Origin of the sequence: Rhodococcoides navarretei (genome assembly GCF_038069675.1) — a bacterium.
In the GTDB taxonomy this organism is placed as follows: Bacteria; Actinomycetota; Actinomycetes; order Mycobacteriales; family Mycobacteriaceae; genus Rhodococcoides; species Rhodococcoides navarretei.
In genome coordinates, this window is record NZ_JBBPCN010000001.1 from 4021337 (window position 1) to 4136679 (window position 115343).

The following is a 115343-nucleotide window of genomic DNA, read 5'->3' on the forward strand; positions in this document are numbered from 1 at the left end:
CGAGTTTCGGAAGGCGGCTCCAGCCGAAGATCCACAGTCCGAGGAAAGTGGATTCGAGGAAGAAGGCCACCAGACCTTCGAGGGCGAGTGGTGCGCCGAAGACGTCACCGACGAAACGGGAGTACTCGCTCCAGTTCATACCGAACTGGAATTCCTGCACGATTCCGGTGGCGACGCCGAGGGCGAAGTTGATGAGGAACAGCTTGCCGAAGAACTTGGTCAGCCGATACCAGGAGTCCTTGCCGGTGATCACCCACATGGTCTGCATGGCGGCCACCATCGGAGCCAGCCCGATCGTGAGGGGAACCAGTATGAAGTGGTAGACGGTGGTGATACCGAACTGCCACCTCGAGACATCCAACGCGTCCATCAGTACTCCGAACTCTCGTACCCGAGCTGTGACGGGCAACACCGCAGGTCAGGGCGTTGGCCCGCGACAAATTCGACAGTACTACTACGAGTAGTAGTAGGGAAGAGTCTTACGACAGGGTCGTCGGACCCTTACGCCTTCTCGGGGGTCCGAACGGCCAGATCGACCATCTCCCGCACCTCGTCGCGCGGGCCGGGACGCCCGAGGACGACACCGTTCATCGACGCGACCCGAGCCGCGAGGGTCACCGAGGACACCAGCCAAACACCATCTGCAGCAATGAGATCCGCGGGATACAGGTGGCCGTGCGAACACTCCCACCCGGCAGCCTCGGCAACCCCGAACAACCCGGCGACCGTGGTTCCGGCGAGGATGCCCTGTTCCACCGACGGTGTGACGAGAGTCTTACCGCGGGCGAGCACCACCGTCGAGCGCGGACCCTCGAGCACCCGCCCCTCACTGCTGAGATAGATCACATCGTCGGCCCCGAGCGTCGCGGCGTGCCGCAACGCGGCCATGTTCGTCGCGTAGGACAACGTCTTGGCCCCCGCGAGCTGCCACGGTGCACCCGCCGAGAAATCCACCGAGTAGCCGCGATCGAGCGTGATCACCGACACTCCGTCCGCACGCGCGCTCCGCACTCGTCCGGGAAGCGGCCCCACCGTCACGTAGGCAGTCGGGCCTCCCCCGCCCTCGCGTCCGCGGCTGAGCACCAGCCGGAGCACGCCCTCCTCCGTCGACGCCTCCGCCCACCGTTCGGTGGCCTGCTGCACGACTGCTCGCCACGCATCCAGGTCGGGAACGGGTAGATCCAATGCCTCGGCCGACGCCACCAGTCGCGCCAGATGCAACTCCACCGCGCACGCCACCCCGTCCCGCACGAGCAGCGTCTCGAACACGCCGTCACCACGCACGGCCGCCAGATCGTCGGCGAACAGCAACGGCCGATTCGCGTCGTGCACCCGGCCGTCCAACGTCACCACTACCGACTCCGACATGGCCGTCACTGTAGAGCAGCGGGGTCAGTCCGCCCGATCCGCTTGGGCCATGACGTCGCGGTACTCGTCTAGGTCGATCTCCTCGGCGACGACGACCTTGGTGCCGTCGTAGACCTCGCGGTCGATCTCGTCGTCGGCGTTGGCCACCAGCATCGCGACGAAGGTGTCTCCGTTGACGTTGAGGAAGGTGCGGAAGATTCCGGCGAACCAGTCCACGGCGATCAGCAGGCCGACGGCCTCGAACGGCAGATCCAACGACGTCGCGAGGAACATCGCGACCACGGGAAATCCGCCCGGCACCGTGATGGTGCCCATGTTCAGCAGAATCGCCAGTCCCATTCCGAGAGCGATCTGGCCGAGGCTCAGCTCGATGTTGCCTGCCTGCGCGAGGAACATCACGACGATCATGTAGTTGAGAACCGCACCGTACGACCCCATGGTCAGCCCGATCGACAGCGTGAAGTTGGCGACCTTCTGACTGACGCCGACCTTCTCCACGGTGTTCTTCAGCACCGTCGGGAACGTGACAGCGGAACTGGTGGTGGTGACGGCGATGACCGTCTGCTCGGTGAGTTTGGCCGGCAGCAACCTCGGGTCCAATCGGGTTCGTACCGTGACCACCACGACGAACAGCACGAACAGGATCAGCACGCCGAGCAGCGTCGTGCCCAGGTAGCTCAGTGCGGTGGAGACGACGGAGAATCCGACATCACCTGCGAGCGCGGCGAGCAGACAGAAGACGCCGACCGGTGCAATCACCATCACCAGGCGAATCATGGTCAGCACGATCTGCTGGAACTGATCCATGAGCGTGAGGACGCCGGTGTCACCGGTCTTGGAGATGTGACTGCGCAGCGCGATACCGAAGAGCAACGAGAAGACGATGATGGGCACCATCGTGGCCGTCGACATGGCGCTGAAGACGTTCGTCGAGACGAAGTTGAGCAGCGTGTCCTGCCAGCCCAGCGCCTCGCCTGCCGCTTCTTCGAGATCGGGATCGAGTTCCTGGGTGAACACCATGCCTGCACCCGGCTGGATGAGGCTGCTGAGCACCCAGGCCAGGACCGCGGCCACGAACGAGAACCCGATCATCCATTTGAACGTGCGAGCCGCGATCTTTCCCGTGCCGGTGCCGGACATCGACCCGGTCGCAACGATCACCGATGCCATCACCAGTGGAACGATCGACATCTGGATCAAGCGGATGAACAGGTCGCCGACGAACTTCAGGTTCGACGCCCAGTCGCCGACGATCAGACCGAACACGATTCCGCCGACCGCGGCCAGGCCGATCTGCGCTGCCGGGTGCTTCAGATATTTCACGCGCTCAACGTAGGCGGGCCGAAACGCAGGCAGATATCGGACGGGTTGCACGTATGTAAAACGTCCCGCGACCCTCCGCTGACCGGTTCGTGCCCCGTCGGCCGCCGAGGACATGCCGGGCTGCTCCTACTATGGAGTGGTGTCCGATTCCGTGACGATCACCCCGAGTCCTCTTCTCACCCTTCCCGGTGCGGTTCCTTCCCCCGACGACAGCGTCGACGCCGGAGTGGCCTGGCACTACGGCAATCCGTTCGGCGAGCAACGCCACGCCGTGAGCGGGGCCGCCGTCATCGATCGATCCCATCGCTTCGTCCTCGCCATCAGCGGCGACGAACGGCTGAGCTGGCTGAACACGATCTCGAGCCAACTCGTCTCGAACCTGGCCGACGGCAGCTCGGCCGAGAATCTGAGCCTGGACGTCAACGGCCGCATCGAGCATCACTTCGTGCAGACCGACTCGGGCGGCGTCACGTACATCGACACCGAACGCGTGGCCGGCCCCGACCTGCTCTCGTTCCTGAAGAAGATGGTGTTCTGGGCGAAGGCCGAACCCCGTGAGGCCGACGAACTCGCCGTTCTCACCGTCCTCGGATCCGACGCGGCGTCGATTCTCGACAAGGCCGGCCTGCCAGCCCCGAGCGAGACCTACGGTGCGTCGGCGATCGACGGCGGCGGTTTCGTTCGGCGGATGCCGTGGCCGGGCGAGAACTCGTACGACGTGGTGATCCCCCGCGCGAACCTGGTCGACTGGTTCCTCCGACTTCGCGACGCCGGAGCCGCTCCCGCCGGAACCTGGGCGTTCGACGCCTTGCGCGTGGAATCGCTGCGTCCACGCGTGGGCGTGGACACCGACGAGAAGACCATCCCGCACGAGGTTCGGTGGATCGGTAGCGCCGCCGAGTTCGGCGCGGTGCATCTGGAGAAGGGCTGCTATCGCGGCCAGGAGACGGTCTCGCGCGTTCACAATCTCGGTCGCCCGCCGCGTCACCTGGTGTTGCTTCATCTCGACGGTTCGGCGGACGGCAGGCCCAGCACCGGCGATGCGGTCACCGCAGGCGGCCGCACGGTGGGGCGTCTGGGTACCGTCATCGACCACTTCGAGCTCGGCCCGATCGCGTTGGCTCTGCTCAAGCGGACGATTCCGGTCGACACCGCCCTCGAGGCGGGTCCGTGCGCGGCATCCATCGATCCTGATTCCATCCCGTCCTACGACGACGTCCAGGCCGGCCGCGCTGCCGTCGACCGCCTGCGCGGCCGGTGACCGGAACCGTTCTGGCGGTCTGCGTGGTGCATGCCGACGTGCCGTTCGGACGCCGCGCGGTGGTCGACAGCGGCATCGACAAGAGACCTGTCGACGGACCGGTGGACGTCCACGAGCTCGGCATCGGCGGCGATCACTGCCGGGACACGAAGTTCCACGGCGGGCTCGATCAGGCCGTCTACGCCTACGACGAGGCGGAAGCCCGGTACTGGGCCTCCGAGCTCGGGGTGCCGGTTCCACCGGGTCGATTCGGCGAGAATCTCCGCACCGAGGGTGTACCGGTGACCGACGCGGTGATCGGGTCGCGGTGGCGCGTCGGAACGGTGACCTTGGAGGTGACGATCGCCCGCAAGCCCTGTGGGACGTTCGCGCGATGGATGGACGAGCCGAGGTGGATCCGCCGTTTCACGGATCGAGGTGATGTGGGGGCGTACCTCCGAGTCATCGAACCGGGGGTGTTCGCCGGCGGTGACGCGGTTGCAGTGCAGTCCGTCCCGGAACACGGGGTGACGGTGCGCATGCTCTTCGAGGGGAAGGATGCGGTGGCGATGGCGACTCTGCTCGACGAGCCGGGATTGGCACCGAAGGTGTACCGCGACGCGGCGGGAGCACTGAAATCCGTGAGAAGGCCATGACGCGCAGCACGTAGTTCTCGTGTCGCGAAACGTAGATAGTTTGCCTGTGCACGGATATGTGCAGGTACAGGCAGCGCCGACCCCTGCCCCGGGCGTGTCGCGCCCGGTCGCATGCCACCGACACGAGGTGCCGTATGCGCATCGCGGCGATTCGCGCGCTAGAGTGTGTGCCAGGAAGAAATACCAACTCTAACGGGGCCGCCAAATTTCCCCAGGCCGCCCCGCAAGTCCGCGAGGGGGCACCGCCATGGGCCGAGGCAGGGCTAAGGCAAAGCAGACAAAAGTCGCTCGTGAGCTCAAGTACAGCTCGCCGACAACGGACTTGGAGAGTCTGCAGAAGGAACTCTCCGGTGGTTCGTCCAACTCCCATCGTGGCATCCACTCTGACTCGGATGTGCATTCCCGAGTCGAGGAAGACGAGTACGAGGACTGGCGACGCTAGTTTTGTGCACTGAACGACTGAGGGGGAGCCGCAGTGCGGCTCCCCCTCATTTGTTCGTGCGATAACGCCGCGATCAGAACCGCGGGTGGTTACCCAGCAACAGCGCACGCTCGTCGGCGACGTCCTTACCGGTCGCCTTCTTCACCGTGCCCAGCGTCCAGCAGTCGATGTGACGTGCGGTCAGCACTGCGAGGGCGCGGTCGACGTCCTCGGGTGCCACGATGGCAACCATGCCGACACCCATGTTGAACGTCTGCTCCATCTCGGCCCGCTCGACGCGTCCACGCTGCGCGATCAGCGAGAAGATCGGAGCCGGGCTCCACGTGGTGCGGTCGAGTTCGGCGACGAGGCCCTCGGGCATGACCCGTGAGAGGTTGTTCGCCAATCCGCCGCCGGTCACGTGGCAGAACGTGCGGACGTCGGTTTCCGCAGCGAGTGCGAGGCAGTCCTTGGCGTAGATCTTGGTGGGTTCGAGCAGTTCCTCACCGAGAGTGCGACCGAACTCCTCGACGTGTCCGCCGAGATCCATGTGGTTGATCTCCAGCAGCACCTTGCGAGCGAGGGAGTAGCCGTTGGAGTGCAGGCCCGACGATCCCATGCCGATGACGACGTCACCGGGTCGTACCCGCTCGGGTCCGAGGATCGAATCCGCCTCGACGACGCCGATGCCGGTGGCCGAGAGGTCGTAATCGCCGTCGGCCATCAGTCCCGGGTGCTCGGCCGTCTCGCCGCCGAGCAGCGCGCAGCCGGCGATGACGCAGCCTTCTGCGATGCCCTTGACCAATTCCGCGACCTGCTCGGGAACCACGCGGCCCACGGCGATGTAGTCCTGCAGGAACAGTGGCTCGGCACCGCAGACGACGAGGTCGTCGACGACCATTGCGACCAGGTCGAGACCGAGGGTGTCGTGCTTTCCGAGCGCCTGCGCCACGGCCACCTTGGTGCCGACGCCGTCGGTCGAGGCGGCCAGGACGGGCTCGCGGTAGTCGCCCTTGAGCGCGAAGAGGCCGGCGAAACCACCGAGACCGCCCATGACCTCGGGCCTACTGGCCTTCTTGGCGAGCGGCGCGAACAGTTGCACTGCTCGATCTCCTGCGGCGATGTCGACCCCGGCCGCCGCGTAGGAGGCACCGCCCGAGTGAGTTGCGCTCGTGGGTTGGGATTCCTCGGTCATTCGGCTCCAGCCTGTGTACTCGATCATGTCAGCGCCCGTGACGGCACAGATAGCGCCCTAACGGTACCGGAGTGCCCGGTCAGGAGAAGAACTCACGTGTGCAGCCGCTTACCGGGAATCGCCGCCAACAGCTTCTTGGTGTAGTCCGCCTCCGGTGATCGCAAAATCTTCCACGGTGTTCCCTGTTCGACGATTCCCCCGCCCCGCAGCACCACCACGCGGTGCGCGACGCGGTCGACCACCGCGAGGTCGTGGCTGATGAACAGGCACGCGAATCCGAACTCCCGCTGCAGTGCCTCGAACAGGTCGAGCACGGCCGCCTGTACCGAGACATCCAGTGCACTGGTCGGCTCGTCCGCAACCACCAGATCCGGTCCCAGTACCAGTGCCCGCGCCAGACTGACGCGTTGCCGCTGTCCACCGGAGAGCTCGTGCGGGTAGCGCTTGCCGGTGCCGGACGGCAGTTGCACGGCGTCGAGCAGCTCGGTCGTTCTGGCCGCGATCGCATCCTTGGAGCCGTACTTGTGCACGATCATCGGCTCGGCGATGCACTGTCCGACGGTCAGTCGGGGGTTCAGTGACGCCGACGGGTCCTGGAAGACGAACCCGAACCGCTTCCGCAGGGGCTTGAGTTTGCGTTCGCTCACCCCTGCGATGTTCTGCCCCATCACCGTCACGCTGCCGCTGGTCGGCTTCTGCAGTGCCGCAACACATCTGCCGATCGTGGACTTACCCGAGCCGGATTCACCCACCAGGCCGAGGGTTTCGCCGCGGTGGATGGTGAGCGAGACGTCGTCGACCGCCCGGAAGGCAGGCGAGCCGACACCGCCGGAGAACTGCACCACCAACCGAGAGACGTCGAGTACCGGTTCGCCCGACGTGTCGACGGTCTTGTCCGACTCCACCGCGGCCAGCGTCGGCACCGCGGCCAGCAGCTTCTTGGTGTAGTCGTCTGCGGGCGCATCGAAGAGCTGCGCCACCGGTGCTTCCTCGACGACGCGACCGTTCTGCATGACGACGACGCGGTCCGCCAGATCAGAGACGACGCCCATGCTGTGGGTGATGAGCACGATGGCACAACCCAGCCGATCCTTGAGATCGCGCAGTAGTTCGAGGATCTCGGCCTGCACCGTGACGTCGAGCGCGGTGGTCGGCTCGTCGGCGATGATGACTTTCGCCTCGCACGAGATGGCGATCGCGATCATGACGCGTTGCTTCTGCCCACCCGAGAGCTCGTGCGGATAGTACGAGAAGCGTTGTTCGGGGCTGGGCAGGCCGACCATCGTCAACAGTTCGACGGCCCGCGTCTTGGCGTCCTTGGCCGACATTCGCTTTCCGTCGTCGCGCGTATGCGCCCGCAGTGCCTCGACGATCTGATACCCGATGGTGAACAGCGGATCCAGAGCGCTGCCCGGTTCCTGGAACACCATCGAAATCTTGTTGCCGCGCAACTGCGCCCACGCCTTGTTGCTCAGCGTCGTCACGTCCTGGCCCCCGAGCACCACGTGGCCCTCCACGCGTGCGGTGTCGGGTAGCAGTCCGATGGCGGATCTGACGCTGACGGACTTGCCCGAGCCGGACTCGCCCACCACGGCCAGGACTTCACCGGGATACACCTCGAACGAGACCTCGGTGACGGCATCGACTTCGCCGGCATCGGTCAGAAACGTGACGGACAACGACTTCACCGACAGTGCGGACTCTTGTGGAGTCGCAACGCTCGATGTCATACCTTCACCGCCTTCTTGAACTTCTTGCGGGTGCGCAGCAGCGGATTGAGTGTCTCGCTTGCGCTTTCGCCCACCATGGTCAGGCCGAGCACAACGAGCACGATGCCCAGGCCGGGGAACACCGACGTCCACCAGATGCCGTTGGAGATATCGGGCAGCGCCTTGTTGATGTCGTAGCCCCACTCCGAGGCGGAGGTGGGCTCGATGCCGAAGCCGAGGAATCCGAGTCCGGCCAGGGTCAGGATGGCCTCGGCCCCGTTCAGTGTGATGATGACCGGCAGCGTCTGCACCACGTTGGCGAGGATGTGGCGGAACAGGATTCGCGGAGTACCGGCTCCGGTGACTCGGGCGGCGTCGACGTACGGTTCGGTCTTGACCGCCACCGTGGCGTTGCGTACCACGCGGAAGTACTGCGGCACGAAGATCGCCGTGATGGCGATGGCCGCGGATGCGATACCGCCGAAGCTGGACGACTGTCCGCCTGCGACGACGATCGAGATGACCACCGCGAGCAGCAGCGACGGGAATGCGTACATCGCGTCCATGAACAGCACGAGCACTCGGTCGAACCATCGGCCGATGTACCCCGAGGCCAGGCCGAGCGGAACGCCGATGATCAGCGAGAGAATCAACGACGACGCAATCACCATCAAAGCTGTTCGTGCACCGTAGATCACCCGAGAGAACACGTCCTCGCCGCGGACCGAGGTGCCGAACCAATGCTGCGCGGACGGGGCTGCCTGGCGGGCGAAATCCTGCCCGGCGTCGCTGGTCTGCGAGAACCCGTACGGCGCGAGAAGCGGAGCGAACACTGCGGCGATCACGAACCCCACCATCAGGACCAACCCGACGATCAAGGTGACGCGTTGCAAGCCCGATGTCGACTTCACGAACGCGACGCCGGGAACTCCTCGACGGTGCGGGCGGGTGGGCGGGACGTCGGACAGCACGACTTCGGTGCTCATCAGAACCTCACTCTCGGGTCGATGAGTGCGACGATCGCGTCGGTGAAGAAGCTGACGACGGCGACCACCACGGCCAGGAACGTCACGATGCCCTGCACGGCAACAAAATCGCGGGCCTGCAGGTAGCGGGCGAGTTCGTAGCCGAGGCCCTGCCACTCGAACGTGGTCTCGGTCAATACCGCGCCGCCGAGCAGCACGGCGATCTGCAGGCCGATGACGGTGACGATGGGAATCATGGCGTTGCGGAACGCATGCCGTCGCGTCACCGTGCCCTCGCTCAACCCGCGAGCGCGGGCGGCATCTACGAAGGGTGCCTGCAGCGTTTGAATCAGGTTGACGCGCACCAACCTCAGGAACACTCCGGCCGTCAACAGACCCAGGGCGAGCGCCGGCAGTACGGCGTGCTGGAGCACGTCGACGATGTAGCTCGGCTCACCGTAGAGGAACGAATCGATGATCAGAATGTTGGTCTTCGGAGCGACGTTCTGCAGTGCCAGTTCCACATTGGTGCTCGCTCGTCCGGCCACCGGCAGCCAGCCGAGCTTGACGGCGAACAGCAGCTTGAGCAGCATGCCGACGAAGAACACCGGGGCCGCGTACGCCAGGATCGCGAAGATTCGCAACGAGGCGTCGCCGAATCGGTCTCGATGGGTGGCGGCGAAGAAACCGAGCGGAATACCGACCGCGAAGGCCACCAGCAGAGCCCAGAAGGCCAATTCCAGTGTGGCAGCACCGTTGACGAGTAGAACGTCGCTGATCGCGCGATTGTCGGTGGCCGAGCGGCCGAAGTCGCCGCGCAGCAAACCGGTCAGGTACTCCCAGTACTGCGTCAGGATCGGCCGGTCGTAGCCGGCCTCGGCCTTGCGTTGGGCGATCTGTTCGGCGGGTAGGCGGCCGCCGAGGGCGGCGGTGATCGGATCACCGATGACCCGCATCAGAAAGAAGACGACGGTGACGAGAATCCAGGCAGTCGGAATGATCAGCAGAAATCTGATCCCGAGATAGCGGGCGAGCGCGCCGTATCGTGACGGCGCGCTCGCCTGCTTCGCTTGCTTCTCCCCTACCGGCGCGTCCGCGGTAGTGGGCACCGGTCAGCTCTTGGCGAGAGTGACGAAACGGAACTTGAACGAGGCGTCGAGAGTCTCGTCGACACCGCTGATCTCGTCGGTGGCGACGGCGATCTGCTTGCCCTCCAACAACGGAAGCGTCGGCAGGTAGTTCGTCGCCAGCTCGGTCTGAATCTGACCGATGATCTGCATCCGCGCATTTTCGTCGGCCGTCGTGCGCTCGAGATCGAGCAGCGAGGTGATCTCCGGGCTCTCGAAGTGCGACTGCAGGAAGTTGTCCGGTGCGAAGAACGGCGTCAGGTAGTTGTCTGCGTCGGGGTAGTCCGGGAACCAACCCAGCTGGTACACCGGGTACGCGTCGGCGACGCGTTCCTTGGTGTACGTGCTCCACTCGGTCGACTGCAGGTTCACGTTGAACAAGCCCGTCGCGTCGAGCTGACTCTTGATCGCGGCGTACTCCTCGCTCGAGGACGAACCGTAGTGGTCCGGGTTGTACTGCAGGTTGAGTTGGATCGGAGTGGCGACGCCTGCAGCGGAGAGGAATCCGGCAGCCTCGTCCTTGTTGGGTGTCTCACCGTAGACGTCGGAGAAGGCCTTGTTGGAACCTTCCAGACCGGTCGGAACCACGGAGTACAGCGGGGTGTACGTGCCCTTGTAAACGCTGTCGGAGAGCGCCTGGCGATCGACAGAGGCCGCAATTGCCTTGCGCACGGCCAACTTCTGCTCCGGGGTGTCGCCGGGCATCGTGTTCATGTTGAACACCATGTAGCGGGATTCGCCACCGGGCCCCTCGTGCACCGTCAGACCGTCGACGGCTCCGAGCGATTCGACGTCCGTCGGAGTCAGCGAGCGCCACGCCACATCGATGGCCTTGTTCTGAACGTCGAGCTTGAGGTTGTCGGAGCTGGTGTAGTACTTCACGTTGATCGACGACGTCTTCGGCGTTCCGAGAATTCCGTTGTAGTCGCCGTTCGCGGCAAAGCTGACGAGGGAGTTCTTGGCGTAGCTCGAGATCGAGTACGGACCGGCGAACGGCGTACCCGCCACGATGGCGTCGTCGTCGAGAACGGAATCGGCCGGGAACACGGTCTGATCGACGATCGGGCCTGCCGGGGTCGCCAGAATCTGCGGGAACGTCTGGTCGTTCGCAGCCTTCAGGGTGAACTCGACGGTCTTCTCGTCCGGCGTGGCGATGCTGTCGAGGTTGGTCAACAGCGACGCAGGCCCGTTGGGATCGTTGATCGCGACGATTCGATCGAACGAATACTTCACGCTCTCACTCGTCAGTGGGTTGCCGTTCGCGAACGTCAGGTCGTCCTTGAGCGTGCACGTGTAGACGGTCGGCTCGGCGAAGTCGCAGCTCTCGGCCGCGTCGGGCTCCAGCTCGGAGCTGCCGGGGGCGAAGTTCATCAGGAAGGGATACGTCTGGTTCATCACCATGAACGAGCCGTTGTCGTACGAGCCGGCCGGGTCGAGTGACGTCACCTGGTCGGTGGTTCCGACGGTGATCGTCTCGCCGCCGCCGCTGTCGCCGGATCCGCCGGCGTCGTCGGTGCGGCCCGAGCCGCAGGCCGCCGCAGTCAATGCGAGTACCGACAGTGCTGCCACTGCAGCGGTCTTCTTGCTGTGCTTGCGCACGGCGGTCTTCGATGCCGCGCTGTAGCGCTGCATGCGTCCGTCGTCGGGCGACAGGGTCATCTGATGCCTCTATCCAAATCGGTGTGTCCTATGTAACTGAAAGGACAGTACCGACGGACTGTTTCCAATATGTGGCATTGAGAAAACCCCGTTGTTCCCTCGCAGGAACGCCCAGCTCACGGACGACTCAGAGCGCTCACATTCGCGTCGTTGTCCACCGGCTGCCCGGCGGCCGAGGCAAGCAGGCCCTCGAGAACGTGCTTGCCGAGCGCATTGTCGGCAGGCAGATCGATCGGGTATTTGCCGGTGAAACATGCTGCACACAAGCGCGATTCAGGCTGCTCGGAGGCAGCGATCATGCCGTCGATGGAGATGTACCCCAACGAATCGGCACCGATCGCCTGCCGAACGCCCTCGAGAATGCCGTCCTCGGAGTCGACACCGTTGGCGATCAGCTCTGCGGGAGAAGCGAAGTCGATGCCGTAGAAGCAGGGCCAACGTACCGGCGGCGACGCGATACGCACGTGAATCTCCAGCGCACCGGCCTCGCGCAGCATCCTGATCAGGGCGCGCTGAGTGTTGCCGCGAACGATCGAATCGTCCACCACCACCAGTCTTTTGCCCCGTATGACCTCTTTGAGAGGGTTGAGTTTGAGCCGGATGCCGAGTTGGCGGATGGTCTGCGACGGCTGAATGAACGTGCGGCCCACATAGGCGTTCTTCATCAAGCCCTGGCCGTAGGGAATGCCGGAGCCCTGCGCGAAACCGACCGCGGCGGGAGTTCCACTCTCGGGCACCGGAATCACCAGGTCACCCTCGGCCGGATGCTCCTTGGCGAGTCGTCGTCCGATCTCGACTCGCGTCGAGTGCACCGACCGGCCACCGATGACACTGTCGGGCCGAGCGAGGTAGACGTACTCGAACACACAGCCCTTGGGCTCGGGGGCCGCGAACCGCGAGGACCTGACACCGTCGGCATCGATCGCGAGCAGTTCACCGGGCTCGATGTCGCGGACGAACGCGGCACCGACGATGTCGAGTGCCGCCGTCTCGCTGGCCACCACCCAGCCGCGATCGAGGCGGCCGAGGCACAGCGGGCGCACGCCGTGCGGGTCGCGCGCGGCGTAGAGGGTGTGCTCGTCCATGAACGTCAGACAGAAGGCACCCTTGAGCAGTGGCAGCAGTTCCATCGCCGCCTGCTCGATGGTGCAGTCGGCGGCCTTGTGCGCCAGCAGCGCGGTCACGACGTCGGAATCCGAGGTGCCGTTGCCCTGCAGCCGGTCGCTGATCAGCCCTGCGTCGCGCGCCTTGGTGGCGAGCTCGGCGAAGTTCACCAGATTTCCGTTGTGGCCGAGCGCAATCCCGGTGCCGGCCGTGGTGGTGCGGAAGATCGGCTGCGCGTTCTCCCACGTGACCGATCCACTGGTGGAGTAGCGGCAGTGCCCGATGGCGACGTGCCCGGGCATCGCGCCGAGAGTCTGCTCGTCGAACACCTGGCTGACGAGACCGAGATCCTTGAACACCAACACCTGGGAGCCGTCGGACACTGCGATGCCGGCGGCCTCCTGACCACGGTGTTGCAGCGCATAGAGGCCGTAATACGAGAGCTTGGCCACATCCTCGCCCGGTGCCCATACTCCGAACACCCCGCACTCCTCGCGCGGCTCGTTCTCCGGTTCGTCGAGCGGTTTGCCTGCCAGAAGGTTCGGACTGTCGACCGACAAATCGGCGTTGGTCACGGGCATTGCTCCCTTGGGGGTACGGGGCGGTGGGGCCGTGCCCAAGTCTACGGGCACACGGCCGAAGTCAACGCATCGTGTGTACGGGAGATTCCCAGCGGATGAACCGGTGTCCGATTCGGGCCGATCACCTGATGGACAACAGTGGCAGCCAGCGACCCACTTCGGCTGCTCTGCTGCCCGACGCATCGATGGAACCGTCGGCGAGCGCCTCGGCGAAATCGCGGACTCCGGTGACCACCTGCAGCCACGTCAGCGCATCGGTCTCGACCACGTTCGGCGGGGTCCCCCGCGTGTGACGCGGACCCTCGATGCACTGCACCGCGACGAACGGCGGCACCCGCACCTCCACCGAGGATCCAGGCGCGTTCTGACCAAGGGTCCTCGCGGTGGTGCGGACCGCCGCCGCGATCTGTGCGCGAGCAGGCTTGTCCGCCTCACCCTTGATCCATTGCTCGACGGCCAGAACGGCGTCGCGTACCTCGGCGGGGCCGACTTCCTTGTGTGGTGGCACTGCTACCGACTCCTGTCGTTCGCCGCGAGATGCGCCAGCACGGCCCCACTGGCGTTGAGGAAGTAATGCAGCAAGGCCGGGGCGAGCACGCTCCCGCTGCGGGACCGCAACCACGAGAACACCACGCCCGCGGCCGTGGTCGCGACCACTGTTCCGACCACGCTGTCACCCGCAGAGCGAGCCGGGTGGATGTGCCACAGGCCGAAGAAGATCGGCGACAGCACCGGCGACGCGGCGTCGAGCACACCGCGGAACAGCAACTCCTCGGTCAGCACCGTCCCCACCGGAATCCGAAACAACACCCACTCGGCCAGGTCGTCCTCGGACGGCCGGACACGGCGTCGCAACGCCGGAATCGCCGCAACGACGGCAGCTCCGAACACCGGAATCGCCGACGCCGCAGCGCCCCACTTCAGGCCGACAGCGACGTTGCGCAGACCGAGCGCTTCTGCGCTCGTTCGGGACAGTGCAGCCACACCGACGGCGAACGAGGCGTTGGCCACCGCCCGTCCACGGGCATCGAGACGTGTCGACGGCAGCGCGACCGTGCTCCACGCCGTCGTCGCCGAGCCGATCAGCAGCGCTTCGGTGTTCACTTCTCGGGACCGTCTCGGCCGGCGAACTGCTCCATGACGCCGCGAACTCGTTCGGTGTCGCGGTCGGTCCACCCCTCGGGCGCGGCGACGGCCACCCAGCCGTCGAGCACGAGGGTTCCGTAGTTGTGCCCGTGCCCGTCGGGAACGCCTGCGGCGTTGGTCAGATCGGCGGCCACCTGCCAGAAGGTGACGACCGGGAACCATCGCATGCTCGGCAGCCGGTCCGGTCCCGGTGGCTCCGAGAGCCAGTCGGGACGCTCGAACAGCAGGTCCGGTGACCACCAGACGACCGGATCCGACGCGTGCTGGACGTAGAGGATCCGCGGCTCGTACCACGGCTGATCCTCCGGCGGGATGCCCGTCGAGTTGTCGGCGAATCGGACGGTCAGGCCCTCGGAGTACACCGGCCGAACCTCGGGACTTCCCGGGTCACGTCTACTGACGAACTGACTCCAGATGCGGTTGTTGTTCGGCGGTCCCACCCACAGGACCCCGTCGGTGGTGGCTCTGATGTCGGCCAGACCGGTGAACGCACCCTCGCCCGCCTGAGTACCGAGGCTCTCGCCGTAGACGTAGAACTTGGGGCGCGTGGCCTCCGGTTCCTCCAGCCAGCGGTCGTGCACCTTGTCGATCAGAGCTTTGCCTGCCTGCGCGGCCTTGTCTCCCTCCGCGATGAAGGAGATCCAGCTGGGCAGATACGAATACTGCGATGCGACGGTGGCGACGTCGCCGTCGAACATGAGCTCTTCGGCTTCGATGGCAGTGGGATTGACCCAGCCGGTTCCGGTGGTCGGCACGACGACGAGAGCCGCGCGCTGAAATGCCCCGGTGCGTTCGAGTTCGGCGACCACGATGTTCAGTCGTTCGTCCTGGGTCTCTGCGGTTTCCAGGCCTGCGTAGGCCCGAATCGGCTCGAGACTCGGACGGCCCGTGGCCCGCTCCATCTCGTCGGCGCGCAGCCCACTCGAGACGAAGTTGCGCCCCTCGAAACCGAGAGTGTCCCACGGTGCCAACGAGTTCGGGCTGCCGGAGCGTTGGTCTTCGACGGGTTGCTCAGCGCCGTCCCGGGTTTCGTCGTTCTGCAGGCTGAAGGCCGAGTTGGTGACCTCGGAGACCGCGCGCAGCAGCACACCCTGAACCAGGGCGACGGACAGCACGACCAGGACGACGACCCCGAGCGCATTGGCCACTTCTCGCGGCATCTTGACGATGCGGTTGATCTGACGGGCGACCAGCCGAACGAGGTCGCGCAACACCCGCCACACCGAGATCAACAGTGCCGCAACGGCGATACTGAGCGCGCCGGTGCGGAGGTACCCCGTTGTGGTCGTCCCCTCCGCGTCCATCAGCGCGGCCAGCTCACGCTGCCATTCCGCCGAGATCGCCAGCATGATCATCGATGCCGCGATCGCCATTACGGGCACAGCGACTTTGACGGCCAGCTCGACCGTGCGAGGCAACGGCCACCACGATCGGGACGAGAGCCACCATCGGGTCACGGCCCACCCCACCGCGATGCCGAATGCGTAGCCGATGGCCGCGTTGATACCGCCGATGATGCCCTGGAACAACCATCCCCGAGGGAGCAGAGACGGAGTCAACGACCAGCAGAAGAACAACGCGCCGAACGCGATTCCGGTGAAGTCCAGGCGCAGCAGGCCCCACGCCCACATGACGAACGGATGCTTGTCGGGCGACGGGACCGAGAATTCGACCGACGGCAGGTGGTATCGGTGATGCTGATCCTGCTCGAGTGCGGGCTCGGTCTCCTTCCGACGCTCCGATACCTGTCCCCCCACCTCGGTCAGCCGAAGAGTCTGGGAAGAGTGCTCTCGAACGTCTCGCGCAGTTCCGTCATCGGGACGGAGAACTGCCCTTGCACCTCGATCGAGTCCGAGCCCTCGTCGACGACGCCGATGCGCGCCCACGGCAGACCGCGGGCGGTGCACATGCCGGTGAAGCGAGTTTCTTCTGTGCGCGGTACCGCGACCAGTACGCGGCCCGAGGACTCGGAGAACAGCGTCACGAACGGATCGGTGCCCTCGGGAAGGATGATGCGGCAACCGGTTTCGCCGGCCAGAGCAGCTTCGACCACGGCCTGGGCGAGGCCGCCCTCGGACAGGTCGTGTGCCGCCGAGACCAGTCCGTCACGCGAGGACGAGAGCAGAATGTCGGCCAGCAACTGCTCGCGGGCCAGATCGACCTTCGGCGGTACGCCACCGAGGTGATCGTGCTCGACCTGCGCCCAGATGGATCCGTCGAACTCGTCGTGGGTGTCGCCCAGCAGAATCAGCGTCTCGCCGGGTTCGAGGCCGAGACCGGTCGGGATGCGGCGATGCACGTCGTCGATGACGCCGAGAACACCGACGACGGGCGTCGGCAGGATCGGCTCGGCACCGGTCTGGTTGTAGAAGCTGACGTTGCCACCGGTGACGGGAATGCCGAGGGTGACGCAGCCGTCGGCCAGGCCGCGCACGGCCTGCTGGAACTGCCACATGACGCCCGGATCCTCGGGTGAGCCGAAGTTCAGGCAGTTGGTGACGGCCTTGGGGGTCGAGCCGGTGACCGCGACGTTGCGGAACGCCTCGGCCAACGCGAGCTGCGCACCCCGATACGGATCGAGTGCGGTGTAGCGGCCCGACGCGTCGGTGGCCAAAGCGATTCCGCGACCGGTCTTCTCGTCGATGCGGATCACGCCGGCGTCGGCGTTCTCGGCGAGGACGGTATTGCCGCGCACGTAGCGGTCGTACTGCTCGGTGATGAACCGTCGGCTGCACAGCTGCGGCGAGCCGATCATCTTCAGCAGCGTCGCCTTCAGCTCGTCTCCGGTTTCCGGGCGCTGCAGCGACGCAGTAGTGTTCGCCACCAGGTCGTCCTGAGTGGCGGGACGCTGCACCGGACGGTTGTAGACCGGTCCCTCGTGCGCAACGGTCTTCGGCGGAACATCGACGACGGTGTCGCCGTGCCAGGTGATCTGCAGATGCTCACCGTCGGTGACCTCACCGATGACGGTGGCCAGCACGTCCCACTTCTTGCAGACGGCCATGAACGCGTCGACGTTGTCGGGCGTCACCACCGCGCACATGCGTTCCTGGGATTCGCTCGAGAGCACCTCGGCGGGCGTCATGCCGGTGGCGCGCATCGGCACCTTCTCCAGCTCGATGTGCATGCCACCACTGCCTGCGGACGCGAGTTCCGAAGTGGCGCAGGACAACCCGGCACCTCCGAGGTCCTGGATGCCGACGACCAACTTGTTGGAGTACAGCTCGAGGCAGGCTTCGATGAGCACCTTCTCGGTGAACGGATCGCCCACCTGCACCGCAGGCAATTTCTTTCTGCCGCCGCCGGTCTCGTCACCGTCGAAGGTCTCCGAGGCGAGGACGGACACGCCGCCGATGCCGTCGAGACCGGTTCGGGCACCGAACAGAATGATCTTGTTGCCCAGGCCCGACGCGAAGGCAAGATGCATGTCCTCGACGCGCATGACGCCGGCACACAGAGCGTTCAGCAGGGGGTTACCGGCGTAGGAGGCGTCGAACACCGTCTCGCCGCCGATGTTGGGCAGGCCGAGGGAGTTTCCGTATCCGCCGACGCCTGCGACGATGCCACTCAGAACGCGGCGCGTGTCGGGTGCATCGGCGGCACCGAAGCGCAGCTGGTCCATGACAGCGATCGGGCGAGCACCCATGGCCATGATGTCGCGGACGATGCCGCCGACGCCGGTGGCTGCACCCTGGTAGGGCTCGACGTACGACGGGTGATTGTGGCTCTCCACCTTGAAGGTGACGGCCCAACCGTCGCCGACGTCGACGACGCCCGCGTTCTCACCGATACCGGCGAGCATGGGCTTGCGCATCTCGTCGGTGGTGGTCTCGCCGAAGTACTTCAGGTGCACCTTCGAGGACTTGTACGAGCAGTGCTCGCTCCACATGACGGAGTACATAGCCAATTCGGCGTCGGTGGGCCGACGGCCGAGGATTTCCTTGATGCGGACGTATTCGTCGTCCTTGAGTCCGAGTTCCTTGTACGGCTGCGCAACGTCGGGGGTGGCGACGGCGTTGGAGACGGTGTCTGTGGGTACGGAGCTAGCGGACACGAGGAATAGGTCCCTTCGATGGAGCGAAATGCCAGGGAGAGTCTATAAGGTGCCACCGACATGTACGGCATCGGACGTACGTGCCTCGTGCGAACATCAGCAGATGGACATCGCACTGACCGAGGACGATCTGGACGAAACGGGCGTCATCGACCCGTCGATGGTGGCCAAGGGAGTCGACGTCCCGTCGAAAGCCGTCGTCTGTTTCTTCTCCGAGGTCATCGAGAGCATCTGCGCGAAAGGCGACGCCCGAGTCGTCTCGATCATGCGCTCCGAGCACGGCGAACACCCCGTCTACGAGATCGAACGGAACGGGCAGAAGCTTGCCGTCTTCCACCCCGGCGTCGGCGCGCCACTGGCAGCGCTGTTCCTCGAAGAGGCCATCGCGATGGGATGCACCCAGTTCGTGGCCGTCGGCGGTGCGGGGGCATTGTCCGACGACCTGGGCATGGGGCACGTCATGGTGGTCGACAGCGCCGTCCGCGACGAGGGCACCTCGTTCCACTACCTACCGCCGGGCCGAGTGGTCGACGCCGATCCGGACGGAGTAGCCGTGCTGCAGTCGGTGCTGACCGACGCCGGAATCGACTTCGTCACCGGCCGCTCCTGGACGACGGATGCGCTCTACCGCGAGACCCGGGCCCGCGTCTCCCGTCGCGTCGAAGAGGGCTGCCGAACCGTCGACATGGAAGCCTCGGCCTTCTGCGCCGTTGCCCGCTTCCGCGGAGTGCGATTCGCGCAACTGCTGTACGCCGGCGACTCCCTTGCCGCCGACTGGGATCACCGCGGCTGGACCAAGGCAACAACAGTGCGCGAACAGTTGTTCTGGCTCGCGGCGGATGCGTGTCTGCAACTCGATCCTGTGTAGCGCGCGGGTCCGCTGCGCTGGGCCATCGGGATTCGCCGCGCTGGGCCATCGGGATTCGCCGCGCTGGGCCATCGGGATTCGCAAACGCGCGCGCGTTTGCTGAATCACCCCGGATTAGGTAGCGAATCCGCGCGCACCTGACGAATGCGCGCGCGTTTGCGATTGCCGAACGAGGAACGATGTCGCGCCGCGGTATTCGGCTTCCGCCCACACCCTCCGACCCATCGGGATTCGCAAACGCGCGCGCGTTTGCTGAATCACCCCCGATTAGGTAGCGAATCCGCGCGCATCTGACGAATGCGCGCGCGTTTGCGACCGGTGATCGGGCTCAGGCAGGGGCGAGAAAGGCCGCCAAGGCGTCGGCGTACAGCTTCACGTCCGCGGCTCCCATCAACTCTCGCGAGGAGTGCATGGCGAGCTGCGCTGCACCGACGTCCACCGTCGACAGTCCGGTGCGCGACGCAGTGATCGGTCCGATGGTCGATCCGCACGGCAGATCTGCGCGATGTACGTAGCGCTGCAGAGGAACTCCAGCCTGATCACACGCGAGCGCGAAGGCACCCGCACCCGCGGAATCCGTTGCGTAGCGCAGATTCTGGTTGACCTTGAGCACCGGTCCCCCGCCGAGCTCGATACGATGCGCAGGCTCGTGCCGATCCGGGTAGTTGGGATGCGTCGCATGCGCCATATCGCCCGATGCACAGACGGATCCGGCCATCGCGCGGAGAAACTCCTCACGACCACCGCCGCGTCCGATCACGATGCGCTCGAGCACGGTGTTCAGCAGATCCGAGAACGCGCCGCGGTCGGACATGCTGCCGACTTCCTCGTGATCGAACAACGCAAGCACCGGCGTCACGGCAGTCGGATTCTCCACTGCCGCAAGCAAAGCCTGAGTTCCGGCGTAGCAGGTACCTTGATTGTCCAGACGCGGCGCGCTGACCAGCTCGGACTCGACGCCCACGACGGCACTGGGCGCGAGATCGTGTGTCATCAGCTCCCAACCCAACACCGAATGCGGGTCGACGCCTTCTCGCTCGGCGACGTAGGAGATGAACGACTGCGGCGAATTGCCTACTCCCCAAATGGCATTGACGTGCCGCTGCGGATCGAGGGTGACGCCCTTACGATCCTCGGACAGGTGGATCGCCAGCTGAGGAACTCGCAGAATGGGCTCGTCGACCTTCACCAGCACCTCGCGCACGGCATTTCCGTCGCGCACACTCAACCGGCCGGAGATACCCAGATCGCGGTCGAGCCAGGAGTTGAGCCACGCGCCGCCGTACGGTTCGAGGCCCACCATCTGCCAGCCTGCGGACTGCAGATCGGGATGCTGCTTCACGCGGAGGTTCGGGCTGTCGGTGTGTCCGCCGACGATGCGGAACGGGCCATCGGGAGTGGAGCCTGCGGAACGACCCGAATCACGCTCGGTACTCCACGCGACGAGTGAACCGCCGCGGATGAGGTAGTAGCGACCCGCCTCGGTCGGCCATGCATCGGTCTCGTCCAGACGCACGAACCCGGCATCCTCGAGCTGCACCGACACCGTCCGACACACATGGAACGGGGACGGGGAGACGTCGACGAAGTTGCAGAGACCGGTTGCGGAGGCGTGAGTCGACATGGGAACCATTGTGGCAGCCGCCGCGTCGAACACCTCGAGAGCACACACCGACCGGGGGGACAACGTCATGAAATTTCATTCTTTGCCTGACTACGGCGCAGTTCATGCGACCACATTCGCCATAGTGCGGATGAAGACGATCGAAGCATTTCGCAAGCGAGGGGTGGTGGTTCACCGCGAGGACGCGACGACTTTGGCGGTGGGCTCGGGCGTTCGTATGTCACTGAACAATGTGTTCGCTCGGTGCTCCAGGGTGAGTCGATCGGCGTGGGACGGCATCATCGCCGGCCATGTCGACCTCATGATCGAGACGATGCGCGAGGCGGATCCCACGTTCTTCACCGGACTGTCGGACGACGAGTTCCACTCGAGGCTGCGCGAGCGCGTCATCGCTCCGTCCGCCCTGGCGGCTATGGGTGAGTGCGAGTACGAGTATTCCGTCCCGCTACTCGACGTGCCGGGCGCACCGAGGCGGGTACTGAACCTGTCTTCTCCAAATCGCGCTGTGACATTGGCAGATCGACATCTCGTAGGCCGAGACCTGAACGCCGCCTGGGCAGCCGGCCGAAGGAACACCGCAGCGCTGAAGTTCGAGGACGGCCGAATTCTCAGCAGAAACAGCGTCGACATCGAGGTCCTCAGCGGCGATTCGATCTACCTCGCGTCGAAAGTCGCCGATATGTCCACGCTGATCTCCGCACACCTCGGCGAATGTCTGTACGGCGTATTGTTCGTCGTTCCCAATGCCTACGAGTTCATTTTTCACCGGCCACGCAACGCCGACGTGGCGCTCGCGGCAGCAGCCGAGCTCGCCGATCTGGCAGATATGTTCAGTCATGACACACCGAGCCCACTGTCACGCTCGGTGTTCTTCTGGCGAGACGGCGAGTACTGCGACGTATCGAGCGGGCCCACGGGAGTTTTCGCCTCTACCTTGGCAGAGCTGCGAGCGTGCGCGGCCTGACCGCGATCACGTGCCGGTAGACCCGCTATTCGGGCGGCGGAGTGGTGGGCCGTCCGGCTGCAGCGTCGCGAATCCAGTCGGGTACAGGTTGATGATCGCGTTCGGCCATGGTGATGTACGCGCGGGCAGCGGCGGCGGCGACCGTGGGCCGTGGTGCTCTGACGTTGCGTTCGTCGGTGGTCATCGCGGGTCCTCCTGCTCGCTCTCGCCGTCAGTGTCCTCGGTTTGTGCCGGTGGCGCGAGTGCTCGCCTCAACGCCAGGGTCGGTCACCGGGCCATAGATGTCCCAGCCGAAAGCGACTCCGAGGACGGCGAGCACACCGACGATCAGGGTGACCCACGATTGGGCGGGCATCCGCTCAGTGCGAACCGGACACGCAGAACGAGTTGCCGTCGGGATCGGTCAGGGTGGCCCAACGAAAGTCGCCCATGGTGTGCTGCGCAACTTCACTCGCACCCGCCTCGAGGAGGCGCGCAACCTCAACGTCGAGGTCACCGGTGGTCATGTCGAGGTGGACGCGATTCTTGCCGGGCGTCGGGTCGTCGATCTTCTGGAAGGCCATTCGATACGGCGCGGCGGGGAGTTCGACGACGTAGAACCAGCCGTCGTTCTCCTCCACGATCGTTCCGTCCACCTGCGCCGCCCACCAGCGTGCGAGCGGTTCCGGATCGGTGGTGTCGAACGTGATCATGCCCAACGTCAGTGTCATGGCGGCACGATAACCGCGGTCACCGACAGGTTCGGGTCAGGCGTTGACGATCGTGTCCAGTGCCGAGTAGAAGATGCCCAAGCCGTCGTCGCTCGGTCCGGTCAGTGGCTCGGTGGCGTGTTCCGGGTGCGGCATCAGACCGACGACCCGACCGTTGGCCGAGGAGATACCGGCGATCCCGCGCTGCGATCCGTTCGGGTTGGTGCCGCTGTAGCGGAAGACGACGCGTCCCTCGCCCTCGAGCTCGTCGAGCACGCTCTGCGGTGCCTGGTACCGACCCTCGGCGTTCTTGACCGGAATCAGGATCTCCGCACCGGGCTCGTACCGCGACGACCACGCAGTGTCGGTGTTCTCCACTGCCAGCCACTGATCGCGGCAGACGAAGTGGAGCCCTTCGTTGCGGGTCAGTGCGCCTGGAAGCAGCCCCACCTCACAGAGCACCTGAAAGCCGTTGCAGATACCGAGAACCGGCATACCGCCCTCGGCTGCTTTCACGACGGACTCCATCACGGGAGCGAAGCGGGCGATCGCGCCGGCCCGGAGGTAGTCGCCGTAGGAGAATCCGCCGGGTACGACGATGGCGTCGACGTTCTTCAGATCGGCGTCGGCGTGCCACAGGCTGACGGCTTCTCCGCCGGCGAGGGTGACTGCGCGGGAAGCGTCGACGTCGTCGAGTGTTCCGGGGAAGGTGATGACACCTACGCGGGCGGTCATGAGATGCGGGTCACTTTCCAGTCCTCGATCACCGTGTTGGCGAGCAGCGATTCGGCGATTTTCTCGAGCTCTGCGTCGTCGACGGAATCGTCGATCTCGAGCTCGAAGCGCTTGCCCTGGCGAACGTCGGACACGCCGGAGATTCCCAGCCGGCCGAGCGCACCCGCGATCGCCTGACCCTGCGGATCGAGAATCTCGGCCTTGGGCATGACATCGACAACGACTCGGGCCACGAAAGTGCTCCTTGAAATACGTACAGCAAGACAGTTACCGGCAGGTGGGAGTCTACGCAGCCCTGGCGGGAGGCGCGAAACCGCGCTTACTGTGGAGTCCATGCGGCTGACTCACTTCGGACATTCCTGCGTTCTCGTCGAACTCAACGGCACCACCGTCCTGTTCGATCCGGGCACGTTCTCCCACGGGTTCGAGGGCATCACCGGACTCGATGCCATCCTCGTCACCCATCAGCACCCGGATCACGTCGATCTGCAACGGCTTCCCGCTCTCGTCGAGGCCAATCCGCGAGCGGCACTGCACGCCGATCCGATGACCGCGGGCCAACTCGGCGGCAAGTGGGCGGCGGCTCCTGCAGGCAAGGCCTTCACTGTCGGCGGCATCACCGTCACCGGCGTGGGCGGCACTCATGCCGTCATTCATCCCGAACTGCCGGAGATCGACAACACCGGCTACCTGCTCGGCACTCCGGAGAATCCAGGCCAGCTGTTCCACCCGGGCGACTCGCTGTTCGTCCCCGAGCAGCAGGTCGACGTGCTCGCGCTTCCCGCAGCCGCACCGTGGTCGAAGCTCTCCGAGACCGTCGAATTCCTGCGCGCAGTGGCCCCGAGGATGGCGTTTCCCATCCACCAGGCCATCGTCGCGGAACAGGCGAGGGGCGTCTACTACGGCCGCTTCAAGGAGATGTCCGACGCCGAAATCCGCGAACTTCCCGAGGAATCGTCCGTCTCGATCTAGCCGGTGACCTCGGGCGGGAGGGTGCCGATCATGGTCACCTGCGTCCCGTCCCAGCGATAGTCGATCGTCACCGGTCCGCCGGTGGGATTGGCGTTGGCGTCGTCGGCGAGTGGCCAGCGGTAGTTCACCGTGACGGTATCGACGGATTGTGCAGCCACAGAAGTGAATCCGTAGGGGTCGAGCGTGGCCGTGCCCAGATACTCGGCGTCGTGGAAGAACAGCAGATGCGTCGGCGAGCTCACCGTCGCGCCGTACGGCAGCGCTTCCACCCAGGTGAACGACGCACACGGATCGCCCATGTCGGTGGCGACCCACGGTGAATCGGCGAACACCAGCGGCAGCGAGTCCACGGCCTGTGTCACCGGCCCCGACGCCAGATCCAGGCATTGCGGCTCGTCGTCAGGCGGGCCCATCGGAACCAGGTCGCCGGCCTCCTCGGGCGGGGTCCGCTGCGGTTGCGTTCCTTCGGTTGCCGGATCCGGCGTCACCTGTGCTGGGCTTTCCGGTGTGGTCGCCGAAACGGCCGAGGACGGCGCTGCCGACGGCGTTCCCTGCTCCGACCCGCCGCACGCGACGAGAGCTGTTGCACCGACTGCAAGGAGCAGAAGTCGTTTCATGTAGACCGCCTGGTTCGATTTGTCCGACGCCAGATATGTCCACTCGCAAACATGTTCCGTTACATCACGTTTCGGTCATGAGGGCGTAACCTCCGCAGCGATCTGCCTTTTTCGCACCACTACGCGCACATTTCGCGACATTCCCGCGGATATTGCTGCACAGTGGAGCACCAGTTGCACACTGGAGCGCGTGTCATTCAGGCCAGCCGATGTCGAGCCCAACCAATTCACGAATTGCCGACTCGTCGACCGTGTCGAGTCCGTCGAGGAATGCGACGGCGAAGGATCCCGGCCGCGATGTCGACCGGGCCGCGATCTCCGACGCCACCGCAACATGCGCGTGCGCCGCGACGGCACCGATCAGCGCAGTCGGCGACACCGAGCAGTAGGCAGCCGTCAGCGCACCGAGCGCACACCCGGTAGCCGTAACCCGTTGCAGCAGAGCGCTTCCGCCGCCCACCTTCACCATGCCGTCGGGGCCGAGAATGTGATCGGTCTCCCCCGATGCAGCCACCACCTCGGCTCGGTCCAGCAAAGAACGCGCCGCATCGACCGAATCTGCCGCGTGCGCAGACGAATCCACTCCCCTTGATCCGCCCTCAGCGCCCGCCAGACCCATCACCTCGGACGCGTTTGCACGAATGACGCTGGGCCGGTTGGCAAGTAGATCGACAGCAACACCGGTTCGCCACGGCAGTCCGCCCGCTCCCACCGGATCGAGTACCCACGGCTTCCCCGCTGCCCTCGCTGCGGCCGACGCCAGGTGAGCACTCTCCACCTGCGCCGCCGTCGGGGTCCCCAGGTTGACCAACACCGCGTCGGCGATCTCGGCGAAGCCGGCCGCTTCCTCGGGGTTGTCCACCATCGCCGGCGCGGCCCCGGCTGCCAACAGTGCATTGGCGACGAACTGCACCGACACGGTGTTGGTCAGACACTGGACCAGCGGATTGCGATCGCGCAGAAGACGATGTGCGTGGGCGATGTCGTCCAGGGTCACACTTGAGGCACTCATCGATCCGAGTCTACGACTGCACCCACCCCGTTCGCGTCAATGGACCACTGCACACGTCTGAGCGCTGGAGTGTCACATTCACGCAGCTACTCGGTGCGCGTGAATGGCGCTTTGCATACGTCTGGGGAGTACAAGGGTCCATTGACGCGGAGCCGGGGGGGTGCAGCGAGGAACTACGCCACGCGGGCTTTGGTTCGCGGAATCCATTCGTACACGGCGGCCTCGGCTCCGTGGTGCAGGGAGAGGTCGATCGCGTCGAGGATTGCCTGTCGCGGCGCGGGCCGTCCGAGTTGCTTGGCACTGATGGCCAGGCGCACCACTCCGTCGCGTCGGGCGGTGCGGCCTGCGCCGAGTACCAGAGCTTTGAACCACCACGGCTCGGCTTTGAATCCTTCGCCGATTCCCCACACCCGAGCGCGAACGACGCCGTCCCGGTCGAGGTCGTGAATACCGTTCAACGCAGCCAACATTCGGAATCCCGCGTCTGGGAGTGCCTCGACCGCACCGGGTGAGGCAATCCAGCGAGGAGCAGCGAACACTCGGGTGCGCAGGCCGGTCTGCTCCATGACGCGGTCCGCGGCCATCAATCGAAGTCGGGCTTCGTGACGCGGCAGTGCGGAGAACTCGGAGCGTCGACGCTTCGTCGCGGCCTGGTCGTAGCCGTGCAGAACGATCGCGTCGCCGCCGTCGCGTCGGGCCCGCAACCACTCCTGGGTGGGCACGTCCGCTGCGAGGCGGTACTTGTCCTTCAACCGAGGCGCGACGAGCAGCGACAGCGGGACGCCCCGTCCGTCGAGTATCCGCGCGAACTCGGCGGCGTGCTCGTAGGTGTCGTTCTTGATTCCGCTCACCGACACGATCAGGCGTCCAGACATGACTCGAGCCTCGCACACCAGCGTGAACGAGGCTCGACGTCGATGCAGACAGAAGCTAAACGGCGATCGTTTCCTTCGGCAGGATCTTGTCGATCGCGGCGAGCACCTCGGGGGCGTCCGGCTCGGTGCGCGGACGGAAGCGGTTCGTGACGACTCCGTCGGGCGAGATCAGAAACTTCTCGAAGTTCCACTGGACGTCTCCGGCCTTGCCGTCGGCGTCCTCGGCCTGGGTCAATTCGGCGTACAACGGATGCTGGTTGTCACCGTTGACGTCGACCTTCTCGGTCATCGCGAACGTGACGCCGTACGTGGTGGAGCAGAAAGTTTCGATTTCTTCGGCGGTACCGGGCTCCTGGCCACCGAACTGGTTGCAGGGCACTCCGACGACCGAGAGGCCACGGGCCGAGTATTCGTTGGCGAGCTTCTCGAGCTTCTCGTACTGCGGGGTCAGTCCACACTTGGAGGCGACATTGACCACGAGGACGGCCCTTCCGGCGTACTCGTCGAGCGAGGTGGGCGCACCACCCAGCGTGTTGATGCCGATGTTCTGAACTTCAGTCATCACCCGAACTTACCTGTGAGTACCGACAGAATGGAACCGACGTACAAATGCAAGTACGACCCCGCTGGTGGCGGGGTCGTACTTGCGTTCTTCCGAACCGGGCGACGGGGGGATGCGCGGCGCCCGGCAGGTGTTACGCCTTGGCGGCGGCTTTTTCGATGACGACCTGCTTGTCGGCGGGTCGGTCGTCCTCGGGGAGGTGGTCGTCGACCATGGTCTCCTCGTCGAACGGCAGTCCGCCGTCGAGGACGGTAGTGACCCGATCCTTGTCGATCGTCTTGGTCCAGGTGCCGACCAACAGCGTGGCGACTGCGTTGCCGGAGAAGTTGGTGACTGCGCGAGCCTCGGACATGAACCGGTCGATTCCGACGATGATCGGGACGCCGTCCAGAAGCTGGGGAGCGTGACTTTCCAGACCGCCGGCCAGCGTGGCCAGACCAGCTCCGGAGACTCCGGCTGCGCCCTTGGAGGCAATGATCATGAAGAGCAGGAGCGAGAACTGCTCAGGGATCGAGAGCGGCAGGTTCATGGCGTCGGCGATGAAGATCGAGGCCATCGTCAGGTAGATCGCGGTGCCGTCGAGATTGAACGAGTAGCCGGTGGGGACGACGATGCCGACGGTGGTGCGCTCGACTCCCACGTGCTCCATCTTGGCGATCAGACGCGGCAGAGCCGACTCGGAGGAGGACGTGGCGACGATGAGCAGGTACTCGCGAGCCAGGTACTTGACCAGCTTGAAGATCGAGAAGCCGGAGACGAACTTGAGAATCAGGCCGAGGAAGAAGAACACGAAGATGAAGCACGTGATGTAGAAGGCGAGCATCAAAGTGCCGAGCTGGATGACGGCGTCGAATCCGGTCTTACCGACGACACCGGCGATGGCACCGAAAGCACCGATCGGGGCGAGCCACAGGATCATGGTCAGGATGCGGAAGACGAGCTTCTGCACTGCACCGATGCCTTTGAGGATGCCTTCGCCACTCTTACCCATGGCCTGCAGTGCGAACCCGACCAGGATGGCGACGAACAGCGTCTGGAGCACGGATCCCGCGGTGAGGGAGGACAGCAACGACGTCGGGATGATGCCGGCGATGAAGTCCATCGTGCCGCCTGCCGCCTCGGCGTCGGCCGCATACTCCGCACCTGCACCCGCCGTGGGGATGTTCAGGCCATCACCGGGCTGGATCAGGTTGCCGACGACCATGCCGATACCGAGCGCGATGGTCGACATGGTGAGGAAGTACGCCAGCGCCAGGCCACCGACTCTGCCCACGCTCGCCGCGGCCCGAACCGATCCGATACCCAGGACGATGGTGCAGAAGATGACCGGGCTGATCATCATCTTGATCAGGCTGACGAACAGCGTGCCGAGTACGGCCAGCGAGACGCCGAAGTCCTTCCAGATCAGGCCCACGATGACACCGGAGATCACCGCAATGATCACGGCAATGTAGAGCCAGTGGGTCCTGTCGCGCTTCTTCTTGGGCTCGGTGGGCGGGATCTCGTGCCGCTCGCCATCGATGATTGTCATGAATGTTCCTTCTGGTTTCAGGTGAAGCGCGAGTCGAACTGCTGACTTCGTGACTACGGGGAGTGGAGTGAGGTGCATCACCCCTGCTGAGAGATGATGTTGCTCGACGCCGTGACAGGAGTCACCTATACGTTCATTTCGTTCACACCGAATGTTCTTGCTCGAAAGGAATGCGTTGTCCTCGAAGCGCCCGCTGAGCGTCGCCGGCCAGGTCTTGGTCTTGCAGCTCGTCGTCATCGGCGTCGTCGTGTTCGCCGGCGGCATCCTGACGGTGCTCAACGAACGGTCCAACAGCGACGACGCGACCCGACGCGAAGTCACGGCGATCGCGGTGAGCATCGCCAACGAACCGTCGACGCCTATCGCGATCGAATCCGACGACCCGACGTCGCGGCTGCAACCGGAAACCGAGAAGATAAGGCAGGTCACCGGCGTCGACTTCATCGTCGTCATGGCTCCGGATCGGACCCGATTCACGCACACCACCGTCGACCTGATCGGTAAACCGTTCAGCGGCAACATCGATCGCGCATTGCAGGGCGAGACGTTCACGGAGACGTACGTCGGTTCTCTCGGTCCGTCGATCCGTTCGGTCACACCGGTCACCGACTCGTCCGGCGAGATAGTCGGGCTCGTTTCGGCGGGAGTCACCCGGCAGAAGATCAGCGATCAGTTCTTCCAGGGCCTTCCGCTCATCATCGGGGTCGTGCTCGCCGCTTTTGTCGTCGCCGCAGCGGGTTCGACATTGCTCAGCCGACGGCTCCGGCGTCAGACACTGGGAATGGCACCGGCGGAGCTGCGCACGATGTACGAACATCACGACGCCGTCCTGCACTCGATCGGTGAGGGACTGCTTGTGTTCGGCCGCGGCGACGAGGCGGAGTTGGTCAACGACGAGGCCCGACGCCTCCTCGATCTGCCGGAGGGCCCGGTCTCGTTCGAGTCGTTGCCGGAGTCGATGCAGCAGATGGACACCGGCATCGTGCGCGGCGAATTGCATCTGACGAAGGATCGCGTGCTCGTCGTCAACCAGGATCCGGTGATGTGGGAGGGCCGACGCCTGGGCAATGTTCTGACGATTCGCGATCAGACCGAATTGCGTTCGTTGATGGGCGAATTGGACTCGGTCCGCAGCTTTGCGGAGTCGCTACGTTCGCAGGCTCACGAGTCTGCGAACAGGCTGCACACCGTCATCACCATGGTCGAGCTCGGCCGACCCGAGGAGGCCGTCGAGTTCGCGACGGCCGATCTCGAACTCTCCCAGACGCTGATCGACCGCCTGATGAACTCCGTCGGCGAGCCTGCACTCGCGGCGCTGCTGCTGGGCAAGGTCAGTCAGGCCGCCGAGCAGGGCGTGGAGCTGACGATCACCGACGACACCGCGATGGAACACGAGGGTGTGCTCACTGCCCGTGAATTGGTCACGCTGGTCGGCAATCTGATAGACAATGCGATCGATGCCTCGAAAGAATCCGACCAACCGTGGGTCGAAGTGACGGTCCGCGACGCCGACGGTGAACTCGTCGTCCGGGTCGCCGACAGCGGTCCGGGAATGCCGCCCGAAACGCTGAAAGCTGCTCTGCGGCGTGGCTACTCGACCAAGTCCGGCTCGCGCGGGCTCGGCTTGGCATTGGTAGCCCAGGTGATCACGCGCCATCGAGGCACTCTGACCTCGGAAGTGACGTACGGATCGGTCCTGGTTGCGACCATTCCGGGAGCTACCTCGTGATCCGGGTGCTGATCGTCGACGACGAACCGCTGATCGCCGAGGCCCACAAGACGTACGTCGAGCGCACCCCGGGCTTCGAAGTGGCCGGGGTGGCGCACACCGGAGCCTCGGCCATGCGCTTCGCCAGTACCGAGGCCGTCGACCTGGTGTTGCTCGACATCGGCCTGCCCGACGCGAGCGGCATCGACGTGGCCGCCGCGCTCGGCGGTCTGCGACCGAGCCCCGACGTCATCGCCATCACCTCCGAGCGGGATCTGTCGGTGGTGCGTTCGGCAGTGGCGCACGGCATCGTGCTGTATCTGCTCAAGCCATTCACCTTCGCTGCGTTCCGCGACAAACTCGAGCGCTATCGCGAATTCCATGCCGCATTGCCGGCCGGGGAGAACGCGTCGAGTCAACGCGACATCGACCGCGCCATGGCACATCTACGGACGGCCGACGAACGCGTCTCGACTCCCAAAGGCATTGCCCCGCAGACGATGGACGGCATCACCGCCAGCGTCAAGGAAGCGGCCGACGGACTCAACGCATCCGAGGCCGCCAAGGTCGTCGGAGTCTCCCGAGTGACGGCATGGCGATACCTCGAACGCCTCGCCGACGACGGACTGGTCACCCGGCACACCGAATACGGTAAGGCCGGGCGACCGCAGGTCCGCTACGTGTGGCGTTAGAGCGGCTGCGCCGCATGTGAGCGGAAATTCGTAGCAGGCTACGAATTTCTATGCACGTGCGCCGGAGGCGCTCACAATCCACGCGTACTCGAAAGCCGCTTCTTTCCATTTCTCGTACCGTCCGCTGACACCGCCGTGTCCGGCGCTCATTTCGGTCTTGAGCAGCAGGTCCGAGTCCCCCGTCTTGGTTGCGCGCAGCGCCGCAACCCATTTGGCGGGTTCGACGTAGAGGACGCGGGTATCGTTGATGGACGTGATCGCCAGGATCGACGGGTAGTCCTTCGCCTCGACGTTCTCGTACGGGCTGTACGACTTCATGTAGTCGTACACCTCCTTGTCCGCCAACGGGTTTCCCCATTCGTCCCATTCGATGACCGTCAGCGGCAGTGACGGGTCGAGGATGGAGGTGAGCGGATCCACGAACGGAACGTTGGCGAGGATGCCGTTGAACAACTCGGGTGCCAAGTTGGCCACCGCACCCATCAGCAGTCCGCCTGCGCTGCCGCCGTCGGCGACCAGATGCTTCGGTGAGGTTCGGCCGGTATCGATGAGATGCTGTGCGGCAGCGATGAAGTCGGTGAACGTGTTCTTCTTCTTCAGCGTCTTGCCGTTGTCGTACCAGTGCCGACCCATCTCACCACCGCCGCGCACGTGCGCGACGACGAAGACGATGCCGCGGTCGAGCAACGACAACCGAGCGACGGAGAACGACGGGTCCATCGACGCCTCGTACGATCCGTAGCCGTAGAGCAGCGTCGGCACAGGCCCTTCGGTGACGTCCTTTCGCGCGATGACCGACAGCGGAATCTGCGTGCCATCGGGCGCAGTGGCCCACTCACGATGCTGCACATAGTCCGCGGCGTCGAACTTCCCCAGAACCGGCTGCGACTTGCGGAGCAGCAGTTCGCCACTGGCGATGTCGAGGTCGTAGACCTGCCCGGGAGTGATGAACGAGGTGTAGACCATCCGCAGCAGCGGCTGATCCCACTCGGGGTTCGAGCCGGCTCCGACCGAATACAGCTCCTCGTCGAACTCGAGCTCGCGGTATTCGCCGTATCCCTCGTCGGTCAGCGGCCAGATCGCCATGCGGGTCAATGCTTCTCGCCGGTAGGTGAAGATCAGATGTCCGGCGAAGGCGTCGATGTCCTCGACTCGGACGTCGTCGCGATGCGGCACCAGGATGCGCTGATCCAAAGGATCGCTCACCGGAGCCTCCGCGAGCAGGAAGTTCTCGGCCTTCTCCCCCTCGGTGCCCCAGCCGTTCACCGAGCCGTTGTGGGTGATGAGGAAGCGATCCTCACCGGCTACCACGGCGTGTTCGATGCTGTACTCGATGCCGTCCGTACGCGGCAGTACGACGCGGAACTCGCCCTCGGGATCGGTGGATTCCAGCACGAGGCACTCGGAGGTGATCTTCGAGCCGACCCAGATCATCAGGTACTTCTCGCTACGGGTGGAACCGAAACCGACCCAGTAGCTTTCGTCGGGCTCGTGAAAGACCTTCACGTCCCCCGACTTGCCGAGCGTGTGCCGCCAAACGGTGTCGGGACGCCAGGATTCGTCGACCGTCAGGTAGAACACGTGCGTGGCGTCAGCGGTCCAGGTGGCACCCGGCGCGACGTTCTCGATGGTGTCGGCGAGCAGCTCGCCGGTCTCGAGGTTCTTGAAGCGCAGTGTGTACCGCTCGTCGCCTTCGGTGTCGGTCGAGTACGCCAGCAGCGTGCCGTCGAGGCTGATCGAGAACGCACCGAGGGAGAAGAAGTCGTGACCCTCCGCCTCGAGATTGGCGTCGAGCAGGATCTGCTCACCGGGGACGTCCACGTCGGACGACAACGTGGGCGGGGTCCAATCGTCGGGAGAGTCGACGGGGCAACGGCATTGGAGACCGTACGACTTGCCCTCGACGGTGCGCGAGTAGTACCACCATTGGCCCATGCGCGTCGGCACGGACAGGTCGGTCTCCTGGGTTCGCGACTTGATCTCGTCGAAAATCTTGCCACGCAACGACTCCAGGCCGGCCGTCTGCTGCTCGGTGTATGCGTTCTCGGCTTCGAGGTAGGCAATCACCTCGGGATCTTCCTTGGCTCGCAACCACTCGTAGTTGTCGATGAAGGTGTCGCCGTGATGGGTGCGCTCGTGCGGCACCTTCTTGGCAACGGGTGGGGTGATCGTCATGGCGTGACCCAATCGTCGAAGTTCAGGCCCGAGATGCGCTCGTAGGCCTCGATGTAGCGGCTGCGGGTTGCGGCGACGATGTCGTCCGGCAACGGTGGTGGCGGGGTGTCGGAGCTGCGGTCCCAACCGGATTCGCCCGTCAACCAGTCGCGGACGAACTGCTTGTCGAAGCTGGGCTGGACGCGACCTTCCTGGTACGAATCGGCAGGCCAGTAACGCGAGGAATCGGGCGTGAGTACCTCGTCGGCCAGGACGAGGTTGCCGTCGGCGTCGGTACCGAACTCGAACTTGGTGTCCGCGAGAATGATTCCGCGTTCCAGAGCGAAGTTGGCTGCGCGCGAATAGATCTCGATGGTGTCTTCACGCAATTTGAACGCGAGCTCGGCTCCGACCAGGTCGACGACCTGGTCGAACGTGATGTTCTCGTCGTGGTCGCCGATCTCGGCCTTGGACGCGGGGGTGAAGATCGCTTGGTCGAGTTTGCTGGATTCGATCAACCCCGGCCGAAGCTCTACGCCGCACACCGAGCCGGTCGCGTTGTAATCCGTCAGCCCGGAGCCGGTGAGGTAGCCGCGCGCCACGCACTCGACCGGCACCATGCTCAGCTTCTTCACCACCAGTGCACGGCCGAGCAGTTCGGCGGGAATGCGTTCGTCGAGCGGATCGCCGGCCAGGTGGTTGACACCGCCGAGCTCCTCGAAGAAGAACACGCTCATGGCCGTCAACACACGTCCCTTGTCCGGAATCGGGGTGTCGAGGATGTGGTCGTATGCCGAGATTCGGTCGCTCGCGACGAGCAGCAGATGCGCGTCGTCGATGGTGTACAGATCGCGGACCTTGCCGCCGGCCAGATGCTCGTAGCTACTCAGTGATGGTCGCACGGTGTTCAACACTATCTGGGCCGGTGGCGGTGGGGGCGTCTGCAGGGATCAGACTGGTAGCTGTGGCAACGAACAACACGACCTCGGATGTCGGATTCCGCTCCGAACGCGGACCGATCCTGGTCGCGCTGATGCTCAGCACCTCTCTGGTCGCCCTCGATGCGACCATCATCGCCACGGCGGTGCTGTCCATCGTCGACGATCTGGGCGGCTTCACCCAGTTTCCGTGGCTGTTCTCCATCTATCTCCTGGCGCAGGCCGTATCGGTGCCGCTGTACGGCAAACTGGCCGACCTGTTCGGTCGCAAGAAGATCATGCTGTTCGGCATCGCGGTGTTTCTGCTCGGCTCGATCCTGTGCGGACTTGCCTGGAGCATGCCCGCCCTGATCGCGTTCCGGGCGATCCAGGGTCTCGGGGCGGGCGCCGTGCAGCCCATGGGCATCACCATCGCCGGCGATATCTACACCCTGGCCGAGCGCGCCAAGGTGCAGGGCTACCTGGCCAGCGTCTGGGCCATGTCCTCGGTGCTCGGGCCTGCGCTCGGCGGGATCTTCTCCGAATACTTGTCGTGGCGCTGGATCTTCTTCATCAACATTCCGTTGTGTGCGCTGGCGGCGGGGATGCTGTGGCGCAAGTTCGACGAGGGAGCCGTGGAACGCACCAAGCCCAAGATCGACTACCTCGGTGCCGGGCTGCTGACGGTGGGCGCAGCGATGGTGCTGCTCGGGCTGCTCGAAGGTGGACAGTCCTGGGCGTGGAACTCCCCCGTCAGCATCGCCATCTTCGCCGCCGGACTCTCGTTGCTCGCCGCTTTCGCGGTGGTTCAGACCAGAGTCGAGGAGCCGATCCTGCCGCTGTGGGTGTTCACGCGTCGGGTCCTGGTGGTCAGCAGCTTCATCTCGCTGCTCGTCGGTGCATTGATCCTCGGCTTGACCTCGTACGTGCCAACCTTCGTACAAGGCGTTCTGGGTACCGGCGCGATCGTCGCCGGCTTCTCGCTGTCCACCCTGACCCTCGGCTGGCCGATCGCCGCATCCCAATCCGGACGGGTGTATCTGCGCTTCGGCTTCCGCACCACGGCGCTCGTCGGTGCCTCCATCGCGGTCGTCGGAGCGGCATTCGCCACCGGCCTCGGTGCCGATTCACAGGTGTGGCAGGTGGGCGCGGTGTGCTTCGTGATCGGCCTCGGCATGGGCCTGATCGCCAGCCCTACCCTCATTGCCGCCCAGTCGAGCGTCGAATGGTCCGAGCGCGGCGTCGCCACCTCGACCAACATGTTCGCCCGGTCCATCGGCAGCGCAGTCGGGGTCGCGATCTTCGGTGCCATCGTCAACTCGCGCGTCTCCGGCGATCCGAGCCCCGAACAACTGTCCGACGCCATCCATCCGGTCTTTCTGGGTGTCCTGGCGGCGGCAGCGGTGATGGCCGTCGCGGCACTGTTCATGCCCAACCGGGCAGCGGAACCGACCCGATAGTTCTCAACTCACCTGACGCGGAAACCAGTGCACCGGCGATGTCACGGAGACGTCCACGGCGGTGCCGGGAGCGAATCGATCGGAGGTCCGGGCAATCGCCCGGAGCAGAAGCCCGGTGTCCCTGTGCCGCAGGGTGACCGAGGATTCCGGGCCGGTGAAGAACTCGTGTTCGACGAAAAATGCGCCCTCCTTGCGCTCCGAGACCGACAGCTGTTCGGGCCGGAGCAGCGCCTGCCCGTTTCCTGTCGCTCGGGTGGTGGATTCCAGACGCCCCAGAATGGTGTCGACGTGGCCGCCCTCGGCTGCAGCGTCGACGAAGTAGGCATCGCCGACGAAGCGCGCGACGGCGGGTGTGGCGGGTCGCTCGTACACCTCACGCGGTGTGTCGATCTGGGCGCAGCGACCACCCAGCAGCACGGCAACCCGATCTGCAGTTCCGAGCGCCTCCGCCCGATCGTGGGTGACCAGGATCGACGCGGTCTTGCTGGACTGCAACAACTCTCGTACGTCCTGCCTGATCGAGGTTCGCAGCCCCGCGTCGAGGGCGGCGAACGGCTCGTCCATCAACACCACCGACGGAGCCGGAGCGAGCGCACGCGCCAACGCGATGCGCTGCTGTTGGCCTCCCGAGAGCTCGCTGGGTTTGACCCCACCGGCGTCCGGCAGTCCGACGAGTTCGAGCATCTCGTCGACGCGGTGCGTGCGCTCTGCGCGACCGGACAGGTAGGGCCGCAGAAACCCTGCACGCAAACCGAATTCGATGTTCCTTCGTACCGACAGGTGTGGAAACAGCCCACCCTCCTGCGGCATCAGGCCTATCCCCCGCTTTTCCGGTGGCACCTGAATCTGCCCCGCCACCGAGATGTCCCGCCCATCAGCGGTGATCCGGCCTGCGTCGATGCGGTGCAGTCCCGCAATGGATCGCAACAGAGTCGTCTTGCCGCACCCGGACGGACCGAGGACGGCAAGCATCTCGCCGTCGCCGAGGTCGAGATCGATCCCGTGCAGCACAGCCGTACTGCCGTACGAGGCAACCAGACCGGAGATCACCATGCTCATGGCAGTGCTACTCGCTTCCGCGTCGTGCGCCCCAGCGCTCGTGTCAGTACGACCGTCGGGACCACCGAGATCAGGATCAGGGCCAGGGCGTAGGGAGCCGCCTCGCCGTATCGGAACGCCTCGGTGGTGGACCACAGCGTAGTCGCGAGAGTGTCGACTCCCCGAGGGCGCAACATCAACGTCGCAGGGAGCTCCTTGGCGACGGTCAGGAAAACCAGAGCGGCCCCGGCGGCGATGCCGGGTGCCGCGATCGGAATCGTCACCCGAAGGTCGGTGCGGAGCCGGCCCGCGCCCAACGTCCGTGAGACATCCTCGAGGACAACGGGAGTGGCGTCGACGACAGCTCTGGTGCTGCCGACGGCCAACGGCAGGAACAGCACCACGTATGCCAGTACCAGCAGAACCGCCGTCTGGTAGAACGACGGCAGGAACCGGATTCCGAGAAAGACCGTGGCGAGCCCGACGGTGATACCCGGTAGCCCGTGCGCGATGTAGGTGGACAGCTCGGCACCGCGAGCGGCCCTCGACGTGGATCGGGCCGCGAACAGCGCGACCGGCAACGCGAGCACGGCCACCACCACTGCGGCGGTCGCGGAGTACTGGACGGTCTTGGCCGTGACGGCCAGCACGTCCACCCAGTCGAAGGTGAACCGCAACGATCGACTCAGCCATCGCGCCAAGGCCAGTATCGGCACCACTACCGAGAGTGTCAGTGCCGCAACGACAACGGCGAGAGCCGGGATACGCCAGCGGCCGAGCACGACCGGCTCGGCCGTCCGGTCGGTTCCCGATCCCACCCTCGCCGTGGCACCGCGTCGGGCACGCCGTTCGAGGAGGGTCAGCACCAACGCACCCACCACGAGGACCAGCCCGAGAACAGCGGCTGCGGTGCGATCGAGTCCCCCGCGGTACGCACTGTAGATACCGAGCGTGAAGGCGTCGTATCGCATCAGAGCCACCGCCCCGAAGTCACTGATGGTGTAGAGCGCGACCAGCAGAGCGCCCGCCGCCGCGGCCGGCACCACGCGACGGCACTCGACGGTCAGCGCCGTGCGCACGGCACCTCGACCGAGGGTTCGCGAGACCTCGGCCAACGATGGGTCGGCGGTGGCGAACGCCGCGGATACCGGCAGCATCACCAGCGGAAAGCACGACAACGTGAGCACCAGTGCGGCACCGGAAAAGCCTGCCAACGAGGGGAATTCGGCGATCCACAGGTACCCGGACACGTAGGACGGGATGGCGAGTGGAGCGGCGAGGACCATCGCGAAGAAGCGTCGCCCCGGTAGATCGGTACGGACGGTCAACCAGGCCAGCAGCGTCCCGACCACGACGGACGCGACGAGCACGGTGAGAGTCAGTGTTGCCGTACGGATCGCGAGGTCGAGTGTGCGTTGCCGAAGGAGCAGTCGCAGCACCTTCTCGGTTCCGCCGTCGAACGCTCGAACGAACAGGTACACCAAGGGTGTCAGCGTCAGCGCTCCCACGCACAACGCGGTCGTCCCGAGAACGGGACGACCGCCGAAGTGGCGCCGCCGAAGCGGCTGGAGTGCAGACGTGGGCACCGCCTAGATGATTCCGACGTCGGTGAGCAGGGTCTGGGTCTCCTCGAGGGACGACAGCTGGCCCAGATCGAGATCGGTCGAGCCCAGCTCGGACAGCGGCGGCAGGTCGTAATCCGAGGTGACTCCGTCGATGACGGGGTATTCGGCGGTCTCGTTCGCGAAGTAGGTCTGCGATTCGGTGGAGAGCAGCTCGCGCACGAAGTCGAATGCCGCTTCCTGGTTGTCCGAATCAGCCAGCACACCGGCACCTGCGACGTTGATCAGCGCGCCGGGATCGCCGGGCTCGAAGTAATGCAGCTCGACCGGGGCGTCGTCGCCGTTCTCTTCCTTGAAGGGGTACCAGTAGTAGTGGTTGAGCAGGCCGGTGGCGACCTGTCCGTCGTTGACTGCGGTCAGCAGCGGGTTGTTGCCCTCGAACGCGACGGGCTCGTTGGCGACGAATCCTTCGAGCCAGGTGCGGGCACCGTCCTCACCGCGCTGCACGCGCAGGGCGGTGACGAAGGCCTGGAACGACGCGTTGGTGGGTGCGTAGCCGATCTGTCCGCGCCAGCGCGGGTCGAGCAGTCCGTCGATACCGGTGGGCAGGTCTGCTGCCTGCACCGAATCGGAGTTGTAGGCCAGCACGCGGGCCCGCGCGGAGGTGGCGACCCAGGTGCCGTCGGCACCGCGGTACTGCTCTGGGACGAGCGAGAGGATGTCCTCGGGCAGCGGTGCGAGGGCACCGGCCTCGTCGAGGGCACCGAGTGCGCCTGCATCCTGACCGTAGAAGACGTCCGCCGGGGTGGCGTCGCCCTCTTCGAGGATCTTCGCGGCCTGGGCGTTGGTGTTGCCCGAGTAGTCGACCTCGATACCGCCACCGATGCGCTCGATCAGTGGGTCGACGAGCTCCTCACCGCGGCCGGAGTACACCACGAGTGCGGACTCGGCGGAGGCGGACTCGGAGGTGGACGTGCCTTCGTCGGACGAGCCTTCCGAGCTGCATGCGACGAGACCGAGGGCGAGGGTTGCGCTGAACGAGAGCAGCGCCAGACGGCGAACGGTGAACACGGTTCTCCTGACGGAAACGGGTCATTCGGACAATTCGATGAAAGTACACCACAAAGGTGAGGCTCAGCTACTTTCCCTCCGGGATTGAACGACCGGCCGCCCGGGCATCCGCGCCCCATGTCTTCTCGTGTGCTCGTCACCGGTGCCAGCATCGCCGGACCCACTCTCGCCTTCTGGCTCGACCGAGCCGGCTACGAGGTCATCGTGCTCGAACGCGCTCCGCAACTGCGACTCGGCGGTCAGAACATCGACGTGCGCGGCTCCGGCCGCGAGGTGCTGCGGCGCATGGGCCTGGACGAGACCCTGCTCGCGAACGGCACTACCGAGAAAGGCACCCGATTCGTCGACGACGCAAACGCCACCATCGCGGCCTTCCCGGCCGGCGATGGCTCCCACGACGGCCCGACGGCGGAGTTGGAGATTCTGCGCGGGGAGTTCGCGCGGATTCTGGTCGAATCCGCCGGACCCCGAACCGAGTATCGCTACGGCGATCGCGTGATCGGCGTGGCCCAGGATGCCGACGGCGTCGATGTGACGTTCGCGTCGGGGCCGTCCGAGCGATTCGATCTGGTTCTCTTCGCCGACGGAATCCGTTCCAGCAGCAGGGAACTGGCGTTCGCCGGGGAGGCCGAGACCACACCCGTCGGCCTGTACACCGCCTACGGCGTACTGCCGAAGGGACCGAGCGACGACGGCTGGTGGCGCTGGTACAACGCCCCCGGATCCCGAGTGGCCAATCTACGACCGGACAACCTTGGCACGACGCGATTCAGCCTGTCCTGGGTGTCGAACGCCGGCGGCTACGAGGGCGCGTCCACCGAGCAGGTCGTCGCCGCGCTGCGGACGCAGTTCGCCGATGTCGGTTGGGAGGTGCCCCGGATCCTGGACTCCCTCGGTCCGGACTCGGAACTGTACGTCGACTACCTGGCGCAGGTGAAGGCCCCGCGTTGGTCGAACGGGAGAATCGGCATGCTCGGCGACGCCGCCTGGTGCGCAACGCCGTTGAGCGGAATGGGGACCACGTTGTCGGTCACCGGTGCGTACGTGCTCGCCGGTGAACTCGCACGGGCGACCGATCATCGCGCCGGGTTCGAGGCCTTCGAGGCGCGTATGCGTCCGTTCGTCGATCAGGCGCAGAAACTCCCGCCCGGCGTGCCGCGCGTCGCGCATCCGAAGACCTCGGTGGGAGTCGCCGCATTTCGCACCGTCCTGCGCCTGGCCGGATCGAAGCCTGTGCAGGCCGTGACCAGCAAGTTCCTCGGCCCCGACGCGGCGACACTGGAGTTGCCGAACTACGTATTCCAGAGCTAGAGCCCCACCCGCTCGAGCAGCGCATCGAATGCCTCGCTGGCTTCCTGCTCGGTGCGGCCGGATTCGATGACGCCGTTGTACACCGCCAGCGCCTCTTCCTGGTACTGCTTGTATTTCTCGAGCCACTTCTCGGAATCGGCCCGCCAATATCCGATGATGTCGAAATACGCGATCTCGTAACCCAATTCCTTGCGGAAGTGCTTGCGCACCCGACGCGAGGACGACGCCTCGCCGGCGAACCACACGTACCCACGCCCCTCGGGCACGGGGTAGGCCAGCGCCGCGTCATCGAGAACGCTTGCGCTGTCGCCGTTTCCGGATCCGATGCGCCAGTCGAAGGTGACGTCGGCCTGGGTCTCGAAGGACTGGATGTCACCGCGTTCGAGAACCTCGACGATCGCATGCGCCCGCATCCCGGCAGGCAACTGTTCGACGAGCCGTCCGAGTGCGGGCAACCCGGTCATGTCCGCGACCAGCAACAGCCATTCGACGTCGGCGGGCGGTGAGTACCAGGACCGAGGACGGGTGAACAGCACCGTCTGCCCCGGCGCGGCCTGCTGCGCCCAGGTGGCCGCGACCCCGCCCTCGTGAGCGAAGAAGTCGATGGTCAGCTCACCGCGCGCCTCGTCGAGGCGACGAATGGTGTAGTTGCGGCCCTCCGGTGCGTCGTCCAGACCGTGGAACCACCACACGCCGTCGACCTCGGTCATCGGCGGCGGCGTCATCTCCCCCGCCCGAGGAAAATAGACGCCGACACATTCGTCGGGCACCCCGAGCGTACGGTAGCCCGCGACATGCTCGCCGCCGAACGTCACGCGCACCATGTGCACGGTGAGCTGTTCCACTGCAACGACATCGGCGTAGTAGTAACCCCGCGGTTGTTCACTCATCTTCGTCCTCGATACATATCTCGACGTCACTCTTGCGAGACCTTCGAGCTGACTCGGCGGCCGTTCTCCACCAATTCTAAACTAAGCCTTGCCTAGCCTGTGACCGCCCCACCTTGGGAATCACCAACGGAGTGTGTGATTCCGGATCGTCGATGATGCGGCACGGCAACCCGAAGACGGCCTCGACCAGCTCGGCGGTGACGACGTCGGTGGGCGCGCCTTCGGTGACCACCGCTCCGTCCTTCATCGCGATGATGTGGTCGGCGTACCGGCAGGCGTGGTTGAGATCGTGCAGTACCGCGACGAGAGTGCGACCGTTCTCCTGGTTCAGACCGGCCAACAGGTCGAGCAGTTCGACCTGGTGCGCGATGTCGAGGAAGGTCGTCGGTTCGTCCAACAGCAACAGCGGCGTCTGCTGCGCGAGAACCATTGCCACCCACACGCGTTGCTGCTGTCCGCCGGACAGTTCGTCCACCGGACGAGCGGACAGTGCTGTCACTCCGGTGGCGTCCATTGCCTCGATCACTGCAGCCTCGTCCACCGCCGACCACTGCCTGATCAGCTTCTGATGCGGATAACGCCCCCGCGCAACGAGATCGGCCACGGAGATACCGTCGGGTGCGATGGAGGTCTGCGGAAGCAGGCCGAGGCGTCGGGCAACTTCTTTCGCCGGATACGACGAGATCGCCTTCCCGTCCAGCAGAACGGTTCCGTGCGAGGGCTTCAACAGCCGCGAGAGCGCCCGCAGCAGAGTCGATTTGCCGCAGGCATTCGGTCCGACGATGACGGTGAACTTGCCGTCGGGAATCTCGACGGTCAGGTTCTCGCTGATGACACTCTTGTCGTAGCCGACCGTGATGTCGTCGGTGTGCAATCGAGGCTTCGTCACTGCTTCCTGCCTTCCCGCGCCAACAACCACACGAAGTATGCGCCGCCGACCGATACGGTCACCACGCCCACCGGCAGCTGAGTGGGAGCGAAGACTCGCTGCGCAACCACGTCGCTCACGACCAACAGCAGCGCTCCCATGCACGCGGCGGGCACCATCGCCACTCCCGAGGTGCCGGTGAGGCGGCGCGCCAACTGCGGTGCAGCGAGCGCGATGAACGAGATGGGCCCCGCCGCCGCGGTGACCAACGCGATGAGTGCAACTCCCAGGAACACCAGCATCAACCGGGTCGGCTCGGGACGCACACCGAGCGCCCTCGCCGCGTCGTCCCCCATCTCCAACATCGGCAGCCGACGCGAGAGCAGCGCCAAGCCCGACGCGATGACGATCGACACTGCCAGTACGGGTCCCACCTGCGACCACCCCAACCCGTTGAGCGTGCCCGCACCCCACACGGCGGCTGCGATCGCGTCGTCCAGGTCGGCTCTGATCACGAGCCAGGTGTTGACGGAGGCAAGTACCGCACTGACGGCGATCCCGACGATGATCAACCGAAAGCCCTGTACCCCTCGTCGGTATGCGAGCAGATACACCACCGCGGCCGTGGCGAGGCCACCGACGAGTGCGCCCGCTCCGGTCCGGTAGTAGCCACCACCGAGGGCGAGGATCACAACGAGCGCGCCGGTGTAGGAACCGGTGGCGAATCCGATGATGTCCGGGCTGCCCAGAGGATTTCGCGTCAGAGATTGGAATATCGCACCCGATACACCGAGGGCGGCTCCGAACAGGAAGGCCAGTACCACTCGGGGAAACCGCCACTCCATCACCACGATCTCGGTCAGGCGTGGCGCGTCGCCGAACACCGCGGTGAGCACCTCGTTCGGCGGAATGTAGAAGTCGCCGGTCCCGACCGCGAGAACGGAGACCACCACCGTCACGAGAAGCAAGGCCGCGCAGACGCCGACCGCCCGGATATCGATACGGCCGTCCACTCGATCCCGCACTCGAACGACCCACAGCTTTCGGCCGAAATCGATGCCGCCGCCGTGTTGTTCACGGGTCACAGTCCGCTCGCCTTCTTCCGGCGAACCAGCACGATGAGCACCGGTGCGCCGACGAACGCGGTGACGATGCCGACCTGCAGCTCCCCCGGCCTGATCACGATACGTCCGACCACGTCCGAGAGCAGGAGCAAGCCCGGTGCTGCGAACACCGTGTAGATCAGGATCCAGCGCTGGTCCGGGCCGACGAACCAGCGCACCATGTGTGGAATCATCAGTCCGACGAATCCGATGGGACCGGCTGCCGCCGTCGCAGCGCCGGCGAGCAGAGTCACTGCGACGACACCGATGATTCTGGTACGAATCACGTTCGCCCCCAACGACTGCGCCAGGTCGTCGCCGAGCGCGACCGCGTTGAGTGGACGAGCGATCAGGGCGGCCAGGAAGACGCCGACCGCGATGAACGGGGCGATCTCGAACGCGACGTCCACGCCCCGACCGGCCAACGACCCCGCACCCCAGAACCGCATCCTGTCGAAGGCATCCGGATCGAGCAGCAGCATGCCCGAGGTGATACCGCCGAGGACCGCACCGAGCGCAATTCCGGACAGCGTCAAGCGAATCGGAGTCGCTCCCGCTCGCCCCAGCGACCCCAGCGCGTACACCGCCACCGTGGCAAGCACGGCTCCGGCGAACGCGAACCAGATGTAGGACCGAATGCCGGTGACACCCAACACACCGACGGCAATCGCGACGAGGAAAGCCGCCCCGGCGTTGACACCGAGGATTCCCGGGTCGGCCAGTGGATTTCGCGTCATCGCCTGAATCAGTGCACCGGCCACTCCGAGGGCGATCCCGACCAGCAACCCGAGAACGGTACGGGGAAGCCGCAGTTCGCGGACTATCACGGATTCGGTGGATCCGTCGGTGAAGAACAGCCCGCGCCACACCTGACCGATCGGGATGTACTCGGTCCCCACCGAGATGCTCACCAGGCACAACGCTGCCAAGACAGCGACGACGAAGAACAATCCTGCGGCCCGCCGCGCATCGGTACGAGCCAGGCCACCGACTTCAGCCGGAACGTCTCGCTGTTCCGGCTCGTCGCCCACGCTCGTCCTCACCCGATTCACACCACCGATCGCACCCTCGCGCTCACAGCGGACTTCACGATCTCACCGCTGCGAACAGCGATGTTGGACAACAAGGACGAGGTCAGACCGTGCGTGTGCTCGGTGCCGCCTTGGAGGTAGATCGAACCCGCACTCGGTTCACGCGTCACGAGTCGGTAGTCACGCGTCACGCGAGGACCGCGAGAGTCGTATTCGACGGCGTCGAACAGTGGACCGAGGATCTCGGGTAGATCGAGGGACGTGAAGCCGGTGGCATAGACGACAGCGTCGCACAGTACGTCCTCGGCCAGCCCCGTCGGGCCGTGCTCTACGGAGACACGCACGCCCGACGGCTCCTCGGTGGCTCCGACCAACCGGGATGCTCCGTGCACGAACAACCGGCGCTGCCCGCTGACCCGCTCGGCGTACTCGCGCGCGTACAACTCCTCGATCAGAGGCAGGTCGACGGCGGAATAGTTGGTGCCGCGGTGATACTGCAGCAACTGCTCGCGCAGCGTGTGCGACGACGAATAGAAGTCGTCGACGGCCGTCGGATCGAAGATGCGATTGGCGTACGGGCTGTCGTCGGCCGGGCTGTACCCGTACTTGCGCAGCACCGCGTGCACCGAGGCATCGCTGTACGTCGAGTGCAGGTAGTCCACCACCTCGGCTGCGCTCTGCCCGGCACCGACAACGACGAACGTGCGATGCGTCCGCGACGGCAACCGATCGAGATGGCCGAGAAGATCGTGATTGTGGAACTGCCGGTCCGACGCAGTGACCCCGTCGGGCAGGGTGGCGGTCAGTCCACCGGCGAGCACGATGTTGCGCGCCCGGACGGTCCCGGTTCGCCGGCCCTCGGTACGGACGCCGTACCCGTCGCCGGTGTCGACGACGTCCACCGCTCGGGTCCCGTAGTGGACGGTCGCGTCGACCTTTCCGGCGGCCCAGGCCAGGTAATCGTGGAACTCGAGCCGACTCGGGAAGAACGTTTGCAGGTTGATGAAGTGATGGAGCCGATCCTGCTCAGACAGATACGCCAGAAAGGTGTACTCACTGCCGGCATTGCGCTGCGTCGCCAGGTCCTTGAGGAACGAGATCTGCATCGAGGTGCCCGGCAACAACATGCCGGGGTGCCAGGCGAACTCGTCCTTCGACTCGATGAAACACGAGGTCAGACGCTCGGCCGGCGCGCATGTTCGATTGTGTTCCTCGATCGCGATGGCCAGACCGAGATTGGAAGGACCGAATCCGACGCCGACGATGTCGTACTGGTCGTCGACGTGGTCGTTGTGCGAGGTCATCGAACGATCGCCCCCGAGATTCGATCGGTGGAGTGCAGATCGGCATGAACGAGGCCTACACGGTGGATCGCTCCACCGAGCTGGGTGCGGTGCATGAGGCGTCTCCTTCTACTTGCGGACGAGATTCGGGGTGACGCCGGCGAGGGTCCGTCGATGGCCGTCTCGGCAGTGCCCAGCGTCCTGGCTCGATGTCATGAGCAACGCTACTTGCCTACCGTAGGCTAACCTAACATTCTCTCGGCTACAACGGCTCCGTCGTTCGCCGAGTGCGCCCGGAAACGTCCGTGGCCCTCGATCTCCCTCGGTTCCACCGTCCATCATCGAACGCGAAAGTGAGCGCATGTCTTCGACAAGAATCCGCACCATGGGGCGATACAGATCCGGCCCCCGCGCCCTCACCGGAGGTATCGCGGTGCTCGTGCTTCTCGCCACTGCAGCGTGCAGCAGCGGTACCACCGACACCGAGGTCGTCGACCTGAACGCGAACCCAGCCGCGTGCGGCGAGAACGACCGCGTCGATGCAGTCGACCGAGCATCGGGACCGTTCACGTATACCGACGGTCGTGGACGCACGATCTCGCTCGATACTCAGCCGAAGAGAATCATCGCCGACGAGGAATCGGCAGCAGCGCTGATGTCGTACGGCATCAGACCCATCGCCATCTGGTCGACGACTCCGATGTCCACCAGCCCGATTCTGAACTGCTCCGATCTCACGGGCATCGAATCGGTCGGCGAGAGCTGGGGGACATTCGATGTCGAGAAGGCCGCCGGCCTCGAACCGGATCTCGTCATCGGCGAGTACAACCCTCGATTCGGCCAGTTCGGCAAGCTGACCACCACCGCCGACTCGTCCAAGGCCGACACGATCGATCAGCTCGCCCCCACTCTGGGTGTCACCTTGGACACGACCTCGACGGCGAAGACCATCGAGAACTACGCCGGACTCGCATCCTCGCTCGGCGTCGACCTCGACACGCCACAACTGGCCGACATCAAGGCCGAATTCGACGCCGCGGTGGCGAAATTCGAGAAGGTTGCCTCGGAGCGTCAGGACCTCACCGGCGTCGGCGTCTGGCCCCTCGACGTCGCGTACGTCCTCGATCCGTCGGCAGACCCGGACTTCAGCGACTACCAACGGTGGGGCCTGAAGATGTACACCCCCGACGGCACCGATGACGGGTACTGGAAGAAGGTGTCGTGGGAGAACGTGTCGACCGTCGACGCCGACGTCGCGTTCGTTTATCACGACGTCGCCAACGCCGCCGACGTGAAGCTCGCCGACATCCCGAGTCGTTACCCGGCCTTCGACACGATCGCCGCCGTCGACGAGCAGCAGATGGTGTTGTGGGACTACGGCGCCAACAAGAGCTACAGCCGCTACACCAAGACCATCGACGTCTATGCCGACGCGCTGTCCAAGGCGAAGAAGGTCACGACCGAGTGAGAGCGGCTGCGATCTCTGTGGCCTGCCGGTCCAGTTCGGATCGCTGCGGCGACGACGGCCGAGCCCGCAGCCCGAAGCCGTCGCCGATCATCCGGGGGATCACGTGCAGGTGCACGTGGAAGATTTCCTGACCGGCCACCGTGCCGTCGGCGAGAAAGAAGTTGACTCCGGCGACACGCGGATTGCTCGCTCGCACAGCGGCGGCCACTTTCTGTCCCACCACGAACAGGTGCGCCCCGATCTCCGGTGGCAGCTCCTCGAGAGTCCGGAACTGCTGCCTGGGCACGACCAGCACATGTCCGCTGGTGAGCGGCCTGATGTCCATGAACGCAACCGCTGTCTCGTCCTCGTGGACGCGAGAAGCCTCGGCCGTCCCGGCAATGATCTCGGCGAAAATCGTGTAGGGGTTCACAACCACCGAGCGTAGGCGCTCGGTGCTCTGAGGCTGCAGAGCCCGAAGCCGGAGACTACTGTTTGTCGATGGGTATCGGCGGGGTTCTTTTCGACATCGACGGCGTTCTGGTGACGTCGTGGCAAGCGGTGCCAGGGGCAGCGGACACTCTGAAGTACTTGGACAGCAAGGACATTGCGCGCGCATTTCTGACCAATACGACGTCGAAGACGCGTGAGCAGATCGCGACCGCACTGCGCGATGTGGGTCTGGACGTCCATTCCGACGAGATCGTCACGGCCGCGTCGCTCACCGCAGATCATCTTCGCGAGAACTATCCGGATTCACGGGTGGTGCTGATCAACAACGGTGAGATCGCAAGGGACATGCCGGGAATCGACTTCGTCGACGAGACGTCCGAGGATCCCGACGTCGTGGTGGTCGGCGGTGCCGGGCCGGAGTTCACGCACGAGCGGCTCAGCCGCGTCTACGACTGGCTGTGCCGCGGCATACCCGTCGTTGCAATGCACAGGTCGTTGATGTGGAGCACCGGTGGCGGGTTGCGCATCGACACCGGCATGTACCTCGCCGGGATGGAGCAAGCGTCCGGGCACGCTGCGAAAGCGATCGGCAAGCCCGCTCCCCTGGGCTTCCGGACGGCATCCGATCGGATGGGCGTCGACCCGGACGACGTCGTGATGGTCGGTGACGATCTCGACAACGACGTCCTCGCCGCCCAGGTCGTCGGCATGACGGGAGTACTCGTTCGCACCGGGAAATTCCGTCAGGACGTCCTCGATCGACGCATCACCGACGAGTTCGCGATGGAACCCGATCACGTGATCGACTCGGTCGCCGACCTGCCCGACGTCCTCGCCTGACTAGAGAATGGGCGACGGGCTGTACGACGCTCCGGCCGGGAATTTCGCGATCAGCCGCTCCACTGCCGAGACGACAGCACCGACCTGAGCGTCGGCCGCACCGATGAAGGCCGTCTTGTCGGCCAGCGCCGCATCGAGCGCGGCCCGATCGAGTGGCAGGCGATCGTCGGCGGCCAAGCGGTCGAGCAGGTCCGGGTCGAGTCCCTGCTCACGCATCGCCAATGCGACGGCAACGGCGTGCTCCTTGATCGCCTCGTGTGCGGTTTCGCGTCCGACGCCCGCGCGCACGGCGGCCATCAGCACCTTGGTCGTCGCGAGGAACGGCAGGTAGCGGTCGAGTTCCTTCGCGATGACCGCCGGATACGCCCCGAATTCGTCGAGCACGGTCAGGAAGGTCTCGATGAGACCGTCGATGGCGAAGAAGGCGTCGGGCAGCGCGACGCGGCGAACAACGGAACAGAAGACGTCGCCCTCGTTCCACTGCGCTCCGGCGAGCTCGGCGGCCATCGATCCGTAGCCGCGCAGCACCACCTGCAGGCCGTTGACGCGCTCACACGACCGGGTGTTCATCTTGTGCGGCATCGCCGACGAGCCGACCTGGCCCGGCTGGAAGCCTTCGGTGACGAGTTCGTGGCCGGCCATCAGTCGGACAGTGTGTGCGAACGACGACGGGCCGGCACCGACCTGGACCAGCGCGGACACCACCTCGTGGTCGAGCGAGCGCGGGTAGACCTGGCCGACGCTGGTGAGCGTGTGGCGGAAGCCGAGGTGGTCGGCAACGATCCGCTCGAGAGCGACCAGCTTGGCGGAGTCACCGCCGAACAGGTCGAGCATGTCCTGCGAGGTGCCCATCGGCCCCTTGATTCCGCGCAGCGGGTAGCGCGCGATCAGTTCCTGCACCCTCGACAGCGCCAACAGCAGCTCGTCCGCGGCAGACGCGAATCGCTTGCCCAGCGTGGTGGCCTGGGCAGCGACGTTGTGACTGCGCCCGGCCATCACCAGCGAGGAGTACTCGGCCGCGCGCTCGGCGAGCCGCTTCGCGACGGCAACGCCGTGCCCGTGGACGTGTTCGAGCGACCTCAGAATCTGCAGCTGCTCGACGTTCTCGGTGAGGTCGCGGCTGGTGAGTCCCTTGTGGATGTGCTCGTGCCCGGCCAGGGCGTTGAACTCCTCGATGCGCGCCTTGACGTCGTGCCGGGTGACCCGCTCACGCTCGGCGATCGACGCGAGATCCACCCGATCGACGACGGCTTCGTAGTCGGAGATGGCGGCGTTGGGGACGTCGACTCCGAGGGAGGACTGCGCGCGCAGCACGGCGATCCACAACTGACGTTCCAGGACGATCTTGTGCTCCGGAGACCACAGCTCCACCAGTTCGGGACTCGCGTAGCGGGTGGCCAGGACATTCGGGATGCTCACGAGCGACCAGCTTACGTGGCGTAGTTGTCGGTCTCGGAAGACGACTGCACTGTTCCCTCCTGCCGGCCGCTGGAATATCCGCAGCGCGCTCCGATGTTGGAGCCGTCGTGAGCCCAACAGTGAAGGTCGACATCTGGTCCGACATCGCGTGCCCGTGGTGCTTCGTCGGCAAGCGCCGTTTCGAGGCAGGCGCTGCGGAGTTCACCGCCGGGGGCGGAACGCTCAAGGTGGAGTTCCACTCGTTCGAGCTCGCGCCCGACACACCGGTCGACTTCGACGGCAGCGAGGTCGACTTTCTCGTCTCTCACAAAGGCATGCCGGCCGCCCAGGTCACGCAGATGTTGGCGCAGATGACCGAGCTGGCCGCAGCCGAGGGGCTCGCGTACGACTTCGACGCCCTGCAGCACACCAACACCGTCAAGGCGCACGAGCTCCTGCACTTCGCCAAGTCGAAGGGCAAGCAGGTCGAGATGAAGGAACGGCTCCTGGCGGCTTACTTCGAGGAGGGCCGCCACGTCGGCCGCACCGATGACCTCGCCGACCTGGCCGCGGAGATCGGCCTCGACCGTGACGAGGTGGTCGAGGCGCTGAAGTCCGAGGAGTTCCTGCCGGCAGTGCGCGCGGACAAGGAGCAGGCCATCGCCTACGGGATCAGTGGTGTGCCGTTCTTCGTGATCGACGGACGGTTCGGTGTGTCGGGCGCGCAGAACCCGTCGGTGTTCGCCGACGTCCTGCACAAAGCCGCTTCCGACTCATGAGCGGTCCTTTGGAGATCGTCGGCGACGACGGCCCCGTCTGCGAGGACGGCGTGTGCGAGGTGCCACCGATCCACGACGCAGACTCCGGCTCGAAAGCAGTCAATCGGCCGGCACCTGTTCCGCCGGAGCCACGACGTCGATGACCGCGAGCAGCATGCTCCGGGCCATGTGACGCGGGTCGGGGTCCACTTCGCTGAGCGCTCCGACGACGGCTCCGTCGACCACTGCCACGAGTCGTCGTAGCTGCTCTTCCTGCACGGTTCGGCCCGATCTGCGCAGCACGTCGGTGAGCAGGTCGTCGATCTGGGCGCGCAGCCGCAGCTGCACCTCTCGCAGTTCGGGATGCCGCGCCGAGGCGATGAAGCGTTCGTATCGCGCGATCAGCTGCTCGTGGCCGTCCAGTGGCCCGATGAGAAGGTCGACGATGAGATCGACCGTCGACTCCATTTCGTTCGAGCACTTGCCCTCGTCGTCGATGCGACCGCGCATGACGTCGATCTCGCGCGTCCCGACGACCTCGACCGCCGCGGCTACCAGGTCTCCGAGGGACTCGAAATAGTAGGTGGTCGATGCCAGCGGCAACCCGGCTCGTGCGGCCACCGATCGGTGCCGCACCGCGTCGAATCCGCCCTCGACGAGCAGGTCCGCAGCGGCCGACGCCAATGCCTGGCGGCGGCGCACCCCCTTCGGAGTCGCACCCGACACCTTGTGTTGCGACTCGGTCGGACCTGCGGACATTCAAGTCATCGTGCCAGCTCGAGGCCGTTCGTCGGACTGCTTTCGCGCTATGGAATTGTCAGTGGTCGTGGCACATCGAACGATCGACCTTCGCTCCGACACCATCACCCGACCCGATTCGGTCATGCGAAAAGCCATGGCCGACGCCGAAGTGGGCGACGACGTCCTCGATCACGATCCGACGATGGCGGCGCTGGAAGAAGCCGTGGCAGGTCTGCTCGGATTCGAGTCGGCCCTGTGGGTGCCGTCGGGGTCGATGGGCAACATCATCGCGCTGATGCTGCATCTGCAGCGCGGCGATCGCTTCCTGGCACCCGAGCACGCGCACGTGCTGGGGTCCGAGCTCGGTACCGCAGCATGGCTCGCAGGCGGTATGCCCGACGCCCTCCCCCACGACGCCGGGCCCGGCCGTCCCCTCGCGTCGACGGTCCGCGCGAAAGCCGGTGGTGCCGGGCCGTACTTCGCGTTGCGGACGACGCTGCTCTCGCTCGAGAACACGCACAACTTCGCCGGCGGTGCTGTGTTCGGGCCGGACGAGTGGGCGGGACTCGTTGCGGCCGGACGTGATTGCGGGTTGAAAGTCCACCTGGACGGCGCGCGACTGTGGAATGCCGCTGTCGCCCTCGATGTTCCGATCGCGTCGCTCACTGCAGGCGCCGACACCGTGCAGGTGTGCCTGAGCAAGGGTCTCGGCGCACCCGTCGGCTCGATGCTGGTCTCGGATTCCGCGCGTATCCACGAGGCTCGCCGCGTGCGAAAGATGTTGGGCGGCGGCGTTCGTCAGGGTGGCGTTCTGGCTGCCGCAGGGCTCGTCGCATTGGACCGAATCGGTGATCTGGCCGAGGATCATGCCAACGCGTCCACCCTTGCTTCCGGGCTGCGCGAGCGGGGCTGGGACGTGCCGACCCCCGAAACCAACATCGTGCTGGCCACTGTCGAAGACCCAGCGCAGACGGTGAGCGAACTGGCCGAGCTGGGCATCGCCGCGGTGACCGTTGCGGGCAAGGTGCGCTTCGTGACCCACCGCGACGTCGATGCCGCAGATATTTCCGAGGTGCTGGAGCGGCTGCGCCGCATGTGAACGAAACTTCGTAGCCTGCTACGAGGAAACGCTCACATGCGACGTAGTCGCTCCAACGCTTCCTCGACATCGGCGGTCGTGCCTGCGAACGAGAATCGCACCGTGTGATTTCCGCGGACGGTGTCGAAATCGACGCCCGGTGCCAGTGCGACACCGGTTTCGGACAGCACTCGGGCACACCAACTTCGCGAATCGTCCGTCAGGTGCGCAATGTCGGCGTACACGTAGAAGGCACCGTCGGCCGGAGCGAGGTCGGTGATGCCCATGGCCGGCAGACCGTCGAGCAGGATCCTGCGGTTGACGGCGTACCGCTCGACGTGCGAATCCAACTCGATGCGGGACTCCTCGGTGAACGCGGCGATGGCGGCAACCTGAGAGATCGCCGGCGGGCAGACCGTCATGTTCGACGCCAATCGTTCGACGGCTCTGCGCAATCGGGCCGGCAGCAGCATCCAACCCAAACGCCAGCCGGTCATCGAGAAGTACTTCGACACCGATCCGATGGCGACGGATTCCTTCGACGTCTCCCAGGCGCTCGACGTGCGCGCGTCCCCGTACGCGATACCGTGGTAGATCTCGTCCGAGATCAGCAGAGTTCCGTGCTCGTCGCACCACCGCGCGATGGCGGCCAACTCGTCGGGGTCGATGATCGTGCCAGTGGGGTTGGCCGGGCTCGCGATTATCAGCCCCGCGGGCGGCTCGGGCAGTTCCTCGAGCATGGCGACGGTCGGCTGGAACCGCGTACTCTCCAGGCAGTCGAGTTCGACGACGCGGCAGCCCAACGCCGCCAACGTGTTTCGATACGCCGGATAGCCCGGCCTGGCCATCACGACGGTGTCCCCCGCGTCGAACGCAGCGAGGAACAGCAGCGTGAACGCGCCCGACGAGCCGGTGGTGATCACCACGTCGTCAGCGCCGACGGTGATGCCGTACCGCGCGCTGTGGTAATCGGCGATCGCGCGACGCAGCGGCAGAATCCCGAGCGTCTCGGTGTACCCGAGCAGATGCGCATCCAGGGCCTCACGAGTGGCGCGCAACACCGGCTCGGGCGCTCGGGTGGAGGGCTGACCTGCAGCAAGAGAGAGCACGTCGCCGTGAGTGCGCACCCGCTCGGCTGCCGCGGCGAACACATCCATCACGTGGAACGGCTCGACCTTCGACCGCTGCGATTCACTGTGCATTGGATCGACCCTACTGACCTCACCGCCCACAATTCGCACTACCACACGGAATACCGTCGGAGCCCTCGCACAGTGTGACCTGAGGTCAGTTATCCACAGGAATCAAGGCTATCCACAATTCGCGAATCTCTTTCCCGCGAGGACTATTTCGACGCAAGGCTGTGCGAATGACGGTATACACGCAACAACAACTACTCGATTCGGGACTGACCAGAGGAGCTATCACCTACCGCACCAAGACCGGAAAGTTGACGCGGATACTGCCTGCCATCTACTGCACCGGCGAGCCCGATTTCCGCGACCGGTGCGCCGCGGTCACGTTGTGGCAACCGAAAGCCGTGCTCAGTCACCTGACGGCTGCGTGGTGGTGGACCCTGCTCGACCACGAACCGGAGCAGGTTCACCTCACGATCGCTCGCTCGACGAAACGGGCAGGCCCGCCGTGGGTTCGCCAATACCGCCGAACCCTGATCGAGTCCAGCTACGTCGATCTGCTTCCCGTTGTCACGATCGAACAGTGCATCATCGACGCTGCAGCCATGTTGCCCAATACTGCACTGGAGCGATTCTTCGACGCCGCTCTCACGCACAAGGTCAGCTGGCGGGCGGTTGCGCTGCAGTGTGAGAAGTCTGCAGGTATGGCCGGGATTGCAGCGGTGAGAAAACAACTACGCGTGTGTTGTCCACGCACCTTGTCCGAGCCGGAGCGAATAGTGGCGCGCGCACTCACGGCGCGGGGCTACCACTTGGAAATCAACGCCGAGGTGGGCCGGTACTTTGCGGACCTGATGGACCGGAGGTCACGGGTGATCGTGGAGATAGACGGCCGTGAGTTCCACATAGAGTCCACCGTGTTCACCAACGATCGAGTTCGGCAGAACTCTCTACAACTCGACGGTTGGTTGGTTCTGCGTTATTCAGCAGCAATGGTGATGAGCAACCTCGCGTACGTGGTGGACCAGATCATCGATACGGTGCGTCGACGCCGGAAGGCACTGACCTGAGCGCCCACAATTCGCTCCCACAATCGGGAAAAGGTGTTTCAGCACGAATAGTGGGCGCTGAGGTCACCTACAGCGAGATACGACCCTCCACCGCAGCCAGGCCGATGTCGGTGCGGAAGTGACTGCCCGGCAAGCGGATTCCCGCGATACGCGAGTAGGCGTCGTCTCGGGCGGCGGTGAGGTCGAATCCCGTGCCGACCACGCTCAGCACACGTCCACCCGCGGAGACGACCACACCGTCCTTCACCGCGGTGCCTGCATGCAGGACGCCCGCGCCGTCCGAGCCGAGAATCTCGTCACCGGTACGCGGTCGACCGGGGTAGTTCTCGGCGGCGATGACGACGGTGACGGCCGCGCCGTCCTTCCAGCGCAACGGCGCAAGCGATGCAAGTGTGCCGGTTGCAGTCGCGTTCAGCACCTCACCCAGAGGCGAGTCGAGCAGGGCCAGCACCGCCTGGGTCTCGGGATCGCCGAAGCGGCAGTTGAATTCGACCACAGCCGGGCCGTCGGCACCCATCGCCAGACCGGCATACAGCAGACCGGAGAACGGCACACCGCGCTGCACCATCTCGGCGGCAACAGGCTTCACCACGTCGCGGACGATCTCCTCGACTGCACTCTCGGGCAACCACGGCAGCGGGGTGTACGCACCCATGCCGCCGGTGTTGGGTCCGGTATCTCCATCGCCGACGCGTTTGTGGTCCTGCGCGGGCAGCAGCGGCACCACGGTCTCGCCGTCGACGAGGCAGAACAGGGACACCTCGGGGCCGTCGAGGAACGATTCGAGCAGAACCGGGTGGCCGTTCTCCAGGAGTTCGGCAGCGTGATCACGGGCGACGAGACGATCGGTGGTGACGACGACGCCTTTGCCCGCCGCCAATCCGTCGTCCTTGACCACCCAGTGGGGACCGAAACGGTCCAGTGCTGCATCGAGCAGGGCGGGCGAGTCGACGATTTCACTGTGCGCGGTTCGCACTCCGGCCGCTGCCATCACGTCCTTGGCGAATGCCTTGGACCCTTCGATGCGGGCGGCGTCGGCGGACGGGCCGAACGCGGCGATGCCGGCTTCCCGGAGGGCGTCGGCCACACCGAGAACGAGGGGCACCTCGGGTCCGATGACCACAAGATCGGCTTCGAGCTTCTTCGCCAGCTCGGTCACCGCCTCGCCGGAGGCCACGTCGACCGCGTGCTGCTCGGCAAGCTTCGCGGTGCCTGCGTTGCCGGGAGACACGAAGAGCTTCTCGACCGACGGATCGGCCTTCAACGCAAGTAGAAGGGCGTGCTCACGAGCACCGGAACCTATGACAAGTACGCGCACAGTGCATCAGACTATCTGCTCGACGCGACAGCGCCCCGCACCTGTCACGGTGCGGGGCTCTCTCGTGGTGGTATCGGTGCTACCGCGTGAGGTCGTAGAACGTCACGTTGTCGACGGTGGTCGCGGTGAAATTCTCGGCGACCCACGCCGAGATCGCGGCCGAGGTTCCCGACTCCATGCCCGGCATGCCGCCGCCTCCGATGAAGTAGTGGATCTTTCCGACAGCGACGTACTGCTGGAATTCGGCGAGTGTCGGCGACGGGTCGGTGCCGTTGAACCCGCCGACGGGCATCACGGGCTCCTCGGTGGCCAATTGATAACCGGCCGCCGTGTTGGCCCCGATGGCCGCTGCCACCCAGGTGTAGGAGTCTGCGTCCTGCGCGAGCATCTCGGTGATCGCGGCGGTCGGCGCACTACCTTCGAGAAGACCTCCCATGCCACCCAGCTCGGCACCGGCCGCACCGTCACCACCCGGCATCCGGCCGGGAGCGCCCGCCGGTAGCTGCATCCCGGCCGGCAACTGCATTCCACCCGGCATCCCGCCCTGACCACGTCGACCCTCGCCCATGCCGCCGAATCCGCGCATACCGGTGTCGGGTCCGGCCGAGACGATGGATCCGTTGTGCGGAGTGTCGATCGTGTCGACGGCATAGGCCGTCGGGCCGGCGAGCCCGGCGAACAACACCGCCAGGATCGACGCCGCGGCCAGCCTGCCGCGGGTCAGCGCCGGGATCAGCAACGCGACGGCCGCCAGAACTCCGACGACGAAAATCGCCCACTTCAGCCACGGTACAAAGCTCGCGCTACGACCGAGCAGCACCCACGCCATCACGACGGTCGACGCCAACGCGACGACCATCGCGATGCGCACCCAGTACCTCTCGCGTCGCTGCCACAGCACGACACTGCCGATGCCGATCAGCGCAGCGACGGCGGGCGAGAGCGCAACGGTGTAGTACGAGTGAAAGATTCCAGCCATGAAGCTGAACGTCAGACCGGTGACGAGCAACCACGATCCCCAGACGATCATCGAGGCTCGTTGCACATCTGTCCGAGGGGCTCTGCCGCGCAGCACGAGTCCGACCACGAGCAGGATCGACGCGGCCGGGATCAGCCACGCGATCTGGCCGCCCTGGGAGGCGTCGAACATGCGGAGGATGCCGGTCTCTCCCCACATCGAACCGCCCATACCTGCTCCCGTACCGCCGCGGCCGGGGGTGACACTTCCGGTCTCGTCACCGCTGAGGCGGCCGAATCCGTTGTAACCGAGTGTCAGTTCCAGAATCGAATTGTTCTGCGAGCCACCGACCCACGGGCGGGAGGACGCCGGCCAGAATTCGACGATCAGAATCCACCATCCCGCCGCGACGATCATCGCGCCCAGCGCGCCGAAGAGCTGCCACAGTCGGGTGAGGAACTTCGGCGGACCGGCGATCAGATAGGTCAGCGCCAGTGGCGGTACGACGAGCATCACCTGAAGTTGCTTGGTGAGGAAGCCGAATCCGACGAACATGCCGGTGATCAACAGCCACTTGGTCTTTCCGGTCTCGACGCCTCGCAGCAGCGCCCACACCGAGGCGATCATCAGCAGCACCAGCAACGCATCGGGATTGTTGAACCGGAACATCAATGCGGCAACCGGAGTCACGGCCAGTACCAGGCCTGCGAGCAGACCGGCCGCGCCACCGAAGCGACGCTTGACGGTGGTCCGCAGCAGTGCCACGGAGGCGACTCCGAGGAGAGCCTGAGGCACGAGCATCGCCCAGGTGTTCAGTCCGAAGATGCGCACCGACAACGACATCAACCACAGGGACATCGGGGGCTTGTCGACGGTGATCGAGTTGGCGGCGTCGGAGGATCCGAAGAAGAAGGCTTTCCACGACACCGAACCCGCCTGTATCGCAGCGGAATAGAAGGAGTTCGCCCACCCCGAGGCACCGAGGCCCCAGATGTAGGCGACACCGGTGCCGACCAACAGCGCGATCAGCCCGATCCATTCCCACCGTGGGGAGGTCGCCGGCTCGGTCGGTGCGGCCTCGGCGGGACGCTCGATCACGGTGGTCACAGTGCCTTCTTCGAGTCACGGAAGACCCACCGCAGTGCGACGAATCGGCACACGGTGGCAACGAGATTGGCGACGATGAGGACCGCGAGTTCCACGTGCCGGGACACCTCGGGTGCCCACGCGTGCAGCACAGCGAGCGACCCGCTGGTGACGAGCAGGGCGAATCCGAAGATCGCCAACCCCTGCAGTTGATGCTTCCCTACGCCGTCCGATCCACGGACGCCGAAGGTGAAGGCGCGGTTGGCCGCCGTGTTGAGCACCGCGGTGATCAACAGTCCGAAGAAATTCGCGGCCTGCGCGCCGATCAAGGAATGCAGTACGAGGTACAGCAACGCATACGCGACGGTGCTGGCGATGCCGATGGTGCCGAATCGCACCATCTGGCTGATCATTCCGTGCGGTACTCCGGGCACGAGCGGCTCCCGTCCCAGGCTTCGACGCAGTTCGGCGACCGGAAGCACTCCGGTGGCCAGGGCGCGGCCGACGCGCCAGCATCCCTGCAGGTCCTTGACGGCGGTGTCGACGAGATGGACGCTGCTGTTCGGATCGTCGACCCAGTCGACGGGTACCTCGTGGATTCGCAGCCCGACTCTCTCTGCGATGACGAGCAATTCGGTGTCGAAGAACCATCCGTTGTCTTCGACCAGCGGCAGCAGTTGCCGAGCGACATCGGTTCGCATGGCCTTGAAGCCACACTGCGCATCCGAGAAACGTGCGCGCAGAGACGCACGCAGAATGAGATTGTAACTGCGCGAGATGAATTCACGCTTCGCGCCGCGGACCACCCGGGATGATCGATCGAGTCGCGATCCGATGGCGACGTCCGAGTGACCGGACATCAGCGGCGCGATCAGCGGCATCAGAGCGTTGAGGTCGGTGGACAGATCGACGTCCATGTAGGCCACGACTTCGGCGTCCGATGCGAGCCACACGGCTTTGAGTGCGCGGCCGCGGCCCTTCTCGTCCAGGTGGTGAACCTGAACTGCCTCGATCTCGTCGGCGAGCCGCTGTGCCACGGCGAGGGTGCCGTCGGTACTGGCGTTGTCGGCGATGGTGATTCGCGACCGGAACGGAATCCGGTCCTCCAGATGCTCGTGCAGACGACGAATGCACTGTTCGAGATCCGCCTCTTCGTCGTATACCGGAATGACCACCTCGAGAGTGGCCGTGGCATTCGAGCCGGGCCGCTGGCCTGCTGCTCGTACGAGGGATTTTGTTGTCATGAGGCAACCCTCGTGTGCGCAGCTGGACCGATCCTGCGACAGACCTGGCAATCACCTGGGAGGAACAGTAGTAAGGCATCCTGTTCCCATGGCTTCCATTTTCAGCAAGATCATCGCCGGTGACATCCCGGGACGTTTCGTGTGGCAGGACGACGACGTGGTTGCGTTTCTGACGATCGCGCCGGTCACGCAGGGCCACACGTTGGTGGTTCCGCGCGAGGAGATCGACCAGTGGCAGGACGTCGACGGGGCCGTGTTCGCCAAGATCACTACCGTTGCGCAGATCATCGGCCAGGCCGTCCGAACTGCATTCGACGCTCCCCGCGCCGGACTGCTGATCGCCGGGCTAGAGGTTCCGCACCTCCACCTGCATGTGTTTCCGGCGTACGACATGGGGAACTTCGACATCTCGGGTGCCGATCCGAATCCGTCGGCGGAGTCACAGGACGAGGCGGCGACCAAGCTCCGGGCAGCGTTGCGTGACCTCGGGCACGAGGCTCACGTCCCGAACTGACACCCCGGTAGCGCAAGCCTCGACGCAGAGGCGCCGACAGTCGTCGACGCGTCCGCAGCTGCATCGGCACCTGGTCGGGTGTTCGATCACCCGACCACAAGGACAACGATGACCGACGCTGCACCCTCGCCCGCCGGCACTGCGAACAGCACTCGCGCGCTCACCGTCGCAGCGCTCGGCACCCTGCTGACCCTGATGGCATTCACCGCACCGCTCGCGACCATCAACAGCACCGCGGCAGACCTGATGTCCGACGCAGCAGGACGCACCTGGATTCTCAGCTCGATGAGCATCGGCCTCGCCGCGGCCCTACTGACCACCGGTACCGTCGCCGACGACTTCGGACGTCGTCGCACGTTCGCACTCGGTGCCGCCGTTCTGGCCGTCGGAGCTGTTGCCTGCGCCGTCTCGCCCAACACGCTGATCTTCGTCGTGGCGCGGATCCTGCAGGGCCTGGGCGGCGCGGCCGTCGTCGCATCGAGCCTGGGCATCATCGCGCACACCCACCCGGCCGGTCCGGTGCGCGCGAAAGCCAGCGGAGTCTGGGGTGCGAGCGTGGGTGCCGGCATTGCCCTCGGTCCACTGCTCGCCGCGGTATTGGATCGCTGGGCAAGTTGGCGTGAGGCCTACGTGGTGCTTGCGATCGCCACGCTCGCGCTCGCCGTCGCCGCGCACCTGCTCGTCGAAGAATCCATCTCCGACGCCCCGCGAGGCCTCGATCCGATCGGCGCGCTGCTGTTGGCGTCGGGCATCACCGCGTTGCTGGCCGCGCTGGTCGAGGGCAGACAGGGTTGGACGGCCGTGACCCCGATCGTTCTCTTCGTCCTCGCAGCCCTGTTACTGGCCGCCTTCACGGTCCTCGAATTACGCAGCGCCACAGCGATGCTCGACCTGAATCTCTTCCGACACCCACCGTTTCTGGCCGCCACGATCGCCGCGCTGGCCACCGGCGGCGGCATCATCGCGCTGTTGTCGTACATGCCCGGATTTCTCGGAACCGTATTGGGAATCGATGCGCTCGGTGCCGCCCTGCTGCTCTTCGGCTGGTCGGCCACCTCCGTGGTCACCGCCTTGCTCGCCCGCAGGTTGCCCGCGTCGCTCAGTGGCCGAACGCAACTTGCCGTCGGTCTGGTGGGCGTTGCACTCGGCATGCTGATGCTCACGGGGTTGTCCGAGAACGCATCCTGGCCGCGATTGCTGCCAGGACTACTCGTGGCGGGCGTCGCCAGCGGAGTGCTCAACGCCGCTCTCGGACGCGAGGCCGTGGCCAGCGTGCCCGCCGGACGCGGCGGCATGGGCAGCGGGGCGAACAACACCGCGCGCTACGTCGGATCCGCCATCGGTGTCACCGTCGTTGCGGTGGTCGCCGTTCCGGCCGGCGACCACAGCGCAGCGGCGCTGGTGCACGGATGGAACACCGCGGCTCTGGTCACCGCGGCAATTTCTGTGGTCGGAGCCGTGGTCGTGGCGGCCTCACGCACCCGGCGGTAGCGAGTACTCCTGCTCCGGCCTCCCGGTCGACCCGTAGCGCAGCTGCATGCGCAATCGCCCCTTGGACACCAGGGTTGCCAGATAGCGCTGCGCCGTCGCACGTGAAATGCCGATCGCTGCAGCAACTTCACCCGCGGACATCGGCTCGGCCGTCGTGCGCACCGCGTCGAGCACGAGATCACGGGTGACGGACTGCGAGGACGGCAGCGGTGCCGCAGCCCGCGGACGGAGCGCATCGAGTCCGCTGTCGATGTCGGCCTGGCTCAGCTCGTCCGCACGGTCGAGTGCGCTGCGGTACGTCAGGTATCCGGTGAGGCGATCGACCAGCGCCGAGCGCGGAAACGGTTTGATCAGGTACGTCCAGGCACCGGCGGTCATCGCCGAGCGCACCGTCTGCTGATCCGCTGCAGCGGAGAGCACCACCGCGTCGCACTCGAGTTCGCGTACCAGGTCGATTCCGGACCCGTCGGGCAGATAGACGTCGACCAGCGCCAGATCGAACGAGTGCGTCGACGCCAAGTCCCGCGCCTGGGCGATGCTCGTCGCCACCGCGGCCACCTCGAAGTTGTCGAGCGAATTCACCAATGCCGCATGCAGATCCGCGACCCGGAAATCGTCGTCCACCACCAGTACTCTCATTGCGACACCTCGTCGGTCAGTAGTGCATCCGGTATCGACGCAATGAACACTGCGCCGCCTCGTTCGTTCTCGTCGGTGATCTGCCCACCGACATCGGCCAACGTCACGTCACCGCCGCGGGTACGCGCGATCTGCCGGCTCAGCGCCAACCCCACGCCTCGACCGCCCGGGGATTCCGCCGTCGACTTGGTCGAGACTCCCTCCACGAACACCTGATCGAGTTCCAGATCCACACCGTCGCCGGAATCGACGACCACGATGTGCAGCGTCGAACCGTCCTGCACCAGCTCCACTTCCACCTCGGCCGGCCGCCTGACTCCCAGCCTGGCCGCATCGATCGCGTTGTCCACCAAATTGCCCAGCACCGTCGTCACGTCGACGGGAACGGCGACCGCTCCCCCGACCCAGGTGTTCTCGCCCAACACCATTCGGACCCCGCTCTCGCGGGCGTGCGCGGCCTTCGCCGTCAGGAACGACCGCAGATAGGCGTCGGACACGGCATCGATGCCCTCGACGGTTTCCGATCTCGGCCCCACACCGAGGATCTCGTCGATGTACTGCGACGCACGATCCGGATGGCCCTCGTGCAGCAGTCCGCTGACCAGATGCATCCGGTTCGCGAACTCGTGACGTTGGGCGCGCAGCACCGCCGACATCGACTGCACCGCGTCGAGCTGACGTGTCAGCGTCTCCACGTCGGTCCGGTCGCGCACGGTCAGCACCGTACCCAGATCGCGATTGTCACGCAGCACCTTTCGGGCGGAGGCGATGACGACCACCTCGTCCACGGCCGCGAGCACCGGCTCTGCCGTCGGGGTTCGGATGACCTCGAGCAATCTGGGGGTCAGGCCGATGTTCTCGATGCGCATTCCCGGTTTGCCGTCGATCGAGAGCAACGTACGCGCCTCGTCGTTGACGACCGTGACGACTCCGTCGGGGTCGACGGCGACGACACCCTCACCGATCCCGTGCAGCACCGCCTCCTGTTCACGAACCAATTCGGCGAGCTCCTCCGGCTCCAGCCCCAGCGTCAGTCGTTTCCATCTGCGCGCCAACAGGGTCGAGCCGGCCAGACCGAGCAACAGCACAGCACCGGTCACCAAGCCGCCGTTGATCAGATCTTTCACCAGCTCGGTGCGCACGGCCGTCGTGGAGATGCCGACGCTCACTTCGCCGACCACCAGGTCGGTCGAACCGAGTGCCAGCACAGGCACTTTCGCGCGGACGGAGTCGCCGAGCGTGCCGCGCTCCTGCTCGACCACCTCGTTGCCCGCCAACGCACCCGACGGATCGGTACTCACCCGCTGGCCCAGTACCGTCGGATCGGGGTGCGCCAAGCGCAGACCCCGATCATCGGTGATGACGACGAACAGGGCGTCGGTGCGATTGCGCGCACCCTCGGCAGCGCGCTGCAGTGCCCCGCCCGCCAACACTCCCGCGGGCGCGGCATCGGTGCCTGCGGTGTCGACAGCCGAGAACTGCTCGACGAGCGAGCGCACCTCCGGGTCCGACGCCACCGTCCGGGCGACCGCGAGCGCACGTTCACCGTATTCCTCGCTCGCCTGCCTGCCACTGCTGATCGCGAACACCCCGAACGCCACTGCCAGGGCCACCGCCACCAGCGCTGCCTGCAACAACAGCACCTGGGTCCTCAATCGCACAGACTCAGGCTATGCGCCGGGCGGGCTCGAGCACAATGCGCAAAAGGCTCTTTACGTTGCTTGCGCGGGTAGTGCGCACAACGGCGACCATGTGATGCCGGTTACGTAACTTCAGTCACAGACGCAGTCCAACCGGACCCACCTCACACATTCGAGAAGGAGTGCACGATGTTGGTGATACTCGGCTTCCTCATGGTAGCCGCCTTCATGTTCTTGATCCTGACCAAGAGAGCCACGCCCGTCGTCGCACTCACCCTCGTACCCGTCATCTTCGGCCTGCTGGCCGGCGCGGGGCTCGGCATCGGTGACATGATCACCGACGGCATCAAGTCCCTCGCCCCTACCGCGGCCCTACTGTTCTTCGCCATCATCTTCTTCGGAATCATGATCGACGTCGGACTCTTCGACCCACTGGTGCGCGGCATCCTGCGCCTGGTGCGCAACGACCCGATGAAACTCGTTGTCGGAACTGCCATTCTGGCCATGGTCGTCTCGCTCGACGGTGACGGCTCCACCACGTTCATCATCGTCACGTCCGCGCTGCTGCCGCTCTACCTCAAACTCGGTGTCAGCCCGGTGATCCTGACGGTCGTCGCCGGTCTCGCCAACGGCACGATGAACATCATTCCGTGGGGCGGCCCGACGGTCCGCGCTGCTTCCGCTCTCGGCATCTCCCCGTCCGACGTCTTCGTTCCGATGGTTCCGTCGATGATCGTCGGCCTGATCATCGTGCTGCTCTTCGCCGTTCACCTGGGCATCATGGAGCGCCGACGCATCGGCAAGCTGATCTACGAACCCGAATTGGTGGCCTCCGGTGGTGGCGGCAGTATCCGTAAGGGCGGCAAGGCAACCGGCGGAGCAGGCACCGGCGGTTCGGACAACGGCGAATCGGGCCAGTTCTTCGACGGCCTCGACCCCAATCGCGACACCCTGCGCCCCAAGCTGCTGTGGTTCAACGCTGCGCTGACGGTCATCCTCCTCGTCATCCTCGTCATGGACATCCTGCCCATCCCGGTGCTGTTCATGATCGCCGCCTCCATCGCCCTGACGGTCAACTTCCCCAAGGTCAAGGAGCAGGGCGACGCGATCGCACGGCACTCGTCCTCCATCGTCTCCGTCGTCGCCATGGTGCTCGCCGCCGCAATTCTGACGGGCGTGTTCCAGGGCACCGGCATGGTCGAGGCCATGGCCGAGTGGCTGCTCAACGTCATCCCGTCCGGCATGGGCCCGTACCTGGCCGTCATCACCGGCATCCTGAGCATCCCGCTGACGTTCTTCATGACCAACGACGCCTTCTACTTCGGCATCCTCCCGGTGTTGACCGAGACGGCGAGCAAGTACGGCATCGACCCGGTCGAGATGGCCCGTGCCTCGATCACCGGTCAGCCCGTCCACCTGCAGAGCCCGCTGGTTCCGGCCATCCTGCTGCTCGTCACCCTCGCCGGAGTGTCGCTGGCCGATCACCACAAGAAGGTCCTGTGGCGAGCGGTGGTCGTCTCCCTCGCGATGCTGGCCGTCGGCATAGTCCTCGGCCAGATCCCGTTCGGCTGATCCCCCACCCCACCTGTCGTAGGAGAAACCGTCATGACTGTTGGCGTACTGCACAACAATTCACCCGAGGGCCGCGCAGCATTGGCAGCCGCCGTTCGAGAGGCACGCATCCGCGAGACTGACCTCGTCGTTCTGCACGCACTGTCGGGATCGGCCGAGCCGTCCGCCGAGGCCGCCGAAACTGCTGCGGTCTCCACTGCAGTGGACACGGCCCTCACCGACATCGACCACGCCGACGCCGTCTCCTGGACCGTGGCGGTGGGCAGGCCCGATCCCGACGCCGTCAATACCCTGCTGACACTGGTCGAAGAGCAGAAGTCCGAGATCCTCGTCGTCGGATCACGCCACCGTTCAGCCGTCGGCAAGTTCCTGATGGGACAGACGATTCAGCGTCTGCTGCTCGAGATCCCGGTCCCGGTTCTGCTGGTCAAGTCCGGAGTGTGAGTGTCTCCGACCGCGCCGGAAAAGTAGTGGGGCACAGCCTCCGATGGATCGGTCTCGCGGCCGTATCCGTCGGGGGCTGGGCCCTTTTCGCGGCGCTGGGGCTCACGGCACCGTCACTGTTCGCGGCTCTCGTCGTCGCCGTGGTCTTCGCACTGACCGGTCTCGGACCCGCGGCTGTTCCCCGTCCACTGTCGATGGCGGCGCAGGGGACCCTGGCGGTGACGATCGGGCTGATGCTCGACACCGAGACACTCGGTGCGCTGGGCGAGAACTGGATTCCCGCCGTTCTCGTCGGCGCGGGGACGCTGGTCGTCAGCGCCGGCTGTGGCGCTCTGCTGGCACTGCATCGTGATGTCGACCCGGTCACCGGTGCCTTGTCTCTCATCGCCGGTGGCGCAACGGGTCTGGTGTCGATTGCCCGGGAGCTCGGCGGCGACGAGCGGATCGTCGCCGTGGTCCAGTATCTCCGCGTGGCGTTGGTGGTGGTCACGATGCCCCTGATCGTCACCTTCGCCTTTCACACCGACACCGGTGGTGGGGCCGGAGCACAGGAGCAGTCGACGACGCCGTGGTACATCGGCACGGCGTTTCTGCTCGGAGCCGTCGTCGTCGGAATCGTGCTCGCCCGTGTGATCAGACTGCCCGCACCGGCAACGCTCGGACCACTGGTCGTGGCGGGCGCCTGCGAACTGCTCGGGTGGCCCGTGGACATCTCGGTGCCCACCGTGCTGCTGCCGGTGGCATTCATCGTCATCGGATGGCAAGCGGGACTTGCCTTCACGACCGCGAGCCTGCGGGCCATCGGACGGATCTTTCCGTGGGCGGCAATGTTGGTTCTCTCGATCGGCCTGGTGTGCGCCCTGTTCGGTTGGGCGCTGTCTGCGATCACCGGGGTCAGCATGCTCACCGGCTACCTCGCCACCACACCCGGCGGATTGGCCGCCGTGCTCGCGGTGTCCGCGACGACCGGATCCGACGTCACCTTCGTGGCGTGCGTTCAGGTGATCCGGCTGGTGTCGATGCTCGTCGCCGCGCCTCTCGCCGCAGCCGCGTACACGAAGCTGGCCGAACGCAAGAAGGCCAGGACGGAACGCGAATCAACCGTCGGCGCGCGGTAATTCGACCCGGAAGGTCGCGCCCTGCCCCGGGACGCTCTGCACGCTCACCGTGCCGTTGTGCGCGGCGACCAGGGCCGCGACGATCGACAACCCAAGCCCGCTCCCGCCGCTCTCTCTGGTCCGCGAGGAATCGGCACGATAGAACCGCTCGAAGACGTGTGCAGCCTCCTCCTCTCGCAGACCCGGTCCGGTGTCCTGTACTTCGAGCAGCACCGAGGACTGGGTGGTCCCCACACAGACGGTGATCGACGCCGATTCGGGCGTGTGCCGAACTGCGTTTCCGACGAGGTTCGCGAGTACCTGACGCAGCCGGGCGTCGTCGCCGTCGACCTCGGGAATCCCCGGTCCCGCCAACACCTTCAGCGAGATGTCGCGCTGGGGCGAGACCGCCTTGGCGTCGTGCACGGCATCGGCGGCGATGGTGAGCAGATCGACTCGGCGCACTTCGAGGGGCCGTTGGGCGTCGAGGCGCGCGAGCATCAGCAGGTCTTCGACGAGCAGTCCCATGCGCGCCGACTCGCCTTCGATTCGGTTCATCAACACGGCGATGTCGCTCATCGCACCCTGCCGGTACAACTCGGCGAACCCGCGGATCGTCGTCAGCGGCGTCCGTAGTTCGTGACTGGCGTCGGCGACGAAGCGGCGCATCCGATCCTCGGATGCACGTGCCGCCTCCTCCGAGGCAGCAGTTGCCGCGAAGGCACGCTGAATCTGCGAGAGCATGCCGTTGAGGGCCAATGACAATCGGCCCACCTCGGTCTTCTCACTCCATTCGGGCACTCGGCGATGCAGATCCCCGGCAGCGATGGCCGCAGCAGTCGTCTCCACCTCACGCAACGGTCGCAGACTGCGCCGCACCACGAAGTAGGCGATCACGGCCAGGGCCAGCAACACCGCCGCGCCGATGTAGAACTGGAGTACCGCGAGCCTGTTGACGGTCTGCTGGTTGGCGCTGAGCGACATTCCCACGGTGGTGGAGCCCTGGTTGTTGGTCACCGTGATCACCCGCCATTGTTTCGACGGGTCACCCTCGGAACCGACGGTCGTCGGGATGGCGGACGGCGTGCCCGACAGGTCCGGAACATCCTCTGCCACATCGTTGATCGGACCACGGACGGTACCGTCGGTGGCCACCGAACGAACGAAGAAGTTGGACGGCGGTCTGTTCGGGCTGGGTTCGTCGACCGGGAAGGGCGGGCGTTCTCCACGCGGCTTCGCCCACCCCTGGGACGCCTCGATCAGTTGACTGTCGAGGCGTCGCATCAGCGAGGTCTCGAGCGACGAGGTCACCGCAACCCCCGATGCCAGCAGACCGAGCCCGACCAGCAGCAGCAACGCTGCGACCAAGGTGAACCGCAGCGGCAGATTCCGAATCCGAACTCGAATGCCCGTCACCGTGGCCGGCGCATGACGTAGCCGACTCCCCGCAGTGTGTGGATCAATCGAGTATCACCCGTATCGACCTTGCGCCGCAGGTACGACACGTACGACTCCACCACTCCCACTTCACCCCCGAAGTCGTAGTGCCACACGTGATCGAGAATCCGCGGCTTGCTCAGCACGGTGCCCGCGTTGACCATGAAGTACCGCAGCAACGTGAATTCGGTGGGCGAGAGCGAGACCGGCTCGCCCGCTTTCCATACCTCGTGGGTGTCGTCGTCGAGTTCGATGTCTGCGAACGCAACTCGGGACGGTTGCGCGTCCTCGCTCTTGCCCGATCGACGCAGGATGACCCGGAGCCGAGCCACCACCTCTTCGAGCGAGAACGGCTTGGTGACGTAGTCGTCCGCACCGAGCGTCAGTCCGGTCACCTTGTCCTCCACGGAATCTCGCGCGGTCAGGAACAGGGCGGGCGCATCGATCCCGTCCGCTCGCAGCCGGCGCAGCAGACCGAAGCCGTCCATGCCGGGCATCATCACGTCGAGAATGAGCGCCTCGGGCCTGAAGTTGCGGGCCTTGTCCAACGCCTCGGGCCCGGATGACGCCGTCGCGACCTCGAACCCCTGGAATCGGAGGCTGACCGACAGCAGCTCGACGATGGTCGGTTCGTCGTCGACGATCAGGACTCGTGCCTCGGGTGTCTCGCTCACGGTGTCCATCATCGCGCGGGTAGCTGCTCGTCCGCTGCACTCTCGCTGTGAGGTTGCTGTGAGCCACCGCCGTCACTCCGAAACCTGGAGGAGGCATGATGGCAGGAACATGGTCGACGCGAACACGGACACCCGCACCAGGGTTCGGCCTCCATTGTCATCCATGCACGTATTCGCAACTCTGCTCGTGTTGGGCATCGTGTTCGGCGGCGACATCGCCCGGTGGGTCGACTCGTCGCCCGCGCTGCGGACCGGCGCAACGGTGTTCACCGGGATCTTCGTGCAGGCGACGCCGTTCCTGGTACTCGGTGTGCTCGTGAGCGGAGGCATCGCCGCATTCGTCTCGCCCGCGGTGCTGCGGAAGGTGGTGCCGAAGAACGCCACCGCTGCCGTCGGAGTGAGCGGACTCGCGGGAATGGCGTTGCCCGGGTGCGAGTGCGGTGCCGTTCCTGTCTCGCGGCGGTTGATGGATCAGGGTGTACCGACGTCTGCTGCTCTGGCGTTTCTGCTGTCCGCACCGGCGATCAACCCCGTCGTCCTCGTCTCCACCGCCGTGGCTTTTCCCGGCGAACCGGCGATGGTTCTCGCCCGGTTCCTCGGCTCGCTCGCCACCGCCCTGGTGATGGGCTGGCTGTGGACCAGGTTCGGCAAGGCCGAGTGGATCACCGCTCGACTCGCTGATCGTGAACACCGCCACGGAACCTCGAAGTGGGAGACCTTCCGTGAGTCGGCGCGTGCGGATCTGCTTCAGGCCGGAGCCTTCCTCGTGTTCGGAGCAGCGGCCGCCGCGCTGCTGCACCTGGTGGTTCCCGACTGGGTGTTCACCCATCTCGCCGGGCAGTTGTTGCTGTCGATCGTGGTCATGGCTGTTCTCGCGGCGATCCTGGCATTGTGCTCGGAGGCCGACGCGTTCGTCGCCGCGAGCATGTCGATGCTGCCGCTGCTGCCACGGTTGGTCTTCCTGGTGGTCGGACCAGCGGTCGACGTGAAGTTGATGGCGATGCAGGCGGGCAGTTTCGGACGCGGCTTCGTGGCTCGCTTCGCCCCGCTGACGTTCGTCGTCGCGATCGTGTGCGCCACGGTGTGCGGTTACCTCGTCCTGGGTGCGCGATGAAACGTGAGGTGCAGAATCTTCTGCTACTCCTCCTCGGCGGAGCCATGGTCAAGATCTCGTGGGACGGCAGCTTTGTGCGATACGTCAAACCGTCGCTGCATCCGTATCTGCTGACCGCCGGGGTGTTGATCGTCGCCCTGGCGATCGCGTCGATCGTGGCCGACATCCGCCGCGGTGGGCCCGGGGACGACGGACACGATCATGATGCGCGCCCGTACTGGCTGCTCTTGATTCCGCTCGCGGTCATCCTGTTCGTCGCACCGCCCGCACTGGGAGTCTCGGCAGTCGGCGATCGATCCGTCACCTCGGCGGCCGATCGTCAGAGGTCCGCGTTTCCACCCCTGCCGGACGAGCGCGCGCCCGAGGTTCCGCTGCTCGATGTCGTGCAACGCGCGGTCAGGGACACCGAAGGCAGCCTCGACGGACGGGAGATTCGCGTCACCGGATTCGCCGTCGCGACTGCCAACGGAGGCTCGCCGCGGGCCGACGGCACGAGAGAAGGCCTCGACCTCGCCCGCATTCTCATCATCTGCTGCGCGGCCGACGCCAGGTCCGTCAGGATTCATCTCGACGCAGGTAGCGCAGCTCTCGACGACATTCCGGACGGCACCTGGCTGCAGATATCGGGAACCGTCGACGCTGCCACGGCGACGGAGGACACCGCGTTCACACCCACGATGACCGTGTCGAGGGTCGAGCGAATCGAGGCACCGGCGAACACGTATGCCTACTGAGAACTCGAATGCTCTGTCCCGGCCCGGCGAGGATTGGTACGATCGTACAAGTCACTTCCGACAATCGGACGAGCGCACACCAGGAGTGGAGCCTGCGGAACGACCCTCGTGCGGAGCCCGAACAGCGACAAGACGGTGCAAGGAGTGATTTCTCATGGCTTGGCTGATTCTCGTCGTCTCCGGCGTCCTCGAAGCGATCTGGGCCACCGCACTCGGTAAGTCCGAGGGCTTCACCAAACTCGGACCGTCCGTCGTCTTCGGCGTCGCGGTGGTGCTCAGCATGATCGGTCTCGCGATTGCGATGCGGTCGTTGCCCACCGGTACCGCCTACGCCGTCTGGGTGGGAATCGGTGCCACCCTCACCGTCACGTACGCGATGATCACCGGTGCCGAAGCAGCGTCGTTGCTCAAGGTTGCGCTTCTGGTCGGCATCGTCGGCTGCGTCGTCGGACTGAAGGTTCTTCACTGATTTTCCGAGCTACAAGCAGTTACAGTAAAACGATGAACTGGGTGTCAGCGATCACACTGCCCGCGCGCGCCGGAATTGCTATCGCCGAGCAGGCGATCGGCGTCGCAGAGGTCGCGCTGGCGACCACCAGGATGGCCCTGGCCACCGGTGCCTCGGGCACGGCCGGAGTGGCGTCGCTCGCCAACCCGCGCGGCGGCACGATGCAACTGCTCGCCCAGCTCGGCGAGCTCACCTCCGACGACCGCGCCCTGGGCAACGCACTCAAGGAAGGCGGGCCACTGGATCGCCTTCTCGCCCAGGGTGGCGTCGTCGATCGCCTCACCTCCGAGGACGGCACCCTCGAACGGCTACTGTCCCCGGGCGGCCCGGTCGAGCGAATCCTGGCCCCCGGCGGCCCCTTGGACCGGCTGCTCGCCGAGGACGGTCCGCTGGAACGATTGCTCGCCGAGGGCGGCCTCCTCGATCGCATCACGGCCACCAACGGACCACTCGAACGACTGACGGCCAAGGACGGCCCGCTCGAGGTGCTGACGCGTCAGGACGGCCTCATCGAACGGGCCATCGCCGAGGAGGGCATCCTCGAAACGCTTCTGGCCGAGGACGGTGCCGTCGAGCGCCTGACCGCCAAGGACGGTCCACTGGACCAGTTGGTCAAGCTCTCGGAGACGCTGACGTCCGTGGCCCCGAACATCGAGCGAATGAGCATCTCGATCGACATCCTGCAGGATTCGGTGGAGATCCTCTCGGCCGCGGTGCACCCGCTGGGAGAGCTGGTCGGCCGACTACCCGGTCGCTGGCTCAAGAGCGGCAAGCAGTCGGTGCAAGAGCTGCACTGACCCGTCCGACAGGCGCGTCGGGCGGTTCCCGATTCGGTTGATGTTAGCGCTCACACTGGTCACGTGGGTGCAAATCAGAAATCTTTGACAACGCGGATGTTATCGCTCACACTTTCGTCTTGATGTGATGCGAACCACAAGGGACACCCCGGCGGCCCCGCTTCACGGTCTACTCCACTACGCAGGGAGAAACGATGAAGTTTCGACACCTATCCATGGCCGCGGCCGCGGTGGCTCTCACCCTCACGCTCGGCGCGTGCGGATCGAGCACCAAGACCGCAGACGAGGCTCCGGCCGAGGGCGGCAGCACGGCGGGCGCCCTGATCGGCGTCACGATGCCGACCAAGTCCTCGGCTCGATGGATCGCCGACGGCGACAATCTCAAGAGTGCGCTCGAGGGCCAGGGCTACAAAGTCGATCTGCAGTACGCCGAGAACGACATCCCCACTCAGGTCAACCAGATCGAGAACCAGATCACCCAGGGCGCAAAGCTTCTCATCGTGGCCTCGGTGGACGGCACTGCCATCACCACGCAGTTGCAGGAAGCCAAGGACAACGGCATCGGCGTCATCGCCTACGACCGTCTCATCCGCAACTCGCCCAACGTCGACTACTACGCGACCTTCGACAACTACAAGGTCGGCGTCGACCAGGCCACGTCGCTACTCGTCGGTCTCGGCCTGAAGAACGAGGACGGCACCGACAAGGCCGACGCGCCTGCAGGCCCCTTGAACATCGAGGTCTTCGCCGGTTCCCCCGACGACAACAACGCCACCTTCTTCTTCGACGGCGCGATGGAAACTCTGAAGCCGTACCTGGACAAGGGAACTCTGAAAATCGGCAGTGGCGAGTCCGACTTCGAGACTGCCGCAACACTGCGCTGGGATCCAGCAACCGCCCAGAAGCGCATGGAGGATCTGCTCACCAAGACGTACTCCTCGGGCCAGAAAGTCCAGGGCGTGCTCTCGCCGTACGACGGCCTGTCGATCGGCATCCTCTCCGCACTCAAGAGCAACGGCTACGGCACCGCCGGCCAGCCGTACCCGATCGTCACCGGCCAGGACGCCGAAGTGCCGTCGGTCAAGTCCATCATCGCCGACGAGCAGTACTCCACGATCTACAAGGACACCCGGGAACTGGCCGAGGTCACGATCGCGATGGCTCAGGCCATGCTCGACGGTGGGACGCCGGAGACGAACAACACGACGGACTACGACAACGGCGACAAGGTCGTTCCCGCGTACCTACTGCAGCCCGAGATCGTCAACAAGGGCAACTACGAGCAGCTGCTGGTCGAAGGCGGCTACTACACCGACGATCAATTGAAGTGAGCTCGGCGATGACGAGCCCGATCTTGGAGATGCGCGGCATCACCAAAACTTTTCCCGGCGTCAAGGCGCTACAGGATGTCACTCTCTCGGTGAATCGCGGCGAGATCCACGCGATCTGCGGCGAGAACGGCGCAGGCAAGTCGACGCTCATGAAGGTGTTGTCGGGTGTCTACCCGCACGACACGTTCGACGGCGAGATCGTGTTCGACGGTCGGCCGTGTGCATTCTCCGACATCAGGAGCAGCGAAGCCGAGGGCATCGTCATCATTCACCAAGAACTCGCGCTGAGTCCGCATCTGTCCATCGCCGAGAACATCTTCCTCGGCAACGAGCGGTCGAAGCGCGGGTTCATCGACTGGAACCGCACCAACTCCGAGGCCGCAGCCCTACTGAACCGGGTAGGGCTGCGGGAGAACCCCGTCTCGGTCGTGGGCGATCTCGGCGTGGGCAAGCAGCAACTCGTCGAGATCGCGAAGGCACTCTCGAAAGACGTGACGCTGCTGATCCTCGACGAACCGACTGCAGCACTGAACGATTCGGATTCGGCTCATCTCCTCGACCTGCTGCGCGGACTGCGCGACGAGGGCATCACGTGCGTGATCATCTCGCACAAGCTCAACGAGATCGCGGCCGTCGCAGACCGCACCACGATCATTCGCGACGGCCGCACCATCGAGACGTTGGACATGCGCAACCCGGAGGTCACCGAAGACCGCATCATCTCGCTGATGGTCGGCCGCGATCTCGAGCACCGATTCCCACCGCACGAATCCACGGTGGGAGAGGAGGTTCTGCGTATCGAGGACTGGACCGTACACAGCCCCACTCAGCACGGCCGAACCGTCGTCGACGGGGCGAATCTGACGCTGCGCCGCGGCGAGATCGTCGGTCTCGCGGGATTGATGGGTGCCGGACGCACCGAGTTGGCCATGAGTGTCTTCGGCCGTAGCTACGGCATCGACATCTCGGGGCGTCTGTACAAGTACGGCAAGGAAATTCACGTCAAATCCGTCAGCGACGCCATCCATCACGGGATCGCCTACGCCACCGAGGACCGAAAGCGATACGGCCTCAACCTGATCGACGACATCAAGCGCAACATCTCCACCGCGGCACTCGACAAACTGGTGACCGGTGGATTCGTCGACGACAACCAGGAGTACAAGGTCGCCGAAGGCTTCCGCAAGAGCATGAACATCAAGGCACCGAACGTCTCCGCCGTGGTCGGCAAGCTCTCCGGCGGCAACCAGCAGAAAGTCGTGCTCAGCAAGTGGATCTTCAGCGATCCCGATGTGCTCATTCTCGACGAACCGACACGAGGAATCGACGTCGGCGCGAAATTCGAAATCTATTCGATCATCAACGGTCTCGCCGATGCCGGCAAAGCAGTTCTGGTGATTTCGTCCGAACTACCGGAACTGCTCGGGCTCTGCGACCGGATCTATGCGCTGTCCGCAGGCCGCATCACCGGTGAGGTGACTCGCGAGGACGCGACGCAGGAATCTCTCATGCATCTCATGACCCGTGGAACAGGAGTACTTCGATGAATCAGTTGTCGACCGTGCGGGGGTTACTCACGCGCAACCTCCGCCAGAGCGGAATCTTCATTGCATTCGCGCTGATCATCGTGCTTTTCACCGTACTGACGGGCGGTCAGCTTCTGGTGCCGCAGAACATCAGCAACATGGTGGTGCAGAACTCGTACATCCTCATTCTGGCCATCGGCATGGTCGTGATCATCATCGCGGGCCACATCGACCTCTCCGTCGGATCGGTCGTCGCGGCAACCGGAGCGATCGCGGGTGTCCTGATGGTCCAACAGAACGTGCCGTGGCCGTTGGCCGTCCTGATCACCCTGATCGTCGGTGGTCTGATCGGTGCCTGGCAGGGGTATTGGGTTGCGTACTTCGGCATTCCGGCATTCATCGTGACTCTGGCCGGCATGCTCATCTTCCGAGCGGTCACTCTCATCGTTCTCGGCAACCAGGGCATCGGGCCGTTCCCCGGTCCCGTGCGGACCCTCTCCAACGGATTTCTCCCCGGCTTCATGGGCAATGTCGGCCTCGGGCCGCTCGGTGGTGCCGACATCTTCACGCTCCTCGTCGCGATCCTCGTCGTTGCCGGAATCGTGTTCACGCAGTGGCGTTCTCGGACGGGCCGTCAGAAGTACGGGCAGGCCGTCGACGCGATGCCGCTGTTCCTGGCCAAGATGATTCTGGCCGGCGGTCTGGTGCTCGCCATCGCCGTCCAACTCGCCCGCTTCAAGAACCTCCCGTACGTGCTGATCCTTCTCGCCGTGCTGGTGATGGCCTATTCCACTCTGGCAGGCAGGACGGTGTTCGGTCGGCACGTGTACGCCATCGGCGGAAACATCCACGCTGCGTCGCTCTCCGGCATCAAGGTCAAACCGGTCACCTTCTGGATCTTCGTGAACATGGGAGTGCTGTCCGCCCTCGCCGGAATCATCTTCGCCGGCCGACTCAATCAGGCGGGCCCCACCGCGGGCAACGGCTTCGAGCTGGACGCGATCGCGGCGGCCTTCATCGGCGGCGCAGCGGTGCAGGGCGGCGTCGGACGCATCGTCGGAGCGCTCACCGGTGGACTCATCATCGCCGTGATCAACAGCGGAATGTCGCTCATCGGTTCGCCCAGCGAGCGCGTTCAGCTGGTCAAGGGGCTGGTGCTCCTCGCTGCCGTGGCATTCGACATCTGGACCAAACGCCGAGCAGCGAGCGGTAAGGGCAGCAAGGGCGACAGAGCCGCGCCGCCGAGCAGCTACCTGGGTGTGCCCGTCCCGGCCGAGATGTTCTCCGGTCCCGAGACCGGTAAGCCTGCGCCCACCACGACCGGCTCGGCGGTCACCACACCCACGTAAACCCTGTAGTCGCGGGCATCACGGGCCCGGGCATGCTGTGATTGTCCTCGACCAGGAAGGGAGGCTCGGACACGATGACGCCGACTCGCGGACCCGCCATGACCGATGTCGCCCGGCTCGCAGGCGTGTCCCATCAAACCGTCTCCCGCGTCATCAACGGTCACCCCAACGTGACCGAAGCAACGAGAACGAAAGTGCATCAGGCGATCTCGGAGCTCGGCTACCGGCCGAACACTGCAGCTCGCGCCCTGGTCACCGGCCGGAGCAGGACCATCGGAATCGTGGGAACCGGGAATGCTCTCTACGGTCCGGTGTCGACGCTCTACAGCGTCGAATACGCAGCCCGCAAGGCCGGCTACTCCGTCGTGGTCGGCGTCCCCACCTCCTTCGAGGAGTCGGCGATCATCACCTGCGTGCGCCGATTGCAGAAGCAGGGAGTCGACGGCGTCGTCGTCATCGCTCCACTGCGAACCGACGGCGGCGACATCGCCGATCTGGCCGGCGAACTCCCGCTGGTCGCCGTCGAGGGTTCGCCTGCCGGTGATCTGGCCGTCGTCTCGGTTAATCAGATCGCCGGAGCGAGAGCCGCAACCGCCCACCTGCTCTCACTCGGACACAGTGCCGTGTGGCACGTGTCCGGCCCGCTGGGGTGGTACGAGGCCGCCGACCGCGTCACCGGATGGCGGCTGGCCCACGAGGATGCAGGCATCGATCCGCCTGCCGCCCTCAGCGGCGACTGGTCCGCGAAATCGGGGTTTCGGGCCGGCACCGAACTGGCCGGAAACACCGACGTCACTGCAGTGTTCGCCGGCAACGACTCCATGGCACTCGGGGTGCTGCGCGCACTGAACGTCCACGGCAAGCGTGTACCGGAGGACGTCAGCGTGGTCGGCTTCGACGACGTTCCCGACGCGGAATTCTTCTCACCACCGCTGACCACCATCCGCCAGGAATTCGCCGACGTCGGTGTCCGAAGCGTCGAAATTCTGCTCGACCAGATCGACACCGGAAACCTAAGCACCAGGCGTTCGAGCATCGAACCGAGATTGGTGATTCGAGCGAGCACCGGTGCCGCACGTGCATGAAACTTCGTAGCCTGCTACGAAGTTCTATGCACGTGGGCCGCAGGCCCTCTTATATCCGCAGCTGTATTTCCACCAGTAGCCGCGCGTCGGGATCGGTCAGGTCGAGGTCCAGGATCTGCTCGACGCGGCGAATACGGTAGCGCAGGGTGTTCGGGTGAATGTGCAGTCGCTCGGCACCGGCCCGAACATCACCGAAACACTCCAGATACGTCTCGAGACTCTCGCGCATTCTCGAGTCGTTGGTGGCGTCGTATCGGTCGAGGGCGGCGATCCGCGGGTCTCGGAGCTGTTCGTGATTGGCGATCAGTTCCAGGATCTCGCCCAGCAACACAGAGGTTCTCGACTCCTCCAGCGTCGTGACGCGTACCTCGCCGGTGGTGCCGTCGAGTACTCGGTCGACTTCGAATCTGGCCACCGCCACCCCGTCGAGGTCGGCGATCGGTGCGGCGACCGCGGCGCGCAGCGCCAGCGAGGTGCGCGTCTCGATCCGGCCAACGGCATCGGCGGTCCACGCCGCGATACCCGTGCCCGACGCCACCCCGGGAAACAGTGCGTAGATTCTCTCACCGATGATCGTGACCAACGAATCTCGGCGGAAAGCGCTGGCGTGCAATCGGATAGCCGGGGCCAAGGAGCTGATCTCGAACTCCCCGCAGGCAGCGAATCCGACGACCGCTGCAGATCCCGTGGTGGGTATCGACAGCGCCGATGCCAACGACGGGACGTCGACACCGCCGCCCCTGGCCCCCAGCAGGCGCTGAATCTGCAGGGCCTCGTTGGTGGGGGCATTCGCGATGCGGGTGATCAGTCGGGCCGCAACGGCGGAGGCACCACGCAGTACTGCGTCGGCGTCGGCGGCGAGCGGGGCGGAACCCTCCTGCACCCAGATCGTTCCGAGGGTCGTCGGGCCGATCGAAACGGTCGTTCCGCCGGCTCCACTCCTGCCGGCCATCCGACGAATCCCCACCGCGAGGCGTCGGCGAATCACCAGTTCGGGATCCGCGGGTACGTCGATGACGTCGTCGGTGCGGCGGAGTCGATCGAACACGCCGCGCTCGTGCAGTCTGCGCAGATAGTCCGCCGGACCTTCTCGCCCGAGTATCGACAGGGTGCGTAGTTCGTCGGCCGCGTCGTCGGATGCCGAATAGGCCAACACGTGCGAGCGCTCGTCCTCGATGCTCACCATGCCCTTCGTCAGCAACGCCACCGTCTGCGCGAGTTCGTACAGGTCGGTGTCGGCACCGAACAGTCCGTCGTCGGAGCTCTGGGCCCGGACTTGGTCGAGGACTCCACGCATCATCGACAGCAACAGCTCCCACCGTGTCTGCTGGTGCACCGCAACCAGTGCGATGCCTGTCTCTCGCGCACCGTGGGACAGCGCAGTCGAGGCGGCGACTTTGGTCAGCACCGCACGCGGTCGGTCTGCGACCGGGCGCAACGCGACATCGTCGAACCACCGCATCACATCGGCTTCGGTCACGCCCACCAGCAGCGCCAGATCAGCGGATGTTCCCGGAGGTGACCGCAGGTCGTCGGCGTCGAGCAGCGCGACGGACTCCACGGCCATGTCCATTCCCACCGGTGCCACCACGAGCTCGACGACGGCGCTGTGCAGTGAGGTCAGCAACGATCGCAGCGACACAGTGTTGGCCATACGGACAAGTACATCACGAATTCTTTGGCCGACGGGCTGATTGAACGAGCTGCGGATCGGTCTTCAATGAACACCACACACCGAAGACGAGGAGCAGCCATGGACGCCGTCACATCCGTCCCCACCCCCACCAACGAGCCGGTCAACACCTACGCCCCGGGGAGCCCGGAACGCGCTCGCCTCCGGACCAGCCTGACCGAGCTCCGGACATCGCCCGTTGAGATCCACCAGGTCATCGGCGGTGTCCACCGCGTTGCCGACGGTCCGGTCGAGAACGTCGTCGAGCCGCACAAGCACTCGTCGATCATCGGCAGCTTCACCGGTGCCACCCATCAGGATGTGCGTGACGCCATCGACGCCGCCACTGCCGCCGCCCCCGCGTGGCGCGATCTCCCCTTCGACGAGCGAGCCGCAGTGTTCCTGCGCGCCGCCGATCTGCTGTCCGGTCCGTGGCGCGAAAGAATCGCTGCTGCAACGATGCTCGGACAATCGAAGTCGGCCTATCAGGCGGAGATCGACGCGCCCTGCGAGCTCATCGACTTCTGGCGGTTCAACGTCGCATTCGCTCGGCAGATCCTCGCCGACCAGCCGGTCTCGGCTCCGGGAGTGTGGAACCGCGTCGAATACCGTCCGCTCGAGGGCTTCGTCTACGCCATCACCCCGTTCAACTTCACCGCCATCGCAGGCAACCTCCCCACCGCGCCTGCCTTGATGGGCAACACCGTGCTGTGGAAGCCCTCCCCCACTCAGGCAGTGGCCGCGTATCTGACGCTCCAGCTGCTCGAAGCCGCAGGTCTGCCACCAGGGGTGATCAACCTCGTTCTCGGCGACGGGCCGATGGTGTCCGAGGTGGCCCTTGCCGATCCGCGGCTGGCCGGAATCCACTTCACCGGATCCACCGCGACATTCCAGACGCTGTGGCGCGAGGTGGGCAACAACATCTCGAACTACCACTCCTACCCACGGCTCGTGGGCGAGACCGGCGGCAAGGACTTCATCGTCGCGCACAGCTCGGCCGACCCGGATGTGCTGACCACGGCCATGATTCGCGGCGCGTTCGACTTCCAGGGACAGAAGTGCTCGGCAGCGTCGAGGGCGTTCGTACCGAAATCGCTGTGGGCCGCGATGGGCGATACGTTCATCGAGCAGGTCTCGGCCCTGAAGTACGGCGACGTGACCGACCTGTCCAACTACGGCGGAGCCGTCATCGACCGAAAGGCGTTCGACCGCAACGCAGCAGCCCTCGATCGGGCGAAGTCCGTCTCGAGTCTGACCATCGCCGCCGGTGGTACCTGCGACGACTCGGAGGGGTACTTCGTCTCTCCCACTGTGCTTCTCGGCGACGATCCCACCGACGAGGCGTTCACCACCGAATACTTCGGCCCCATCCTCGCCGTCCACGTGTACGACGACAGCAGGCCCGACGCCTATGCCGAGACCCTGCGCACCGTCGACTCCGGATCGAAGTACGCATTGACCGGAGCGGTCATCGCCACCGATCGCACCGCCGTCGAACAGGCACATGCGGCATTGCGATTCGCCGCCGGGAACTTCTACGTCAACGACAAGCCGACCGGCGCAGTGGTGGGACAGCAACCGTTCGGCGGAGCCCGCGCGTCGGGCACCAACGACAAGGCCGGTTCACCGCAGAATCTGCTGCGCTGGGCCTCGGCCCGCACCGTGAAGGAAACGTTCGTACCGCCGACCACTCACGGCTACCCGCATCAGGAAGGTGAGGGCACGCGATGACCACTCTGCTGAGCAATCCGCTGCGGCCGGCACTGCTGGCGGCGGCTCGTTCACCGAAACTGCAGGCAACGGTGACGCGGCTGCGCGCCACCCGATCCCTCGTCGACCGCTTCGTCGCAGGCGAATCCGAGCCCGCAGCCGTCAGCGCAGTCGACGCCCTGCTGGCATCGGGCCGGTTCGTCTCGGTGGACTATCTCGGTGAGGACACCACCGATCGAGCTCAGGCGACAGCAACCGTGGACGCGTATCTGTCACTGATACAACGCTTCTCGACGCGTAACGCCGATGCGACAGCACTGGAGATCTCGCTGAAACTGTCGGCGCTCGGCCAGGGAATCGACCGGACTCTGGCACTCGAGAACGCACGGACGATCTGCACTGCTGCCGCCGCGGCCGGGGTGTGGGTGACGGTGGATGCCGAGGACCACACCACCACCGATTCGACCCTGTCGATCGTCCGCGAACTGCGCGTGGACTTCCCCGATCTGGGTACGGTGCTGCAGGCGTATCTGCGACGAACGGAGGCCGACTGCCGGGACCTGTCCGGGCCGAGATCTCGTATCCGACTGTGCAAGGGGGCGTACAACGAACCGTCGTCGGTAGCGTTTCAGGGTGCACGGGAGGTGTCCGACTCCTACCTCCGGTGCCTGCAGGTGCTGATGGACGGCCGCGGCTACCCGATGGTGGCCTCACACGATCCGGAGATGATCGAGGCGGCAGAACGTCTCGCGTCTGCTGCAGGACGGTCGTCCGAGGAGTTCGAATTCCAGATGCTGTACGGAATCCGCGACCCCGAGCAGCGGCGACTGGTGGACGCCGGACAACACGTTCGCGTGTACGTCCCGTACGGATCGCAGTGGTACGGCTACTTCATGCGCAGACTGGCCGAGCGTCCGGCGAACCTGGTGTTCTTCGCTCGATCGGTGCTCTCCCGCACGTAGTGGGCCGGCCGCTGTTCTCCCTCGGCGGTTCCGTGTGGATTAGGTTGCGCGGCATCGGGGCATCCCGAGGTCATGGCAAATTACAGAGTTATCGATCCGCACGGAACCGTCGTCGACACCAAGGACATCTCCAGTTCCGAGGACGCGCACGCGTGGTTCAAGGACAGCCGTTCCGACAACGAGGAGTTGGGGTGGCGACTCGAGGTCGAGCACGACGGCGAGTGGGCGTTCTTCAGCGATTCCGAAGGAACCAAGGACTAGTTCGCCTGTACGGAAACACTCACGGACGATCCTGCGCCCCGGCCACCCCGTCGGGCAGGGTCGTCCGTTTCTGTGAGGGACCGAACGAACAGTGGGCAGCCCCAGTACTGGAGCTGCCCACCTCTTGTCGCGGCGAAGATCGCCGGAGTATTACTGGTCGGTCGAAGGACGAGCCGTCGGAATCGTGGACTCGAGGTCGGCGACCTGGATCAGACGTGAGACCGAGCGTCCTGCGACGATCGACCATGATGCACCGATACCGGCCGTGTACTCACGGACTGCGTCGAAGACGGTGAGACCTGCGATGCCGAAGAACTCGACATTGGACAGATCGAGAGTGACATGCCGTTTGCTGGACACGCGGCTGCAGACGAAATCGGAGAACATCGGCGCGCTGCGCATGTCGATGTCGCCGTGGACGGCGACGACGAGTGAACCGTCGGGGCCGTCGTGCGCGGTGAAGATTGCTCCGGTTGCTGCGACCGACACGGACTTCTCCGCGACGGTCACCGGGGTGGTTCGAACTTTGTTGCCTGAAGATTCAACACTCATGGCAGATCCCATCGATCGGTCGAACTGAAGGGGAAACCGATTGACGCAGCGGGAGCAGAATTGTTGCCTGACCCGGACGCCGACTTCGCTGCGTTTCCCCGTGACCGGCTGTTAGCTCAACCACGGCCAACCCTACGTCACTCGCACGCTCGGCGTCCAGCATCGGATCGAGGAGGCCGCCCACCAGCAGTTCGAACACTGCGCCCGGGCGCACGCACTAGGCGCGAGTGCTGTCGCCCAGGTCGGCGTGGTGTTCGCGCATAGCACCGATGAGTGCTTCGAACACTCGATGCGCGGCGGCGAGATCCGTATCGGGGAGGTCCGCCAACGCAGCGCTGGTGCGCCTGCCGAGGGGTCCGAAGAACCCGCGAGCAACCTCCATCCCGTGCTCGTCGTAGCGCAGAATGACCTTGCGTCGATCGGACGCGTCGGATTCGCGACGGATGTGCCCCGACGCGATCATGCGCTCGACGAGGTAGGTCATCGCCGCGGACGACAGTCCCAACATGGTGCCCAGTTCGCCCGCCGTCAACGGCGCACCCTCGACATCGGCGACCATCACATGTAGCAGTGCTCGAAAATCGTTGGGGCGCAGGCTGTGTAGAGCCCCGAACACTTGGCCGATCTGTTCGGAGACCGACGACAGCGCTCGTAGATCCGCAGAGATCGCGGATTCGAGGTGGTCTCGGTCGGCCATGTCGGTGGTAACTCCTTCGCTACGGTCAACGTCAGAGTACTGCCCACAACAGATTCAGTTGCTTAATATCTAAGTAAATGAGATTGTTTGGAACGTGGACAGCACCCGAACCGAGAACCCCGCCGCCTTGGACCGCGTCGCCGCAGCCGTGACGCACCGTAGATCGTGGGCGATCGCGCTCGCCATCCTCGTTCTCTCCATCGCCGTCATGGGGCTGGTCGGCAGCAACGACTCCGCCGATCAATCACCGAACTCGTTGCCGACGTCGGCCGAGTCCTTCCAGGTGGACGAGCTGCTCTCTCAGTTTCCGGACTCCGACTCCGCCCCGGTGATTCTGGTACTGAGCCGCGTCGACGGCGGTGACCTCACACCGGCCGACATCGAAGGAGCAGCTGCCGCACAGAGCCGGCTGCTCGCCGTCGATCGTTCGGTACCGGACGAGCCCGGACCTCCCCCGATCGTCGCACCCGACGGCAAAGCTGCGATTGCGCTGGTCCAAGTCGATTCCGAGCTGTCGGGCTTCACGCTGAACGAACTGATCACCGAACTGCGGTCGGCCGCGACCGACGGCCTCGCACCGGAGCTGCGCGCTCAGGTCACCGGCGGACCCGCCTTCGGTGCCGACATCGCGAACTCGTTCTCCGGGGCCAACTTCACTCTTCTCGCCGTCACCGCACTCGTGGTGGCCGTCCTGCTCATCGTCACCTATCGGTCACCCATCCTGTGGTTGGTGCCGCTGGCCGTCATCGGATTCGCCGACCGTTTCGCCACCACCGTCGGCACCGCCCTGGCCGAGGTCACCGGCCTGTCCTTCGACGGGTCCACGTCGGGAATCACCAGCGTGCTGGTCTTCGGTGCCGGCACCAACTATGCGCTGCTGCTGATCTCTCGGTACCGCGAGGAACTGCGGCGCGAGCCCGATCATCGCCTCGCCCTCCGCCACGCCGTCCGCCAGGCCGGGCCTGCCATCCTCGCCAGCAACGCCACCGTCGTACTGGCGCTGCTCACGCTGCTATTGGCGATACTGCCGAGCACCCGCAGCCTGGGCGCTCTGGCCGCGGCGGGGCTCGTCGTCGCAGCGGTCTTCGTACTGTTCGTACTGCCGCCGCTCCTGGCACTCTGCGGCCCGAAACTGTTCTGGCCCTTCGTTCCCAAGGAATCGGACCGGGACACCACAACGGAGGGCGTCTGGCACTCGATCGCGGCGGGCGTCTCTCGGCGCCCCGTAGCGACGGCCTCGGTCACCATCGTTGCGCTGCTGGCCTGCTGCGCAGCATTGTTCGGGACCCAGATCGGACTCTCTCAAACCGAACAGTTCCGCGTGACCGCCGAATCCGTCGAAGGCTTCGACACTCTCTCGCAGCATTTCCCGGCCGGATCGGCCGACCCGATGACGGTCCTCGCCCCCACCGCTGAGATCGACGGGGTCATCAGCACAGTGGAGGGGATCGACGGAGTCGTCTCGGTCGACCGCGTCGCAGATTCGGACACCGGACTCACTCGCCTCTCGGTCGTCACCGACGCCGCTCCCGCATCGGACGAGTCGTTCGCCGTGGTCGAGAGTCTTCGCTCAGCACTCGCAGGGGTGGACGACGCTCGAGTAGGTGGCAGCGACGCCAAGGCGCTCGACACCACGGACGCAGCGGCTCGCGATCGCCTCGTGGTCATTCCCGCCATCCTCGCGGTTGTGCTCGCCGTACTCCTGGTCCTGCTGCGCGCCCTCGTCGCACCCGTGATCCTGGTTGCCACAACGGTATTGAGCGCAGTGGCCGCGATCGGGATCGGCAGCTGGGTGAGCCTGCACATCTTCGGATTTCCCGCCCTCGACGACAACACTCCGCTGTTCGCGTTCCTGTTCCTCGTCGCCCTCGGCGTGGACTACACCATTTTCTTGGTCACACGCACCCGCGAGGAGACACCGCGGCACGGCACCAGATCTGCCATCGTGCGGGCGGTGTCGGCTACCGGAGGTGTCATCACGAGCGCCGGAATCGTGCTGGCTGCCGTGTTCTGTGTGCTCGGCGTCCTCCCGCTGATCACTCTGACCCAACTCGGCATCATCGTCGGACTCGGTATTCTGCTCGATACCTTCGTCGTACGCACCGTGGTGATTCCCGCCCTGTTCACCCTCATCGGCCCGGGGATCTGGTGGCCGAACAGGATCGATTCGAGCAAGACCACAACCGCAACTCAAGGAGCGAACACATGAAGATCCGCAACGCATTCGGCCGCACCGCACTCGTCGGTGCCCTCGCCGCTGGTGCACTGCTGACCGCGGCCCCGGCTCAGGCGCAGCCGGTCGGCCCCCTGGGATCGGTCGGCCTCGAGCCGCTGGCTCCGATCCCGTCACTCGACGTCGAGCGCTACCTGGGCACCTGGAACCAGGTTGCCGCCGTGCCGCAGCCCTTCAACCTGATCTGTGCGCGTGACACGCAGGCGAACTACCAGATGATCGACGAGGCCAACATTCGCGTCGAGAACACCTGCACCACCTGGACCGGCCAGGAGAACCGCATCGTCGGTAACGCCCGAGTCAACGACACCGTCACCAATGCCCAACTGCACGTGAGCTTCCCGGGCGTCCCCACGCAGGAGAGCCAGGAGGGCCCGACCAACTACATCGTGGCCTACATCGCCGACGACTACTCCTGGGCGTTCGTCGGAAGCCCCAACCGCACGTCCGGATTCGTACTCAAGCGCACGCCCGACGTCAGCGTCGAGCAGTTTCGTGAGATCCGCGGCGTCGTCGAGTCGTTGGGTTACGACTCGAACTTCATCACCACGACGCCCACCCCGGGCGGCGCGACGACGATTCAGCAGCTCTCGACGGTGTAAGTGCGGCGGAGCCGCAGTGGTGCGGTTGAGTGCTGCAGAGGGCACGCGGGAGTGGAGCCCGCGGAACGACCCAGAGACAGAGCCGCACCACTGCCGGAGGCACTCAGCTCGCGGACAGGATCGAGATAGCGAAGATCAAGCTGTCTCCCGGTTCGATTCCTGCCTGCGGCTGACCGCTCGGGTAGCCGTCCGCCGCGGTCGCAGCGACGGCGACGGTCGAGCCGACAGTCTGTCCAGCGATGGCTTTCTGAAAGCCCCCGACAACCCCGGTGAGTGGGAACTCGACCGGTGCACCCCGGTCGAAGCTGCTGTCGAAGGTTTCCCCGGTGCGTCCGTTGACGCCCATGTAGCAGACGGAGACCTCGGCGTCGGCTGCAACGACCGGTCCGTCTCCCTCTGCCAGGGTCTCCACCTGTGTCTCGGCGACGCTGAACGGCGCTTCGACGGTGACCGCGGGTGCTGCCGTGTCCGTGGATCCGACGACGGCGATGCTGCCGGTGTCTCCGTCCAGCGTCCAGTCGGGTGTGGCAGCGGCGTCGGGTTCCGCGGTGGGGCAGGTGCTCGGGGCTGTGGCACCGGTGCTTGCCGACGCCGACGCCGACGGAGTGGAGGTCGCCGGGGACGAGGAGTCCGCATCCGAACTGCAGGCTCCCGCCATCAGGGCGAGCGAGGCGGAGGCGGCCAGGAACATGGTGCGGGTGTAGGAGTGATTCACCGCGCCCACGGTACAAGTACCGCCCCCGATGCCCGTCACACCGCGGCGCGAAGCACGTCTGCCACCGGGGTGGATGCGCGACCGATCAGGGACTGCAGGTCTCCGGAATCGGTGTCGAGTTCGCCGCGAGAAATGCCGGCGTCCGCGCTGGCCAACATCGTTGCCACGAAGTCGGGCAGTCCTGCGCCCTGGAGAATCGCGGCGTACTCGGACTCGGAGACGTCCTTGTAGGCGATCGACTTGCCGGAGATCTCGCTGATGACGGCGGCAAGCTCGGCGTAGGTGAGGCGTTCGTCGCCGCCGAGCTCGTAGATCTTTCCGCCCTGATCGTCGAGTGTCAGCACGGCGGCGGCCGCGGCGGCGAAGTCGACGCGAGACGCGGCGGCGAGCTTGCCGTTGCCTGCCGCACCGAGGAGCACTCCGCCCTCGATGGTCTGCGCGAGGGAGCCGAGGTAGTTCTCCCAGTACCAGCCGTTGCGCAGAAACACAGCGGGGATCGGCGAGGCCGTCAGCCGTTCCTCGGTGGCCTTGTGCTCGGGCGCGAGGCTGATGCCGGAAGTGTCGGCGGCGAGCAGGCTCGTGTACGCGACGAGTCCCACACCGGCGGCCTCCGCTGCCTCGATGACGTTGGTGTGCTGCGCAATTCGCTGCCCGACCTCCGAACCCGAGACCAGCAGCAGCTTGTCCACGCCCGCGAACGCAGTCGTCAGGGCGGCCGAATCGGAGTAGTCGGCTACGCGCACCACCACACCGCGTTCGGCGAGCGTCGACGCCTTGTCCGCGTCGCGTACGACCGCCACGATGTCTGCGGGCGAGAGACCGCGTTCGATGAGTGCGTCGACGACGAGTCCGCCGAGGTTGCCCGTTGCTCCGGTTACCGCTGTGGTCATGATCGAGCTCCTGAGGTTGAGGTTTCAAGTTCTGCACCACTATGCACTTACTTTTCGTGCAGTGCAAGCAGATCGATCACTGCTTCTGTTTCCACATGCGCTAGCATGGCGGAATGCCCGAACCCGCCGCGTCACTCGAAGCGTCCGTCTTCGCGCGGGACTGCGCGTCGAGACAGACCTTGCAGAACGCGACCAGCAGGTGGGGCGTCCTCGCACTCGCCGCGCTCACCGAAGGCGACTATCGATTCAACGCTCTGCGCCGACGCGTCGACGGCGTGAGCGAACGCATGCTCTCGCAAACTTTGCAGACCCTCGAACGCGACGGCCTCATCGTGCGTACCGTGCTCGAAACCATTCCACCGAAGGTCGAGTACAGCCTCACCCCACTCGGACGCGACGTCGGCACCCGATTGACCGACCTCATCGAACTCATCGAAGGCTCGATGCCCGCCGTTCTCGAATCTCGCGCCCAGCACGACGCTCGCTGATCAGCCGGGCGTTATCGCTTCGTTATGCTACCGAGTTGAATTCGTGATTCCGATGACCTCCGACGGCGTTGCAACGGGGTAACACTCGGACGGAGGGAGTCGGGTCCCGAGAGGGTTGCCCGGCGACCGACACGATCGGCACACCGGTGCCGACGCACCGATCTCGGGAGGCATTCACCATGTTCCACACCAAGAGAATTGTCGGCGGCGCAGCAGCATTCGGATTCGCCTGTGCGTTCGCGGCACTGGTACCCGGCACCGCATCGGCCGCGCCGGTCGCCTGCACCACAGCACCCGGCGGAGTCGATGTCGCCACGATCGACGGAGGATCGCAGTGCGACAGTTCCGCCGACGTCGCGAGCGCGGCGGCCGGCTTCGGGCTGGAGGGTTGGGGCTCGGCCGAGGCCATGAACAACGCAGCCGCGCTTGCACTCGGACTGAATGGTGGAACTGCCGTCAGCAACGGCAGTTTCGGCGGCGCGCCTGCAGCCATCGCGTTCGGCCCGGGTGCCGTCGCACAGAACACCGCAGCCGGCCTCGGGCTCTCCATCGCCGTGGCAGCGCCGGGCTCGACCATCACGCTCACCCCGACCGGTGCGGTGTGCAACGGTGCCGGCATTGCCGGCAGCTTCACCACCTTGCAGGGCTGCATCGGCTGACGTGCGCCACGGGGGCGGACACGAGTGGGCGATATGGATGTCACGGGGGTCCGCGTGATCTACAGTCTCACTGACCGACAGTCTCGGTCACCCACAGTCTCGGAACGCGAGCCGGCAACGGCCCGCTGAACAAGGAGTTCGACCGCAATGATGTCCTACCTGCTCTACGACGTTCTGCTCCCCCAACTCGGCCACGACGTCGCGTCGTACTGGGCACACCTGTTGGTCGTCGCCCCGATCTGAGTTCTCGGGTCCGATACGAAAAAGGCATCCCCGCTCGGCCAAGCCGGGCGGGGATGCTTCGTTCGAAGGGCCCGAATCGAATCAGACGGGTTGAGGCAACAGCCGCGTCAGCACGTCGGACAGGGTCACGACGCCGACGCTGCGCGCCGGATCGTCCGCCGCCGCCGAGCCGTCCACCACCAGAGCCAGGTGGTGCCGGGTCTCGCGCATCGACTGCAGGGCAACGTACACCGGAGTCGTCGCCTCGAGTGTGTACGCCGGACGCGTGATCTCCGCGAGGGTCTGCGGAGCGGTCAACGTATCGCGCACGTGCACCACTCCCTTGACCACATCGGCGTCGCTGACCAGGATCCGCAGATGCCCCGAACGACGCGACGCCTCGCGCACGTCGTCGATGGTCGCCGTCGACGGCACCGACGTCGGCTTGCCGAACTGGCGCACCAGATCGCCGACCGTCAGTTCCTGCAGTTCGAGCGCACTCGCGATCTGCGCTTGGTAGCTGGCGTCGAGAGCACCGACATTCACCGAGTGCTCCACCAACTGGCGAAGATCGTCGGCGTTCTGGCCCGTACCCACGGTGTCGGCCGGCTCGACGCCGACCCGGCGCAGGCACCAGTTGGCCATGTTGTTCAGTGCCGTCAGAACCGGGCGGGTGACAAACATGAACCCGCGCATAGGAATTGCGAGCATCGTTGCCGACTTCTCCGGATGGGCGATGGCCCAGGACTTCGGAGCCATCTCACCGACCACCAGGTGCAGGAAGGTGACGACGATCAGCGCGAGCACGAAGCCGAGGACGTCGGCGAACCAGTACGGCAGGCCGCCACTCTCGAACAGAGGCGTGAGCCAGTAGTGCACGGCCGGCTTGGTCGTCGCACCGAGGCCGAGGGTGCAGACGGTGATGCCCAGTTGGGAGCCGGCAAGCAGGACGGTCAGCTCGGACGAACTGCGCAGCGCTGCCCGCGCTGCCCGTGAATTGGGAGCGGCGTCTTCGAGTCGATGCCGTTTGGCGGCCAACAGCGCGAACTCGACGGCCACGAAGAAGGCACTGGCAGCGATGAGACCGATCGTGACGGCCAGGAAAACCCAGATGTTGCTCATCGGTGCACACTTTCCTTCGTCTCGGCCGACTCGTCGTCGTGCTCCGGGTCACGCTCGCCGAGCGTCAGGGTCAGCAGAGACGGGACGTGGCTGTCGATCTCCTCGATCTCGAGGATCACGAAGCGAACGGGACTCTCCTCGTCGTTCGCCAGATCAGCGTTGTCCGGTGGTAGGTCCACTTCGATACGTTCACCGATGTCCGGCAGAGATCCGTTGTGCGCGATGGCGAAACCGGCGATGGTCTCGTAATCGCCCTCGGGCAGATCGATACCGATGGAGCGTTCGACCTCGTCGATGTGCACTTCACCGGCCATGGTCCAACTACCGTCGTCGGCACTGACCGGGCTCGGATCGGACAGGTCGTCGTCATGCTCGTCGGTGATCTCGCCGACCAGTTCCTCGGCCAGGTCCTCGATCGTGATGACGCCGGTCAGACCGCCGTATTCGTCGATGACACAGGCCAATTGGTTCTTCGTCGAGCGCAACTCGCGCATCGCGTCGGGCAGGCTCTGGATCTCCGGAAGGATCAACGCGTCCCGCGTGAGCTCAGAGATCGGCGTGGAGCCCGGCACCGTCGCGGCCAGTACGTCCGCGAGATGGACAACGCCGACGATGCCGTCGTCGTCGTCGAGCACCGGGTACCGAGAGTGTTCCTGACCCATCAGGGCCGCGACCTCGGCGAGGGTGTCGGTATCGCGAACCGTCGCCGAACGTGAACGCGGAATCATCGCGTGTTCGACTGTGCGAGTAGGAAAGTCGAGGATCCGATCGAGTAGCGTCGACAACTCGTCGGGCAGATCGCCGGTCTCGCGTGAGTCCGAGACGATGTGCTCGAGGTCGCGCAGGCTGGCCGAATGCTCCACGTCGTGCACCGGCTCGATCTTGAGCGCCTTGAGCAACAGGTTCGACGACTGATCGAAGATGGTGATCAACCAGCCGAAGAGCTTGAGGTAGATGGTCGTCGACAGCGACAGCCATCGGGCCACCGGCTCGGGACGAGCGATGGCGAAGTTCTTGGGGAACAGCTCGCCGAACAGCATCTGCACGAACGTCGCGAAGGTGATCGCCAGAACTGCGCCCAGGCCGACACCGACTGCCGTCGGAACTCCGACGCCGCCCAGTATTGCGCCGAACGACTGACCGATCAGCGGTTCGGCCACGTAGCCGACCAGCAGGCCGGTGACCGTGATACCCAACTGGGCACCGGACAGCATGAACGACGTGCGCTTGGTGACGGTCAAGGTGCGAGCGGCGACGGCGTCGCCGGCCTCGGCGCGAGCCTTGAGACGGGACCGGTCGACGGTCATGTACGCGAATTCCTGGGCTACGAAGTAGCCGGTCGCGACGGTGATGAGAAAAACGACGAGCAGGCCGAGCAGAAGAGTGAGCAGAACGCTCATTCGCCGGACACCGCCTCGCACGTAGTAGCCGTAGTGCGGGGAGCCGTGTCCGGCCCGGGTTTATCGCTGTCCATGATTCCTCGGGGTCGTATGGTGTGAAGTTTGTCCGATACTACCGGGTCACGGTGCCTTCACGACGAGTACGGGAACCGGGCAGTCCAGGAGCACCCGCTGCACGGTGCTGCCCATCAGGAACTTGCCCACCGCGGATCGACGCTTCGAGCCGATGACGACCATGCCTGCACCGACGTCGGCAACGAGGTCCACCAACGCACCCGCCGGGTCGCCGCCGTCCGGTTCGACGCGCACGGTCGTCGCTTTCCCGGGGAGGGCTCGCTCCACTTCCGCCTGAGCCGCGCTCTGGTCCTCCGCCGATACGGAATCGCGGTCCACCACGGACAATACGATCAGCTCGGCCTGACGCAGCTCGGCCTCGGCGGCACCACGTCGCAACGCTTCCTGCCCCTCCGGTGTGTTGCTCATCGCTACTGCCACTGCGCTCGCTACCGACACGGTGTCTCCCGTTGCTCGAATCCATCGAAGATCGTCCTCGATGTTGTGAACTGGACTAATCCGACAGACTGTATCTAACCTGACGCTGTGACACACCACACGAAAGGTTTCTGATGGCGATATCGCCCACACTGTTACGAACGGCCGGAGCCTTGGTGGTGGTGGGAGCGGTGACCGTCGCGGGAATCGACGCCGCCAACAGTGCCAGCGGCTCCGATGCCCGCGCCAAGCTCACGTTGATCGCACCGGCCGCTGCGGGCGGCGGCTGGGATCTTGTCGCCCGTGAATCGCAGCAGGCACTGCGCAGCGACGGCATCGTCAACAACGCCCAGGTCGTCAACGTCCCCGGTGCAGGCGGCACCATCGGCCTGAGCCAGCTCGACAACCTCAGTGGGCAGCCCACCACCGTCATGATCACCGGCACCGTCATGCTCGGCGGTATCGCGATCAACAACTCCGAGACGACTTTGGCCGACACGGTCCCGATCGCAAAACTCGCCGAGGACTTCGAGGTGTTCGTCGTCCCGAAGGATTCACCGATCCAGAATCTCGAGGACATGATCGAGGCGTGGCGCGCCAACCCCGGCGGACTTCCGATCGGCGGCGGTTCGCTCGGCGGAATCGACCACATCGTCGCGGGTCAGTTGGCGCAGGAAGCCGACATCGACCCCGCCGCAATCAATTACATCGCCTACTCCGGTGGCGGTGAGGTACTCACGTCATTGCTGTCGAACACCGTCGGCGTTGCCGTCAGTGGCTTCAACGACTTCCGCGATCAGATCGAGGCCGGCAACGTGCGCGCGCTCGCCGTGGCCTCACCCGAGCCGCTCGAAGAATTCGACGTGGACACGTTCATCGAACAGGGCTACAACGTCGACCTCGTCAACTGGCGCGGAATCGTTGCACCACCGGGCATCTCGGACGAGGATCGACAGACTCTGATCGAGATCGTCTCCGAGATGGTCGAGACCGAGCAGTGGGCCACGGCCGTCGAACGCAACCGTTGGAAGGAATCGGTTCTGACCGGAGACGAATTCGGCGAATTCCTCGACGTCGAGCAGGCACGCATCACCGGACTTCTCGAGGAGCTGGGGCTGGTATGACAACAACGACTACCGACACGGACACATCTCGTTCGTTCTGGACGGGCCGCAGTGGACTGATCGTTCCGGCGTTGCTCGTCGCGCTCGGAGCCTTCTTGGTCTACGGCACCATCACGATGGACGTTCCCTCGACCGCGACATCACCGGGCCCACAGGTCTTTCCGGCGATCGTCGCGGGCGGCTGCTTCGTCGTCGCCCTGCTGGTGACCATCCAACTGATGGTCAAGCCCGAGGTGGTGGACCGCGGCGTCGACGAGGACGGGGTGCCACACACCGGCACCGTCAGCAACTGGCGCACCCTGTCGATCACCGTCGGATCGGTGGCGGTGTTCATCGCCCTCCTCGACCCGCTCGGCTGGGTTCTGGCAGGCGCGATCCTGTTCTGGGGAGTCTCGATCGGATTGGGCGGTCGCCGTTACGTGTTCGACGCGGCCGTGGCACTGCTGGTCTCGAGCGCCATTCAGATCGCATTCTCCGCGGGCCTCGGCCTGACCCTGCCCGGCGGCGTTCTCGCCCAGATCTTCTGACGGAGCTGACTTTCCGATGGATTCATTGAGCAATCTTCTCGACGGGTTCGGCACCGCGCTGACTCCGATGAACCTGGTCTGGGTGTTCGTCGGCGCACTGCTCGGTACTGCCGTCGGCGTCCTACCCGGTCTCGGCTCGGCGATGGCGGTGGCGCTGCTGCTGCCCGTCACCTTCACCCTCGACCCCACCGCGGCGCTGATCATGTTCGCCGGTGTGTATTTCGGCGGCCTGTTCGGCGATTCGATCTCCGGCATCCTGATGAACACCCCCGGCAACAGCACCGCAATCGCCGGGACCTTCGAGGGGCACCGGATGGCCAAGAACGGCCGAGCCCCACAGGCTTTGGCCACCTCGGCCATCGGCGCGTTCATCGGCGGCATCGTCGCCACGACCCTGGTGGTGTTCTTCGCTCCCACGCTCGCGTCGTTGGCAACCAACTTCGGTCCCGCCGAATACCTCGCCCTCGCTGTGTTCGCGTTCATCGCCACCTCGGCGGTGGTCTCGGACTCGGCACTCAAAGGCCTGACCGCTCTGCTGATCGGCCTCACCCTGGCCGTGATCGGTATCGACGGTCCCTCGGGCGCGTCACGATTCACCTTCGAGGTACCTGCCCTCTTCGACGGCATTCACATCGTCGTCATCACCGTCGCGATGCTCGCGCTCGGCGAGGTCATCCACATCGCATCCAAGATCGGTCGACCCGAGGATCGCAGCCTGATCAAGTCGCAGGGACGTCCGTGGCTGAGCAAGGCCGAGTTCCGCGATGCAATGCCGGCCTGGTTGCGCGGCACGGCATTCGGCGTGCCGTTCGGTGTGATCCCCGCGGGCGGTGCCGAAGTACCGAGCTTCCTGGCGTACGGCACCGAGCGCAGGCTCGATCGCAAGCGCGAGAAGCCGATGTTCGGCAAGGGTGCCATCCGCGGTGTCGCCGGACCGGAGGCCGCCGGAAACTCCACGGCCGGAACGGCAATGGGAGCGCTACTGGCTCTGGGTCTGCCGACGTCGGCGACCGCGGCCATCATGTTGGCTGCCTTCCAGCAGTACGGCATGCAGCCCGGGCCCCTGCTGTTCGAGCGCAGCGGAGACATCGTCTGGGCCCTGCTGGCGAGCTTGTTCATCGCGATGATCGTGCTGCTGATCCTCAATCTGCCGTTCGCACCGCTGTGGGCGCAGCTGCTGAAGATCCCGAAGAACTACCTCTACGCCGGCATCTCGGTGTTCGCCGCCCTCGGCGTCTATGCGTCGAGTGCCTCGATCGTGGATCTGATCTTCATGCTCGGGCTCGGCATCGTCGGATTCATGATGCGCCGCTACGACATTCCGCTCGCCCCGGTGCTGATCGCGGTGATCCTCGGCCCGCTTGCCGAGGAATCACTTCGACGCGCACTGGCCGTCAGCGAGGGCGACCCGTCGATCCTCGTCAGCAGCGGCATCACCATCGTGCTGTACGCACTGATGATCATCGCCGTGGTGTTCTCGATCGTCAGCAAGATCCGGGCCCGCAAGACCGCGGACTTCTGACTGTGGTTCGCCGGTAGTCGTGGCGGGTCACGCGTAATACAGCGAGTAGTACCTCTCGCCTATCCATTGCGACGTGACCCGCCACGACCGAATAGCCCCTGGCGGCCCCGGCTCGGTGGAAGCCGCGAGAAAGTATCGAGTCGGTTGCTGTCCTCGACTCCAGTCGCGGAAGTGCCAGTTGACGTCGAGAATCGGCTTGGCCAGTGACGGAATCTGGCTCTGCTGCTCCTGAATCCGGGCATTCATGAAACCTTGATCGGAAAAGACGTTTACCGCGCGGCAACGGCAGTAGTACGCAATCGTTCCGGCTTCTCCGTCGAGTTCCACCAACTCGGTGCCGACCAAGGCACCGAGCTCACGGCCCAAGACTTCGTACTGCTGTGCCGAAGTCCAGTTCGTCGTGATGGGCGGCACAGCCTTGTCTGCACGAAAGAAGATGACGGCCCCACTGACGACGATCGCGGTAACCAGCACTGCCACGCCGACTGCGTGGAGTATTCCTGTCCGCGTGTACACGAAGGCAACGAGGAAGATGGACAAGGTTGCGACAGTAGGAACGAAATACCAGTGGTACGGCGGAACACCTATCACGGAGTAGCCGGCGAAGACCAACAATCCGCCCACCGCTGCGGAGACGAACACCCGCAGCTCAGGCCGCAGGTAACGCCTGTACAACGCATACGAGAGCGAGAACAGCAAAGCTGACGCCCCTGCAACAACAGGAACGATCGACATGATCGTCATCGTGGGGGTTCGTTGCAGAAACAGAAAGACCCCGTTGGCGAATGTCTCGCCCTCCCACGACCGCTGCACCGCCTTGATGAAAAAGGTGTCTGGAATAACCGAACCGAGCAGGATCCAACTGATCAGATACCAGGCTCCACAGATCGAAGCGAACGCTGCCAGTGCGCGAACCCACTGCGCCCGTAACGCGCGAAAGGACAATGCCAGCGGTAACAACAACAAGATGGTGTCCGGTCGGGTCAGCACGAGTAAGGCTGCGGCAACGCCGAAGGAAACGGGCCGAGACCGGACGATGCTCAGCAGCGACACCCCGAGAACAGCGACGAGAAGCGTACTTTCCATCCCGATGGTCGACATCATCAACGGGTTGACGAGCACAAGCCCGGCAGCGAGAACTCCACCTCGAGGTGGCAGATTCACGGTCACGAAGACTTGGCGCAAGGAAACTGCCAGAACCGACCCGGACATGACGTATACGATGCCGCAGGCGAGAACGGGATCGCGGACGAGGGCGGTCACCGTCCCGGAAGCGATGACGTTCAGAGCAGAGGTCGCCGTGTTGGAAGGGATGGACTCCACCAAGGCCCACTGGAAATGGAACCCGAAATTCTGCGCGTAGCCCAAGCCGATGTACGCGTCGTCGATCAGTGCGTCTTTCAGAAGGACGAATTGCACCGTCAACAACGCAGTGACCACTGCACCCCACGCTAACGAAGTAGCGGACACGATCGCCGACACCGACGAAGTGGTTTCACGCGATGGCTGACGCGTCAGGATATTCATATCAGGAGAAGCTTAACCGTGATCGCCCCTCGTTCTCGTGGAGATCGAGGGGCGTCGCGGCCGGGAATCCGTCAGTGCTGCAGGGCCGGGTAATCCGTGTAGCCCTTGGCACCGTCGGTGTAGAAGGTGCTCGGATCCGGCTCGTTCAACGGCAGATCCTCGCGCCAGCGGTATGCGAGATCGGGGTTGGCGATCGCCGGACGTCCGACGACGACGGCGTCACCGATGCCGTCGTCCAGGAGCGACAGCGCCTCGTCGCGGTTGGTGATCTCACCGAAACCACTGTTGACCAGTACGGCACCACCGAAGGCCTGCCGCAGATCCTGAACCAGCTCGCCCGCCGGATCCTTGTGCAGCACGCTGAGATACGCCAGACCCAGCGGTGCAATCCGGTCGACCAACGCACGGTAAGTGGCCCGCACGTCCGCGGCGTCCGTTTCGAGCGCATCCTGAATGTTGTGCGCCGGTGAGATTCGAATGCCCACCTTGCCTGCGCCCAGAGCTGCGACCACTGCCTCGACGACCTCGGCGACGAAGCGCGCACGGTTCTCGGGCGAGCCGCCGTACTTGTCGTCTCGCTGGTTCGATGCCGGCGAGAGGAACTCGTGCAACAGGTATCCGTTGGCACCGTGAATCTCGACACCGTCCATGCCGGCCGCGATCGCATTCTTCGACGCCTGCACGAAGTCCTCGATCACCGAAGGCAGCTCGTCCTCACGCAACGCGCGCGGGGTGGGGTACGGCTTCTTGCCCTCGTAGGTGTGGGTCTCCCCCTCGATGGCGATGGCACTGGGGCCGACGACCTCACGGCCACCCGTCGTCGCCTCGTGAGTCACGCGACCGGCGTGCATGACCTGAGCGACGATCAAGCCGCCATCGGCGTGCACTGCGTCGGCGACGTTGCGCCAACCCTCGATCTGCTCGTCCGTGACCAGACCGGGCTGACCGGGGAAGCCCTGGCCTGCATGGCTCGGGTAGGTGCCTTCACTGACGATGAGCCCCAAAGATGCCCGCTGCTTGTAGTGCTCGACCACCATCGGGCCCGGCACGCCGTCCTTGCCGGACCGCACCCGCGTGAGCGGGGCCATCACCAGCCGATTGTCGAGCTTCAGGTCACCGAGCGTCAACGGGGTGAACAACTTCATGGATCTCTCTCCTTACGAGTGCGTGCACAATCTTTGCCACTGTTCACTCCGAACTCGAAAGATCCGCCGAGCTATTCCGCCTCGAGATATTGCTCACGCAGTGGTGTGGCCAAGGCCCCCAGAGGGGACTCAGCCGCACCACTGCGCGGAGCGCACTCAGAGGATGTACAGCATCTCCTGATACGTCGGCAGCGGCCACAGATCGTCGGCCACCATCGCCTCGAGCGTGTCCGACGCAGAGCGGACGGCAGCCATGGCGGGCAGCAGTTCGTCCTTGGCGTGCGTGGCCTCGGCCAGAGCGTCGCCACCCGGGTCGGCTTCCAGCGCGCCCTTCAATGTCGCCAACGCTGCCCGCAGCTCCGACAGTGGAGCCGAGACCGCCTGCAGCGCAGTCATGTCCACGTCGTCGACACCCGCGCCCTTGAGCGCGCTGACGTTCTGCGCCAGCTCGGTCTGGTAGCGCACCGCCGCGGGCAGGATGGACGTCTGGCCCATCTCCAGCGTCAACCGCGCCTCGACGAACACCGTCAACGCGTACTGCTCGAGCCCGATCTCGTAGCGCGAGTGCATCTCTCGGTGGTTGAAGACCTTGTACTTCTCGAACAGTTCCATGGCCGAGTCCGAGATCAGCTCGGGCAACGCGTCGAGCGTCGTGCGCAGGTTCGGTAGCCCGCGCTCCTCGGCCTCGATCTGCCAGTTGTCGGAGTAGCCGTCGCCGTTGAACACCACCGCGCCGTGCTCGGTGATGATCTCCGTCAGGAGGTTCTGCACGGCGGTGTCGAAATCGGTGCCGTCGGCGACGGCCGCTTCGAGGTTGGTCGCCATGTAGTCGAGAGCCTCGGCCATGATCGTGTTGATCGTGACCATCGGGCCGTTGACGGTCTGCATCGAACCGGGGGCGCGGAACTCGAACCTGTTGCCGGTGAACGCGAACGGGCTGGTTCGGTTGCGATCGCCGGGATCGGTGGGCAGCACGGGCAGGGTGTCGGCACCGATCATCATGGTGCCCTTGCCCTTCGACGACGTGGCCGCGCCCTTGGCGATCTGATCGAACACGTCGGCGAGCTGATCGCCGAGGAAGATCGAGATGATCGCGGGCGGAGCCTCGTTGGCACCGAGGCGGTGATCGTTGGTCGCCGACGCCACCGATGCGCGCAGCAGGCCGCCGTACTTGTGTACCGCGCGGATGACGGCGGCACAGAAGACGAGGAACTGCGCGTTGTCGTGCGGATTGTCGCCGGGCACCAGGAGCGATCCCAGGTCCGAGTTGCCGAGCGAGAAGTTGACGTGCTTGCCCGAGCCGTTGACGCCCTCGAAAGGCTTCTCGTGGAACAGGCACTCCATGCCGTGCTTCTTGGCGATCGTCTTGAACGTCGTCATCAGCAGTTGCTGGTGATCGGCCGCGATGTTGCCGCGCTCGAACATCGGGGCGATCTCGAACTGTCCGGGTGCGACCTCGTTGTGCCTGGTCTTGGCCGGGATACCGAGCTTGAACAGCTCCCGCTCGGTGTCCATCATGAAGCCGAGGACGCGCTCGGGGATGGCACCGAAGTAGTGGTCGTCGAATTCCTGGCCCTTGGGCGGCTTCGAGCCGAACAGGGTGCGACCGGCATTGAGCAGGTCGGGACGGGCCAGGAAGAAGTGCCGGTCGACGAGGAAGTACTCCTGCTCCGGGCCACAGAACGAGACGATGTTCTCGATGTTCTCGTGCCCGAACAACTTCAGGATGCGCTCGGCGTGTCCGCCCATGGCCTGCTGGCTGCGCAGCAGCGGCGTCTTGTGGTCGAGGGCTTCACCGGTCATCGAGACGAACACCGTCGGGATACAGAGGGTGTTGCCGTTCGGGTTCTCGAGCACGTACGCCGGGCTGGTGACGTCCCAGCCGGTGTATCCGCGGGCCTCGAACGTGTTGCGCAGGCCGCCGTTGGGGAAGCTGGAGGCGTCGGGCTCGCCTTGGATCAGCGTCTTGCCCGCGAATTCTGCGAGTGCGCTGCCGTCACCGACCGGGTCGAAGAAGCTGTCGTGCTTCTCGGCCGTCAATCCGGTGAGGGGGTAGAAGACGTGCGCGTAGTGCGTCGCACCCTTTTCGAGGGCCCAGTCCTTCATCGCCGACGCCACCGCGTCGGCAACCATCGGGTCGAGCTTCTTGCCTTTGTCGATCGTCGCCATCACCGACTTGAAGACCGATTTGGGCAGACGCTTCTGCATGACGACCTTGCTGAAGACGTTCTCACCGAAGATCTCGCCCGGCTTCTCGTCTCCGACGAAGCTGACCGCAGGCGGTACATACGCCTCGACGTCTTTGATCGCCTGCAGGCGTACGGTATTTCCACTCATGGCTACCCCTTGACAAGGTGCTGCTCCGCACCTGGATTGTGCGGAGTCCGACCCGGCGACTGTACGAATGCCTCGTGGCGGTGGTGTTTCGTCGCTGTGTCCACTGCGATGCAAAACCGCGATCGGAGTTTCTTTCCACGCAGACGGGGGTAAGTCCGTAGCCAGCGTAAACAACCGAAAGCGAGCCCCGTGACCGACCAGCTGACCGTCCGCCGCGTGATCGACGCTCCCCCCGCCTCGGTGTTCACCGCCTTGACCAACCCCGAGGTCCAGGCCGCGGTCGACGGCTCGGAGATGCTGCGCGGCGCAATCGACCCGACGCCGCTGCGTGCGGTCGGCGATACCTTTGCGATGGACATGTATCAGCCGCAGCTCGGCGAGTACGTCATGGAGAACACCGTCTTCGTCTTCGAGCAGGACCGGCGTATCGGTTGGATTCCCCGCCGTCAGGGCATGGAGCCTCGCGGCACGCGGTGGTCCTGGGAGCTCGACGCGGTCTCCGAGGGTCGCACCGCGCTGACTCAGGTCTACGACTGGTCTCGTGTCACCGATCCGGAGTTTCGCAAGATGGCCGGCTTTCCTCGGGTGACCGAGGACCAGATAGTGGGCACCATGCGCCGCATCGCCGAGCATCTCGGCATCCGCCTCGAAAACTGATCCGCACAGAAAGAGAGAGCGTCATGGTCGACGTCACCAGAACATTCACCGCCGCAGTCGCGATCGAGAAGGCCGCAGCCTTTCTTCGAGATTTCTCCAACGCGACGGCTTGGGATCCCGGAACACAGAGCTGCACACAGGTTTCCGACGGCCCGGTCGCCGTCGGTACGCAGTGGCACAACGTTTCGAAACTGTTCGGGATCACCACCGAACTGACCTACACGTTGGTCACCGACGAACCGACACACATCGTGTTCGAGGGAGAGAACAAGACGGCCACCAGCGTCGACGACATCACGCTGACCTCCGAAGGACCGCACTCGACCCGAATCGACTACCACGCGAAGGTCGACTTCAACGGTGCAGCCAAGGTAGCCGGCCCGTTCCTGAAAGCCGGATTCGAGGCGAAAGTCGCCCCGGAGACGGTGGAGAAGATGACCGAGGCGCTCGAGCGGCTGAACTGACCGCTTACTTGCGCGCGACGATCGTGAAGTTGTCGGCCGAGCTCGCCACGGCGTCGGGTGCCACGATCGAACCGTCGTCGGCGAAGATTTCCACGATCGTGAACCCGGCACCCGTCACCAGCGATCGCACGTCCGACACCGTGGTGAAGTGCATGAACGGCGCGAAATCGTGTGCAGCGAGTGGAGCGATGGCCCATGATCCCCGATCGTCGACGCGGGATTTGGCCGACCACCAATTGCGTACGCTGCGAACGACACCGGCAGGATCGAGCAGCCTCCGCCCGATGGCCGTCACTGCCCGTTTCGGCGAGAAAATGAACCGCTGTGTCGGCCTGCTCAGCTGAAACGGCTTCTCCCCGAACGACGGTCCGTTGCGGTTGAGGGTGGAGAACACCAACACTCCGGAATCCGCCAGCAGTCGGCCGAATTCTGCGAGTACCCGGCCGCGCTCCTCATGGGTGACGGTGTCTATTCCGTTGTTGCTGAACACGATCAGGCCGAACTCGCCGTCGGTGAACGCCGTCAGATTGCGCGCATCGGCCACGTGCGCCTGCAGGTCAGGGAAATTTCGGCGGAACGCCTCGATCATGTTGGGCGCGTAGTCGATCGCTACATAGCAATCGCTCACGAGTCGGAGCAGGGCCGTCGTTCGCCCACTGCCGACGCCGACATCCAGCACCGGCGTTCCGCGCGCAACCGAGGCGGCAGCGACCAGCGCTGCGGCCTCCCCACGGTCGAGAAATCCATCGGTGGGGCCGGCGTACTCCACATAGGCCGCGGCCACCCGAGCACTGTCGAACACATCCCGATTGTGGTCTGTGGACACGCCGATCACCCCTTCCTCCCTGACCGCTGCCACCCGCGCCTCGCCCCGGAATCAGACGGTACCGGCGAACCCTGAGGTGCGCCTGAGGCCGAATACCCGCCGAGTGTGGCCTCCGCCACCACCGACGGCGACAAACGAAGCATGAACTCGAGCCGCGTACCGTCGCCGACTTCTCCGCCCTCGACCGATCCCCCCATTCGGGGGTATTCGTGGGGTGACTCGGGTCACTACCGTTCGTCGCACTCGGTATCGCGCATTCACCCGATACCCGACAAAACGGAGGAACCATGACCACTGTCTCACCCGACGACCCGGGTGTGTCCGCACCGTCGTCACCTGCGGTGCAGACCAAGACCAGTGTTCGACGGGTCGCCGTCGCCAGCGGTATCGGCACGACGATCGAGTTCTACGACTTCTTCATCTACGGCACCGCTGCCGCGCTGGTCTTCCCGACGATCTTCTTCCCGGCCCTCGGATCCACGGCAGGCACCGTGGCCTCGTTCGCGACGTTCGCGGTCGCGTTCATCGCCAGGCCCGTCGGCGCAGTCCTGTTCGGGCACTTCGGCGACCGCATCGGTCGCAAGAAGACCCTGATCTCGACGCTGCTGTTGATGGGGGTGTCCACGTTCGCGATCGGTCTGCTGCCCGGCGCGGAGACCATCGGCGTCGCGGCCCCGATCATCCTGGTGCTACTGAGGTTCGGGCAAGGGTTCGCGGTCGGCGGAGAATGGGCAGGCGCGACCCTGCTCACGGCCGAGTACGCACCGCCCGGTAAACGCGGCTTCTACGCCATGTTCCCCCAGCTCGGACCGTCGGCCGCCTTCATCTTCTCCAGCGCGACATTCCTCGCGACCGGTCTGCTGCTCGGCGATACCAACGAGACGTTCCTGAACTACGGCTGGCGAATCCCGTTCCTGCTCAGCGCCGTTCTGGTGCTCATCGGCCTGTACATGCGGTTGGCCATCGAGGAGACCCCGGTCTTTCGCGCCAACAAGCTCGCCGAGGAGCAGGCACCGGCGAGCGCGGCACCGACGAAACTGCCGATCTTCGACGCCTGGCGCATCCAGAAGCGTGAGATCATCACTGCTGCAGGAGCTTTGGCATCCCTGTTCGCCTTCTTCTACATGGGGACCGCATACCTGACGAGCTACGGCACCAAGACCCTCGGGTTCGACCGCCCGTTCGTGTTGGTCACCGGCATCGGCGCCGCGGTCATCTTCGGAATCGCGATCGCACTGTCGGCGACCTACTCCGATCGCGTCGGCCGACGGCGAGTGATCATGGGAGCATGCATCATCGCGATACCGTGGTCGATCGCTCTGTTCCCGATTCTCGACACGGGTTCGTCTGCGGCGTTCGTCATCGGCATGTGCGTCACGCTCGCCATCTTCGGAGTTGCGTACGGACCGACCGGGGCCCTGCTCCCGGAGCTGTTCCAGACCCGATTCCGTTATACCGGAGCAGGTTTGGGCTACAACCTCGCCGGAGTTCTCGGTGGAGCGATTCCGCCGATGCTGGCCGCTCCGCTCACCGCCGCGTTCGGCAGTATCTCGATCGGCGTGATGCTGGCTCTGCTGTCGGTGCTGAGTCTGGTCTGCACCAAGAGACTGATCGAGACCAAGGATGTCGACATGGCGTGATCATCCTTCGAAACCGCAACCGCGGCCATCCTTTTCGGGATGGCCGCGGTTGCGGTGTATCAGGTCGAGAAAGAGATCGATCAGTCGTCGCCACGGGGCGGCGGCTGAACGTCGACGCCACCGGAGTTGTGCTCCGGTCCGGCCGCGGGATGACCGGCAGGTACGCGTCCACGCGTCTTCGCGGCCTCGCTGTCCTTGGTGGCACCCTCGGCGAACTTGCGACGCCAGCTCTCCTCTGGACGGTAGGGGCCCGGCTTCGGCCGAACCTTGCCGCCCGGGAACGCCAGCCGCGCGATGGTCCGCTGGACCATGCCCCACTGCTGAAAGAACGGTCCGGTGTTGTACGGCAATTCGTAGCGCTCGCAGATGTCCTTGATCTTCGGCGCGACGTCCGAGTACCGGGTGCTGGGCATATCCGGGTACAGGTGGTGTTCCACCTGGTAGCTCAGGTTGCCACTCATCAGGTGGAACACCGGTCCGCCGTCGATGTTCGCGGCTCCGACGAGCTGACGGACGTACCAGCCGCCGCGGGTCTCGTTCTCGACCTCTTCCTGGCTGAAGGTGTAGGCCTGATCCGGGAAGTGACCGCAGAAGATGATGGCATTCGACCAGACGTTACGAATGATGTTGGCGGTGAAGTTCGCGGCGACCGTCGACAGGAACGTGCTCTCGACGCCACTGAGTCGGCTGTCCAGCAATGCTGCCGTGCGACGGTTCTTCCCGAAGCGGGTGGAGCTTCGCAGCTTGGACGCCAGCCGAGACCTCTTGCTCTCCGGCACACGGCCACCCGAGGCCAGCTGTGCCAATGCGAACGCACCGGCGCTGATCAGGGGCCAACCTACGTAGTCCTTGACGAACTGCTTGCGTGCCTTGACGCCGATGCCCTTGAGGTCCTCGACGAGATCCTTGACCGGCTTCTCGCCACGACGGATAGCCTCGATGTCGAGATCGTGCAGGGCCACGCCCCACTCGAAGAACGCCATCAGCAGAACGTTGTAGAACGGCTGGGCCAGGTAGACGGGACTCCACTTCTGACGTGGGTCGATCCGCATGATCTCGTAACCGAGATCCTTGTCCTTGCCGCGAATGTTCGTGTAGGTGTGGTGCACGTAGTTGTGGGAGTGCTTCCACGAGTTGGCAGTGGAGGCGGTATCCCAGTCCCACACCGACGAGTGGATTTCCGGATCGTTCATCCAGTCCCACTGGCCGTGCATGACGTTGTGGCCGATCTCCATGTTCTCGAGAATCTTGGCAATTCCGAGGCAGGCGGTGCCGGCCAGCCAGGCCGGCTTGCTGGTGGAGCCGAGCAACAGCACGCGTCCGGCAACCAGCAACTGACGCTGTGCCGCAATCACCGAGGTGATGTACTTTCGGTCCTTCTCGCCGAGGCTGGAGTACACCTCGTCGTGGATGGCGTCGAATTCCTTGGCGAGTTCGGCAATGGTCTCGTCACTCAGATGCGCCAGCGGGTTCACCGGCTCATCGGTGTCGGTGACGCGCCTGGTGGTTTCGTCGATAGACATACATTCCCCTGTTCGAATGGAAGATCAGAGTTCGATTTCGATGTCGCCCTCAGCAGTATTGACACAGATCCGAACCGCTTGCCCCGTAGGTTCGGAGATATCCCCGTTACGTAGGTCACGTAAACGCCCCTTTTTCAGGGTACCTACACAGGTATGACAGATGCCGATGCGACAACCGAACGTCAGGTCCAGTCCGGCATCCTCTCCTGCTGCGAGAATCGTTGTGCCACCGTCGCATTCGACGTCCTTCTTGCTGTTCAGGAACTTGACGACGCCGCCTTCGCCTGCATCGTCTCCGCCACCGATGACGGGCTGGAAACTTTCGTGATGGAATTTGTCGTAATCGCCCTGGTCTTTCCAATACGAGCGCAGATCGTCCAGATGTTCACCCGGACCGGAGCAGAATGCTTCGCGCTCACGCCAATCCGGAACCAACTCGTCCAGTTCGGACGCCTTCATTCGACCTTCGTCGCTGGTGATCCGCAGCTTCACCGTCAGGCCGTCGTGCTTGGCTTCGAGTTCGTCGAGGGTGTCGGCGAACATCAACTGCTCACGGTTGTGCACCGAGTGCACAACCACGGCGTCGGTCACCTGATCGTGGTGGTCGAGGGCGCGAAGCATACTGATGATCGGCGTGATGCCGCTGCCTGCGCTGATGAACACCATCTTGTCCGGAACCGGACTCGGCAGAGTGAATTCACCCTCCACCTCGCTGAGGCGCACGATATCGCCGGTTCTGATGGTGCCCACCAGGTATGGCGAGACCGTGCCCGACGGCACCAGCTTGGGGCTGACGCTGACGAGTCCGTCCACCGGATCCGGATCGGATGTCAGCGAATACGCCCGCCAGTGGTACCGACCGTCGATCAGCACTCCGAGTCGAACGTACTGGCCGGGCGTATGGCCCTGCCACTCGAAACCGGGACGGATGTACACCGAGACGGCTTCCGATCCCTCGGGAACCACCCGTTCGACCTTCCCCCGAAGTTCGCGAGTCGTCCACAGCGGATTGATCATCGACAGGTAGTCGTCGGGTCGGAGCGGATTGAACAGAGATCGGACTGCGCGCAGCATCGTCCGTCTCGCAAAAGAAACCTGGGGCTTGGCCCCCCGTTCAGCCATACTCAACGGTAACTCCGAGAAGCTCGCCGTGCGTACGAATCGGTCAGACTCGAATGAGACTGCTACACAAGGTGAACAGAACAGGGCCTCACCGGCGGTCAGCGCGCTCGCGAGACTCGATCACCGAGAGCGGCGCTCACTTTGCCGTACCAGCCGAGCGGACGCGCCGGGCCTCGCGTCGGGACGTCCGCGAGCAACGCCTCGGCGGTTTCCTCCGCGTCGATCTTGTTGTCGCCGATGCCGCCGGTGGCCCCTCGCTTGGCCCATCCGACGACGTAGCACCCGGGAACGGGAGTGCCGTCGGCGGCGGTGATTCGACCGCCCTCGTTGCGAACGGTGCCGGTGATGTCGTCGAACGGGATGCCCGGCGACGGGGTTCCGCGATAACCGATGGCGAGCAGTACCAACTCGGTAGACAGTTCGACGGCGGCGTCGCCGACACCGACCTCGATGGACTCCACCGAGCCCTGCCCGTGCAGGACAGACGGTGCGCGCCCGAACGCGAAGACGATGCGACGCCCTGGCGCGCGAGAGCCGAGATCGACGCGCGGGGCTCCTGCCAGCGCAGAGGCCGAGGACGAGAGCGGCAGTCTGTCGATGGCGTCGACGATTCCGTCCGGTCCTGCCACGACGACGTCGACGTCCGGGCGATCGACCAGAGCCTTGCACTCGGAGCGCGTGAACGCCGCGAACTCCGGGCCACGGCGGGCGAGGACGACTACCTCGCTCACTCTGTTTCGACGCAGCTCGGCCAAGGCATGGGGCGCGATCTCGGTCCCGTCGAGCTGGTTCGGGTCGGCAGTGAGGATACGAGCCGCGTCGAGGGCGACGTTGCCGTTTCCGATGATGGTGACGCGGTCGACGCCCGTGAGATCGATCGCGTCGGCGGGAACGTCGGGATGGCCGGTGTACCAACCCACCAGGGTGCGCGCACTGACGGATCCATCGAGGTCGATACCCGGAATCTCGAGGGCTCGGTCCTTGTCGGCGCCGACGGCGTAGACGACCGAGTCGAACTTTCGGGCCAGTTCGACGTGATCGACGTCCTTACCGACCTCGACGCCGAGCTTCATCGTCACTCGTGGATGCACGAAGATCCCGCGGAAGTGCTCGCTGATGCGTCGGGTACCGAGGTGATCGGGAGCGACACCGAACCGGGCCAGGCCTCCCGCTATGGGCAACCGGTCGTAGAACGTGACGGTGGTGCCGGGCACTCGCAGCAGCGCCTGGGCGGTGTAGCAGGCGGCCGGCCCGGTCCCGACGATGGCGATGTCGATCGGCGGTAGGTCGTTGACCGTTGCCACCGGGAACCGAGGCGCGCCCCACTCCGCCACAGCCGGCTTGTCCTTGTAGTAGTCGGCATTGATGTCGGCGTAGATCTGCTGATCGGGCGTCAATCGCGAGACGCGAGTGATCGCGTCCACCGGGCACGCGTCGGCACAGGCCCCACAGTCGATGCACGAGCGCGGATCGATGTAGAGCAACTCCGTCTTACCGAAATCCGGCTCGTCGGGCGTGGGATGAATGCAGTTGACCGGGCACACCGACAGGCATGATGCGTCGTTGCAACAGTTCTGCGTGATCGCGAACGGCATGGGTTTCTCAGATGTCCTTCACGGCCTCGAAAAGAGTGGTCAGAGCATGTGCAGACGACGGTAGATCATCTCGGCCGGCTTGGTGACCAAACCGCAGTCGAGAAGAAATGCCATCAGGTGCTCGCTCGAGGTGCGCATCATCGTGTGGTGGTGGGCGTTGTTCTTCGCTTCCTTCACCGCACGGTCGACATCGAGGCCCGCTGCTGCGTAGACCTCCTTGTTGACCATGTTGGACACGATCATGCGAGCGGCGATCGCGACGACGAGCGCACTGGCCTTGCGGCGCGCCGGGCTCTTCTCGGCGATCTCCTCACGCATCTGTGCGCGTGCGAACGTCATGTGCCGCGATTCCTCGACGACGTGGATCTTGCTGGTGGTACGCACCAGCGGCAGCACGTTCTCGCCGCGCATCCAGTCGCGCTGCATGACGTCGAGCACCTCTTCGGCGACGAGGATGCCGCCGTAGGCGACCTCGGCGGAGGCAAGAGCCTTGAAGCCACGGCCGAGCTCGATGCTCGACCGACGCGGCAGGTAGGCCTTGATGCCCATCTTCTGGCAGGCGCGAGCGAACATGATCGAGTGACGGCACTCGTCGGCGATCTCGGTGAGTGCGAACTGGAAGTCCGAGTTGGACGAGTCCTTGCAGTACTGATCGCGCAGGACCATCTGCTGCAGGATCATCTCGAACCAGATGCCGGTGCTCATGATCGAGCAGACCTCGTGGCGGGTGAGCGTGATGCGCTGCTCCTCGCTCATCTCGTCCCACAGCTTCGTGCCGTAGAGGGTGCTCCACTCCGGGTTGAGTCCGTAGAGGGAGGGATCCAGATCGGCCTCCCAGTCGACCTCCTCGGACGGGTCGTACGACAGCTGGGCGGCGGAATCGAGCAAACGAGCGGAAACGTCTTCGGGCTCGAGGACGTCGTTCCTGGAGAGTGTGCTGGTCATCGCCGTCGTTCCTTTCATCGTCGAACAGGAGTGATTAACTGTTACGGAGATTACCAGGTACTTGCCGACACAGATAGTCACTTGCGCGGAAAATCCTCGATTCTTTTTTTCGGGCACCTAGAGTGCGAGCGACCAGAGAACGGAGATTCACCGGTGATCGCAGCTCTACGGTCCGCCCTCGACCGCACACCCATGCGTCTGTACGCGGTGGGAATGGTGTCGGCCAACGCCATCGGTGCCGTCATCGTGTTCGTGCTGGCGCGCTTCATCCTGCCGCTGCCGGTCGGTTCGGAAGAGATCCTCTCCGACCGCAACTACCTGGCGTTCTTCGTGTATCTGCCGGTTGCGATCGGCATCGGCATCGCGCTCGGACTCCGCGTCGCAGCACCTCTGGTGCGGTGGCTGCACACCGGCGGTATGCCCTCGGACGAGACCGCGATCGCCGTCGTCCGACTGCCTCTGCGCCAACTCGGCGTCCATGTCCTGCTGTGGGCGCTCGGCGTCGCAGTGTTCGTCGCAGTCAATGCATCGGCCGGCGCTGCGCTGTCGATCATCGTGGCGATAGCCGTCAGCTTCGGCGGGTTGGCCACCTGCTCACTGGGCTATCTGGTGGCCGAGCGCACTCTCCGGCCGATCACCGCGGCTGTGATGGAGGTCAGTGCGGTCACCGACGCGGCCGCACTCGGTGTTCGGCTTCGCGTCGTCCTGATCTGGGTCTTGAGCACGGCCATTCCCATCCTCGGACTGGGCCTCATCGGACTCGGCAGACTGATCGACACCGTCATTCCCCCGGACGTCGACCTGTCTCCCGCGATGGTCTCCCTGTCGGCCATCGCCCTCGTCGTCGGATTCGGCGGCATGTTTCTCGTCGGCCGTTCCGTATCCGATCCGCTTCAGCAGGTGAGCTCGGCCATGCAGCGCGTCGAGGCCGGAGCCACCGACACCCGCGTGGACGTCTACGACGCCTCCGAGATCGGCAGACTGCAGAACGGGTTCAACAAGATGGTCGTCGGACTCGACGAACGTGAGCGGCTCCGCTCACTGTTCGGTCGCCACGTCGGCCAGGACGTTGCGCAACGCGCGCTCGCGAGCGCACCCCGCCTCGGCGGCGAGAATCGGACGGTGGCGGTCCTGTTCATCGATCTCGTGGGTTCGACGGCACTGGCCGAACGTGAATCGGCCGAGACCGTGGTGGATCTGCTCAATCGATTCTTTGCGGTCGTCGTCGAGCACGGCGAACGCGGCGGCGGATTCGTCAACAAGTTCGAGGGCGACGCGGCGCTGCTCATCTTCGGCGCTCCGGTCGATCACCCGGACCCGGCGACCGCCGCACTGCGCACCGCGCGCACCCTGGCGACCGCACTCGCCACCGACGGCGACTACGAGATAGGCATCGGAGTCACGTACGGAACGGTCATCGCAGGCAACATCGGTGCCGAGTCTCGTTTCGAGTACACCGTCATCGGCGACACCGTGAACCAGGCCGCCCGGCTCACCGATCTGGCGAAGGACGACCCGAACACCGACGTGCTCACGTCGTCGATCGTGCTCGATCACGCATCCCCTGACGAACGCTCGTATTGGAAGACGGGCGAGACGGTCACACTGCGCGGCCGCTCGACACCGACCACTCTGGCCGCACCCGTGCGTCACCGCTGACGTCCGACCGTTCCGCCGAGAAATTCGAAGGTTTCCAATTCGGTGCCGATGGGGCATACCCCCCGAACCAACTCACCCCATCGCGCATGCGCGAGACGTTGACCGATACAACGTCTCTCGCTCCGAAAGGCATCCATGTCCGCAATTCTGTTCGGTTCGATCAGCACTCTCGTCGACACGTCCGAACTGCAGCGCCGCTCGTTCAACGAGGCGTTCGCTGCACACGACCTGAACTGGAACTGGTCTCGCGAGGACTACCGCGCCATGCTCGGATCCAACGGTGGTGCCAACCGCATCAGTGAGTACGCGTCCGAGACCGGCACCGAGGTGGACGCAGCCGCCGTGCATGCCACCAAGTCCGAGATCTTCCAGCGTCTGATCGGCGAATCCGACGTGAAGACCAGGCCCGGCGTGGCAGACACGATCGACTCGGCCAAGGCGAACGGCCTGAAGGTCGGCTTCGTGACGACGACGTCGCGAGAGAACATCGACGCGCTGCTGGCCGCTCTGTCTCCAGAGCTGACCGCAGATTCGTTCGACATCATCGTCGATGCGACCTCGGTCGAGCCAGGAAAGCCCGATCCCGCCTCGTACGAATACGCCTTGAAGACGCTGGGAGAGAACGCGTCCGACAGCGTGGCCATCGAGGACAACGCAGGCGGCGTCCAGGCAGCAGCAGCCGCGGGCATCACCTGTGTTGCATTCCCCAACGAGAACACCGCGGGCACCGAATTCGGCTCGGCCACCGAGACGGTCGATGCACTCGATCCCGAGCGCCTCCGAGCTCTGCTCTCAGTCTGACCTTCCATCCAATCCTCCAGGAGTAACCAGTGAGCAATCTTCAGGCCCAGGTCGTTGCCGGGGACAGGTCGTTTCGTGTCGAAGGATACGAGCGGATCGAATACGACCTGATCTATGTCGACGGGGTGTTCGCACTCGAGAACACCGAATTGGCCGACAGCTACCGGCCGTACGGTCGCGCGCTGATGGTCGTCGACGAATCGGTCCACGAGATCTACGGCGACCGGATCAGCGCGTATTTCGATCACCACGACATCGCCCTGACGGTCGTTCCGGTTCAGATTGCGGAGACCGCGAAGTCGCTGGAGACCTTCGAGCGCATCGTGGGAGAGTTCGATGCGTTCGGCCTGGTCCGCACCGAGCCGGTACTGGTGGTGGGCGGCGGACTGACCACGGACGTAGCAGGTTTCGCGTGCGCCAGTTACCGTCGCAACACTCCGTACATTCGCATTCCCACCACACTGATCGGCTTGATCGACGCGAGCGTCTCCATCAAGGTGGCCGTCAACTACGGAAAGCACAAGAACCGCCTCGGTGCGTACCACGCGTCGCAGAAGGTGCTGCTGGACTTCTCTTTCCTCGGCACACTGCCCGAGGATCAGGTGCGCAACGGCATGGCCGAGCTGATCAAGATCTCCGTCGTCGGCAATCTGGAGATCTTCGAGATGCTGGAACAGTACGGACCGGAACTACTGCGAACCCGATTCGGTCATCTCGACGGAACAGCGGAATTGCGTTCGGTCGCAGACCGACTGACCTACTCGGCGATCGCCACCATGCTCGAACTGGAGGCTCCCAATCTGCACGAGATCGATCTCGATCGCGTCATCGCCTTCGGCCACACGTGGAGCCCCACACTCGAGCTGACCCCGCCCGCACCGTTCTTCCACGGCCACGCGATCAACATCGACATGGCTCTGTCCACGACCGTCGCCGAGCAACGCGGACACCTGTCCACGGCCGACCGCGATCGAGTGCTCGGAGTGATGTCGAGCATCGGCCTGGCCCTGGACAGCCCCTACCTGACACCCGAATTGCTGTCCGAGGCAACGGCATCGATCCTCAAGACTCGCGACGGTATTCTGCGTGCCGCGGTGCCGGATCCGATCGGTACGTGCCGCTTCCTCAACGACCTCGACGCCGCCGAGCTGGCCGATGTCCTGACGCTGCACAAGAAGATCTGTCTGGACTTCCCGCGGGCAGGCGAGGGCCTCGACATGTTCACCGCACCGACGCCGTGACGAAGGCCCCGCGACCGGTGACCCCGACGACCATTCTGGCGCGCGAGCTGAGCGAGATAGCCGCTCTGCTCGACGCCGGTGCCGGGGTCACCGACGAGCTGACCGCCCGTGTTCATCGAGCCCGCGATCTCGCAGCGGGACTCGACCCGTATCTCGACACCTGCACCACCTCCCAATCCGCCGCGCTGGCGACGCTGGCATCGCGGACCCGCACCGAGGACTGGAGATCGCGCGACATCGTCTCCGGCTCGGGGCCCCTGGAGATGGAGATGCTCTCCGGCCACGTGGAGGGACGCTTCCTTGCGTTTCTCGTGCACATGACCCGAGCGAAGCGGGTGCTCGAGATCGGTATGTTCACGGGCTACTCGGCTTTGGCGATGGCCGAGGCCCTGCCCGCGGGCGGCGAGGTCGTCGCGTGCGAGGTGGATCCGTACGTGGCCGAGTTCGCGCAGTCCTGCTTCGCGGAATCGCCTGCGGGCGCGTCCATCACGGTGGAAGTGGGTCCGGCGCTGGACACCCTGCGCCGGCTCGACGGGAAATTCGACCTGGTGTTCATCGACGCCGACAAGACCGGATACCGGGCGTACGTGGAGTACCTGCTCGGCAGCGAGCTGCTGGCCGAGAACGCCGTGATCGCTGTCGACAACACACTGCTGCAGGGCCAGCCGTACAGCGAACAACCCACCGAGAACGGTCGCGCCGTCGCCGAGTTCAACGACTACGTGGCGAACGACCCCCGCGTGGAGCAGGTACTGCTTCCTCTGCGCGACGGCGTGACGCTGATCCGTCGAACATGATTCGTACCCTTGCCGCGCTCGCCGGCCTCGCGGTCACCATCCCCGCCGATCTCGTGGCGGCGGGGGTGGCTGTCGTTCGCGGTGGCCGACCGGCCACGCGCCGATCCGATTCACCCAGAACGGTCCTGATCAGCGGCGGCAAGATGACCAAGGCCCTGCAGCTCGCACGGTCCTTCCACCTCGCCGGGCATCGCGTCGTCCTGGTGGAATCGGCCAAGTACCGTTTTACCGGCCATCGGTTCTCGCGAGCAGTCGACCGATTCCACTGCATTCCCGAGCCCACCGAATCCGGTTACGCCCGAGCGCTTCTGGATGTGGTTCTTCGCGAGGGCGTCGACGTCTTCGTCCCCGTCGCAAGCCCCGCTGCGAGCATTCACGATGCCGACGCACGAGCACTCCTCGATCCACACTGCGAGGTGATTCACGGCGACGGCGACACGGTTCGCATGCTCGACGACAAATCGCGATTCTCCGAGCACGCTGCAGCACTGGGACTACGCGTTCCCGATTGGCAGCGCATCACCGACGTGCAGCAGATCGAGAAGTTCGACTTCCCACCGGGCCGCGAGTACATCCTCAAGCGCATCTCCTACAACCCGGTCGGCCGAATGGACCTCACCCGCCTGACCCGCGAGACCCCGGCCGAGAATCTGCGGTTCGCACAGGGTCTCGGAATCTCCGAGGACGATCCGTGGATCCTCCAGCAGTTCGTTCCCGGCCAGGAGTACTGCACTCACGGGACCGTTCGTGGCGGGCAGTTGCAGGTGTACGGCTGCTGCGAATCGTCGGCGTTCCAGATCAACTACGAGATGGTGGACAAGCCCGAGATCCTGCGCTGGGTGGACACTTTCGTCTCCTCGCTCGACGTCACCGGCCAGCTCTCGTTCGACTTCATCGAGTCCGCCGCCGACGGCCACATCTACGCCATCGAATGCAACCCCCGCACCCATTCGGCCATCACGATGTTCTACGACCATCCCGACCTGGCTGCCGCGTACCTCGACGACGGTCATTCGGTGATCGTCCCGCGCCCGACGGCCCGACCGACGTACTGGATCTACCACGAATTATGGCGTCTGATCACCGAGTCCGATCGGAAGGCTCGGCTGCGCAGCATCTTTCGCGGCACGGACGCCATCCTGACGGGATGGGATCCTCTGCCGTACCTGCTGGTGCACCACCTCCAGATTCCGTCACTGCTGGTGCGCAACCTGCTGATGCGCCGAGGGTGGTCTCGCATCGACTTCAACATCGGCAAGCTCGTGGAGAACGGAGGCGATTGATGACCGTGTCGGTCCTGGTACTCGTCGGATCCTCGGTGGACGAGTTCCACTGCGATCTGTCTCGGGTGTACGCGGGCGGCTTTCTCGACGCGTTCGGTGGTGATCCCGCCTACCGGTTCGAGGTCGCGTTCGTCTCGCCCGGCGGACTCTGGAGTTTCCCCGGCGGCATCGATGCCGCCAGTGTGGCTGCGGCGCACCAGATGTCGTTGACGCAGGCAGTGGAGGTCATATCGTCGTGGCACTTCGACGTCATGGTGCCGCAGATGTTCTGCCTACCCGGCATGACGACGTATCGCAGCCTGTTCGACCTGCTGGGCGTGCCGTATGTGGGCAACGGTCCTGACGTGATGGCGATGACGGCGGACAA

At 65.0% G+C, this 115343-nt stretch carries 107 protein-coding genes (2 of these 107 running past the window's edge); 47 read left to right on the plus strand and 60 right to left on the minus strand.

The features are described 5' to 3' along the window. The 3 genes from AABD04_RS18880 to AABD04_RS18890 all read right to left on the minus strand — a co-directional run. Positions 1–370, minus strand: the start of a protein-coding gene (locus AABD04_RS18880) for a cytochrome ubiquinol oxidase subunit I (protein WP_243593836.1). It extends 1118 nt beyond the left edge of the window; 370 of the gene's 1488 nt are visible here — the first part of the coding sequence; its start codon is at positions 368–370; its stop codon lies off the left edge, out of view. Positions 371–501: 131 nt separating this feature from the next. Continuing rightward, positions 502–1368: an aminodeoxychorismate lyase gene (locus AABD04_RS18885; RefSeq protein WP_341442095.1), complete on the minus strand. Its 867-nt coding sequence runs from the start codon at positions 1366–1368 to the stop codon at positions 502–504. 24 nt (positions 1369–1392) lie between these two features. Next, positions 1393–2691, minus strand: a complete 1299-nt coding sequence (locus AABD04_RS18890) for a dicarboxylate/amino acid:cation symporter (RefSeq protein ID WP_341442096.1) — start codon at positions 2689–2691, stop codon at positions 1393–1395. 112 nt (positions 2692–2803) lie between these two features. Between AABD04_RS18890 and ygfZ the strand changes: the two genes are divergently transcribed. The 3 genes from ygfZ (at position 2804) to AABD04_RS18905 (ending at position 5029) form a co-directional block, all read left to right on the plus strand. Further along, complete coding sequence (gene ygfZ, locus AABD04_RS18895) at positions 2804–3952, plus strand: CAF17-like 4Fe-4S cluster assembly/insertion protein YgfZ (RefSeq protein WP_423228169.1); 1149 nt, start codon at positions 2804–2806, stop codon at positions 3950–3952. Beyond that, complete coding sequence (locus AABD04_RS18900; protein WP_341442097.1) at positions 3949–4587, plus strand: MOSC domain-containing protein; 639 nt, start codon at positions 3949–3951, stop codon at positions 4585–4587. Before ygfZ ends, AABD04_RS18900 begins: the two co-directional genes overlap by 4 nt. Positions 4588–4834: 247 nt before the next feature. Then, positions 4835–5029, plus strand: a complete 195-nt coding sequence (locus AABD04_RS18905) for a DUF3073 domain-containing protein (protein WP_008719426.1) — start codon at positions 4835–4837, stop codon at positions 5027–5029. Between the two features lie 73 nt (positions 5030–5102). Here AABD04_RS18905 and purM read toward each other — a convergent pair whose 3' ends face one another. From purM to purL, 10 genes are all read right to left on the minus strand, one after another. Next, the gene (gene purM / locus AABD04_RS18910) at positions 5103–6203 is read right to left on the minus strand and encodes a phosphoribosylformylglycinamidine cyclo-ligase (protein ID WP_243593841.1); all 1101 of its coding nucleotides are present in this window, start codon (positions 6201–6203) and stop codon (positions 5103–5105) included. A 92-nt stretch (positions 6204–6295) separates the two neighbouring features. Beyond that, positions 6296–7933: an ABC transporter ATP-binding protein gene (locus AABD04_RS18915; protein WP_341442098.1), complete on the minus strand. Its 1638-nt coding sequence runs from the start codon at positions 7931–7933 to the stop codon at positions 6296–6298. Continuing rightward, positions 7930–8898, minus strand: coding sequence for an ABC transporter permease (locus tag AABD04_RS18920; RefSeq protein WP_243593843.1), 969 nt, complete (start codon positions 8896–8898; stop codon positions 7930–7932). The genes AABD04_RS18915 and AABD04_RS18920 overlap by 4 nt, the downstream gene beginning before the upstream one ends. Then, complete coding sequence (locus AABD04_RS18925; RefSeq protein ID WP_341443100.1) at positions 8898–9893, minus strand: ABC transporter permease; 996 nt, start codon at positions 9891–9893, stop codon at positions 8898–8900. Before AABD04_RS18925 ends, AABD04_RS18920 begins: the two co-directional genes overlap by 1 nt. 96 nt (positions 9894–9989) lie before the next feature. Further along, entirely contained in the window at positions 9990–11636 is a 1647-nt protein-coding gene (locus tag AABD04_RS18930; protein WP_423228242.1) for an ABC transporter substrate-binding protein, read from the minus strand. 143 nt (positions 11637–11779) lie between these two features. Beyond that, entirely contained in the window at positions 11780–13342 is a 1563-nt protein-coding gene (purF, locus tag AABD04_RS18935; RefSeq protein WP_243593845.1) for an amidophosphoribosyltransferase, read from the minus strand. 127 nt (positions 13343–13469) lie between these two features. Further along, a complete protein-coding gene (locus AABD04_RS18940) occupies positions 13470–13856 on the minus strand; it encodes a sterol carrier family protein (protein ID WP_243593846.1) in 387 nt (128 codons plus the stop codon). A gap of 2 nt (positions 13857–13858) precedes the next feature. Next, the gene (locus AABD04_RS18945) at positions 13859–14452 is read right to left on the minus strand and encodes a CPBP family intramembrane glutamic endopeptidase (RefSeq protein WP_341442100.1); all 594 of its coding nucleotides are present in this window, start codon (positions 14450–14452) and stop codon (positions 13859–13861) included. Continuing rightward, complete coding sequence (locus tag AABD04_RS18950; protein ID WP_341443101.1) at positions 14449–16176, minus strand: alpha/beta hydrolase; 1728 nt, start codon at positions 16174–16176, stop codon at positions 14449–14451. Before AABD04_RS18950 ends, AABD04_RS18945 begins: the two co-directional genes overlap by 4 nt. Positions 16177–16256: 80 nt before the next feature. Continuing rightward, positions 16257–18548, minus strand: coding sequence for a phosphoribosylformylglycinamidine synthase subunit PurL (purL, locus tag AABD04_RS18955; protein ID WP_341442101.1), 2292 nt, complete (start codon positions 18546–18548; stop codon positions 16257–16259). Between the two features lie 103 nt (positions 18549–18651). Between purL and AABD04_RS18960 the strand changes: the two genes are divergently transcribed. Continuing rightward, positions 18652–19416 carry a nucleoside phosphorylase gene (locus AABD04_RS18960; RefSeq protein ID WP_341442102.1) on the plus strand — a complete coding sequence of 255 codons (765 nt, stop codon included), beginning with the start codon at positions 18652–18654 and terminating at the stop codon, positions 19414–19416. 328 nt (positions 19417–19744) lie between these two features. On the opposite strand, the gene AABD04_RS18965 is transcribed toward AABD04_RS18960, so the two are convergent. Beyond that, a complete protein-coding gene (locus AABD04_RS18965; RefSeq protein ID WP_335741949.1) occupies positions 19745–21049 on the minus strand; it encodes a M18 family aminopeptidase in 1305 nt (434 codons plus the stop codon). 58 nt (positions 21050–21107) lie between these two features. Between AABD04_RS18965 and AABD04_RS18970 the strand changes: the two genes are divergently transcribed. Then, entirely contained in the window at positions 21108–22004 is an 897-nt protein-coding gene (locus AABD04_RS18970; protein WP_341442103.1) for a hypothetical protein, read from the plus strand. Positions 22005–22029: 25 nt separating this feature from the next. Here the strand turns inward: AABD04_RS18970 and AABD04_RS18975 are convergent, their stop codons facing one another. The 4 genes from AABD04_RS18975 to purS form a co-directional block, all read right to left on the minus strand. Beyond that, positions 22030–22188, minus strand: coding sequence for a hypothetical protein (locus tag AABD04_RS18975; RefSeq protein ID WP_341442104.1), 159 nt, complete (start codon positions 22186–22188; stop codon positions 22030–22032). A gap of 175 nt (positions 22189–22363) precedes the next feature. Continuing rightward, positions 22364–22714 (minus strand): VOC family protein, encoded by a 351-nt coding sequence (locus AABD04_RS18980; protein WP_341442105.1) that lies wholly within the window; start codon positions 22712–22714, stop codon positions 22364–22366. 36 nt (positions 22715–22750) lie between these two features. Beyond that, complete coding sequence (gene purQ, locus AABD04_RS18985) at positions 22751–23428, minus strand: phosphoribosylformylglycinamidine synthase subunit PurQ (protein ID WP_341442106.1); 678 nt, start codon at positions 23426–23428, stop codon at positions 22751–22753. Then, positions 23425–23661 (minus strand): phosphoribosylformylglycinamidine synthase subunit PurS, encoded by a 237-nt coding sequence (gene purS / locus AABD04_RS18990; protein ID WP_032371340.1) that lies wholly within the window; start codon positions 23659–23661, stop codon positions 23425–23427. Before purS ends, purQ begins: the two co-directional genes overlap by 4 nt. A 100-nt stretch (positions 23662–23761) precedes the next feature. On the opposite strand from purS, the gene AABD04_RS18995 reads away from it, so the two are divergent. Continuing rightward, positions 23762–24400 (plus strand): MBL fold metallo-hydrolase, encoded by a 639-nt coding sequence (locus AABD04_RS18995; protein WP_341442107.1) that lies wholly within the window; start codon positions 23762–23764, stop codon positions 24398–24400. Here AABD04_RS18995 and AABD04_RS19000 read toward each other — a convergent pair. From AABD04_RS19000 to AABD04_RS19020, 5 genes are all read right to left on the minus strand, one after another. Continuing rightward, entirely contained in the window at positions 24397–25017 is a 621-nt protein-coding gene (locus AABD04_RS19000; protein WP_341442108.1) for an LppP/LprE family lipoprotein, read from the minus strand. The two genes, AABD04_RS18995 and AABD04_RS19000, sit on opposite strands and share 4 nt — an antisense overlap. Before the next feature lie 193 nt (positions 25018–25210). Beyond that, positions 25211–26029 (minus strand): hydroxyethylthiazole kinase, encoded by an 819-nt coding sequence (thiM, locus tag AABD04_RS19005; RefSeq protein ID WP_341442109.1) that lies wholly within the window; start codon positions 26027–26029, stop codon positions 25211–25213. A gap of 173 nt (positions 26030–26202) precedes the next feature. Continuing rightward, positions 26203–26904, minus strand: a complete 702-nt coding sequence (locus AABD04_RS19010) for a DUF2334 domain-containing protein (RefSeq protein WP_341442110.1) — start codon at positions 26902–26904, stop codon at positions 26203–26205. A 55-nt stretch (positions 26905–26959) separates the two neighbouring features. Then, positions 26960–27469, minus strand: coding sequence for a glutathione peroxidase (locus tag AABD04_RS19015; RefSeq protein WP_374230235.1), 510 nt, complete (start codon positions 27467–27469; stop codon positions 26960–26962). A gap of 130 nt (positions 27470–27599) precedes the next feature. After that, positions 27600–28997: a cation:dicarboxylate symporter family transporter gene (locus AABD04_RS19020; RefSeq protein WP_341442111.1), complete on the minus strand. Its 1398-nt coding sequence runs from the start codon at positions 28995–28997 to the stop codon at positions 27600–27602. Positions 28998–29148: 151 nt separating this feature from the next. On the opposite strand from AABD04_RS19020, the gene AABD04_RS19025 reads away from it, so the two are divergent. Further along, positions 29149–30726 (plus strand): sensor histidine kinase, encoded by a 1578-nt coding sequence (locus AABD04_RS19025; protein WP_243593862.1) that lies wholly within the window; start codon positions 29149–29151, stop codon positions 30724–30726. Next, complete coding sequence (locus tag AABD04_RS19030) at positions 30723–31397, plus strand: response regulator (protein WP_243593863.1); 675 nt, start codon at positions 30723–30725, stop codon at positions 31395–31397. Before AABD04_RS19025 ends, AABD04_RS19030 begins: the two co-directional genes overlap by 4 nt. Before the next feature lie 48 nt (positions 31398–31445). On the opposite strand, the gene AABD04_RS19035 is transcribed toward AABD04_RS19030, so the two are convergent. Together AABD04_RS19035 and AABD04_RS19040 are read right to left on the minus strand one after the other, a co-directional pair. Continuing rightward, positions 31446–33572: a S9 family peptidase gene (locus AABD04_RS19035; RefSeq protein WP_341442112.1), complete on the minus strand. Its 2127-nt coding sequence runs from the start codon at positions 33570–33572 to the stop codon at positions 31446–31448. After that, the gene (locus tag AABD04_RS19040) at positions 33569–34453 is read right to left on the minus strand and encodes a phosphoribosylaminoimidazolesuccinocarboxamide synthase (RefSeq protein WP_243608795.1); all 885 of its coding nucleotides are present in this window, start codon (positions 34451–34453) and stop codon (positions 33569–33571) included. Before AABD04_RS19040 ends, AABD04_RS19035 begins: the two co-directional genes overlap by 4 nt. Positions 34454–34515: 62 nt before the next feature. Here AABD04_RS19040 and AABD04_RS19045 point away from each other — a divergent pair, with 62 nt between their 5' ends. After that, a complete protein-coding gene (locus tag AABD04_RS19045) occupies positions 34516–35928 on the plus strand; it encodes an MDR family MFS transporter (RefSeq protein ID WP_341442113.1) in 1413 nt (470 codons plus the stop codon). A 3-nt stretch (positions 35929–35931) separates the two neighbouring features. Here the strand turns inward: AABD04_RS19045 and AABD04_RS19050 are convergent, their stop codons facing one another. The 3 genes from AABD04_RS19050 to AABD04_RS19060 are packed head-to-tail and all read right to left on the minus strand — an operon-like array spanning position 35932 to position 39599. Continuing rightward, entirely contained in the window at positions 35932–36987 is a 1056-nt protein-coding gene (locus tag AABD04_RS19050) for an ABC transporter ATP-binding protein (RefSeq protein WP_341442114.1), read from the minus strand. After that, the gene (locus AABD04_RS19055; protein ID WP_243593868.1) at positions 36984–38552 is read right to left on the minus strand and encodes an ABC transporter permease; all 1569 of its coding nucleotides are present in this window, start codon (positions 38550–38552) and stop codon (positions 36984–36986) included. Before AABD04_RS19055 ends, AABD04_RS19050 begins: the two co-directional genes overlap by 4 nt. A gap of 3 nt (positions 38553–38555) precedes the next feature. After that, the gene (locus AABD04_RS19060) at positions 38556–39599 is read right to left on the minus strand and encodes an iron ABC transporter substrate-binding protein (protein WP_341442115.1); all 1044 of its coding nucleotides are present in this window, start codon (positions 39597–39599) and stop codon (positions 38556–38558) included. Between the two features lie 117 nt (positions 39600–39716). Between AABD04_RS19060 and AABD04_RS19065 the strand changes: the two genes are divergently transcribed. Continuing rightward, positions 39717–40910, plus strand: coding sequence for an FAD-dependent monooxygenase (locus tag AABD04_RS19065; RefSeq protein WP_341442116.1), 1194 nt, complete (start codon positions 39717–39719; stop codon positions 40908–40910). Here the strand turns inward: AABD04_RS19065 and AABD04_RS19070 are convergent. The 5 genes from AABD04_RS19070 to AABD04_RS19090 form a co-directional block, all read right to left on the minus strand. Beyond that, positions 40907–41800 carry a siderophore-interacting protein gene (locus AABD04_RS19070; protein WP_341442117.1) on the minus strand — a complete coding sequence of 298 codons (894 nt, stop codon included), beginning with the start codon at positions 41798–41800 and terminating at the stop codon, positions 40907–40909. The two genes, AABD04_RS19065 and AABD04_RS19070, sit on opposite strands and share 4 nt — an antisense overlap. 76 nt (positions 41801–41876) lie before the next feature. Beyond that, entirely contained in the window at positions 41877–42689 is an 813-nt protein-coding gene (locus AABD04_RS19075; RefSeq protein WP_341442118.1) for an ABC transporter ATP-binding protein, read from the minus strand. Beyond that, complete coding sequence (locus tag AABD04_RS19080) at positions 42686–43753, minus strand: FecCD family ABC transporter permease (protein WP_341442119.1); 1068 nt, start codon at positions 43751–43753, stop codon at positions 42686–42688. The genes AABD04_RS19075 and AABD04_RS19080 overlap by 4 nt, the downstream gene beginning before the upstream one ends. After that, the gene (locus AABD04_RS19085) at positions 43750–44814 is read right to left on the minus strand and encodes an iron chelate uptake ABC transporter family permease subunit (protein WP_243593874.1); all 1065 of its coding nucleotides are present in this window, start codon (positions 44812–44814) and stop codon (positions 43750–43752) included. Before AABD04_RS19085 ends, AABD04_RS19080 begins: the two co-directional genes overlap by 4 nt. 5 nt (positions 44815–44819) lie before the next feature. After that, entirely contained in the window at positions 44820–46106 is a 1287-nt protein-coding gene (locus tag AABD04_RS19090; protein WP_341442120.1) for a lysine N(6)-hydroxylase/L-ornithine N(5)-oxygenase family protein, read from the minus strand. A gap of 364 nt (positions 46107–46470) precedes the next feature. Here AABD04_RS19090 and AABD04_RS19095 point away from each other — a divergent pair, with 364 nt between their 5' ends. Further along, on the plus strand, positions 46471–47553 hold the full coding sequence (locus AABD04_RS19095; RefSeq protein WP_341442121.1) for an ABC transporter substrate-binding protein: 1083 nt from the start codon (positions 46471–46473) through the stop codon (positions 47551–47553). Here the strand turns inward: AABD04_RS19095 and AABD04_RS19100 are convergent. Next, the gene (locus tag AABD04_RS19100; protein WP_243593877.1) at positions 47540–47965 is read right to left on the minus strand and encodes an HIT family protein; all 426 of its coding nucleotides are present in this window, start codon (positions 47963–47965) and stop codon (positions 47540–47542) included. The genes AABD04_RS19095 and AABD04_RS19100 overlap by 14 nt on opposite strands. A 68-nt stretch (positions 47966–48033) precedes the next feature. Here AABD04_RS19100 and AABD04_RS19105 point away from each other — a divergent pair, with 68 nt between their 5' ends. Beyond that, positions 48034–48825: an HAD-IIA family hydrolase gene (locus AABD04_RS19105; protein WP_243593878.1), complete on the plus strand. Its 792-nt coding sequence runs from the start codon at positions 48034–48036 to the stop codon at positions 48823–48825. Here the strand turns inward: AABD04_RS19105 and purB are convergent, their stop codons facing one another. Next, a complete protein-coding gene (gene purB / locus AABD04_RS19110) occupies positions 48826–50244 on the minus strand; it encodes an adenylosuccinate lyase (RefSeq protein WP_341442122.1) in 1419 nt (472 codons plus the stop codon). A 107-nt stretch (positions 50245–50351) separates the two neighbouring features. Here purB and AABD04_RS19115 point away from each other — a divergent pair, with 107 nt between their 5' ends. Continuing rightward, positions 50352–51002 (plus strand): DsbA family oxidoreductase, encoded by a 651-nt coding sequence (locus AABD04_RS19115; RefSeq protein ID WP_341442123.1) that lies wholly within the window; start codon positions 50352–50354, stop codon positions 51000–51002. A gap of 99 nt (positions 51003–51101) precedes the next feature. On the opposite strand, the gene AABD04_RS19120 is transcribed toward AABD04_RS19115, so the two are convergent. Continuing rightward, entirely contained in the window at positions 51102–51740 is a 639-nt protein-coding gene (locus AABD04_RS19120; protein WP_341442124.1) for a TetR/AcrR family transcriptional regulator, read from the minus strand. A gap of 67 nt (positions 51741–51807) precedes the next feature. On the opposite strand from AABD04_RS19120, the gene AABD04_RS19125 reads away from it, so the two are divergent. Beyond that, positions 51808–52821: a threonine aldolase family protein gene (locus AABD04_RS19125; protein ID WP_243593882.1), complete on the plus strand. Its 1014-nt coding sequence runs from the start codon at positions 51808–51810 to the stop codon at positions 52819–52821. Between the two features lie 32 nt (positions 52822–52853). Here AABD04_RS19125 and AABD04_RS19130 read toward each other — a convergent pair whose 3' ends face one another. Then, positions 52854–54002, minus strand: coding sequence for a pyridoxal phosphate-dependent aminotransferase (locus tag AABD04_RS19130; protein ID WP_341442126.1), 1149 nt, complete (start codon positions 54000–54002; stop codon positions 52854–52856). A 167-nt stretch (positions 54003–54169) separates the two neighbouring features. Here AABD04_RS19130 and AABD04_RS19135 point away from each other — a divergent pair, with 167 nt between their 5' ends. Further along, positions 54170–55006, plus strand: coding sequence for a DUF559 domain-containing protein (locus tag AABD04_RS19135; protein ID WP_335741903.1), 837 nt, complete (start codon positions 54170–54172; stop codon positions 55004–55006). 67 nt (positions 55007–55073) lie between these two features. Here the strand turns inward: AABD04_RS19135 and purD are convergent, their stop codons facing one another. The 3 genes from purD to AABD04_RS19150 form a co-directional block, all read right to left on the minus strand. Next, positions 55074–56324, minus strand: coding sequence for a phosphoribosylamine--glycine ligase (gene purD, locus AABD04_RS19140; RefSeq protein WP_341442127.1), 1251 nt, complete (start codon positions 56322–56324; stop codon positions 55074–55076). 79 nt (positions 56325–56403) lie between these two features. Then, positions 56404–58389, minus strand: coding sequence for a glycosyltransferase family 39 protein (locus tag AABD04_RS19145; RefSeq protein WP_341442128.1), 1986 nt, complete (start codon positions 58387–58389; stop codon positions 56404–56406). Continuing rightward, a complete protein-coding gene (locus tag AABD04_RS19150) occupies positions 58386–59612 on the minus strand; it encodes a bifunctional glycosyltransferase family 2/GtrA family protein (protein ID WP_341442129.1) in 1227 nt (408 codons plus the stop codon). The genes AABD04_RS19145 and AABD04_RS19150 overlap by 4 nt, the downstream gene beginning before the upstream one ends. Before the next feature lie 88 nt (positions 59613–59700). On the opposite strand from AABD04_RS19150, the gene AABD04_RS19155 reads away from it, so the two are divergent. Further along, on the plus strand, positions 59701–60126 hold the full coding sequence (locus tag AABD04_RS19155; RefSeq protein ID WP_341442130.1) for an HIT family protein: 426 nt from the start codon (positions 59701–59703) through the stop codon (positions 60124–60126). Between the two features lie 108 nt (positions 60127–60234). After that, entirely contained in the window at positions 60235–61617 is a 1383-nt protein-coding gene (locus tag AABD04_RS19160; RefSeq protein WP_341442131.1) for an MFS transporter, read from the plus strand. Here AABD04_RS19160 and AABD04_RS19165 read toward each other — a convergent pair. Together AABD04_RS19165 and AABD04_RS19170 are read right to left on the minus strand one after the other, a co-directional pair. Beyond that, entirely contained in the window at positions 61600–62256 is a 657-nt protein-coding gene (locus tag AABD04_RS19165; protein ID WP_341442132.1) for a response regulator, read from the minus strand. The two genes, AABD04_RS19160 and AABD04_RS19165, sit on opposite strands and share 18 nt — an antisense overlap. Beyond that, on the minus strand, positions 62253–63917 hold the full coding sequence (locus tag AABD04_RS19170; RefSeq protein WP_341442133.1) for a sensor histidine kinase: 1665 nt from the start codon (positions 63915–63917) through the stop codon (positions 62253–62255). The genes AABD04_RS19165 and AABD04_RS19170 overlap by 4 nt, the downstream gene beginning before the upstream one ends. A 168-nt stretch (positions 63918–64085) precedes the next feature. Between AABD04_RS19170 and AABD04_RS19175 the strand changes: the two genes are divergently transcribed. Genes AABD04_RS19175 through AABD04_RS19185 form a run of 3 tightly spaced genes read left to right on the plus strand, consistent with a single transcriptional unit; the run spans position 64086 to position 67030 of the window. After that, complete coding sequence (locus AABD04_RS19175) at positions 64086–65468, plus strand: CitMHS family transporter (RefSeq protein ID WP_243608778.1); 1383 nt, start codon at positions 64086–64088, stop codon at positions 65466–65468. A 33-nt stretch (positions 65469–65501) separates the two neighbouring features. Then, on the plus strand, positions 65502–65912 hold the full coding sequence (locus AABD04_RS19180) for a universal stress protein (RefSeq protein WP_243593893.1): 411 nt from the start codon (positions 65502–65504) through the stop codon (positions 65910–65912). Then, entirely contained in the window at positions 65909–67030 is a 1122-nt protein-coding gene (locus tag AABD04_RS19185; RefSeq protein ID WP_341442134.1) for an AbrB family transcriptional regulator, read from the plus strand. Before AABD04_RS19180 ends, AABD04_RS19185 begins: the two co-directional genes overlap by 4 nt. On the opposite strand, the gene AABD04_RS19190 is transcribed toward AABD04_RS19185, so the two are convergent. Both AABD04_RS19190 and AABD04_RS19195 read right to left on the minus strand, forming a co-directional pair. Continuing rightward, positions 67010–68425, minus strand: a complete 1416-nt coding sequence (locus AABD04_RS19190) for a sensor histidine kinase (protein ID WP_423228170.1) — start codon at positions 68423–68425, stop codon at positions 67010–67012. The genes AABD04_RS19185 and AABD04_RS19190 overlap by 21 nt on opposite strands. Beyond that, a complete protein-coding gene (locus tag AABD04_RS19195) occupies positions 68422–69129 on the minus strand; it encodes a response regulator transcription factor (protein WP_335741951.1) in 708 nt (235 codons plus the stop codon). The genes AABD04_RS19190 and AABD04_RS19195 overlap by 4 nt, the downstream gene beginning before the upstream one ends. Before the next feature lie 100 nt (positions 69130–69229). Between AABD04_RS19195 and AABD04_RS19200 the strand changes: the two genes are divergently transcribed. The 8 genes from AABD04_RS19200 to AABD04_RS19235 all read left to right on the plus strand — a co-directional run bounded on the left by AABD04_RS19200 (position 69230) and on the right by AABD04_RS19235 (position 77564). Then, positions 69230–70234 carry a permease gene (locus tag AABD04_RS19200; RefSeq protein WP_423228171.1) on the plus strand — a complete coding sequence of 335 codons (1005 nt, stop codon included), beginning with the start codon at positions 69230–69232 and terminating at the stop codon, positions 70232–70234. Then, positions 70231–70968 (plus strand): TIGR03943 family putative permease subunit, encoded by a 738-nt coding sequence (locus tag AABD04_RS19205; protein ID WP_341442136.1) that lies wholly within the window; start codon positions 70231–70233, stop codon positions 70966–70968. Before AABD04_RS19200 ends, AABD04_RS19205 begins: the two co-directional genes overlap by 4 nt. Positions 70969–71122: 154 nt before the next feature. Then, the gene (locus tag AABD04_RS19210; protein WP_243593898.1) at positions 71123–71437 is read left to right on the plus strand and encodes a DMT family transporter; all 315 of its coding nucleotides are present in this window, start codon (positions 71123–71125) and stop codon (positions 71435–71437) included. Between the two features lie 32 nt (positions 71438–71469). After that, on the plus strand, positions 71470–72273 hold the full coding sequence (locus AABD04_RS19215) for an ABC transporter (protein WP_341442137.1): 804 nt from the start codon (positions 71470–71472) through the stop codon (positions 72271–72273). Between the two features lie 194 nt (positions 72274–72467). Then, the gene (gene chvE / locus AABD04_RS19220) at positions 72468–73604 is read left to right on the plus strand and encodes a multiple monosaccharide ABC transporter substrate-binding protein (RefSeq protein ID WP_341442138.1); all 1137 of its coding nucleotides are present in this window, start codon (positions 72468–72470) and stop codon (positions 73602–73604) included. An 8-nt stretch (positions 73605–73612) separates the two neighbouring features. Beyond that, on the plus strand, positions 73613–75151 hold the full coding sequence (gene mmsA / locus AABD04_RS19225) for a multiple monosaccharide ABC transporter ATP-binding protein (protein ID WP_243608774.1): 1539 nt from the start codon (positions 73613–73615) through the stop codon (positions 75149–75151). After that, positions 75148–76479, plus strand: coding sequence for a multiple monosaccharide ABC transporter permease (gene mmsB, locus AABD04_RS19230; protein WP_341442139.1), 1332 nt, complete (start codon positions 75148–75150; stop codon positions 76477–76479). Before mmsA ends, mmsB begins: the two co-directional genes overlap by 4 nt. A gap of 74 nt (positions 76480–76553) precedes the next feature. Further along, positions 76554–77564: a LacI family DNA-binding transcriptional regulator gene (locus AABD04_RS19235; protein ID WP_341442140.1), complete on the plus strand. Its 1011-nt coding sequence runs from the start codon at positions 76554–76556 to the stop codon at positions 77562–77564. A 49-nt stretch (positions 77565–77613) separates the two neighbouring features. On the opposite strand, the gene AABD04_RS19240 is transcribed toward AABD04_RS19235, so the two are convergent. After that, positions 77614–79218 (minus strand): PucR family transcriptional regulator, encoded by a 1605-nt coding sequence (locus tag AABD04_RS19240; RefSeq protein ID WP_341442141.1) that lies wholly within the window; start codon positions 79216–79218, stop codon positions 77614–77616. Positions 79219–79317: 99 nt separating this feature from the next. Here AABD04_RS19240 and pruA point away from each other — a divergent pair, with 99 nt between their 5' ends. From pruA to AABD04_RS19255, 3 genes are all read left to right on the plus strand, one after another. Further along, positions 79318–80967: an L-glutamate gamma-semialdehyde dehydrogenase gene (pruA, locus tag AABD04_RS19245; protein ID WP_341442142.1), complete on the plus strand. Its 1650-nt coding sequence runs from the start codon at positions 79318–79320 to the stop codon at positions 80965–80967. Next, positions 80964–81908: a proline dehydrogenase family protein gene (locus tag AABD04_RS19250; protein WP_341442143.1), complete on the plus strand. Its 945-nt coding sequence runs from the start codon at positions 80964–80966 to the stop codon at positions 81906–81908. Before pruA ends, AABD04_RS19250 begins: the two co-directional genes overlap by 4 nt. Positions 81909–81980: 72 nt before the next feature. Continuing rightward, positions 81981–82169 (plus strand): hypothetical protein, encoded by a 189-nt coding sequence (locus tag AABD04_RS19255; protein WP_243593907.1) that lies wholly within the window; start codon positions 81981–81983, stop codon positions 82167–82169. Positions 82170–82319: 150 nt separating this feature from the next. Here AABD04_RS19255 and AABD04_RS19260 read toward each other — a convergent pair whose 3' ends face one another. Further along, positions 82320–82721 carry an STAS domain-containing protein gene (locus AABD04_RS19260; protein WP_243593908.1) on the minus strand — a complete coding sequence of 134 codons (402 nt, stop codon included), beginning with the start codon at positions 82719–82721 and terminating at the stop codon, positions 82320–82322. A gap of 217 nt (positions 82722–82938) precedes the next feature. Beyond that, a complete protein-coding gene (locus AABD04_RS19265; protein ID WP_243593909.1) occupies positions 82939–83418 on the minus strand; it encodes a MarR family winged helix-turn-helix transcriptional regulator in 480 nt (159 codons plus the stop codon). Between the two features lie 148 nt (positions 83419–83566). On the opposite strand from AABD04_RS19265, the gene AABD04_RS19270 reads away from it, so the two are divergent. Both AABD04_RS19270 and AABD04_RS19275 read left to right on the plus strand, forming a co-directional pair. Next, positions 83567–85627, plus strand: a complete 2061-nt coding sequence (locus AABD04_RS19270) for an MMPL family transporter (protein WP_341443103.1) — start codon at positions 83567–83569, stop codon at positions 85625–85627. Then, positions 85624–86253, plus strand: a complete 630-nt coding sequence (locus tag AABD04_RS19275) for a lipocalin family protein (RefSeq protein WP_341442144.1) — start codon at positions 85624–85626, stop codon at positions 86251–86253. The genes AABD04_RS19270 and AABD04_RS19275 overlap by 4 nt, the downstream gene beginning before the upstream one ends. A 103-nt stretch (positions 86254–86356) precedes the next feature. Here the strand turns inward: AABD04_RS19275 and AABD04_RS19280 are convergent, their stop codons facing one another. Together AABD04_RS19280 and AABD04_RS19285 are read right to left on the minus strand one after the other, a co-directional pair. Continuing rightward, on the minus strand, positions 86357–86944 hold the full coding sequence (locus AABD04_RS19280) for an FKBP-type peptidyl-prolyl cis-trans isomerase (RefSeq protein ID WP_341443104.1): 588 nt from the start codon (positions 86942–86944) through the stop codon (positions 86357–86359). 59 nt (positions 86945–87003) lie between these two features. Beyond that, positions 87004–87858 carry an SDR family oxidoreductase gene (locus AABD04_RS19285; RefSeq protein ID WP_341442145.1) on the minus strand — a complete coding sequence of 285 codons (855 nt, stop codon included), beginning with the start codon at positions 87856–87858 and terminating at the stop codon, positions 87004–87006. 113 nt (positions 87859–87971) lie between these two features. On the opposite strand from AABD04_RS19285, the gene AABD04_RS19290 reads away from it, so the two are divergent. Together AABD04_RS19290 and AABD04_RS19295 are read left to right on the plus strand one after the other, a co-directional pair. Beyond that, positions 87972–88346 carry a winged helix-turn-helix transcriptional regulator gene (locus AABD04_RS19290; RefSeq protein ID WP_341442146.1) on the plus strand — a complete coding sequence of 125 codons (375 nt, stop codon included), beginning with the start codon at positions 87972–87974 and terminating at the stop codon, positions 88344–88346. A gap of 179 nt (positions 88347–88525) precedes the next feature. Further along, positions 88526–89005, plus strand: a complete 480-nt coding sequence (locus tag AABD04_RS19295) for a DUF6764 family protein (protein WP_341442147.1) — start codon at positions 88526–88528, stop codon at positions 89003–89005. Between the two features lie 324 nt (positions 89006–89329). Here AABD04_RS19295 and AABD04_RS19300 read toward each other — a convergent pair whose 3' ends face one another. From AABD04_RS19300 to AABD04_RS19310, 3 genes are all read right to left on the minus strand, one after another. After that, positions 89330–90349, minus strand: coding sequence for a hemolysin family protein (locus tag AABD04_RS19300; RefSeq protein WP_341442148.1), 1020 nt, complete (start codon positions 90347–90349; stop codon positions 89330–89332). Beyond that, on the minus strand, positions 90346–91749 hold the full coding sequence (locus tag AABD04_RS19305; RefSeq protein ID WP_341442149.1) for a hemolysin family protein: 1404 nt from the start codon (positions 91747–91749) through the stop codon (positions 90346–90348). Before AABD04_RS19305 ends, AABD04_RS19300 begins: the two co-directional genes overlap by 4 nt. A 120-nt stretch (positions 91750–91869) precedes the next feature. Further along, a complete protein-coding gene (locus AABD04_RS19310) occupies positions 91870–92262 on the minus strand; it encodes a universal stress protein (protein ID WP_243593916.1) in 393 nt (130 codons plus the stop codon). Positions 92263–92375: 113 nt separating this feature from the next. On the opposite strand from AABD04_RS19310, the gene AABD04_RS19315 reads away from it, so the two are divergent. Genes AABD04_RS19315 through AABD04_RS19325 form a run of 3 tightly spaced genes read left to right on the plus strand, consistent with a single transcriptional unit; the run spans position 92376 to position 95414 of the window. Next, positions 92376–93365, plus strand: coding sequence for a Bug family tripartite tricarboxylate transporter substrate binding protein (locus AABD04_RS19315; RefSeq protein ID WP_341442151.1), 990 nt, complete (start codon positions 92376–92378; stop codon positions 93363–93365). Continuing rightward, complete coding sequence (locus tag AABD04_RS19320) at positions 93362–93892, plus strand: tripartite tricarboxylate transporter TctB family protein (protein ID WP_341442152.1); 531 nt, start codon at positions 93362–93364, stop codon at positions 93890–93892. The genes AABD04_RS19315 and AABD04_RS19320 overlap by 4 nt, the downstream gene beginning before the upstream one ends. A gap of 16 nt (positions 93893–93908) precedes the next feature. Beyond that, a complete protein-coding gene (locus AABD04_RS19325) occupies positions 93909–95414 on the plus strand; it encodes a tripartite tricarboxylate transporter permease (protein WP_341442153.1) in 1506 nt (501 codons plus the stop codon). Between the two features lie 27 nt (positions 95415–95441). Here AABD04_RS19325 and AABD04_RS19330 read toward each other — a convergent pair whose 3' ends face one another. The 3 genes from AABD04_RS19330 to AABD04_RS19340 form a co-directional block, all read right to left on the minus strand. After that, positions 95442–96854, minus strand: a complete 1413-nt coding sequence (locus AABD04_RS19330) for a hypothetical protein (protein ID WP_341442154.1) — start codon at positions 96852–96854, stop codon at positions 95442–95444. Between the two features lie 158 nt (positions 96855–97012). Beyond that, positions 97013–98086 carry an alkene reductase gene (locus AABD04_RS19335; protein ID WP_341442155.1) on the minus strand — a complete coding sequence of 358 codons (1074 nt, stop codon included), beginning with the start codon at positions 98084–98086 and terminating at the stop codon, positions 97013–97015. Positions 98087–98242: 156 nt separating this feature from the next. Next, positions 98243–100423 carry a glutamine synthetase III family protein gene (locus AABD04_RS19340; protein WP_341442156.1) on the minus strand — a complete coding sequence of 727 codons (2181 nt, stop codon included), beginning with the start codon at positions 100421–100423 and terminating at the stop codon, positions 98243–98245. 189 nt (positions 100424–100612) lie between these two features. On the opposite strand from AABD04_RS19340, the gene AABD04_RS19345 reads away from it, so the two are divergent. Beyond that, entirely contained in the window at positions 100613–101080 is a 468-nt protein-coding gene (locus AABD04_RS19345) for an SRPBCC domain-containing protein (RefSeq protein WP_341442157.1), read from the plus strand. Positions 101081–101103: 23 nt separating this feature from the next. Continuing rightward, the gene (locus AABD04_RS19350; RefSeq protein WP_341442158.1) at positions 101104–101544 is read left to right on the plus strand and encodes an SRPBCC family protein; all 441 of its coding nucleotides are present in this window, start codon (positions 101104–101106) and stop codon (positions 101542–101544) included. Positions 101545–101548: 4 nt separating this feature from the next. On the opposite strand, the gene AABD04_RS19355 is transcribed toward AABD04_RS19350, so the two are convergent. After that, entirely contained in the window at positions 101549–102370 is an 822-nt protein-coding gene (locus AABD04_RS19355) for a class I SAM-dependent methyltransferase (RefSeq protein WP_341442159.1), read from the minus strand. A gap of 287 nt (positions 102371–102657) precedes the next feature. On the opposite strand from AABD04_RS19355, the gene AABD04_RS19360 reads away from it, so the two are divergent. Continuing rightward, positions 102658–104010, plus strand: coding sequence for an MFS transporter (locus tag AABD04_RS19360; RefSeq protein WP_341442160.1), 1353 nt, complete (start codon positions 102658–102660; stop codon positions 104008–104010). 80 nt (positions 104011–104090) lie between these two features. Here AABD04_RS19360 and AABD04_RS19365 read toward each other — a convergent pair whose 3' ends face one another. From AABD04_RS19365 to AABD04_RS19380, 4 genes are all read right to left on the minus strand, one after another. Beyond that, entirely contained in the window at positions 104091–105533 is a 1443-nt protein-coding gene (locus AABD04_RS19365) for a fatty acid desaturase family protein (protein ID WP_341442161.1), read from the minus strand. 24 nt (positions 105534–105557) lie between these two features. Then, positions 105558–106655, minus strand: coding sequence for a ferredoxin reductase (locus tag AABD04_RS19370; protein ID WP_341442162.1), 1098 nt, complete (start codon positions 106653–106655; stop codon positions 105558–105560). A gap of 98 nt (positions 106656–106753) precedes the next feature. Continuing rightward, positions 106754–108250 carry a 4Fe-4S binding protein gene (locus tag AABD04_RS19375; protein WP_341442163.1) on the minus strand — a complete coding sequence of 499 codons (1497 nt, stop codon included), beginning with the start codon at positions 108248–108250 and terminating at the stop codon, positions 106754–106756. A gap of 39 nt (positions 108251–108289) precedes the next feature. Next, on the minus strand, positions 108290–109195 hold the full coding sequence (locus AABD04_RS19380) for an AurF N-oxygenase family protein (protein WP_243593929.1): 906 nt from the start codon (positions 109193–109195) through the stop codon (positions 108290–108292). A gap of 153 nt (positions 109196–109348) precedes the next feature. Here AABD04_RS19380 and AABD04_RS19385 point away from each other — a divergent pair, with 153 nt between their 5' ends. The 6 genes from AABD04_RS19385 to AABD04_RS19410 all read left to right on the plus strand — a co-directional run. After that, complete coding sequence (locus AABD04_RS19385) at positions 109349–110854, plus strand: adenylate/guanylate cyclase domain-containing protein (protein ID WP_341442164.1); 1506 nt, start codon at positions 109349–109351, stop codon at positions 110852–110854. A gap of 135 nt (positions 110855–110989) precedes the next feature. Further along, positions 110990–111655, plus strand: a complete 666-nt coding sequence (locus AABD04_RS19390) for an HAD-IA family hydrolase (RefSeq protein ID WP_341442165.1) — start codon at positions 110990–110992, stop codon at positions 111653–111655. A 29-nt stretch (positions 111656–111684) separates the two neighbouring features. After that, on the plus strand, positions 111685–112896 hold the full coding sequence (locus tag AABD04_RS19395; protein WP_243593932.1) for a sedoheptulose 7-phosphate cyclase: 1212 nt from the start codon (positions 111685–111687) through the stop codon (positions 112894–112896). Positions 112897–112913: 17 nt separating this feature from the next. After that, positions 112914–113693 (plus strand): O-methyltransferase, encoded by a 780-nt coding sequence (locus AABD04_RS19400; protein WP_341442166.1) that lies wholly within the window; start codon positions 112914–112916, stop codon positions 113691–113693. Further along, on the plus strand, positions 113690–114976 hold the full coding sequence (locus AABD04_RS19405) for an ATP-grasp domain-containing protein (RefSeq protein WP_341442167.1): 1287 nt from the start codon (positions 113690–113692) through the stop codon (positions 114974–114976). The genes AABD04_RS19400 and AABD04_RS19405 overlap by 4 nt, the downstream gene beginning before the upstream one ends. Next, positions 114976–115343, plus strand: the 5' portion of a protein-coding gene (locus AABD04_RS19410; protein ID WP_341442168.1) for a D-alanine--D-alanine ligase family protein. 655 nt of this gene lie beyond the right edge of the window; only the first 368 of its 1023 coding nucleotides appear in the window; its start codon is at positions 114976–114978; the stop codon falls past the right edge of the window. The genes AABD04_RS19405 and AABD04_RS19410 overlap by 1 nt, the downstream gene beginning before the upstream one ends.

Bases quoted from the DNA above. Each gene is read 5' to 3' on its own strand.
- AABD04_RS19290 (WP_341442146.1), top strand. From the start codon at position 87,972: ATGCCCGAACCCGCCGCGTCACTCGAAGCGTCCGTCTTCGCGCGGGAC.
- AABD04_RS19335 (WP_341442155.1), bottom strand. From the start codon at position 98,086: ATGAAGTTGTTCACCCCGTTGACGCTCGGTGACCTGAAGCTCGACAAT.
- AABD04_RS19130 (WP_341442126.1), bottom strand. From the start codon at position 54,002: ATGCACAGTGAATCGCAGCGGTCGAAGGTCGAGCCGTTCCACGTGATG.
- AABD04_RS19175 (WP_243608778.1), top strand. From the start codon at position 64,086: ATGTTGGTGATACTCGGCTTCCTCATGGTAGCCGCCTTCATGTTCTTG.
- AABD04_RS19205 (WP_341442136.1), top strand. From the start codon at position 70,231: ATGAAACGTGAGGTGCAGAATCTTCTGCTACTCCTCCTCGGCGGAGCC.
- mmsB (WP_341442139.1), top strand. From the start codon at position 75,148: ATGAATCAGTTGTCGACCGTGCGGGGGTTACTCACGCGCAACCTCCGC.
- mmsA (WP_243608774.1), top strand. From the start codon at position 73,613: ATGACGAGCCCGATCTTGGAGATGCGCGGCATCACCAAAACTTTTCCC.
- pruA (WP_341442142.1), top strand. From the start codon at position 79,318: ATGGACGCCGTCACATCCGTCCCCACCCCCACCAACGAGCCGGTCAAC.
- AABD04_RS19405 (WP_341442167.1), top strand. From the start codon at position 113,690: ATGATTCGTACCCTTGCCGCGCTCGCCGGCCTCGCGGTCACCATCCCC.
- AABD04_RS19090 (WP_341442120.1), bottom strand. From the start codon at position 46,106: ATGACCTCGCACAACGACCACGTCGACGACCAGTACGACATCGTCGGC.
- AABD04_RS19325 (WP_341442153.1), top strand. From the start codon at position 93,909: ATGGATTCATTGAGCAATCTTCTCGACGGGTTCGGCACCGCGCTGACT.
- AABD04_RS19050 (WP_341442114.1), bottom strand. From the start codon at position 36,987: ATGAGCATGGTGATCTCCGGTCTGGTTGCCTCGTACGGCAGTACGGCT.
- AABD04_RS19025 (WP_243593862.1), top strand. From the start codon at position 29,149: ATGTTCTTGCTCGAAAGGAATGCGTTGTCCTCGAAGCGCCCGCTGAGC.
- AABD04_RS19235 (WP_341442140.1), top strand. From the start codon at position 76,554: ATGACGCCGACTCGCGGACCCGCCATGACCGATGTCGCCCGGCTCGCA.
- AABD04_RS19120 (WP_341442124.1), bottom strand. From the start codon at position 51,740: ATGTCCGCAGGTCCGACCGAGTCGCAACACAAGGTGTCGGGTGCGACT.
- AABD04_RS18920 (WP_243593843.1), bottom strand. From the start codon at position 8,898: ATGAGCACCGAAGTCGTGCTGTCCGACGTCCCGCCCACCCGCCCGCAC.
- chvE (WP_341442138.1), top strand. From the start codon at position 72,468: ATGAAGTTTCGACACCTATCCATGGCCGCGGCCGCGGTGGCTCTCACC.
- AABD04_RS19300 (WP_341442148.1), bottom strand. From the start codon at position 90,349: ATGAGCAACATCTGGGTTTTCCTGGCCGTCACGATCGGTCTCATCGCT.
- AABD04_RS19000 (WP_341442108.1), bottom strand. From the start codon at position 25,017: ATGAAACGACTTCTGCTCCTTGCAGTCGGTGCAACAGCTCTCGTCGCG.
- AABD04_RS19265 (WP_243593909.1), bottom strand. From the start codon at position 83,418: ATGGCCGACCGAGACCACCTCGAATCCGCGATCTCTGCGGATCTACGA.
- AABD04_RS19215 (WP_341442137.1), top strand. From the start codon at position 71,470: ATGAACTGGGTGTCAGCGATCACACTGCCCGCGCGCGCCGGAATTGCT.
- AABD04_RS19065 (WP_341442116.1), top strand. From the start codon at position 39,717: ATGTCTTCTCGTGTGCTCGTCACCGGTGCCAGCATCGCCGGACCCACT.
- purM (WP_243593841.1), bottom strand. From the start codon at position 6,203: ATGACCGAGGAATCCCAACCCACGAGCGCAACTCACTCGGGCGGTGCC.
- AABD04_RS18930 (WP_423228242.1), bottom strand. From the start codon at position 11,636: ATGCAGCGCTACAGCGCGGCATCGAAGACCGCCGTGCGCAAGCACAGC.
- AABD04_RS19150 (WP_341442129.1), bottom strand. From the start codon at position 59,612: ATGACAACAAAATCCCTCGTACGAGCAGCAGGCCAGCGGCCCGGCTCG.
- AABD04_RS19285 (WP_341442145.1), bottom strand. From the start codon at position 87,858: ATGACCACAGCGGTAACCGGAGCAACGGGCAACCTCGGCGGACTCGTC.
- AABD04_RS19320 (WP_341442152.1), top strand. From the start codon at position 93,362: ATGACAACAACGACTACCGACACGGACACATCTCGTTCGTTCTGGACG.
- AABD04_RS19010 (WP_341442110.1), bottom strand. From the start codon at position 26,904: ATGTCTGGACGCCTGATCGTGTCGGTGAGCGGAATCAAGAACGACACC.
- AABD04_RS19350 (WP_341442158.1), top strand. From the start codon at position 101,104: ATGGTCGACGTCACCAGAACATTCACCGCCGCAGTCGCGATCGAGAAG.
- AABD04_RS18965 (WP_335741949.1), bottom strand. From the start codon at position 21,049: ATGGTTCCCATGTCGACTCACGCCTCCGCAACCGGTCTCTGCAACTTC.
- thiM (WP_341442109.1), bottom strand. From the start codon at position 26,029: ATGAGTGCCTCAAGTGTGACCCTGGACGACATCGCCCACGCACATCGT.
- AABD04_RS19305 (WP_341442149.1), bottom strand. From the start codon at position 91,749: ATGAGCGTTCTGCTCACTCTTCTGCTCGGCCTGCTCGTCGTTTTTCTC.
- AABD04_RS19360 (WP_341442160.1), top strand. From the start codon at position 102,658: ATGACCACTGTCTCACCCGACGACCCGGGTGTGTCCGCACCGTCGTCA.
- AABD04_RS19260 (WP_243593908.1), bottom strand. From the start codon at position 82,721: ATGAGTGTTGAATCTTCAGGCAACAAAGTTCGAACCACCCCGGTGACC.
- AABD04_RS19315 (WP_341442151.1), top strand. From the start codon at position 92,376: ATGGCGATATCGCCCACACTGTTACGAACGGCCGGAGCCTTGGTGGTG.
- AABD04_RS18995 (WP_341442107.1), top strand. From the start codon at position 23,762: ATGCGGCTGACTCACTTCGGACATTCCTGCGTTCTCGTCGAACTCAAC.
- AABD04_RS19155 (WP_341442130.1), top strand. From the start codon at position 59,701: ATGGCTTCCATTTTCAGCAAGATCATCGCCGGTGACATCCCGGGACGT.
- AABD04_RS19070 (WP_341442117.1), bottom strand. From the start codon at position 41,800: ATGAGTGAACAACCGCGGGGTTACTACTACGCCGATGTCGTTGCAGTG.
- AABD04_RS19380 (WP_243593929.1), bottom strand. From the start codon at position 109,195: ATGACCAGCACACTCTCCAGGAACGACGTCCTCGAGCCCGAAGACGTT.
- AABD04_RS19295 (WP_341442147.1), top strand. From the start codon at position 88,526: ATGTTCCACACCAAGAGAATTGTCGGCGGCGCAGCAGCATTCGGATTC.
- AABD04_RS19135 (WP_335741903.1), top strand. From the start codon at position 54,170: ATGACGGTATACACGCAACAACAACTACTCGATTCGGGACTGACCAGA.
- AABD04_RS19105 (WP_243593878.1), top strand. From the start codon at position 48,034: ATGGGTATCGGCGGGGTTCTTTTCGACATCGACGGCGTTCTGGTGACG.
- AABD04_RS19210 (WP_243593898.1), top strand. From the start codon at position 71,123: ATGGCTTGGCTGATTCTCGTCGTCTCCGGCGTCCTCGAAGCGATCTGG.
- AABD04_RS18885 (WP_341442095.1), bottom strand. From the start codon at position 1,368: ATGTCGGAGTCGGTAGTGGTGACGTTGGACGGCCGGGTGCACGACGCG.
- AABD04_RS19200 (WP_423228171.1), top strand. From the start codon at position 69,230: ATGGTCGACGCGAACACGGACACCCGCACCAGGGTTCGGCCTCCATTG.
- AABD04_RS18975 (WP_341442104.1), bottom strand. From the start codon at position 22,188: ATGACCACCGACGAACGCAACGTCAGAGCACCACGGCCCACGGTCGCC.
- AABD04_RS18970 (WP_341442103.1), top strand. From the start codon at position 21,108: ATGAAATTTCATTCTTTGCCTGACTACGGCGCAGTTCATGCGACCACA.
- AABD04_RS19255 (WP_243593907.1), top strand. From the start codon at position 81,981: ATGGCAAATTACAGAGTTATCGATCCGCACGGAACCGTCGTCGACACC.
- AABD04_RS19275 (WP_341442144.1), top strand. From the start codon at position 85,624: ATGAAGATCCGCAACGCATTCGGCCGCACCGCACTCGTCGGTGCCCTC.
- AABD04_RS19365 (WP_341442161.1), bottom strand. From the start codon at position 105,533: ATGTCTATCGACGAAACCACCAGGCGCGTCACCGACACCGATGAGCCG.
- AABD04_RS18915 (WP_341442098.1), bottom strand. From the start codon at position 7,933: ATGACATCGAGCGTTGCGACTCCACAAGAGTCCGCACTGTCGGTGAAG.
- AABD04_RS18905 (WP_008719426.1), top strand. From the start codon at position 4,835: ATGGGCCGAGGCAGGGCTAAGGCAAAGCAGACAAAAGTCGCTCGTGAG.
- AABD04_RS19390 (WP_341442165.1), top strand. From the start codon at position 110,990: ATGTCCGCAATTCTGTTCGGTTCGATCAGCACTCTCGTCGACACGTCC.
- AABD04_RS19370 (WP_341442162.1), bottom strand. From the start codon at position 106,655: ATGGCTGAACGGGGGGCCAAGCCCCAGGTTTCTTTTGCGAGACGGACG.
- AABD04_RS19250 (WP_341442143.1), top strand. From the start codon at position 80,964: ATGACCACTCTGCTGAGCAATCCGCTGCGGCCGGCACTGCTGGCGGCG.
- purQ (WP_341442106.1), bottom strand. From the start codon at position 23,428: ATGACCGCCCGCGTAGGTGTCATCACCTTCCCCGGAACACTCGACGAC.
- AABD04_RS19180 (WP_243593893.1), top strand. From the start codon at position 65,502: ATGACTGTTGGCGTACTGCACAACAATTCACCCGAGGGCCGCGCAGCA.
- AABD04_RS19160 (WP_341442131.1), top strand. From the start codon at position 60,235: ATGACCGACGCTGCACCCTCGCCCGCCGGCACTGCGAACAGCACTCGC.
- AABD04_RS19195 (WP_335741951.1), bottom strand. From the start codon at position 69,129: ATGGACACCGTGAGCGAGACACCCGAGGCACGAGTCCTGATCGTCGAC.
- AABD04_RS18960 (WP_341442102.1), top strand. From the start codon at position 18,652: ATGGACATCGCACTGACCGAGGACGATCTGGACGAAACGGGCGTCATC.
- AABD04_RS19280 (WP_341443104.1), bottom strand. From the start codon at position 86,944: ATGTTCCTGGCCGCCTCCGCCTCGCTCGCCCTGATGGCGGGAGCCTGC.
- AABD04_RS19240 (WP_341442141.1), bottom strand. From the start codon at position 79,218: ATGGCCAACACTGTGTCGCTGCGATCGTTGCTGACCTCACTGCACAGC.
- ygfZ (WP_423228169.1), top strand. From the start codon at position 2,804: ATGCCGGGCTGCTCCTACTATGGAGTGGTGTCCGATTCCGTGACGATC.
- AABD04_RS19375 (WP_341442163.1), bottom strand. From the start codon at position 108,250: ATGCCGTTCGCGATCACGCAGAACTGTTGCAACGACGCATCATGCCTG.
- AABD04_RS19035 (WP_341442112.1), bottom strand. From the start codon at position 33,572: ATGACGATCACCCCACCCGTTGCCAAGAAGGTGCCGCACGAGCGCACC.
- AABD04_RS19020 (WP_341442111.1), bottom strand. From the start codon at position 28,997: ATGACAATCATCGATGGCGAGCGGCACGAGATCCCGCCCACCGAGCCC.
- AABD04_RS19340 (WP_341442156.1), bottom strand. From the start codon at position 100,423: ATGAGTGGAAATACCGTACGCCTGCAGGCGATCAAAGACGTCGAGGCG.
- AABD04_RS18980 (WP_341442105.1), bottom strand. From the start codon at position 22,714: ATGACACTGACGTTGGGCATGATCACGTTCGACACCACCGATCCGGAA.
- AABD04_RS19165 (WP_341442132.1), bottom strand. From the start codon at position 62,256: ATGAGAGTACTGGTGGTGGACGACGATTTCCGGGTCGCGGATCTGCAT.
- AABD04_RS19095 (WP_341442121.1), top strand. From the start codon at position 46,471: ATGGGGCGATACAGATCCGGCCCCCGCGCCCTCACCGGAGGTATCGCG.